This window comes from Streptomyces sp. NPDC051018, assembly GCF_044456085.1.
In the GTDB taxonomy this organism is placed as follows: domain Bacteria; phylum Actinomycetota; class Actinomycetes; order Streptomycetales; family Streptomycetaceae; genus Streptomyces.
Genome location: NZ_JBITFN010000017.1, coordinates 15,326 through 130,668, shown reverse-complemented (window position 1 = coordinate 130,668; position 115,343 = coordinate 15,326). Strand labels below are relative to the sequence as shown.

The following is a 115,343-nucleotide window of genomic DNA, read 5'->3' as shown; positions in this document are numbered from 1 at the left end:
GCCGTATCGGCCCGGCTGCCGGAGCGTTCCCTGAAGGAGCGGCCGGCGGGCGTCGACCGGGAGCCCCCGGACGCGGGCGACTGTGTGTACTACCGCGTCGAGAGGTTCAGCGACACCCCGGCGTACCGGCTCTGTTTCAAGGGCGGGCGGCTGGCGTCGAAGGCGGTCGTGGTGGACGTCGCCGACGAGGAGCACCGCGCATCCGGTGCCGCCGCCCCGTGAGGCCGGGGCGACTCGCACGCAGGGGCCCGGGCCCGGACGGGCACCGCCCGGCCGCACCCCGGACCCGGACCACCGCGCAACACCCGAACCCACCCGCCGAGAGCCCACGCGGCCCCGCCCCGGTCCGGGCTGGCGGGCGGGCATCGGGCGGAGGGCCCGGCCGCTACCGCATCAGTACGCCCGCGTCCTCGCCCGCCGTGACCGTCGGAAGCGTCACCAGACCGAGATCCGCGGTCGCGGCCAGGAGACGGTGGGCGGGCAGAACCCGGACGGTGTAGCCGAAGGGGCCGGTACGGTCGAGGGAGAGCGGCCCCTCGTACACCCGGCGGCCCTCCAGGTCCGGGCCCCCGGCCGGCTTCAGGGGAAAGGTGCGGGCGTCGGCGATCGCGTCGTCGGGGTCGACGCGGCCCGCGACCGCCTGGACCTCCACATCGTCGGGCTGGAGCGTGCCGAGGAAGACGCGGACCCGGAGCGCGAGGGTGGCGCCCAGTTCGGCGGTGGTGGCCGACTCGGCGGAGTCCGCCTGCTCCAGGGCCTCCACATGGTCGATGGCCACCTTCGGCCAGGCGGCGCGGACGCGGGCCTTCCAGGACGCGAGTTCGCGGGCGGTGGCGGGGTCGAGGGCGCGATGGGCGTGGGCGGCGGGGGTGTAGAGACGCTCCACGTACTCCCGGACCATCCGGCCCGCCAGCACCTTGGGCCCGAGCGTCGCCAGGGTGCGGCGGACCATCTCGATCCAGCGCTCGGGGAGTCCGGCCGCGCCCCGGTCGTAGAAACGCGGTGCCACCCGGTTCTCGATCAGTTCGTAGAGGGCGGCGGCCTCCAGGTCGTCCCGGCGGTCCTCGTCGGTGGCGGAGCCGTCGGCGGTGGGGATCGCCCAGCCGAAGTCCGGCTCGAACCACTCGTCCCACCAGCCGTCGAGGACGGACAGATTGAGACAGCCGTTGAGGGCGGCCTTCATTCCGCTGGTGCCGCACGCCTCCAGCGGGCGCAGCGGGTTGTTCAGCCAGACGTCGCAGCCGGGGTAGAGCTTCTGCGCCATGCCCATGCCGTAGTCGGGCAGAAAGACGATGCGGTGGCGGACGCGTGGATCGTCGGCGAACCGCACCAGTTCCTGGACGAGCCGCTTGCCGCCGTCGTCGGCGGGGTGTGCCTTGCCCGCGACGACGATCTGGACCGGGCGGGTGGGGTGCAGCAGCAGTTCCATCAGCCGGTCGCGGTCGCGCAGCATCAGGGTGAGGCGCTTGTAGGAGGGGACGCGGCGGGCGAAGCCGATGGTGAGGACGTCGGGGTCGAGCACTCCGTCGACCCAGCCCAGTTCGGCCGCGCCGGCGCCCCGCTGGCGCCAGGAGGCCCGCAGCCGCCGCCGTACCTCGGTGACGAGCTGTTCGCGCAGCTCGCGGCGGAGTTCCCAGATCTCGGCGTCGGGGATGTTCACGACCGAGGTCCACAGATCGGAGCCGCCGACGGTGAGCGCGTCCTCGGCGCGGCCCGCGCCGATCTGGCGGGCGCCGAGGCGGAAGACCTCGGGCGCGACCCAGGTGGGCGCGTGGACGCCGTTGGTGACGGAGGTGATCGGCACCTCCTCGTCGTCGAAGCCCGGCCACAGCCCGGCGAACATGCCCCGGCTGACGGCTCCGTGGAGGGTGGAGACGCCGTTGGCGCGCTGGGCGAGGCGCAGGCCCATCACGGCCATGTTGAAGACGTTCGGCTCGCCGCCGGGGTAGGTCTCCAGGCCGAGGTGGAGGATCTTCTCGACGGGGACGCCGGGCAGTTCGCCGCGCTCGCCGAAGTGACGGGCGACCAGTTCCCGGTCGAAGCGGTCGATTCCGGCCGGGACGGGGGTGTGGGTGGTGAAGACGGTCCCGGCCCGGACGGCTTCGAGGGCGGCGTCGAAGTCGAGGGGGTCGGGTCCGGTCCCCAGCTCGCGGATGCGCTCCAGGCCGAGGAAGCCCGCATGGCCCTCGTTGGTGTGGAACACCTCGGGCCCGGGGTGTCCGGTGAGCCGGCAGTACGCCCGTACCGCCCGGACTCCGCCGATGCCGAGCAGCATCTCCTGGAGGAGCCGGTGCTCGCTGCCGCCGCCGTACAGCCGGTCGGTGACATCGCGTTCGCCGGGCTCGTTCTCCTCGACGTCCGAGTCGAGCATCAGCAGCGGTACACGGCCGACCCGGGCGACCCAGATGTGGGCGCGCAGCAGGCGTCCGGCGGGGAGGGTGAGGGAGACCTGGGCGGGGGTGCCGTCGGGTTCGCGCATGAGGGCGACCGGCAGCTCGTTCGGGTCGAGGACGGGGTAGTGCTCCAGCTGCCAGCCGTCGCGGGAGAGGGACTGGCGGAAGTAGCCGTGCCGGTAGAGCAGTCCGACGCCGATCAGCGGTACGCCGAGGTCGCTGGCGGCCTTGAGATGGTCGCCGGCGAGGATGCCGAGGCCGCCGGAGTACTGCGGGAGGGCGGCGGTGACGCCGAACTCGGGAGAGAAGTAGGCGATCGCGGCGGGGAAGGACCCGTCGGAGCCGTCGGAGTGACGGGAACCGTCGGAGCCCCTGGATCCATCGGCACCGCTGGAACCGGCTGGGCCGCGGGAGCCGTCCGGAGCGCGGCGGGCGGGTGTGCTGTGGGTCTGGTACCACCTGCGGCCGTGCAGATAGTCGTCCAGATCGTCGGCGGCGGCGGTCAGTCTGCGCAGGAAGCGCCGGTCACCCGCCAGTTCGGCCAGCCGGGCGGCCGGCACGGAACCGAGCAGCCGTACGGGGTCGCCCCCGGACGCCTGCCATCCCTCGGGGTCGACGGCGCGGAAGAGTTCACGGGTCTCGGTATGCCACGACCAGCGCAGATTGCGGGCGAGGTCGCTGAGCGGTTGGAGCGGTTCGGGGAGGACGGGGCGGACGGTGAATCGACGAATGGCCTTCACGGGTTCCACCTTCGCAGGGGAGGTACGCATCCGAGGGGACCCACGGCGGTGTGCGTCCCCCGGTCACCCGACGACGTTAGCCCCACGCCTCCCGCACCGGCCACGGCGCGCGCCGGCGGCCTGGGTGCGCCGGGGCGGGGGTCGGGGCCGGTCCCGGCCGCGGGCGGTGGGCGGCCCGGACGGACACGGAACGGTGGTCCGACTGCCGGTGAACCGTCGTCCGGCAGGCGCGGAACCGGGATCCGACGCCCCCGGGAACGGGATCCGACGGCCCCGGGGAACGGGGTCGTCCGGGCCCCGGGCCGGGGGCGGGCGTACGCGGGGCCGGACGGGGAGGAGGTCGGCGGCCGGTGCGCGGGGGTAGGGCGTCCGGGGGCGCGCGCTGGGCGCTCGCCGGGGCACCGGCCCCGGCGAGCGCTTCCCGTTCACCCCCTCGGGCGTACCGCCGTGGCGTACGGAGAGCCCGAGTTGACCGACTCGGGGTCGAAGGCGCCGGCCGTGGCGTACCGGGCCGCGATCTCGGTGCGCTCGTCCGGCGGGATGACCTCGTCGATATCGGTGAAGCCGCCCGGGGCGCGCTGGTGCGCGAGGTTGATGACCACCTCGGGGCCGAGGAGGCGGTTGGCGCGCTGGAGTTCGGTCATGGCGGGGCGGCGGTCGGCCTCGTACGCGGCGAGTCCGTCGACCGGGTCGCGGTGCCGGGCCAGGGCGTGCGCGAGGGCGCGGCCGTCGACGATGGACTGGGTCGCCCCGTTGGAGCCGATGGGGTACATCGCGTGGGCGGCGTCGCCGATCAGGGTCGTACGGCCGTGGGACCAGCGCGCGAGGGGCTCACGGTCGACCATGGGGTACTCGTAGGCGCCGTCCGCGGCCCGCAGGATGTCCTCGACGACGACTCCGCCCAACTCCCAGCCCCGGTAGTGGTGGAGGAATCTCTCGACGGGGACGGCCCGGTTCCAGTCACCGCGGAAGGGCGCCGCCGGGGCGCCGGACATCTGCCCGTAGGTGTGGGAGGTACCCGTTGCCGGTGACCCGCCCCCCGGGGCCGGTGAGCCACCGGGTCTGCCGCGCCCACCGGGGGTGCCCGGCCCGTCGGCCGAAGCCGCCCTGTCCGCCGGATCCGCCGTGCCCCGCGTATCCGTCGCGCCGGGCCCACGGATGGCCCCCGCCGTACCCGGCCCGTCGGAGGCACCGGGCGCTCCCGGATATCCGGACGTCTCCGGGGAACCAGCCGCCTCCGGGGAGTCCGGCACGCCGGGGAGCGCCGCGTCGGCGGGCATCGCGAGCGCCCAGTTCACCAGCACCTCCCCCGTCGCCGGATCGGGAGCGCTCATCGGGTAGATCACGGCCTTCTGCCGGTCGTCGCCGGCGATGAACATGAAGTCGCCGATCTGCCGGGCGGGCACCCGGGAGACCCCGCGCCATACGAGCATCCCGTTCCACGGCGGCTCGCCCTCACCGGGGTTGAGACCGGCGCGGACGGCCGAGCGGATGCCGTCCGCGCCTATCAGCACATCCGGTTCGAGCGAGGCGCTGCCCCGGCGGGCGCCGTCGCGGTGCTCCAGCTGGATACGGGGGCGGCCGCCCGCGAGCTGTTCGACGGCGGTCACCCGGACCCCGCCGACGACCGAGCCGGGTCCGAGCCGTTCGCGTACGGCGTCGGCGAGTACGAGCTGGAGGTCACCACGGGCTATGGAGAGCTGGGGCCAGCGGTATCCGGCCCGGCGTCCGCGCGGCTCACGGGAGACGAGCGCGCCGCTGCGGTGGTAGTAGCGCAGCTCCCGTGTGGGCAGTCCGCGCCGCTCCAGAGCGCCGAGCAGTCCGAGCGCGTCGAGTTCGCGTACCGCGTTGGGCATGATGTTCAGCCCCGCGCCGACGGGCTGGATCTCCCGGGCCGCCTCGACGACGGTGACACGGCGGAAGCCCGCCGCGTGCAGGGCGAGGGCGGTGGTGAGCCCGGCGATTCCCCCGCCGGCGATCATGAAGTGGGTCATGGGATCGGCTCTCCGGGCGCGTCGTTGGCAGGGGCGGGGGCGCGGCGGGGTTCGACGGACCGGCGCACCAGGGTCTCGTTGTCCCGGGTGAGGTCGAGCACGGAGCGCAGCAGGGCGATCGGGGCGCCGCCGCTGCCCGTCTCGTACATCCGTACCTCCTCGCTGTACGCCTTGCGGGCGATGGTGATGTGCCGGGCGCGGAACGCCTTGAGGGTCCGCAGCACCCGGGCGAGGGAGACCGCAGAACGGGCGAGCTGCGGCGGCATCCGGTCGTCCGCCTCCCAGCTGATCGCGGCGGACAGTTTGGAGACGGCGGAGGTGCCGCCCCGGTGTGCGGCGAAGTGGGCGCGCCAGGACGGGAGGCTGTAGCAGACGGACTCGTCCAGGAAGCGGTCGTAGGCGGGGTTGCTGCGATCGCACTGCCAGAGCGTCAGATCGACCAGCCAGAGTGGTACCTGGGCGGCGGCGGGGCCGAGGTAGTCCGCGCCGGCGACGTCGATCTCCTCGAAGTAGGAGCGCATCTCGGTGGCGAAGAAGACCGGGGAGACATGGGCGACGGTGAAGTCGATGGAGTCGACCATGGCCTGGACATGGTGGGCGGTACGGTCGAGGGCGACGGCGAAGCCCGGGTCGTACGGTTCGCGGCGGGCCAGGTCGGAGCAGGCGTCGAGGGAGGCGACCAGGCCGGGGAAGACCATCCGGACCGCGTCCTGGAGGGCGGTCTCCATGGCGTCGCCGGTGTACATGCGCTGCCGGCGGCCCAGGGGGTTCCAGGTGGTGTAGTGGTGCACGGTGTCGCGCGGCACCATGTCGGTGAGCCGGCCGAGACGCAGCAGTACGGGCAGGACCTCGGGGACGGCGACGACGGGCTGGACCCCGTGCTTCTTCAGTGAGCCGAGGAGGATCCCCAGATCGCGCATGGCGGCGAGGGCGTCGACGACGCCGAATCCGGCGAGTCGCTCCGGTCGGGGCAGCAGGGCGCGCAGCGCCCGGGTGAGCGCGGGGACGTCGGCGGCGGTGTTCATGGCGGGCACGGTGGCGAGCAGGGCGTCGGCCCCGAGCGGATCGGCCGCGCGTATCTCGGCTATGCGGTAGCGCGGGTCACCGCGCTGTATGAGACCGGGTGTGACCAGGTCGTACATGGTCATCGTGGACCCCCCTCGGACGCGTCGAGAAATCGGTTGGACGGGTGGGTTGCGCGGTTGCTGATTGACGGACGGCCCCCCGAGCCGCCCCGGCGCGTGTGCTGCGCCGCACGCCGTGCATGCACCATCACCCCGGAGCGCCGCCTACCGGTCCGGGCGTACCGTTCCGGAGCCGGCGGCGGGGCCGGGTAAGAGCGCGGGGCAGAAGAGAAAGGGGCCGCGCACGGCCGCCGTCCCGGGTACCTCGGTGGCCCCGGGATCCGGGCCGGGCGCGGCAACGGCGGTACGGGTACCGGGACGGGTCCCGATGGCGGAGGCGGTACCGGTGGCTCTGGCGCCGACTCTGGCTCTGGCTCTGGCGGCCACCGTGGGGGTGAGCGTGACCTGCGGCAGGGCCGCCCCGATGGGGAGGCCGGGCGGGAAGACGGTCGAGAAAAAGGTTCCTTCGGCGGTGAGCGCGAAGGCCGGCCGGGTCGGCCCGCCGCCGAGCGGGGCGCGTACGGCCCCGGGCCGGGAGGTGACGGCCGTTCCGGGTGGGGGGACCGCGTTCCGGGCGCGGGTGGGGGCGCGCCCGGGGGCTCTCGGGCCCGTGGTCACTGGAAGGTCCCTCGGGTGCGCGTGGGGGCGCCGTCCGGGTCGTAGCCGTCGAGGCAGGCCGTCGCCAGGCGTTCGCATTTCTGTGCGCCGCCGTGCCAGTCCTGCGTATCGCCGTGCCAGTCCTGCGTGTCGCCGTGCCAGTTCCGGGCCGCGCCGTGCCAGTCCTGCGCGGCAGGACCGTCCGCCCAGTTCCTCATCGCGGCACCGCCCGGCCGGGTACGCGTGGCCGCACCGCCCGCCCGGTTCCTCACGGCGGCGGGGCCCGGCCGGTTCCGTACGGCCGGATGGACGTACGGAACGCCGTGGCAGAACCGCTCGTCCCGCTCGTGGCGCGCGGCGAACTCCGACCCCAGCGCTTCCCGCGCCAGTTTCAGCAGCTTCATCCGGTCCTTCGCGCGGGTACCGGGCGTCCCCGGACCGTCCCCCGCCCCCGGGACCGGGTACAGCAGTTCCTCCGCGGACTCGGGGAGCCGGCGGTCGGAGCCGCCCGCGAGCCGCCTGACCTCCTGGACCGCGCGCGGATACAGCTCACCGGCCATACCGCGCTGGGCGCAGGAGATCTCCGTACCGGGCATGACTCCGCCGCAGCCGCCGTCGACGTGCTCCCAGGACGCCTCCGCCGCCAGGACGAACGCCTTCGCCTGGGCGACCATCCCCAGCAGCCGCCCCACCGACCGGCTGACGGCGGGCAGTTCACGGGTGCCGCTGGAGCGGGTGAGCAGGATGGCGACGCCGGTGAGGAACTCCAGTCTGGTCCAGAAGCGGGTGGCCGCCTGGTGGACGAAGTTGAGATACGCGGGCGTCCCCCACCACATCGCGGCGGTGGCCTCCACGTTCCGGTAGGTCAGTACGCGCTCCCACGGCACGAAGACGTCCTCGCAGACGAGCAGCGAGTCGTTCTCGTCGAAGCGGGAGGAGAGCGGGTCGTCGAAGACTCCCCCGGACCGTGCCTCGTACGACATCCGCGAAACGAGTTTCAGCCCGGGTGTGTCGAGGGGCAGCGAGAAACACAGAGCGTGATCGGCATCGCGGGGCGCGAGTGGTTCCGTGGTGCCGACGATCACCTCGTCCGCGAAGACGGCGCCCGTGCCGATCGTCTTAACGCCCCGCACCACGATCCCGCCGTCGCACTCCTTGACGGCCCGGACGGCGGGGTCGCCGTCCCCGGTGCCCGTGTCGGTGCCGGGCCCCGGATCGCCGGTGGTGAAGGCGCAGTAGAGGTCCTCTTCGGCGAGTCCGCGGTGGTACGCGAGAACGTTGTCGGCGCCGTCGAAGGTGTCGGTGGTGAACAGCCGGGGAAGCGCGGCGAAGCCCGCCGTACCGCCCGCCGCGCAGTCGGGCGTACGGCCGAGGAAGCCGAAGCCGGCCTCGGCCCACACCTTGTACGCCTCCCGGCGTGCGACCAGGTCGGCGTGCGTGCGGGGGACGACATAGGCCCGGTGGACACCGTCCGCGGTGAGGAGGTCGCTGTGCTCGGAGTCATGGGCCAGGTCGTACAGCCGCGCGATGGAGGACGCGGTGTTGCGGAAGGCCGGATGACCGGTCACGTCCTCGACGCGCTCACCGTCCAGCCACACCTCGCGCCCGTCACGCAGCGCATCGAGGTATTTCCGACCAGACCTGATCAACGTTTCTCCTCAAACGGACGTCCCCCGACAAAGCCGAGCCTCGCTCCCGTTACGGACACGAGGCAATGAACGACCGTCCAGCGGTGATTAAGAACCGGCCAGTCATGCAGCTGAGGGACGTCCTGCCCGATACTCCCCGGGAGTCATCCCGTACCACTTCCTGAACGCCAGATGAAATCCGACCGAACTCTGGTAGCCGACGCGCTGGGGTACGGCGGACTGCGGGAGCGAGGTCTCGCCGAGCAGCCGGGCCGCCTCCTGCATCCGCCGCCCGGCGAGATGGCGCGCGGGCGCCTCGCCGACCAGCTCGCGGAAGGCCGCGGTGAAGGCGGAACGGGACATGCCGACCTCCCTGGCGAGTGCCTCGATCGTCCAGGGCTCCGCGAACCGGGTGGCGATGATCACCATCGCCTTGCTGATCCCGGGGTGCCGCAGCACGGGCAGTGTCGAGGGGTTGTCCGCCAACTCGCGCAGCAGCGGACGCAGGGCCAGGACGAGCGCCATCTCGAAGGCACGGAGCGTGACGAGCCGGTCACCCGGACCCACGGGGCGGTCGGTGGTGGCGAGGAGCCTCAGCGTGTCGCGCAGCAGGGGCTCCTTGTCGACCTGGGAGCAGTCGAGGACCAGGGCCCAGGGCAGGGCCTGGTAGAGGCCCGTGGCGGCGGACGCGTCGTAGTGCAGACCCGCGCACAGCAGCCGGCTCACCGGTCCGTCGCCCTCGATCCGGATCTCCCCGGAGGTGCCGGGCTCCCGCTCGGGAAGCATCGTGCCGAGCGCGACACCGCCCCGGCGCTCGGGGTGGTCCGACAGCCGGTGGCCATGCCCGGTGGGGAAAACCGCCAGGTCACCGGTGTGCAGCTGGATCGGGGAGCGGCCTTGTGCGGTGACCCAACAGCCGCCTTGGGTGATGAAGTGGAGAACGGCGCAGTCTTCCCCCTCGCCCTCGATGGCCCAGGGGGCACGGACGTGCCAGCGGCTGTCGAACACCCCGGTGAGGCGCAGGGGTTTCAGCAGCTCGCTGAGGAGGTCGTCGCCTTCGGTCGCAGCAGTCTCAAGGGAGTCCATGGACGATCCTTCAACCTCCGACCCAGTTTGTTAATTGATCGGCCGAAGCCGCCGCCGCCAGCCTGGAAGGGCCGTACAGGCAACGAAGACACCCTATCGAAGGGCACATCAGACTCATGTCCGATCACATTCCGATGAGCGTGGCCGTCGTGGGGGCGACGGGCTTCCAGGGTGGTGCCGCGGCACGGCTGCTCGTCGAGCGCGGGCATGAGGTCCGGGCGCTCAGCCGCAGGCCCGAGGCGGACCGGCCGGAGCTGCCCGGGGTCACCTTCGACGTCGGTGACCTGGGTCGATACGAGGACGTACGGCGGCTGTTCGAGGGCGCGACCCATGCGGCCGTCGTGATGCCGCTGGTGTATCAGGCGGAGAAGGTCATGCGTTACGCGCAGCACATCGCCGAGGCGGCGCGTGAGTCCGGGGTACGGCGGCTCGTCTACAACACCAATACGCGGATCCCGGACCGGACCACCAATGTCGTCGCCTTCGAGACCCGCCGGCTGGCGGAGACGGTACTCCGGGAGAGTCTGGCGCGGAGCGGGGTGGAGCTGGTGGTCGTCCGGCCGACGGTCTATCTGGACAATTTGTTCAGTCCGTGGAACGGTCCGGCCCTGCTGCACGAAGGCGTCCTCGCCTATCCGCTGCCCGCCGACGCGCCGACCGCGTGGATCTCGCACGCCGACCTCGCGGAGTCGGTCTACGCCGCGCTCACCGTGGACGGCATCGGGGGCCGGGTCTTCGGCATCGGCGGCTCGCGGACGGTGACGGGGCCGGAGCTGGCGGAGTGCTTCGCCGAGGGCCTCGGGCGTCCGGTGCGGTACGTACCGCTGGAGCCGTCGGTGTACGAGCAGGGGCTGACGCAGTTCCTGGGCGCGGAGTCTGCGTCCGGGGTCTCCGGGGTCTACCACTACATGGCGAGCGGCCTGGAGCCGGACCTGTTGGCGGGCGACGACGGGGACTCCGCGGTCACGCTCTCGGTGAAGCCCGCGTCCGTGCAGGAGTGGGTGGCGAGGCAGCCGTGGCGGATGTGGGCGGAGGCGGACGCGTGAGCCTGGTTCCGACGGGGGTCCGCCCGGGCGAGCCGAGCTGGGAACTCCTCCCCCGCGGGCCGTTCTCACCGGGGTGACGGACCCCGGGGCCCCTGCGCCTCAAACGCCGGCGGGGCTGGTGGATGACGCGCCGCGCCCCGGGGACGCGGGGGGCCTCCCCCGGCGGGCCCGCCGAACACCGCACCCCACAGCATCCGGGTGCTTGCGCCTCAAACGCCGGCGAGGCTGGTGGGTGGCCACCCGATGCGAGGCTGGCGGGCCAGCGCCCCGAACCCCGGGACCCCGGGCTCCAGCCGGCAGGCCGGCCGAGCACCGCACCCCACAGCGTCCACGCCCCTGCGCCTCAAACGCCGGCGGGGCCAGTGGGTGGCCAACCGCGCTTCGGGCACTCGGGTTCACCGGGCTTCGGGCGCCTCAATCCCCAGCGTGGGGGCACATTGACGGCGTCCGCCCTCCCGACGACCCCCGGGGCTCCGCCCCGGACCCCGCGCCTCAAACGCCGGCGAGGCTGATGAGTAGCCTCCCACGCCCCGGGACGTGGGAGGCCTCCCCCGGCGGACCCGCCGGGCACCGCGACCCACAACCACGGGGTGCTTGCGCCTCAAACGCCGGCGAGGCTGGGTTGACCACCCGATGCGAGGCGGGTGGACGACGCCCCGGACCCCCGAACACGAGGGCCCTCCCCTGCCGGGCCCGCCGAGCACCGCACCCCACAACCACCACGCCCCTGCGCCTCAAACGCCGGCGGGGCTAGTGGGTGGCCACCCGATGCGAGGCGGGTGGGTGGCGACACGCACCTCCCGGTTGCGCGGGGCCACCTCGCCCGCGGCTGAGCCGACCTCTCTCGGGGAAGCGGGGACCACCCCTACCAGCCCCGCCGGCGATTGAGGCGCGGGGCCCGGGGCAGAGCCCCGGCAGGAAACCCCCGCCACGGAGACGGCAACCCCAAGCGCCCCCAAACCCACGGACGGGCCATAGTCAGCCCCGCCGGCGATTGAGGCGCGGGGTCCGGGGCAGAGCCCCGGCAGGAAACGCCCGCCACCGAGACGGCAACCCCAAGCGCCCGCACCACGGGGCCCAAAACCGAGGGCGCCCCGATCGCACCCCCGTGCCACCTTGTGCGCCCCCGGTCGGGGGGCGATAGGAAGCGGGACACCGGGTTGCCCTCCCTGCGGACGCGGGAAGGCTCAACCGGTGCGCGTACCCGAGCGACCGGTGCGCATCGCGTGAGCGTCGTGGCTTGCGCCGGGCACGACCCCTGGCAGACCCCCTCACCGACCGTCATCCGCCCAGTTCTTTCCGCCCACCGAGTGAACGCGGACAGGAGCGGCCATGCCCTCAGCACATCACTCGCCGACCGAGCAGTTACAAATACCAGGAAAGTTCAACAAAAACGGTAAAACATCACATACATCTCAACCTGCCCTGCCCGCACAGCCCTCAGGTGAGCCCATGATCGGTCGCATTCCCGTCCTGGACGTCCGTCCCCACGTCGACTGCGGGAGGAGGCCCGCAAAAGCGGTGGTCGGCGAGACCTTCGAGGTCAGCGCCACCGTCTTCCGCGAGGGGCATGACGCCGTCGCCGCGAACGTCGTCCTGCGCGACCCGGGCGGCCACCCCGGCCCCTGGACTCCCATGCGGGAGCTGGCTCCCGGCACGGACCGGTGGGGTGCCGAGATCGCACCGGACGCCGAGGGGCGGTGGACCTACGCGGTGGAGGCGTGGAGCGACCCGGTCGCCACCTGGCTCCACCAGGCGGAGATCAAGATCCCGGCCGGCATCGACACCGCCCTCGTCCTGGAGGAGGGCGCGAGGCTGTACGAGCGCGCGGCCGACTCCGTACCCAAGAACGACGGCAGGGAGGCCGTACTCGCCGTCGCGGACGCGCTGCGCGACCAGAGCCTGTCCCCCGGGGCCCGGCTCGCCGAGGCGCTGACCGCCGAGGTCTCGGCCGTGCTCGGCCGCCATCCGCTGCGTGAACTGGTCACGGCATCCCGTCCGTTGCCGCTGCTCGTGGAGCGCCGCCGCGCCCTGTACGGCTCCTGGTACGAGCTGTTCCCGCGCTCCGAGGGCGCGGTCGTGGAGGAGGGCCGGCCCCCCGTCTCCGGCACGTTCCGCACCGCCGCCGAGCGGCTGCCCGCCGTCGCCGCGATGGGCTTCGACGTGGTCTATCTGCCACCGGTGCACCCCATCGGCACCACCCACCGCAAGGGCCCCGGCAACAGCCTCACCCCGGGCCCCGACGACGTCGGGGTGCCCTGGGCCATCGGCTCCCCCGACGGCGGGCACGACGCCCTCCACCCCGCGCTCGGCGGCTTCGAGGACTTCGCCCACTTCGTGGAGACGGCCCGCTCCCTGCGGATGGAGGTCGCCCTGGACTTCGCGCTCCAGTGCTCACCGGACCACCCCTGGGTGACCGAGCACCCCGAGTGGTTCAGCCGCCGCGCCGACGGGACCATCGCGTACGCCGAGAACCCGCCGAAGAAGTACCAGGACATCTATCCGATCGCGTTCGACCAGGACATGGGCGGACTGGTCCGGGAGACCCTGCGGGTACTGCGCTTCTGGATCGGCCACGGTGTACGGATCTTCCGCGTGGACAACCCCCACACCAAGCCCGTCGTCTTCTGGGAGCAGGTGATCGCGGACATCGGCCGCACCGATCCGGATGTGATCTTCCTGGCCGAGGCGTTCACCCGGCCGGCGATGATGCGCGCCCTGGCGGCGGTCGGCTTCCAGCAGTCGTACACCTATTTCACCTGGCGCAACAGCAAGCGGGAGCTGACGGAGTATCTGACCGAGCTGGCCGGTGAGACCGCTTCGTACATGCGTCCCAACTTCTTCGTGAACACCCCGGACATCCTGCACGCCTATCTCCAGCGGGGCGGCCGTCCCGCGTTCGAGGTACGGGCCGTGCTGGCGGCGACCCTCTCCCCGTCCTGGGGCGTGTACGCGGGCTTCGAACTGTGCGAGAACACGGCGGCGGGCGAGGGCAGCGAGGAGTATCTGCACTCCGAGAAGTACCAGTTGCGCCCCCGCGACTGGGAGTCCGCCGAGCGCGAGGGCCGCACCATCGCCCCGCTGATCACCGCGCTCAACCGGATCCGCCGGCACAACCCCGCACTCCAGCAGCTGCGGAACATCCACTTCCACCACACCGACAACGACGCGGTGATCGCGTACTCGAAACGTTCCGGCTCGAACACGGTTCTTGTGGTCGCCAACCTCGACCCCCACCACACCCAGGAGGCGACGGTCTCGTTGGACATGCCGCGACTCGGCCACGCGTGGCACGAGACCGCCCCGGTGCGCGATCAGCTCACCGGCGAGACCTATCACTGGGGCAGAGCCGCCTATGTGCGCCTAGAGCCGGGCCTTACGCCCGCGCACATCGTCGTTCTGCGACCGTCCCCGCCGATCGGAGGGTCACCCACATCATGATCGTCAACGAGCCCGTCCACGACCTGTTCGAGGACACCCCCGCGAAGGACCGCGATCCCGACTGGTTCAAGCGGGCCGTCTTCTACGAAGTCCTGGTGCGGTCCTTCCAGGACAGCAACGGAGACGGCGTCGGCGACCTCAAGGGCATCACCGCCAAGCTCGACTACCTCCAGTGGCTGGGGGTCGACTGCCTCTGGCTGCCACCGTTCTTCAAGTCCCCGCTGCGGGACGGCGGTTACGACGTGGCCGACTACACCTCCGTACTGCCGGAGTTCGGTGATCTCGCCGACTTCGTGGAATTCGTCGACGCGGCGCACCAGCGCGGTATGCGGGTCGTCATCGACTTCGTCATGAATCACACGAGTGATCAGCACGAGTGGTTCCAGCAGTCCCGCAGCAACCCCGACGGGCCGTACGGCGACTACTACGTCTGGGCCGACGACGACAAGCAGTTCCCGGACGCGCGGATCATCTTCGTCGACACCGAGACGTCCAACTGGACCTTCGACCCGGTGCGCAAGCAGTACTACTGGCACCGGTTCTTCTCGCACCAGCCCGACCTCAACTACGACAACCCGGCCGTGCAGGAGGAGATCGTCTCCGCGCTGCGCTTCTGGCTGGACCTGGGCATCGACGGCTTCCGGCTGGACGCGGTGCCGTATCTGTACCAGGAGGAGGGCACCAACTGCGAGAACCTCCCGCGCACCCACTCCTTCCTCAAGCGGGTCCGCAAGGAGATCGACGCGCACTACCCCGACACCGTGCTCCTCGCCGAGGCCAACCAGTGGCCCGAGGACGTCGTCGACTACTTCGGCGACTACGCCGCGGGCGGCGACGAGTGCCATATGGCGTTCCATTTCCCGGTGATGCCGCGGATCTTCATGGCCGTACGGCGTGAGTCCCGCTACCCGGTCTCGGAAATCCTCGCCAAGACCCCCGCGATCCCCACGAGCTGCCAGTGGGGCATCTTCCTGCGCAACCACGACGAGCTGACCCTCGAAATGGTCACGGACGAAGAGCGCGACTACATGTACGCGGAGTACGCCAAGGACCCGCGGATGCGGGCCAACATCGGCATCCGCCGGCGGCTCGCCCCGCTGCTGGACAACGACCGCAACCAGATCGAGTTGTTCACCGCGCTGCTGCTCTCCCTGCCCGGCTCGCCGATCCTGTACTACGGCGACGAGATCGGCATGGGTGACAACATCTGGCTCGGCGACCGGGACGCGGTACGGACGCCGATGCAGTGGACCCCCGACCGGAACGCGGGATTCTCCTCCTGCGACCCCGGGCGGCTCTATCTGCCGACCATCATGGATCCGGTCTACGGCTACCAGGTCACCAATGTCGAGGCGTCGATGAGCAGCCCGTCGTCGCTGCTGCACTGGACCCGGCGGATGATCGAGATCCGTAAGCAGAATCCTGCCTTCGGACTGGGTTCCTACACCGAACTGGCGTCCACCAACCCGGCGGTGCTGGCGTTCACCCGGGAGTACAAGGACGATCTGGTGCTCTGCGTCCACAACTTCTCGCGGTTCGCCCAGCCCACCGAGCTGGATCTGCGGGAGTTCACCGGGCGGCGGCCGGTCGAACTGATCGGCGGGGTGCGGTTCCCGGCGGTGGGGCAGTGGCCGTATCTGCTGACCCTGGCCGGTCACGGCTTCTACTGGTTCCGCCTGCGGAAGGACCCGGCGGCGGCTCCGGGCGCCGCCGCGGTGGCCCCGCCGGTCTGACGCCACGCCGTGCCCCGTGGGGAGCCGCCCGCACCCCACGGCCGGCTTCCGGGGGCCGGCCCTTCCTCCGGCCCCCTCCCCCGGGGCCCCTTCCCCCGGGCCTCGTGCCTCGGGCCCGTATCGCCGGCAGGTCCGGTTCCGCGCCCCGGACGCAGGGGGCCGGTTCCGCGCTGCCCCGGCCCCGCGCCCCGGACACGGGTGAGGCCGGTTCGCGCCCGGGGGCAGGGCCCGGCCTTCCGTGCGCGGGCCCCGGGCGCCCGGCTCCACCATGGGCGCCGGGTCCGCACCGGTCGCGGCGGCTCGCCGCCAGGGCCCACCGGCCACCCCGGCCCAGGGGCGGCGGAGGAGGGCGGGGCCGGGCGACCGCGCCGTGGCGCGTGGCGCACACGGAGTTCCCGCGGCCCGCGTTCGACGCCCGGCGGTTCGGCGACGCCCGGTTCGATGCGCGAGGACTCGGTGCACGAGGGCTCAGTGCCCGGTTCGGTGCACGAGGACTCGAAGCGCGAGGAGTCGGTGCACCACGGCTCGGCGCCCAACCGCTCCCCGCGGGCGGGCCCGGTGCGCGCCCGCCCGGTCCGGCTACCCCGGGTCAGGTGCCGTCGCCCCGACATGAGCGACCCCGGCACGGGCACGACCCGGCGCACGGGCGTGCCCCGACACGCCCGGGTGTCCGGCACATGGGCGCCCGGCCCAGGGCGGTCCGACACGCCGGGGTGTCCGGCAGACGGGCGCGTCCGACCCGTTGGCGCATCCGCGTACCAGGCGCCCGCCCCATACCTCCAAACGCGTTTCCACCGACCCGCACCGGGCACTCTCTTTGCCATCCCCGCGCGCCGCCGGACAGTCAATGCCATGATCCGGGACACTCTGCGCATTCGGCGTCATTTAGGGTGTATCTCGGGGAAAGGACGCGATGCCATGTCGGAGGCTGCTTCCACCCGGACTCCCCTCGTCCGTATCCCGCTCCTCCCGTCCCTCGCCCCACTCCTGCACGCCTGGCTGCCACGCCAGCGCTGGTTCGCCGGAAAGGGCCGGCCCGTCACCGGCTTCTCACTCGTCTCCGCGACCGAGCTGCTGCCCGTGACCGGCAGCGGCCCCGGGCTGCTCCATCTGCTGGTGGACGTGGAACAGCGGCCCGGGGGCCGGGCGACGGCCCCACGCGATCCGGCCGACTTCGCGGACTTCGGCCAGGACTGCTACCAACTCCTGCTCGGAGTGCGCGAGACACTGCCGCCCCCTCTCGCCCCCGCCCTCATCGGCCGCCCGGCCCACGGCCCGCTCGCGGGACGGACCGTGTACGAGGGCCTGCGCGACCCCCGGCTCGCGGAACTGCTCCTGGAGCGGCTGCGCACACCGGGCACGCTGGGGCCGCTGCGCTTCGACAGGTTCGAGGGGGCGTCCTCCGTCCCCGGGGGCCTCACCGCCCGGCCGCTGGACGCCGAGCAGTCCAACTCCTCGCTGGTGTACGGGGACGCGTACATCCTCAAGGTCCTCCGCCGGGTCCAGCCGGGTCCCAACCCCGATCTGGAGCTGCCGCTGGCGCTCGCCCGGGCCGGGTGCGAGCGGGTCCCGGTGCCGGTCGCCTGGTACGAGTCGGCCGCGCCCCGCCCGTACACCCTGGGTGTCCTCCAGCCCTTCCTGCGCGGCTCGCGGGACGGCTGGCGGCTCGCGCTGGACTCGCTCGCGAGCGGGCGGCCGTTCACCGAGGAGGCCCGGGCGCTCGGCCGGGTGACGGCCGAGGTGCACACCGCGCTGGCCGCCGAACTGCCCACGGTGATGCTGCGCCGGGCCCAGACCGAGCATCTCGCGGCGGCGATGCGGCGCCGGCTCGACGAGGCCGCGCAGGCGGTGCCCGCGCTGCTGTCGTACGTGCCCCGGCTGCGTACCGCCTTCGACGCGCTCGACGCGCTGGGCCGGGAGGGGCGCGGGGGCCGGGCCTGGCGGGCCCAGCGGGTGCACGGCGATCTGCATCTGGGCCAGACCCTGTACGCGGACCCCGCCCACCCCCCGGCAGGGCACGGGACCCCGGAGGGAACCCGTCACGGCCCCCGGCGTGACGGCGGCTGGTCGGTCATCGACTTCGAGGGCGAGCCGGCGCGTCCGCTCGCCGAGCGCCGCAGGCCCCAGCCGCCGGTGCGGGACATCGCCGGGATACTCCGCTCGTTCGACTACGCGGCCCGCACCCACCGCCCCTGGAACCCCGCCTGGGCGGAGCGCTGCCGGGCCGCTTACTGCGCGGGATACGCGGAGGCGTCCGGCGACGATCCGCGCGCGGAGCCGGAACTGCTGCGCGCGTACGAGACCGACAAGGCGGTGTACGAGGTCGTGTACGAGGCCCGGCACCGCCCCGACTGGCTGGCGGTTCCCATGGCGGCGATCGACCGGCTCGCCGCCCGTGACCGTGACTGACGTCCGTCCCGAGGACCGGTCCGGAACCGGCCTCAACCGGCCGCAACCGGCCGGGACCGGGGTGCGGTGCCGGGCGGACACACCCGGCACGGCCCTCGGCTCGTACCCCGGCGCGGACACCCGTACGGCCCCGGAACAGACGCGGACACACGCGCAGCCGCAGCCGCAGCCGCAGCCGCCGGCACCCGGTGCGGAACCACCGGCACCAAGACACCCCGGCCCCCCCTCCCGGACCCCGGGACCCCCGGATCCCCCGGGCCCCGGGACAGACCCTGAGACCAGCCCCTACCCCCCAGCCGCTCTGAAGGAGGCTCCTCCCCGTGACCGCCGCCCGCCCCCCGTACCGTGACTCCTCCCCCTCCGACGCACCCGCGCAGGACACGTCCCCCCGGCCGGCCGGGCGGCCCTCGCCGGGGCCCGCTCAGACACCCCCGGGGGCATCCCGCCCCGCCGCCCCCGCGCACCCCGCGCCGGGGTCCGGCCCCCGGCACGCGCCGGCGTCCGGCGGACGGCCGGGCCGGGCGTCCGGAACGCGGCCCGATCCCGTGCCCGAGGCCCCGACCGGTGCTCTGGCCCGCCCCCGGAAGGCGACGGTCCGTCACGACACCGCGCCGAAGCCCCGCGGGTCGAAGTCCGGGGCCAGGGCGCAGGGGGCCCGCCGCGGTGTGCTGAAGGCGGGACCCCTCCCGCACGACGAGCGCGGACGGCTGCTGTCCGGCGGCCACCACGATCCGCACAAGCTGCTCGGCGCGCATCTCGCCCGCAGCGGGGTCGAGCTGCGGGTGCTGCGCCCGTACGCCCGTTCCGTGACCGTGCTCGCCAAGGGCCTGCGCGCCGAACTGCACGAGGACGGCGACGGACTGTTCTCGGGCGTGCTGCCGATGCGTACGGCCCCCGACTACCGGCTGCTGGTGGCCTACGACGGTGAGGACGGCGAGGGCACCCATGAGGTGGAGACCCACGATCCGTACCGCTTCCTGCCCGCGCTCGGCGAACTCGATCTGCATCTGATCGGCGAGGGCCGCCACGAGGAGCTGTGGCGGGCGATGGGCGCGCACATCATGACCCATCAGGGCGTCACCGGCACCCGGTTCACGGTCTGGGCGCCGAACGCGCGCGGGGTGCGGATCGTCGGAGACTTCAACCACTGGGACGGCTCCGGCCACCCCATGCGGTCCCTGGGCTCGTCGGGTGTGTGGGAGCTGTTCGTCCCGGGAGTCGGCGACGGGACCCTCTACAAGTTCCAGATCATGCGGCCCGACGGCTCGCACACCGTACGCGCCGACCCGATGGCCCGGCGCACCGAGGTTCCGCCCGCGAACGCGTCGATCGTGACCGAGTCACGGTATGTGTGGCGGGACGAGGAGTGGATGGCCCACCGGGGCGACCGCCCGGCCCATCAGGCGCCCTTCTCCGTCTACGAGGTCCATCTGCCGTCCTGGCGCCCCGGGCTGACCTATCGCCAGCTCGCGCTGCAACTGCCCGCGTATGTGAAGGACCTGGGCTTCACCCATGTCGAGCTGATGCCGCTCGCCGAGCATCCCTTCGGCGGCTCCTGGGGCTACCAGGTCACCGGTTTCTACGCGCCGACCTCCCGGATGGGCACCCCCGACGACTTCCGGTATCTGATCGACGCGCTGCACCGGGCGGGCATCGGTGTGATCATGGACTGGGTCCCCGCGCACTTCCCTCGCGACGACTGGGCGCTCGCGCAGTTCGACGGCCGTCCGCTGTACGAGCCCGAGGACCCGTCGCGGGCGGCGCACCCGGACTGGGGCACGCTGGAGTTCGACTACGGCCGCAACGAGGTCCGCAACTTCCTGGTCGCCAATGCGGCGTACTGGTGCGAGCAGTTCCACATCGACGGACTGCGGGTGGACGCGGTCGCCTCGATGCTCTACCTCGACTACTCGCGCGAGCACGGCGAGTGGACGCCGAACGAGCGCGGCGGCCGGGAGAACCTGGACGCCGTCGCCTTCCTCCAGGAGATGAACGCGACGGTGTACCGGCGCTGCCCGGGTGTGGTCACCATCGCCGAGGAGTCCACGGCCTGGGACGGGGTCACCCGCGCCACCCACGAGGTGGGGGCGGGGGGCCTCGGCGGTCTCGGCTTCGGGCTGAAGTGGAACATGGGCTGGATGCACGACTCGCTCGGTTATGTGGAGCACGAGCCGGTGCACCGCAAGTTCCATCACCACGAGATGACCTTCTCCATGGTGTACGCGTACAGCGAGAACTACATCCTGCCGATCTCCCACGACGAGGTCGTGCACGGCAAGCGCTCCCTGGTGAGCAAGATGCCGGGCGACTGGTGGCAGCAGCGGGCGAACCACCGCGCGTATCTGGGCTTCATGTGGGCGCACCCGGGTAAGCAGCTTCTCTTCATGGGGCAGGAGTTCGCCCAGGGCGCGGAGTGGTCGGAGGCGCACGGCCCGGACTGGTGGCTGCTCGATCCGTCGTACGCGGCCGAACCGGACCACCGGGGTGTGCGGCAGCTGGTCCACGACCTCAATACGGTGTACGGCCGGACCGCGGCGCTCTGGGAGCGCGACACGGACCCCGAGGGCTTCGCCTGGGTCGACGGCGGCGCGGCGGAGGACAACGTCTTCGCCTTTCTGCGCTTCGACGCCGCCCGTACCCCCCTGCTGTCGGTGAGCAACTTCTCGCCGGTCGTACGGGAGGGCTACCGGCTGGGTGTGCCCGAGTGGATCCCCGTGTGGTCGGAGGTCCTGAACACGGACGCGTCGCGGTACGGGGGCGGGGACGTCCTCAACGAGGGTCCGGTGACGGCGGATCCGACACCCTCGCACGGCCGTGGTTCGAGCGTGTGCCTCACGCTGCCGCCGCTGGCGACGGTGTGGCTCAGGCCGGTGTGAGGGAGCGGAGTCCGGCGGCCCGTCGGCGCGTTCGCGGTGCCGGGCGGCAGTCCAGGCAGGGCGTTCGCGGTGCCGGGCGGCAGTCCAGGCAGGGCGTTCGCGGTGCCGGACGGCCCGGGCGGGGAATCGGGCGGTGGGGAGTGCGATGACGGTGTGACCGGTGCGCGGGAGGGGGCACCGGCCATTCCGGTCGCCGTCGCCGGGGGTTCAGCGGTGGACCGTCACCGCTCCCGGCCTCCTTGCTCCCTCGTCGGGGACCGGGCGCGGAGCGCGCGGTCACGGCCTCCGGTGACGGCGGGCGGCCCGTCGTCACCGCAGACCCGCGTGGGAGTTCCGCCGCGTGGATGACGCGGGGTCACGCCCGCGGCGGCGGGATCTCCCAGAAGTGCAGCTCGGTACCCCTCTCCCAGTGGTGGGTGGCCCGGACCACGACGGGACGGCCGTCCATCCCGGTCACGCGCACCGCCAGGGTGCCCTCCTCCTCGGGCGCGCACGGGGGCACGTCGATACGGCGCATGTCCGTGAGGTCCCAGAGGGACAGCGTGCCGAGAGCACTGACCACGGCGAGGATCGCACGGCCATGGGCGACGCCCGTGTCCAGCCGCTCCACATAGTCCTTCTCCCAGTCGATACCGGGCAGTGGCAGAGTCCCGGTCAGGTCGCCCGTGTCGAGGTCGTGCACGAAGAGGGCGCGGCCGTGCTCCCCCACCAGAAAGGTCCGGCCGCCCGCCGTGACCACGGCGTTGCGGTGACCAGCGGGTCCGGGGACATGTGCGATCGGCTCGTCCGTGACGAGGTCCCGGACGTGAGTACCGCTGTCGGGTTCGAGGTGTTCACCCGTGCCCACGACGACCGGCCGGTCTCCCCAGTGGCCCACCGCGCAGGAGGCGCTGTGCAGATCCCGGGCCGCCCAGCGGGGTTTCGCCCCGGCGCCCGCCGACGGGTCCCAGACGTGTACGCCCCTGCCGTCCGCCCAGGTCTCGACGAAGACCGGCTCACCGTCGACCTGGAGCGACCGGGCGTGCCGCACGTCCATCTCCTCGTCCTCCGCCTGGGCGACCACCTCCCCCGTCTCGCCGTCCCACAGCATGAACGCCTGGCAGTCCCCGCCACCCCCGACCACCACCCGGCCGCCTACGGACGCGGCGGCGATCTGCGCCATGTCGACCAGTTCGGGGAACTCGCTGCCGGGCAGATCGGGATCGGCCAGCCGGCGACGGCCCGTCTCTCCGGTCGCCTGGTCCCAGAAGACAAGTTCCTCTCCCCCCGTGACCATCAGGGCGAGGACACCGCCGACCCGGCGCACGACGTCGAGACCATAGGGACGTGGCGCGTCGGGGAAGGAGACCGTCCGCACACATCGCGGGGGCGGCAGTGGTCCTCGTACGGTCATCGGCCTGTCACCGTTCCCTGATACCGGGGCACAGTCTTCGGGAAGCTCGCCCGTTCGAATGGTCCCGAGCCGCTGAGTGGGCCGGGTCATGGCAACGTACAGATCGCCGCCGCCGAAGCGGGAGAGTCCGACGACGATCACCGTCTCCGGAAGGCTCGGGAGTCCCGCCGCGTGGATGACGCCGGGTCACGCCCGCGGCGGCGGGATCTCCCAGAAGTGCAACTCGGTGCCCCTGTCCCAGTCATGGGTGGCCAGAGCGACCACGGGACGGCCGTCCATCCCGGTCACCCGTACCGCCAGGGTGCCGAGATCGGCCGGGCACGGGGGCTCCCCGATGCGGCGCATGTCCGTGAGGTCCCAGAGGGACAGCGGGTTGTGAAAGCTGACCACGGCCAGGATCGCGTGGCCATGGGCGACACCCGCATCCAGCCGCTCCACCGTGTCGACCCAGACGGGTTCGGGCAGGGGCAGCGTGCCGATCAGCTCGCCCGTGTCGAGGTCGTGCACGATGAGGGCGCGGCCGTCCTCCCCCACCAGAAAGGTCCGGCCGCCCGCCGTGACCACGGCGTTGCGGCGGAACGAGGGTACGGGGGCGTGTGCGATCGGCTCGTCCGTGGCGAGGTCCCGGATATGGATGCCGCTGTCGGAATCGGCGCGGTAGTCGCTGCCGACGACGACCGGCCGGTCCCCCCAGTGGCCCACCGCGCAGGTGGCGCTCCACAAGTCCCGGGCCAGCAGGCGGGGTTTCGCCCCGGCGCCCGCCGACGGGTCCCAGACGTGTACGCCCCTGCCGTGCTCCCGGGTCTCGGCGAAGACCGGCCCACCACCGACATGGAGCGACCGGGCGTGCAGGACATCCGTCTCCTCGTCCTCCGCCTGGACGAGGACCTCTCCCGTCTCGCCGTCCCACAGCATGAACGCCTGGCAGTCCCCGCCACCCCCGACCACCACCCGGCCGCCTACGGACGCGGCGGCGATCGCCTTCATCTCGCCCAGCTCGGGGAACTCACCGCCCGGCAGATCGGGATCGGCCAGCCGGCGACGGCCCGTCCCACCGGTCGCCTGGTCCCAGAAGTACACGTCCTCATCCCCCGTGACCATGACGGCGAGGACACCGCCGACCCGGCGCACGACATCGAGCCCGTAGGGAGACCGTGCGCCGGGGAAGGAGACCGTCCGCACGCATCGCGGGACCGGCAGCGTGCCTCGTACGGTCATGGCGGTGTCACCGTTCCCGGGTGCCGGGGCGGGTACCCGGACGGAGTCCCTCGGGAAGGTCGCCCGTGTGGATGATCCCGAGCCGCTGAGTGGCCCGGGTCATGGCAACGTACAGATCACTGCCGCCGAAGCGGGAGGGTTCCACGACGATCACCGAGTCGAATTCCAGGCCCTTGGCCTCGCGCGGGGTGAGGAGCACGACGCTGCGGGTGAGGTCGACCGGCTTGAGGTCCCACAGGCTCGGCAGTTCCCACTGGAGTTCGCCCGGCACGATGACGGCGAGCCGTCCCTCGCGGGGCGTCTCGCGGGCGACGGCCGCGCGGACCGCGGCGTCGAGGCCGTCCCCGGAGGTGTGTTCGTACCAGGGTCCGGCCCCGGTGGAGCGCACCGAGCGCGGCGGCTCGAACCCGGGGCAGGTCGCCCGGCGCACGGCGGCCGCCGGCTCCATGATCTCCGCGGGCGTACGGTAGTTGACGCCGAGCCGGGCGAGGGTCCACCGGTCGCCGGCGTACGGCTCCAGGATCTGCTGCCAGGATCCGGCGCCGGACTCGTCCGCGGTCTGGGCCGGGTCGCCGACCAGGGTCATCGAGCGGGTGGGGCAGCGGCGCATCAGCAGGCGCCAGGCCATCGGGGACAGTTCCTGGGCCTCGTCGACGATGATGTGCCCGAAGGCCCAGGTCCGGTCGGCGGCGGCGCGTTCGGCGGCGCTGCGGTGGTCGGCCTCCTCATGGCGTTCGGCCATCCGCTCGGCGTCGATGATGTCGTGGGCGGCGAGGACCTCGGACTCCTCGTCCTCGAACTCATAGGTCTTGGAGCCCTGGGAGAGGTCGAGCACGCCCTGGGCGTAGGCGATCCGGTGCTGCCGGTCGGCCTCGGCGGCGGCGCGTTCGGCGCTGTCGTCGACGCCGAGGAGTTCGGCGGCCTCGTCGAGCAGGGGCACGTCGGCGGGGGTCCAGGGCCCTTCCGTGCGCCGGATCCACAGGGCGTCGGAGTGCGGCAGATACGGCTCCGGTTCGGCGAGGAAGCCGGAGACCAGCTGCTCGGGGGTGAGCGGGGGCCACAGTTCGTCGATCGCCGCGTGGACCTCGGCGCTGGTCGCGATCTCCTTGCCGAGTTGAGCGAGGTCGTCGGGTCCGAGGAGGCCCGGCCCGCCGTAGGGGTCGGCGCCCAGCCGGTCAGCGAGCTGTTCGGTGAGGGCGTCGATGATCCGGAAGGCGAAGTGCGGCCGGGCGAGATTGTGCGGCAGTGCGGTGGCCCGGGCGCGGTCGCGGGCCTCGTACGCCATCTCGCGGTGGAGGCGGAGGGTGCCGTACTCCTCGTGCTCGATGAGCAGGGCCGGCTCGGGGACGGTGCCCTCGGCCTCGTAGTCGCCCTCGGGGACGGTCTCGGGGAGCTTCTGGCGGTCGCGTACGACCCGTTCCAGCACCTCGGCCATCGCGGCACCGCCCTTGATCCCGGCCGCCGGGACCGTGTCGGTGCCCGTGGCGTGGACGCCGGGGAACAGCTCCCCGAGGGTCGAGAGCAGCACACCGGTCTCGCCGAGGGAGGGCAGCACCTCGCCGATGTAGCCGAGGAACGCCGGGTTCGGTCCGACGATCAGCACGGCCCGGCGGGCGAGCTGCTCCCGGTGCGCGTACAGCAGATACGCGGCGCGGTGCAGCGCGACGGCCGTCTTCCCGGTGCCCGGCCCGCCCTCGACGACGAGGATTCCCCGGCGCGGGGCGCGGATGATGCGGTCCTGCTCGGCCTGGATGGTCTGCACGATGTCCGCCATCCGCCCGGTGCGCGCGGCCCCCAGCGCGGCGAGCAGGACGGCGTCGCCGTCGGGGTCCTCGTAGCCGGTGCGGGTGCGGTCCGTCAGATCGAGGATCTCGTCGTGGAGCGCGGTCACGGTACGCCCCTGGGTGGTGATGTGACGGCGGCGGCGCAGCCCCATGGGTTCGTATCCGGTCGCCAGATAAAACGGCCGGGCCACGGGTGCGCGCCAGTCGATGAGCATCGGGGTGAGTTCTTCGTCGTCCCGGCGGATTCCGATACGGCCGATGTGATGGCGGGTGCCGTCCTGGAGGTCGAGTCTGCCGAAACAGAGCCCCGAGTCCACGGCATTCAGCGCGGCCAGGTGCGCGGATTGCTCGGCCGTGCTCACATCGCGCTCGACTCTCGCCTGCCGTCCGGTGCCGACCTGCGCCATCGACGTCCGGACACCGGCCTCGGCCCGCTCACGGAGGTCGTCGAGACGGTCGTAGAGAAGCGAGACGAATTGCTGTTCGTTACGCAATTCCTCGGTTGACAATTCAGCTCCTGACGCGATATGGTGTCACCAGTGCTTTTATCCGCATCGCGCACTGGAAAGCCGCACTGGAAAACAATGGGATACGCTCATCGATGGAATGGGCAGGGGAAATACCCAATATACGCAGACGATTACCTCGGCCGTCAATATCGGACCGGGGTATTTTTGTGCGCGTCTCCCGCACCCGGGTGAGCCGCCGCCGGCCCTCCCGTGGACGAGGACCGCACGCGGGACCCCGGGCAGGCGCCGGCGCCGCCCGGATCCTCCTCCTGAGAGCATCGGCTCCATGGAGCGGACACTGAACTTGTGGCGCCGGCGGCTCGGGACGGTTCCCGCGTCGGTCTGGCAGCGGACCGATCTGCGGGTGCTCATCCTCGCCGACAACGATCTGACCGCCCTGCCTGCGGACATCGGGCGCCTGAAGCGGCTCCGTACGCTCGATCTCGGCCACAACGCTCTCGGCTCCCTGCCGGATGAGATCGGAGACCTCACCGGTCTGAGCAATTTCCTCTACGTCCACGACAACCGGCTGACCGGACTCCCCCGCTCACTCGGCCGGCTGACGGCCCTGCGCTATCTCAACGCCGGTGAGAACGCCCTGACCGAACTCCCGGCCACCGTGGGCGATATGAGATCCCTCGTCGAACTCCGCGCCCAGCACAACAGGCTGACGTCCCTGCCGGAGTCGATCGGCTCCCTTCCTCTGCTCCGGGAGCTGTGGCTGCGGGGCAACGCGCTGGAGGACCTGCCCGACTCCGTCGCCGGTCTGACCGAGCTGCGCCATCTCGACCTCCGGGAGAACGCCCTCGGCCGCATCCCGCCGTCCCTCGCCGGGCTCCCGCTGCTGCGCACCCTCGATCTGCGGGCCAACCGCCTGCGCGCCCTGCCCGACTGGCTGACCGCGATGCCGTCGCTGGAGAAGCTCGACCTCCGCTGGAACGACATCGATCCCCCTCCCGTTCTGGTGGACGCCCTCGAACGGCGGGGCTGCGTGGTCCTGCTGACCTGAGAGGTGATCTGAGAGGTGATCTGAGAGGTGACCTGTGACATGACCGGTGACGCGGGGAGTCGCCAGGGGATGAGCGGGTGGGAGACGGACGGGCGGGTAACACACCCGCTGAGAGCCCGGCCGCGGCCGGATGATTCAGTCACGGGGTGAGGGAGCCGGAATGGCCCACGCGGGGGAAGCCGAGCTGTGGCAGCGACTGGAGGGGCTGGAGCGGCGGCACGGGGCGTACGGGCTGGAGACCGCCGCCTTCCGGCAGGAACTGGCGCAGGAACTGCATGAGGCGGGGCGGCTCCAGGAGGCGGAGGACCAGTACCGGCGGACGTACGAGGGCTTCGTCCGGAACTTCGGGCAGCGGCATCTGTTCACCCTCACCTGTCTGAACAATCTGGCGCTGGTGCTCAGGGACCGGGGCCGGCCGGACGAGGCCGTGCGTCTGCTCGGGGTCGTGTACCAGGCGCGGGCGGAGCTGGTCGGCCCGGAGAACCCGCTGACGCTGAACGCCGCGAACAACCTGCTCATCACGCTGGTGTGCCAGGGGCGTCTGGAGGAGGCGGCCGAGCAGTATCCGGCGCTGATCAGCGCCTGCGAGTTCGCCTTCGGCCCGGACGACCCCGGTGTGGCGGCGATCCGCGACGACCACGTCGATGTGCTGCGCAGGCTCGGCCGGCACCGGGAGGCCGCCGGACTGCGGGGCACGGACCCGGTGCTCCCGATCGCGAAGGTGCTGCTCAGCTGCGCACGGCAGCTGCGGTACACGGGGATGGTCCCGGTGGCGATGTCCGCCACCCGCTACGGCGCCGAACTGACGCTGGGCACCCACCGCCGGGCACGGGTGAACCTCGTCACGGGCCGCAGGCTGGTGGACGCCGAATGGGGCGTCGGCTGCGACATCGTGGGGCCGTCGGACACGGAGGCACCGTACGACCCGGCGACGGACGGGCGGGAGATCGCCGACCCGCTCGCCGACGCCACGGGCGCGCTGGCCGAGCACTTCGCCGACGCGGAACGGGCACTGGGCGAGGGCCGGCTGCGGGTGCGGGTGTTCGCCCATCATCCGCACTGGCCCCGGCTGTCCGCTCCACCGGGGCTGACGGTCGACCGGCGGCTGATGTCCCGCCGGGACCGGGCGCGGCACGACCGGCTGGTGCTGGCCGTCCCCGGCGTCACCGTGCTGGAGAGCCGGAGCGGCGCGTTCCGGGAGCCCGGGTTCACCGTCCGGCTGCCCGGGGCGCCCGATGTGACCGTCTCCAGCATCGAGGGCATCGACAGCCGCCGGGCGCCGAGGCGGGCCGAGGCGTGAGGGTGCCCGGCACCAAGCGGGCCGGGAGCGGTGGGCGTCCGGCGCCGACCCGGGCCGAGGCCTGAGGGGCGACCGGTCGGTACGGGCGGGGGCGCGACGGATCCCGGGAGCGAGGGGGTCCGGGCGGTGCGGGGAGCGACGGGCGTCCGGCCGGGGCGGGGCGGGGGCCCGACGGACATCCGTCCGGTGCGGACCGGGACGCGACGGGATCCCGGGAGCGACGGGCAGTGCGGTGCGGGGGCGCCGGGCGTCCCGGGAACGACGGGCGTTCCGCCGGTGGCGGGGTGCGGGGGCGTGGGCACATCACGCGGTGCCGCAGGGCCCGGCGCGGTGGCCCGGCACGGGCTGCGGCGGGCGTCCGACGGCCGTACGGCATCCGGGCTCCGCCGGCCGGAGACCCGGCTCGGGTGCCTCGTGGCCCATCCGCCGGCGCTGGTTGCGGTCCGCCGCGACCAGGGCCCGGATACGCACGCCGTGGGCGGGATCCGGTGCCGTGGGGCCGGGGCGGCGCGCGGTTCGGCGCGCGCGTGGGCGGGGCACACCGCCCGGAGTGGCGCGCGCGGTTCCGGGAGTGCCCGGTGGATCGCGAGGCGCCACAAGCGGAGGGGCGGCCGGGCCCGGCGGGCAAGCCGCCGTCAGTCAGGCGCCGGAGTGGTCCGTACGGTCCTTGCGCAGCAGCGAGTTGGCCTCCTCGCCGATCTCCCGGGTCAGCCGCCCGGGGCAGTTGACCCCCAGCTGGAGCACCAGATCGCGTCCGAACATGTCCACCGACGACTCCACGAGGTCGGCGTAGACCCCGATGGCCAGCCTGGTGCGGTGCCGGGCGGCGAGCAGCACCGCCGCAGCGAGCAGGGCGGCGGGCCACCAGAACACCGCGAGCGCCAGATAGAGCAGGCCCCAGCCCACGAGCCGGGCGGCGGACGCGCAGGCCGTCTGCGCGGCGACGAGTTCGGGGCGTACGGTCTCCGGAAGCACCAGCCACAGCCGGGGCCAGGCGGCGGACAGGTCCAGGCGGTAGCGGTCGTGGATCCGCTGGTCGACGGCGTTCAGCCGGTCACCGGCCCAGGTCGGCCGGTCGGCGGGCACGGTGCAGATCGCGTCACGGCGGGCGATCGCGGTCCGCAGGACCTCCGCCGCCCCGGGGGTCCCGCCCGACGCGGCGAACTCCGCAAGTGCCGTCCGCACCCGGGCCTCGGCACGCTCCCACCGGCGTCTGCGGGCCGAGGTGAACCGGCGGAGCAGCGGTTCCCGCCCGGAGGCGGACCAGAGCCGCTCCACCAGCAGTTCGCCCGCCGAGGCCGCCATCCCGGCGGCGGCCGACGCGGCGGTGAACGCGACCGCGGCGATCAGCACCGACCCCGCCCGGCCGCCCGCGGGTGCCGCGGCGACCGAGTCGAGCCAGGTCCGCAGCGGGCCCGGGTCGAGCGCGTGGCCGTGCCCCAGCACGGCGGCGACCACCGCCGCGCAGATGTAGAAGGCGCCCGGGAGCAGCAGCACGGCCGCCCAGCGGCCCGCGACCTGGCGCCCCAGTTCCGCCAGGACGACGCTCACAGATGGATCCGGCGGGAGACCAGCCGCAGCCCGCTCAGCGCGCACGGGGGCCCGGCGCCGTCCCGCTCGCCGTCCTGCCTCGGCACCAGCCGCGAGCACGGCCGGGGCGCCGGGCAGGCCCATACGGTCACCACCGGATGCTCCCGGCCTCCCCGGGGCGTCTCATAGCCGCGGGCGCCCGTGGTGAGCCCGTCGATGCCGTGGCGCGCGAACGCCTCGTCCAGCGCGTGGAGATCCGCCGCCACCGCGGGGCCGCCCTCGCCCGCGCGGACCGCCGCCGTCAGCCGGTCGAGCACCTCGCCCGCCCCGTACTCCCGGGCGTGCTCGGCGAGCGAGTCGCCCTCGGCCTGCGGGCACAGCCGTGCCAGTTTCTCCGCCACCTCGTCCACGGCCACGCGGGCACCACTCCCCTTGATTCTCCGACACGCGTCAAGCTACTTGCCGCGGCGATGGTTTGACGCACCGTCGTACCGAACACCTTCCGAAGATACGGGTGCTGCTTGAGTACGGGGGCTGTGGTGAGCGACGGGACCTGGCCGGTGCCGGAGGAGATCGAGGGCTGTCTGGCCGCGTACGAGCGGACCGGCGACCCCGCTGAGCTGCCGGTACTGGACGCCCCCGAGTTCCCGGATCTCCCGGACGGGGGCGCGGGGAACGCGGCGCGCGCCGACCCCGCGCAGCTGGCACGGCTGGCGCTGGCGCGCTGGTACCGCTATCTCCAGTGGCCGGGTGTCCACGGGCTGCTGGAGCGGCGGGCCGCGCTGGCGCTGGCGGCCCGGCTGGGCACGGTCGCCGGGTCCGGAACCAGGGTCGGGCGTACGGTCGGTGCGGCGGACCGGCTGCCCGAGCCGCTGCGGGGGCTCGCCACCGCAGCGGCGCCCCGCCGCCCGCTCCTCCGCAGGCGCCGGCCCGAGGCCTCTCCGGAGCCCGTCGCCCTCGGGGCCGCCCGGATCGACCAGCTGCGGTTCCTCATGGACCGGGCGTACGAGTTCGGCGACATCAGCGCGCTGACCACGGCGATCGGGCTCCAGAACCGGTGGCTGAAGGAGAAGACGCTGTCGCCGGTCGAGCGCGCGGCGCTCCTGACCGACCACTCCGTGCTGGCGCGCCGCGCCGGGGAGTCCGGCGCGGGCGGCGACCGGGACTGGTTCGGCGAGGCCGAGCAGGTCGCCACCCTGTCCGTGAAGGCGACCCGGCCCGACGAGCACGACCCTCATCTGGCCAACCGGCTGGTGCTGAGGGGGTACTGCGCGGCCCTTCAGTACACCGGGGACCGGGACGCGGCCGATCGCGGGAACGAGGGCGGGGCCGGTGACGGGGAGCGGGTGCCCGGTGGGCTGGGCATGCCGGGCGGTGCGGGTGGTGCGGCCCCGCTGGAACGCGCCGTGGCCGACTACGGCCGGGCCGCCGAACTGGCGGGGCGTGCCGCCCCCGTGAGCCTGGAACCCGCGCGGGCGCTGGGGTTGGCGCTGACGCGGCTGTACGAGGTGAACAGTTCGGCCGGGACCCTGGCCGAGGCCCTGAGAGCCACCCGCGATCTCGTACGGGCCACCGACGCGTCCGACCGCCGGGCCGGGGAGCACCGGGAACGCCTGGAGTCCCTGCGGGTCCGCGCCGCCGGGCGCCTCGGCACGGCGGAGACCGAGGCGATCCTCCGCGTCGAACCGGTCCTCGGGCCCGGGGCGACCCTCCACGGCGAACCGGTCCTCGGCGGCGAGGACCCGGCGGACGGCCCGGCAGGGAGCCCGGCGGGCACCCCGGACGGCATCGGTACGGCGGCTCCTCACGGCTCCCACCCGGCAGGGAACCCCGCGGGCACCCCGGACGACATCGGTACGGCGGCTCCTCACGACCGCCACCCGGCGGGAACCGGCTCCCCCTCCGCCCACAACACCCGGGCACCGGAAGGCGCCACCGCCGGTGTGCTCCCGTACGAGACCGTGGTGGAAGCCGTTCACGGCGGTCACCCCGCAGCGGACGCACCCTCCGCCCCCGGCACGGCGGACCGCGCCCGCACCGGACGCGACGGCCACCCGGCGAACGGCGGGGACCGCCCCGGGAGCGCCCCGCCCCCGGGGCAGGGCCCGCACGGGCCGGACGGCGGCACCCCGGCCGCCCCCGGCACCCCCGCGCCCACCGGGCGGATCCCCGGGGACCCGGGCGCCGCTCACGGACCGGAGGACTCCCGTGAGGACTCCCGTTTCGAGGCGGCGCTCCGTACCGCCGAGGACCCCGGCATCCCGGGAGCCGAGCGGCGACGGGCTGCCGAGGCGCTGCTGGAGATGGTGCCGCGCCACGACCTCCGGCGCCCCCTGGTCCTGGTCGTCGCCGCCGAGGCGGAGCTGGCGGACCGGCTCCAGGGCGGCGGGGGCGCCTCGGCCGAGCGGGCGCGGCTGGCGGCCGTCCGGGCGGTGGACGCGGCCGGGCCCGGGCATCCGATGGGCTTCCGTGCCCGTGCCGTCCTCGCGGAGTGCACCCTGTGCGCGGCCTGGGACGGCGCCCCCGGCGTGCGGGGGGACGACGCGCTGGCCGCCGCCCGTGAGGCCAGGCCGCTGCTCCCGGCCGGTGATCCGGACAACGGCGGACGGCTGAACCGCCTGGCGGACATCCTGAGCAGGGCCGCGACCCAGATGGGCGACGTCTCGCTGCTGCCGGAGGCCGTCGAACTGCGCCGGGAGGCGGTCGGTCTCACCCCCGCCGACCACCCGAACCGGGCGTTCTGGCTGTCGAACCTGGCGCGCTCCCTGCGCCGGCTGGCCGATGAGAGAGACGACCCGGAACTCTCGTACGAGGCGGTGTCGTTCGCCCACGAGGCCGCGACCACCCTGCCCGAGGACCATCCGAGGAAGCACGAGCTGCTGTTCAATCTGGCGTCGGAGTTCATCTCGGCCGCCGGGATCAGCCCGGCCGCGGCGGGTGATCCGGACGAGGAGCTGCTGGCGGAGGCGGACGCCGTCCTCGGCCGGGGCCTGGACATGCTGGCGCCGGACCACCACGACCAGCCGCGTTTCCTCAGCCAGATCGCCCTGGTACGGCTGAAGCGCCATGCGGCGACAGGCGACCCCGGGATGCTGGCCGACGCGACCTGGCTGGCGCGGGAGGCCGTCGCCCTGACCCCGCCGGACGACACCTGGTGGTCCGCGCGCAACGACTGTCTCGCCCGCGCGGCGGCCATGTCGTACCGGCTCACCGGTGAGAGGGACGAGGCGCTGCGGGTGGAGGCGGTTCAGGCGTACTCGATCGTCGCCGCCGACCGGACGCTCCCGGCGGCCAAGCGGATCGAGGCGGGAAACCGGCTGGCCCGCCTCGCCTGCGGGGGCGGGGATCCGGAGCGCGCGCTCCGGGCGCTGGAGGCCGCCCTGGACGAGATCCCGGCGATGGCCCGGCGGTCGCTGACCGGGCCCGTACGCCAGGGGGCCACCCGCAGGGCCGCGCATCTCGCCGCCGAGGCCGCGGCGCTGGCCGTGGACGTGGGACGCCCGGAGCGGGCCGTCGAACTGCTGGAGAGCGGCCGGGCGGTGCTGTACGGGCAGGCCGTCGCGGCCCGCCGGTACTGGACGCCGCTGCGCGACCTGGACCCGCGTGCCGCGGCCGACCTGGAGCGTATCGAGTCCCGGCTCGCGGAGAGTGACATCTACACCAACATCAGCTCGTTCACCATCGAGGTCGTACGGCTCAGCCCCGGAGGGGAGCGGCGGGAGTCGACTAGGGAGTGGGATCCGCGCCCGGAGTGGGCGGCCGAGACCCGCAGGCTGGCGGCCGAACGGGACCGTATCCTCGAACGGCTCTCCCGGCACCCCCGGTTCGCGGAGCTGCTGCGTCCGCGGTCCCTGGCCGAGGTGCGCAGGGGGATCGCCGGGGCACCGGTGGTACTGGTGGCCGCCCATGGGGACCGGGGGGACGCCCTGCTCGTACCGGCCGATCCGGAACGGCCGGTGGTCCATGTGCCGCTGCCGGGGCTGACGGCGGGCGCGGTGCTGGAGCGGATCGGCCGGCTGGAGACGGCGGTCTCGGACGCGACGGACCCCGACAAGGGATTCGCCCGGCGCGCGGCGGCCCAGTCGGAACTGCACGAGGTGCTGGAGTGGCTGTGGGACGAGCTGGCCGGCCCGGTCGTCGACCGGCTGCCGCCCCCGGCCGGCCCTTTGCCGCCGGGCGCGCTGCCCCGGCTGTGGTGGTGCCCGGTCGGCCCGCTGGTACGGCTGCCGCTCCAGGCCGCGGGCCACCACCGCGATCCGTACGGCGGCGGGGACGGCCGCCCCCGTACGGTGATCGACCGCGTCGTGTCCTCGTCCACGCCGACGCTCGCGGCCCTCGCGCACGCGATGCGCGAACGTACGGACCCCGGCCCGGACGGACCGGACGGCCTGGCCCACCCCAACGGACCGGACGGTGGTGACGGCGGGGTCAGGAGGGACGGCGGGGACATGGGCGGCCCCGGGCGGTCGCGGCGGAGTGCGGGCGCGCTCGTCGTGGCGGTCCCCGAGGCACCCCGTATGCCCTCGCTGCCCCAGGCCGAGGCGGAGGCCCGTGACGTCCTCGCGCTGGTGCCCGGGTCGCGGGTGCTCAGTGGCGAGGAGGCCGGTCTCCAGGCCGTGGAGGCGCAGTTGGGCCGCTATCCCATCGCGCACTTCGCCTGCCACGGCGACAGCAACGCCGCCCTCGGCACCCTGCTGGGCAACGGGCTCCATCTGGCGTCGGGCGAGAAGCTGACCGCCGCCCATGTGCACGACGCCCGTCTGGACCACGGTGCGCTGGCGTTCCTCTCCGCCTGCGGCACGGCCGAGCAGCATCCCACGATGCCGGACGAGCCGATGCACCTGGCCTCGGCGTTCCAGCTCGCGGGCTTCCGGAGCGTCATCGGCACCCTGTGGCGTACGCCGGACAGCGCCGCCGTGGCCCGGTCGGTGTACTCCTTCCTCACCGCGGACGGCACCCGCTCCCCGGACCTCACGGCCTCGGCGGTGGCTCTCAACACGGCCCTGCGCGCGGCCCGCGACGCGTATCCGGCGATCCCGACCCGCTGGGCCGCCTATCTGCACGCGGGCGCGTGAGGACCGCGGACGGAGATCCACGGCGGACCGGGTACGGGATCCCGGCGGTTCGGCGGGCGGTCCCCCGGCCCCGGACCGGTGCCCGCTCACGGGAGCCAGGTCCGGAGCCGTACGCGACCGGGGCGGGTGCGCGCCGGCACGCGCTACGGCCGCCGGGGGCCGTCGCCCCGCCGCCCGCCGGCCGGTGCGGTACCGGCCCGGTCCCGCGTTACGGAGACGGGGGCCGGGTTCACCAGCGGGGCCGGGTACGGGACAGGGCGGGGCATCACCGGTACAGCGGGCCCGGGAACGCGTACGAGGCGGGGCCGGGCGTCATCGGTCTCGTGGGCGTGGCCGGGGGGCCGGGTGCACCGAGGCCCGCCCGACCCGCCCGTACCCGTGCAGCCGCCCCGGCGGCTCCCGTGCGGCGGGCGCGTCCCGCCGGGGCCCTACGCTCCGATCACGTCCTCCAGCTCCTGCATCAGCCGGCGCTTGGGACGCGCGCCCACCATCGACTTCACCGGCTCACCGCCCTGGAACACCATCAGCGTCGGCATCGACAGCACCCCGTAACGGTTCGTCGTCTCGGGGTTGGTGTCCACATCGATCTGGACCACCTTGAGGCGATGCCCCTCCTCCTGGGAGATCGCGCTCAGGACCGGCGCGATCTGACGGCACGGCGGGCACCAGTCCGCCGTGAACTCCACCAGCACCGGCCGCTCCGACGTCAGCACCTCAGTGGCGAAGTCCGTGTCCGTCACGACCGCCACGCCTTCTGCCTGGATCATGTGTCACTCACCGAGACCTCTTTCGAATTCGCATCGTGGTTCCGGGCAGCCGGTCAGCGCTTCCGCCTCGGCCCGTGCGAGCTGCGCGCCGACCTGGGCACGTACGGAGCCGAGGCGGCCGATCAGTTCGTCGAGTTCGCTGAGCTTGGCCCGGTAGACGGCGAGCGAGGCGGGGCAGGAGTCGCCCGAGGGGTGACCCGCGCGCAGACACTCCACGAAGGGGCGGGTCTCCTCCAGCTCGAACCCGAAGTCCTGGAGGGTCCGGATCTGCCGGAGGAGACGCAGGTCGTCCTCGTCGTAGACGCGGTAACCGTTCTCCGTACGCCGCGCGGTCAGGAGTCCGCGGGACTCGTAGTAGCGCAGGGTGCGGGTGGTGGTCCCGGCCCGCTCCGCCAGCTCGCCGATTCGCATGCAGTCGACCGTAGACGTTGACGCCGAGGTCAGGGCAAGGCCGACCACGCCGGCCCGGGGAGGACGACGACGCGTGAGGCATCGGGTCCGGGGCGCTGGCCCCCTGAACCGGCCCTCTGGAACGGTTCTGTGGAACAGCCCCCGGGATCCGCCCCGCGCCCGCCCTCCGCCATGGGGGATCACGGAGGGTGGGCGCGGGGCGGACGGGTGGGGATCCCCTTGGGGCTACTTGGGGTTACCCAAGGTAATGGGTGGTTCGCGCGGGGGGAAGTACGGACGAACCACCCGGTCCGGGGTCACACCTTCCCGGTGACCGTCTTCTCCTCCCGCGAGCCGGGAACCTCCGCCCCGGGCCCCTCCGCGCCCGGGGCCCCCGCCCCGGCGCCCTCCGCGCCGGTGCCGCCTTCGCCGGGCGGCGCGCCGTGGCCGTCGTCGAGCAGGGTCCTCTCGTCGAACGGGATCCGGCCCGCCAGTACCTCCGCCGCCCGCGCCCTGTCGATCTCCTGGGTCCAGGTACCGACCAGAACCGTCGCCACCGCGTTGCCCGCGAAGTTGGTCAGCGCGCGCGCTTCACTCATGAAGCGGTCGATGCCGACGATCAGGCCGACGCCGTCGACCAGTTCCGGCCGGTGCGACTGGAGGCCGCCCGCCAGGGTCGCCAGACCGGCGCCGGTGACGCCCGCCGCTCCCTTCGAGGCGATGACCATGAAGATCAGCAGGGAGATCTGCTCGGACGCGCTCAGCGGGTCGCCCATCGCGTTGGCGATGAAGAGGGAAGCCATCGTGAGATAGATCGCGGTGCCGTCGAGGTTGAAGGAGTAGCCCGTCGGCACGGTGACGCCGACGACGGGCTTGCTCACGCCCAGGTGCTCCATCTTCGCGATCAGCCGCGGAAGGGCCGATTCCGAGGACGAGGTGGAGAGGATCAGCAGGAACTCACGGCCCAGATACCTCAGCAGGGACAGCAGATTGATCCCGGCGACGAGCTTCAGCAACGGGCCCAGCACGACGAAGACGAACAGCGCACAGGTCGCGTAGAAGCCGATCATGATCACCGCGAGCGACTTCAGCGCGTCCAGGCCGGTCTCGCCGACGACGGCCGCGATCGCGCCGAAGGCGCCCACCGGAGCGGCCCACATGATCATCGCCAGGACCCGGAAGACCAGCCGCTGGAGATGCCCGATACCGCGCAGCACCGGTTCGCCGGAGCGGCCCATCGCCTGGAGCGCGAAGCCGGCCAGCAGGGCCACCAGCAGCGTCTGGAGGACCTCGCCCCCGGTGAAGGCGGAGACCACGGTCGTCGGGATGATCCCGAGCAGGAAGTCGGCGGTGGACTCGCCGCCCGCGCCCTCGGCGGCCTTGTCGCCCGCCGCGCGCGCCGCGTCCGTGAGCTGGAGCCCGGCTCCCGGTTCCAGCACATTGCCGACGAGCAGCCCGATGGCCAGGGCGACGGTCGACATCGCCAGGAAGTAGCCCAGCGCGAGCCCGCCGACCGCGCCCACCTTGGCGGCCTTGCGGACCGATCCGATGCCCAGCACGATCGTGCAGAAGATGACCGGCGAGATCATCATCTTGATCAGGTTCACGAACCCCGTACCGATCGGTTTCAGTTCGACGGCCACCCCGGGGGCGGCGAAGCCCACCGCGATACCCAGCCCCACCGCGCCGATGACGGCGATGTACAGATAGTGCGTACGGTCCCTTCCGCGTGCGCCGGCTGTCACGGGTCCTCCTCGGTCAAGCGTGTCCATGTCCGCGTATGGATCTCCGTGAATATCCATCACCCTGTGACCCGGGTCACCCTTGCGTGCCTTTCGTTCATGAAGGCGTCGGCAGCGACCGGATATGCATGACCGGAGACGTCGGTCGCGGCCGGGCCTCCACGCACGCCGACCGCCGCCGGTCCTCCCGCACCTGCGCGGGTCACGCCCGGGCGGGGCACGCGCGGCCGGGTAGGCGCCGGAACCCGCGCCCGAAGGGGTGGGCACACTGGTGCCCATGCGCCTACGCCGCCCGCGCAGCCTCGCGGGCCAGCTCTTCGCGATGCAGGTCGTGCTGGTCACCGCGATCGTGGCGGGCTGTGCCCTCTTCGCGTATCTCACGGACCGGTCACAGGCGGAGGACACCGCCCGGCTCCAGTCCACGGCGACCGCCACCGCCGTGGCCCGCTCCCCCTCGGTGATCGCCGCCACCCGCACCGAGCGCCCGACCACGGCGCTCCAGCCGTACGCGGAGGGCCTGCGCAGAGCCGCGGGCGTCACCTTCATCACGATCATGGCCCCCGACGGCACCCGCTGGACCCATCCGGAACCGGACCAGATCGGCCGGACGTATCTGGGCCACACCGAACAGGCGCTGCGCGGCGAGACGTACAGCGAGAAGTACTCCGGCACGCTCGGCTCCTCCATCCGGACCGTCGTGCCCGTGTACGACGACGGGCGCGTCGTCGGCCTGGTCAGCGCGGGTATCACCATCCAGCGGATCACCGAGCGGGTACGGGAGCAGGTGGCGGCCCTGCTGCTGGTCGCGGGCGGGGCGCTGGCAATCGGCGGGGTCGGCACGTATGTGATCAACGCCCGGCTGCGGCGGCACACGCACGGCATGAACGCGGCCGAACTGAGCCGGATGCACGACTACCACCAGGCCGCGCTGCACGCCGTGCGCGAGGGGCTGCTGATGCTCGACGGGCGGCGCAGGATCGCGCTGGTCAACGACGGCGCACGGGAGCTGCTGGGCCTGGCCGGGGACGCGGTCGGCCGCCCGGTGGCCGGACTGGGGCTGCCCCGGCCGCTCACGGCGGCGCTGCTGGCGTCCGAGCCCCGCGTCGACGAGGTCCATCTGACGGCGGACCGGATCGTCGTGGTCAACACCAGCCCGGTGGTGGGCGGGGAGCAGCGAGGCACCGTGGTGACCCTGCGCGATCACACCGAACTCCAGGCGCTGTCGGGGGAGCTGGACTCCGAGCGCGGGTTCAGCCAGGCGCTGCGGTCCCAGGCGCACGAGGCCGCGAACCGGCTGCACACCGTGGTGTCGCTGATCGAACTCGGCCGTACGGACGAGGCCGTCGACTTCGCCACGGCGGAGCTGGAACTGGCCCAGGTGCTCACGGACCGGGTGGTGGGCGCGGTCGGTGAACCGGTGCTCGCGGCACTGCTGCTGGGCAAGGCGGCCCAGGCGAACGAGCGGGGTGTGGAGCTGGTCCTCGCCGAGGACAGCCGGATCGACGACGGTGTGCTGCCGCCGTCGCTGCCTGCGCGCGATCTGGTGACGATCCTCGGCAATCTGATCGACAACGCGGTGGACGCGGCATCGGGCGCGACGCTGCCGGACGCCCCGGACCCCCAGCGGCCCCCGCGCGGGCCCGGAACTGGGCCCGTGCCGGAGCCGGACGGACCGGAGCCCGCGGAGCCCGCGGCCGCCGTGGTGGACGCACCCGGACGGCTACCCGCCCCGGGGCCCGTACGGAAGCCGGACGGACCGGGGCCCACCAAGTCGCCGACCGCCGTGGTGCAAGCACCCGTACGGCAACCCGCCCCGGGGCCCGTACGGAAGCCGGACGGACCGGGGCCCACCAAGTCGCCGACCGCCGCTGCGGACGCACCCGTACGGAAGCCGGACGGGCACCCGGCGGCGACGGAACCGGGCGCGTCGGCGCTCCCGGCAGCGGAGACGGGCGGACGTGTGGACACCGTGCCGGGCCGGGGCCGGCGCCCCCGGGACGGGGAGCCGCCGAAGGCGGTGCCCGCCGGGGCCCGGCCGGCGAGGGCCCGGGTCACGGTCACCGCGCACGCGGACGACGGCGAACTGCTGATCCGGGTGCATGACACGGGTGCCGGTGTCGATCCCGCCTGCGCGGACGAGGTGTTCGCCCGGGGCTGGTCCACCCATGGGCCCGGCCGTGGCCTCGGCCTCGCGCTGGTCCGTCAGGCGGTGCACCGCGGCGGAGGCACGGTGACCCTGGACGAGGGCCCGGACGGAGGCGCCCGGTTCACGGTCAGACTGCCGCTCCGAAGGGGGGTGCCGGCATGACCCGTACGGGCTCCGGCCCGCCGGGGAGGCGGACCACGATCCACGCCACCCGGGCCGGTGAGGGCCTTGGGGGACCTTCCGCCGGTACGCGGCCGCAGACCACCGTCCCCACGCCCACGCCACCGGCCGAAGCCATCGGATCACGCCACCGGCCCCGCGTCCGTCCCGCGCCGCTCGACCCGGGCCGGTCGGATACAGGCCGGTCGGGCACGGGCCGGTCGGATACGGGTCCCCGGGGCCCGGTCACCCGCCCCGGGAGGCCCTCACCGCACGGACCCGTGGCGGCGCCCCGCCACCGGCCGCCCGCGCCGCGGGACCCCGCGGAGGTTCCCGCTGACGGAGCCTCACCGGGCGTACCGGGTGTGCCGGGGGCCGTACGGAAGCGGGCGGGCGCGGCGGTCCGGTGCCCCCGTGGCGTACGATCGCCGCTGCGTATCGCGGAGGTGCCCGGATGAGCGGGAAGCCGGACCCCATCAGCGTCCTGGTCGTCGAGGACGATCCCGTCGCCGCCGCGGCGCACGCGCACTACGTCGGCCGGGTCGCGGGCTTCCGGGTGGCCGGGGTCGCGCACTCGCGGGCCGAGGCCGTGCGGACGCTGGAGCGCACCCGGGTGGATCTGCTGCTCCTCGATCTGTATCTCCCGGACGGGCACGGGCTGTCGCTCGTACGCTCGCTGCGCGCGGCCGGGCACTCGGCGGACGTCATCGCCGTCACCTCCGCGCGCGATCTGGCGATCGTGCGGGAGGGGGTGTCGCTGGGGGTGGTGCAGTACGTACTGAAGCCGTTCACGTTCGCCACCCTGCGCGACCGTCTCGGCCGGTACGCGGAGTTCCGGGCGGCGGCCGGTGAAGCGAGCGGCCAGGACGAGGTGGACCGGGCGCTCGCCGCGCTCCGCGCCCCCGAGGGCGGTGCGCTGCCGAAGGGACTGAGCGGGCCGACGCTGGAGGCGGTGACCCGGACCCTGCGGGCGTCGGCGACGGGGCTCACGGCCGCGGAGGCGGGCGCGGCGGTCGGGATATCGCGGATCACCGCGCGCCGCTATCTGGAGCATCTGGTGGCCCAGGGGCGCGCGGCCCGCAGCCCTCAGTACGGCCAGATCGGCCGCCCCGAACTCCAGTACCGCTGGCTGCCGTCCCGGTCCTGAATCCCGGGTACCGGCTCCCGCCCCCCGAGCCCGGACCCCGTATCGGCGACGGCCTCCCGGCACTTCCCCGGCGCCGGCTGCCCCGGACCCGGTCACGACCGCGGGACGGGCCCCGGGGTGCCTGAACCGCCGGGGACACCACCGGCCGTCCCGGCGGCACCACTCACGGGAGGCCGTCCGGACGGAAACGGACAGGCACCGGCGGCGGTCCGGGGGACAGCCGACCGGAGCGCCGTCCGCGGCGGCCACCGCGTACGCCCGGGCCCGCCCGGCCGGTCCTGGTCAGTCCCCTTGCCCCGTGGGCGGCGGAGGCGGCGCGGGCACGGCCGGGTCGGTCGTGGCCCGGTAGAGGGCTGGGCGGTTGGGGACCGTACAGCCCCGTTCCCGTGCCGAGCGCACGGCGAACGCCTTCAGCGCCGCACGCTGATACGCCTGGCTGCCGTCCGGTCCGTGCCGCATCCGGACCACGTAGAGCGCGGGCTCGTCCCCCGACGGACAGACCGCGCTCGTGGTGTACGCGCCCTCGTACTCGGTCCCGGTGGACATCCGCAGTCGCATGTCCTCCGCGTACGGGCCGTAGTAGGCGTCCAGTTCATACGCCTCGGACCGCTCGTCGCGGCCGATCTCGCAGTGCTCCCTGGGAGTGGCGCCGCGCGGGCTCTCCCAGACGCGGGCCCCCTCGAAGGCGGGAACGCCCACGCAGGTGCCGGCGGCGGCGGACGGCTCGACGTCCTCGTCCTCGCCGACCGGGAGCGGCACGCCGTCCGGTACCCGGCCCAGGGGCGCGTCACAGCCGTGGCGTTCGGCGGATCCGACGGCGGTGGCGGTGGCGATCCGTACCAGCCGGACCCGGTCGGCCGGGTTGTCGACGGCCGTCCCCTCCACATCGCCGTCCACGGTGATCAGCAGATCGGCCGGGCCGTCCCGGCAGTCGAGCAGCACGGCGGCGCTCGCGCGGGCCCAGGCGGTGTCCTCCCTGCCGTAGCCGTCGAAGTACCCGGTCCAGCCGTGACCCAGGGGTACGGGGCGGTCGGCGTCGGCGTCCCCGTACAGACTGCCGTCGCGCCGGTCGCGGTCCGCCTCCAGCGTGGGGACGCCGTGGACGGCCACCTCGATCGAGCCCTCGCGGTCGGGGTGTTCGCCGCCGTCCCGCGCGATCCGGGTGATCACACACCGGACGTACAGCGAGCTTTCCGGGTCGCGGAGGCCGCCCTCGGCGCGTATCTCCTCGCGTTTCTCGGCGAGTTCTCCGGGGCCGAGCGCGTCACGGGTCTCACGCACCGGAAGGAGCCCGTCGCACGCCCCGTCCAGGGCTCGGTCCTCCAGCCACCCGTCCGGCAGCTCCCCTCCGAGGGCGAACCAGGCGGCCAGCGGCGCGAGCAGGACGAGGACCGCGACGGCCGCCCCGCGTGCGCGGGCACCCGGCCGGCCCCGGGGCGGGGGCGGCGGTTCCGTCTCCCCGGGGCCGGGATCGGGATCCAGCGGGACCGTGCGCAGGACCAGGGGATCCAGGACCAGGGGATCCGGGCCCAGCGGGTCGGGTTCCGGCCCGAGAGGGTTCCGGTGCGGGGGGTTCAGGTGCGAGTGATCCCCGTACGAACGGTCCCCGTCCGAGGGGTCCGGGTGCGGGGGATCCCGGCGCGCGGGGTCCGGGGCCGGGTCCTTCGGCGGGCCGGTCATGGGCCCTCGGCCACGGTGGTGTCACGGCAGTGCGACCGCCTCGGCCAGGCGCTGCCCGCGGCGAGATAGCGCGTCAGTACGGCTCGCGCGGTACCGGCCAGCCGCCGCCGCTCGTCCGCGGTCACAAAGAACTGGCCGCTCCGGTCCGGGGGGATCTCCGGGATCACGGAGACCCGGTGATAGGCGACCTCGCCGCCGCAGTCGGCCTCGGCCCATACGGCGACGTCGAGGGGGTCCCCGCCGATCCACACCGTCCGCCCGTCCTCGCGCGGGGGCGGACCCTCGTACTGAAGGTGCTGTTCCCGCAGTAGCCGCCCCTTCACCCCGGTGGCGCTCTGCGCGCTGAGCGAGGTGATCGTCAGCCGTTCGGGGGTGGTCTCCAGGTCCGTGCGCCGGGCCTCACAGGTGCCGTTGCGCGTGCGGTAGGGCCGGTCGCGCCCGGCCTGCCAACTGCCGCCCAGGCCCAGCGCCAACGGATCGAGCCAGTCGCAGAGCGCCGGGTCGGGCGAGGTGGGCGGGCCGCTCAGGGGCAGGGGCGCACCGCCGCAGCGACGGCGTTCGGCGATCCAGTTGGCGACGGAGACGGCGGTACGGGCCGCCGCCAGCCGGTACGCGCGTACCTCCGCACGGGCCTGGCCGGGCCCGTGCGGCGGCAGCGGCAGACTCACCGTGACCTGGAGTTCCCCGGTGCGCCCGGTGCGCCGGACCAGCCCTCCGGGGCAGGTGACGAGCAGGGTGGCCACGGTCTCGTCCTCGTCGGTCTCGAAGTCGCCCACCGCGTTCGGCGGAAGCGGCAGCGGAAACGTCCTGGCCTCCTGCGCCGAGTCCTCCGGAGTGTCCTCCCGCACCCGGAGCAGCGCCTCGGCACGCACCCGTACCTCTGCGCCGTCGGGGTCGGCCGTGCCCGCGCCGGCCCACGACAGCCGGCAGTCCAGGAGCGCCCGGCTCTCCTGGCCCGGTTCCAGGACCGTCCCGTACTCGACCAGCCGTCCCGCGGAGCGGTCGGACAGGAAGGGCCGCAGCCGGTCCTGGGGCAGCAGCCCCTGGCAGGCCCTCTTCAACTGGGCGCGGTTCGCCGCCAGCTGGGCGTCCTGGAGGACCTGGTTCCGTACGCTCACGGTGATGGCGGCCAGCACGGCCAGCGCCACCGATGGCACCAGCAGCCGGGTGATCCACCGCTCCCCCGGCGCCGTCCCCCACCCCGTACCCCAACGGGGGACCGGGCCTCTCTCCCACCACTGTCCCCGGCCCGTGCCCCACCGGTTCACCGGGCCGCTCCCCCGCCGTCCGTTCCGGATGTCCCGCCTCCGCGCCGCACTCCCGTCATCCACCGTCCACCCCGTGTTCCCGGAGTGTGCGGCCGGCCGTCATCCTGCGGCCGGGAAACGGCCGGAACGCGCCCGCGCCAAAGGATGTCGGGAGAACACACCCTGGTCGGAGGCCCCTTGGGCGCCTTACGGTGAGCGCGTGCAGCACGCTCCCACCCCTCCCTTCGACCGCTCCGCCGCGCGCCGCCTCAGGGAGGCCCTCGGGATGACAGCCGGTCATGTTTCGTACGGCCTTCGCGCGCAGTACGGACTCCATGTCCGTCAGGACACGATCCTCTCCTGGGAGCGGGGCATCGGCGCACCCGGCGACCGGGAACTGACCGCGCTCGCCGGGGTGTTGTGGTGCGCCCCCGAGGATCTGGTCGACGCGGCCACCACCCTTGAGGACCACCGGCTGGCGCGGGAGCTGGCCGCCGACGAGCTGGCCCGGCTGATCGGCATGACACCGGGCGCGTACGCCCGGATGGAGGAGTCCGGCCGCTGGCGGGGCAGCGAGCGGCACACCGCCCTCCTCGCGGAGGTGCTGCGTCTGCGCCCGCGCGAACTGCTGAGGGCCATCGGCCGGGACGGGGAGCTGGCGCCGTTGCTGCGGAGCGCCGTCAAGGGGCGGTGGCAGGGGTACGTACGGCCGGTGGCGAAGCTGGTCCCGATGGACCGGGAGCTGATCACGGCCGTTCTGGAGGAGCTGCACACCGCCTACCGGGTGCGGACGGCGGACGCGGGTCCGGGCTGGGCGCAGACCGCCGAGGACTCCGAGGCCGCGGGCCGGGAGTTCCTGGAGCTGGTCGGCGACCACTTCTGGGTCCTGGCGGACCCGGATCCGGACCAGCGCGGGGGCGATGACGGCGATCGGACCCTTCCTGGCTGATCCGGGGCGGAGTGATCCGGGGCGGAGTGATCCCGGGCGCGCTGATTCGGGGCGCGCTGATTCGGGGCGCGCTGATTCGGGGCGGGGTGTTCCCGGGCCCGGTGCGGGGCCTGTGCGCCTCAGCGGGGCCGGGGGCAGGGACCCGGCTGCGGACCGACGGGCCCGGGGCCCGGCTCCGGGCGGCCTCGATGCCGGGCTCCGGGGGCCGGGCCGGAAGCTCGACGGGGTCCTGGTCCGGGCGCGCCCCGGGGGTGGGACGGGGGCCGAGCGTGCCCGCGGGACCGGGCGTCCCTCTTGGGTCGGGTTTCCCGCTGCGGCCGGGACTTGCCCGTCGGCCGGGCACTCCGCGTCGGCCCGGCCCGGGACCCCGGCGGGGCTCGGGCTTACGGCGGAGGGCGGCGGCTCGACCCGCTTCCGCCTCAACGCCGGGCTCCGGGAGCGCGTTCCAGTACGAAGGTCTGGGCCGCGCCGGACCTGTCGCAGCTCTGCTGCCGTATCTCCGCGCCGGGTCCCACCAGCCGGTCCTCCACCCCTACACACAGATCGCTGTGGAGGGGCCGCAGCCGGAAGACGCCCGCCTCCGCGCCGAACCGCTCCAGCCGGAACGCCTCCGCCGTACCGCGCTTGCCGCACTCCTGGTCGTTGAGCGGGGTTTCGGTCTCCCTCGACCCATTGCTCACACCGGTGCAGCCCGGACCGTACGTCGGATGCCGGGTGGCGATCCGCCAGTTCTCACCGCGCCGCTGGAGGGAGAAGGCCGGGACGGAGCCGGACCCGCAGGGCAGTTGGTAGAGCAGTCCGCTCCGGTCGCCGCGCTCGGCCAGACAGAGCCCGGAGTGGACGGCCTTGATGCGTACGGGGCCCGGCGTGGGCGCGCTCAGGCGGGCCAGGGCCGGCTCCCCGCGCGGCGTCCCGGGCGGACCGCTGACGAGAGTGCCGGTGCCGTGCCGTGTCCCCCTTGGGGGATCCGCGTCCTCGTCGTCGGCGACGGTGAGCCCCACCGCGAACAGGACGGCGCCCAGGACGACCACCGCGGCGCCCCATACCGGGCGCGGCACCCCGGGGCCCGGCTCCGCACCGGGCGACCTCCCGGGCTTCCCGGACGCGCCGGGTGCCAGGTGTTTCCCGGGTGCCTCGGGCTCGTCGTGCTTCCCGGATGCCCTGGGCCTGTCGGGTTCGGCGTGTGCGTGGTGTATGTGAGGTTCCGGGGCTTCCGGGGGAGCCTCGTGGCTGGTGTCACCACCGGTCGGGTCCTGGGTACACCCGGCAGCCGGGTCCGGCCTCGGTCCGCTCCGGTGTTCCGGGATCTCCCCCGGCTGACGCTCCCGGCGGGCCAGTTCCTTGCGCACCCTCAGCCAGGTCTCGGCGGCCCCGGGACCGCAGCCGCACGCCCGTACGAAGGCGGCCACCAGCTCCTCGCGCGGGAGCGTGCAGCGGCTGAGCATATTGGCGACGGTGGAGCGCGGCAGCACATCCCCGACCGCCTCGGCACGGGACGTCAACTCCCGGTAGGTCAGGCCCGACCAGTCCTTGAGCTGCTGTAATCGCGCCACGAACTCGGCGGCTCCACCCGCCTGTTCCGGATCGGGAGCCCGGTTCTCCTCGGGATCCATCCGTCCTCCGTCCATCGCTGACATGCTGGGACACATCTGGGACATGTCCCGGACAAGAACAGCCTTGCCATCCGCGGCGGTCGGCTCAAGAGTGATCTGCGCCATCCGTGCCGGGAAGCGCGACGGCGGAAAAGCGGCCCCGGCCCCCTGGCACGACAGGGGACAGGGCGACACGACCGGCCTTGATCGTCCACCGGGGGGACGATCAAGGCCGGTCACCGGGGCCGGAGGCACGGACGGAGGAAGAGGTGGACGCGCGGAATCGGGCGCACGGCGGACGCACCCCCGCGGTCGGGCGCGCGGGCGGAGTCGGCGACGGGTCGTCACCCCGCCCGGCAGCCCGGGCAGGGAGCCTCGGCGGCCGGGCACGACCCTCGGCCGGTCCGGGAACGGCCCCATCGGAGCCGGCCCCGGACCACATCACCAGCGGCCCCACCGGAGTGCCCGTCACCGGTTCAGGGCCCGTCACCGGGCTGCGGACGACCGGACCGACCCGACAATGTCAGGACCGGCCGAACCCTCCCCGTAACGACCCGCGCCGACCCGGGACCGCAGGACCGGCCCGCCCTTCACCGTACGCACCGGCGGACCCTTCACCGTAAGACCGAACCGAACCGGCACCGCCCCGGGACCGCAGGACCGGCCGGCCCTTCACCGTACGCACCGGGGGATCCGTCACCGCAAGACCGAACCGAACCGAACCCGGGCCGTACCGGCACCGCCCCGCATCGCGCCCCGCTCCCCGCGCCTGGCGGAACAGGCGTCAGAAGACCGACTCCGCCTCGTTCATCCGGCTCGTCGGAACCATCTTCAGCCGGGTCACCGCGTCCGCCAGCGGCACCATCACCACATCCGTGCCCCGCAGCGAGGTCATCCGCCCGAAGTCGCCCCGGTGGGCCGCCTCCACCGCGTGCCAGCCGAACCGGGTGGCGAGCACCCTGTCGTACGCGGTCGGCACTCCGCCGCGCTGCACATGCCCGAGGATGACCGGCTTGGCCTCCTTGCCGAGCCGGTGCTCCAGCTCGGCGGCGAGCCGGTTCCCGATGCCCACGAAGCGCTCGTGGCCGTACTGGTCGATCTCGCCCTTGCCGTAGTCCATGGAGCCCTCGGCGGGGTGCGCGCCCTCGGCGACGCAGACGACGGCGAACTTCTTCCCCCGGGAGAAGCGTTCCTCCACCATCTTCACCAGGTCCTCGACCTGGAAGGGCCGCTCCGGCAGACAGATGCCGTGCGCCCCGCCCGCCATACCGGACTCCAGGGCGATCCAGCCCGCGTGCCGGCCCATCACCTCGACGACCATCACCCGCTGATGCGACTCGGCGGTGGTCTTGAGCCGGTCGATGGCCTCGGTGGCGACGGTGACGGCGGTGTCGAAGCCGAAGGTGCGGTCCGTGGCGGAGATGTCGTTGTCGATGGTCTTGGGCACACCGACGACGGGCATGCCCGCGTCGGACAGCATCCGGGACGCCGTGAGGGTGCCCTCGCCGCCGATCGGGATGAGGACGTCGATGCCGTACCGCCGCTGGATCTCACCGCAGTTCTCGGCGGCCTCGCGGAGCCGGTTGCGCTCCAGCCGCGCGGAGCCGAGGATCGTGCCACCGCGGGCGAGGATGCCGCTGACGGCGTTGAGGTCGAGGGGCCGGTAGTGACCGTCGAGGAGCCCTTTGAAGCCGTCCTCGAATCCGATGACCTCGTCGCCGTGCCCCGTGAGGGCCCGGTGCACGACCGACCGGATCACTGCGTTCAGTCCGGGGCAATCGCCCCCAGCGGTGAGCACTCCGATACGCATCGCGCTGTGTCTCCTGCTCGTCGTGGGACAGGTGAGCCGAGAGTCAATTGTTTCATGGGCTCCAGGGCCCCGCGCTCCCGATCTCACCGGGCCCTCCCGCCTCCTTTTCCACGGGAGGACAATGGGCGCCTACCCGACAGGCGCTATATCCACCCCCGGAGGTACTGTCAAGAGGGAGCAGCCGCCGACCAGCGGTTTTGTGCCGAGCACGGGCGAGCGGGTACCCGAGTGGAAGCTCAGCGGGCTACCCGGGCGCAAGCACCGACGCAGCACGGCCGGAGGCCCGGTCGGAGGCCCGGGCCGCAGGACAAGCCCCGGCCGGCCCTCGGCATGGACCTCCGGGGTCGGCGTCCCCCTGGGCACGGCCCTCGGGCCCGGCACCGCCTCCGGGCATGTCAGTACGAGCACGAGCACCGATACGGGTGGACGGGAGAGCACGCGTGACACGCAGCGTGTACGTGACCGGGATCGATCGCGGGGACGGCCGCCAGGTCGTCGATCTGGGGGTCATGGAACTCCTCACCCGCCAGGTGGACCGGGTGGGAGTGTTCCGCCCCCTGGTGCACGACGGACCCGACCGGCTGTTCGAGCTGCTGCGCGCCCGCTACCGGCTGACCCAGGACCCCGCGTCCGTGTACGGCATGGACTATCACGAGGCGTCCGCCCTCCAGGCCGAGCAGGGCACCGACGAGCTGGTCTCCCGGCTCGTCGACCGTTTCCACCGGGTGGCGCGGGAGTACGAGGTCGTCCTCGTCCTCGGTACCGACTTCGCCGCCACCCAGCTCCCGGACGAGTTGGCGGTCAACGCCCGGCTCGCCAATGAGTTCGGTGCCTCGGTGGTCGTGGTGGTGGGCGGCCGGGGGCAGACCGCGGAGTCCGTACGGGCCGAGGCGCGCAATGCCCACCGGGCGTACGACGCCCTGGGCTGCAATGTTCTCGCCATGGTCGTCAACCGGGTCGCTCCCGGCGAACGTGAGGTGATCGCCGAGCGGCTCGCGGCCCGTCTCCCGGTCCCCTGCTACGTCCTGCCCGACGAGCCCGCGCTCGCCGCGCCCACGGTCGCCCAGATCACCCACGCGCTCGGCGGTACGGTGCTGCTCGGCGACGACTCGGGGCTCGCGCGCGACGCCCTCGGCTTCGTCTTCGGCGGGGCGATGCTGCCGAACTTCCTCACCGCGCTGACCCCCGGCTGCATGGTGGTCACCCCCGGCGACCGTGCCGATCTGGTGGTGGGCGCGCTGGCCGCGCACTCGGCGGGGACCCCGCCCATCGCGGGGGTGCTGCTCACCCTGAACGAGCGGCCCAGCCCGGAGATACTCACCCTGGCGTCCCGGCTCGCGCCCGGCACGCCGGTGATCTCGGTCCATGGGACCAGCTGGCCCACCGCCACCGAACTCTTCAGCCTCGAAGGCAAGTTGAACGCCTCCACCCCGCGCAAGGCGGAGACCGCCCTCGGGCTGTTCGAGCGCCATGTCGACACCGGCGAGCTGCTGGGGCGGCTCGCGGTGACCCGTAGCGGCCATGTCACCCCGATGATGTTCGAGCACGAACTGCTGGAGCAGGCCCGCGCGGACCGCCGCCGGGTCGTACTGCCCGAGGGCACGGAGGAGCGGGTACTGCGCGCCGCCGATGTGCTGCTGCGCCGGGACGTCTGCGATCTGACCCTGCTGGGCGACCCGGAGGTGATCCGCAAGAAGGCCGCCGACCTGGGCTTCGATCTCTCGGCCGCGCAGCTGGTCGACCCGGAGACCTCGGAGCTGCGCCAGGGCTTCGCCGAGCGGTATGCACGGCTGCGCGCCCACAAGGGCGTGTCGGTGGAGCTGGCGTACGACGTGGTGGCGGATGTGAACTACTTCGGCACCCTGATGGTCGAGGAGGGCCTCGCCGACGGCATGGTCTCCGGAACGGTGCACTCGACGGCGGCGACGATCCGCCCGGCGTTCGAGATCATCAAGACCCGGGAGCCGGGGGCCCCGGGGGCGGCGGCCATCGTGTCGTCCGTCTTCTTCATGTGCCTCGCGGACCGGGTGCTGGTGTACGGCGACTGCGCCATCAACCCGGATCCCGACGCCGGGCAGCTCGCGGACATCGCCGTACAGTCGGCCGCCACCGCCGCCCGCTTCGGGGTGGAGCCGCGGATCGCGATGCTCTCGTACTCCACCGGAACCTCCGGTTCGGGCGTGGACGTGGACAAGGTGCGGGAGGCGACCGAGCTGGTGCGCCGGGCCCGCCCCGATCTGCGGATCGAGGGCCCGATCCAGTACGACGCGGCCGTGGATCCGTCCGTCGCGGCGACCAAACTGCCGGACTCCGAGGTGGCGGGCCGGGCGACCGTGCTGATCTTCCCGGACCTCAACACCGGCAACAACACCTACAAGGCCGTGCAGCGCTCGGCGGGCGCCGTCGCGGTCGGGCCGGTGCTCCAGGGGCTGCGCAAGCCGGTGAACGATCTCTCGCGCGGCGCTCTCGTCGGCGACATCGTCAACACGGTCGCCATCACGGCCATCCAGGCACAGCCCGAGCCCTCGCTCGAACAGCCCGAGCGGCCCGAACGGCCCGCGCAACCCTCGGCCGCGCAACCCTCTTCCGTATGACCGCCCTCTGCCCTCCGACCCGGCCCTCCGGCCGCGACCTCCGACCCGTGACCTCCCGATGACCGCCCCCACAGAAGGACCCGCCACCGTGACCGCGACCCGAGTCCTCGTCCTCAACTCCGGCTCCTCGTCGGTGAAGTACCAGCTGCTCGACATGCCGGGCGGCTCCCGGCTGGCGGTGGGCCTCGTCGAGCGGATCGGCGAGGCCACGTCCCGGCTGGTCCACACCCCGCTGAGCGGCGACGGCGCCGGCTCTGTCCAGCGGGAGCGGAGCGGCCCGATCGCCGACCACGACGCGGCCCTGAAGGCGGTCGCCGACGAACTGGCGGCCGACGGGCTGGGGCTGGACTCCCCGGGCCTGGCGGCGATCGGCCACCGGGTGGTGCACGGCGGGCTGCGGTTCACCGAGCCGACCGTGATCGACGACGAGGTGCTGGCGGAGGTGGAGCGGCTGGTCCCCGTGGCTCCGCTGCACAATCCGGCGAACATCACCGGTATCCGTACCGCCCGGGCGCTGCGCCCCGATCTGCCGCAGGTCGCCGTCTTCGACACCGCGTTCCACACGACGATGCCGGAGCCGGCCGCACGCTACGCGATCGACACCGAGACGGCGGACGCCCACCGGATCCGCCGCTACGGCTTCCACGGCACCTCGCACGCGTATGTGTCGAGGGAGACGGCGAAGCTGCTGGGCAAGGCGCCCGAGGACGTCAATGTGATCGTGCTGCACCTGGGCAACGGCGCGTCCGCCTCGGCGGTGGCGGGCGGCCGGTGCGTGGACACCTCGATGGGTCTGACCCCGCTGGAGGGGCTGGTGATGGGGACCCGCTCCGGCGATATCGATCCGGCGGTCACCTTCCATCTCAAGCGGGTCGCGGGCATGTCCGTGGACGAGATCGACGCGCTGCTGAACAAGAGAAGCGGTCTGGTGGGGCTGTGCGGGGACAACGACATGCGGGAGATCCGGCGCCGGGTGGAGGAGGGTGACGAGCGCGCCCGGCTGGCGTTCGACGTCTACATCCACCGGCTCAGGAAATACATAGGTGCCTATTACGCGGTACTCGGCAGGGTGGACGCGCTGGTGTTCACGGCCGGGGTCGGCGAGAACGCGCCCGCGGTACGGGAAGCCGCGGTGGCGGGACTGGAGGAATTGGGGCTCGCACTGGACGCCGGGCTGAACGCGGAGCGCTCCCGGGAGGCCCGGGTCGTCTCGCCGCCGGACGCACGGGTCGCGGTGGCCGTGGTTCCGACGGACGAGGAGCTGGAAATCGCGCGTCAGACATTCGCGCTGGTGTCCACCCGTTCACTCGGCTGAGCAGCGGGTCGCCCATTTGTATCTTCTGCCAGCCGGAATATTCCGAGCAGAAACAAACCGATAGGATCCGCCTTATGCGCCGTTCCAAAATCGTCTGCACACTGGGCCCCGCCGTCGACTCGTACGAGCAGCTGAAAGCGCTCATCGAGGCCGGAATGAACGTGGCCCGCTTCAATATGAGCCACGGGAGCCACACCGAGCACGAGGAGCGGTACCACCGCGTCCGCAAGGCCTCCGAGGACACCGGCCGCGCGATCGGCGTGCTCGCCGACCTCCAGGGGCCCAAGATCCGGCTGGAGACCTTCGCCGAGGGTCCGGTCGAGCTGGTGCGCGGTGACGAGTTCACCATCACCACCGAGGACGTGGACGGCGACAGGACCATCTGCGGCACCACCTACAAGGGGCTGCCCGGCGATGTCTCCAAGGGCGACCAGATCCTGATCAACGACGGCAATGTGGAGCTGCGCGTCGTCGAGGTCACCGGTCGGCAGGTGAAGACGATCGTGGTCGAGGGCGGGGTGATCTCCGACCACAAGGGCATCAATCTGCCCGGCGCGGCCGTCAATGTCCCGGCGCTGTCCGAGAAGGACGTCGAGGACCTCCGTTTCGCCCTGCGGATGGGCTGCGACCTGGTGGCGCTCTCCTTCGTCCGGGACGCGAACGACGTCAAGGACGTCCACAAGGTGATGGACGAGGTGGGCCGCCGGGTCCCCGTCATCGCCAAGGTGGAGAAGCCGCAGGCGGTCGCCAATATGGAGGACGTCGTCATGGCGTTCGACGGTGTGATGGTCGCCCGTGGCGACCTGGCCGTCGAGTACCCGCTCGAAAAGGTCCCGATGGTGCAGAAGCGGCTCGTCGAGCTGTGCCGCCGCAACGCCAAGCCGGTGATCGTGGCGACCCAGATGATGGAGTCGATGATCACCAACTCGCGTCCCACGCGCGCCGAGGCGTCCGATGTGGCGAACGCGATCCTGGACGGCGCGGACGCGGTGATGCTCTCCGCCGAGTCCTCGGTGGGCGCGTATCCCATCGAGACCGTCAAGACCATGTCGAAGATCGTGGTGGCGGCGGAGAAGGAACTGCTGTCCAAGGGGCTCCAGCCGCTGGTCCCGGGCAAGAAACCCCGTACCCAGGGCGGCTCCGTCGCCCGCGCGGCCTGCGAGATCGCGGACTTCCTCGACGGCAAGGCCCTGATCGCCTTCACCAAGTCCGGTGACACGGCCCGCCGGCTCTCCCGCTACCGCGTCTGCCAGCCGATCCTCGCCTTCACCACCGAGGAGTCGACCCGCAGCCAGCTCGCCCTGAGCTGGGGTGTGGAGTCGTTCGTGGTGCCGCACGTCGACAACACGGACGCGATGGTCGACCTGGTGGACGCGGAGCTGCTGAAGCTCCAGCGGCACAACGAGGGAGACACGATGATCATCACGGCGGGCTCGCCCCCCGGGGTGCCGGGCACGACGAACATGGTGCGGGTGCACCACCTCGGCTCCCAGGGCTGAGCCGCCACTCCCCGGCGCAGGGGCCTCCCGGACACGGACATGGGCCGTCCCCCTCGTACAGGGCATACGGCCTCGTACGGGGCATACGGCCCGGGTCCGCGCCGGCTCCCCCGCCGAGGGGCCCTGCCCGTCTCCCGGGCCCGGACGTGTGCGCGGGGCGCATGGCGGACCGGCGCACCGGCCCGGCCCCTCGCCCGCGCCCGGACCGTGCGCGGGACGGAGGGTGTGCCGGCGCCACGGCCCGGACCGTGCCGTCACAGGAGCACCGCCGGGCGCCGGCCCGGCGGAACGTCGCGCCCGCCGTCCCCGGGCCGCGGCATGGAAAACCACCTCCCCGGCCGTCGGCACCTGCCGTGAGAGGGCGCCGGAGTGACGTATCCGCTCGAACCCGGCTGATACGTCCAGGACCCCGGCAGCCGGACGGCCGTGCCGCTACGGCCCGGGCGGCGGGACGTCCGCCTCCGCCGCCCTCGCGGCCTCGACGGGGTCGAACCACACATCCATCGGAACGGTCCCGATGCTGCGGCCCGCGTCGTCCAGCAGCCGTCCCGCCCGTTTGACGAACCCCAGCGTCACCATGCGTGCGGTGATCCGCAGTGCGGGATACCGCTCGGCCAGCAACAGCTCCAGCCGGTGGGTGTCGTCGAGCGAGCGCAGCCAGGCGCCGTAGTGGAAGTTGCCGGAGCCGCCGGTCATGATCGCGCAGGAACGGGTCTCGGGCACGGTGGTGAGGTCCTTCGCGATCGTGTCGCGCTGACCAGCGGGTACCTGTGCCCACAGCGTCACCGGGACCGGCCACCCCGAGAGGGGCTGGGCGACATCGCAGCGGAGGAGAACCGACCGCTCGGCGACCATGGAACGCAGTCGCCGCCGGACGGTGCCGATGCCGCACCCCAGTTCCGCGGCGAGTTCCGTCAGCGAGGCGCGTCCGTCGCGGCTCAGCAGCCGGATGAGGTGCCGGTCCGTCGCGGGAAGCGGCCTGACCGTAGGGCCGCCGACCTCCACCGATGTGCTCAGCCGCGCGAGTTGCCGGGCGTCGAGCGCCCTCAGCCGCCAGTCGCCCCCAGCGCGTACACCTTGGTGATCAGCTGTGTCCGGGTCGCCCGGACCCCGTTCACCGTCCCGACGGAGTCGCGCACGAAGCGCGAGAGCGCGTTGAGTCCGGGCAGCATGACCGTCAGCAGGAGGTCATGGGCGCCGCTGGTGTGCTCGACGCTGACCACATGGGGCCACCGGGCCAGCGTGGCGGCGGTGGCGGGCACCCACCCCGCCTCGCAGTCGACCTCGATGAACGCGACGACCGGGAGCCTGCCCGGGTGTGCGGTGACCCATGCGATCCCCTCCTCGGCCAGCCGTGACCACCGTCTCGCGGCGGTGACCGGGTCCACCCCGAGGGCCGTGCCGACCCTCGACCAGGGGGCCCGGGGATCGAGTTGCAGGGCATTGATCAGGGCGAGATCCAGCTCGTCGACGCCTTCGGCAGATTCCTGCATCATTCTCGACTCCTCGACGGAATCCTGCGCTTTCCGGGTCACTACGGACTCCGGCAACAGAATGCCGTACCGCCGGACGAGCCGGTGCCCCACCCCGAGGAGTGACCTGTGTCGATGCTCGAAGACGCGAAGGAGCTTCAGGACGATCTCGTCCGGCTGCGCCGCGCCCTGCACGCCGAACCCGAGATCGGTCTCCGGCTGCCGCGTACCCAGGAGAAGGTGCTCGCCGCGCCGGACGGGCTCCCGCTGGAGGTGACCACCGGATCCGCGCTCAGCTCCGTGACCGCCGTCCTGCGCGGCGGGCGCCCGGGGCCGACCGTGCTGCTGCGCGGCGACATGGACGCGCTGCCGGTCACCGAGGCCACCGGACTGGACCACGCCTCCCGCATCCCCGGGCGGATGCACGCCTGCGGGCACGATCTGCACACCGCGATGCTGGTGGGCGCGGCGAGGCTGCTCTCCGCCCGCCGTGACGCGCTCGCGGGCGATGTCGTCTTCATGTTCCAGCCCGGTGAGGAGGGGTACGACGGCGCCGGGCTGATGATCGGGGAGGGCGTTCTCGACGCGTCCGGGTCGCGGCCCGTCGCCGCGTACGCCCTGCATGTGTCCCTCGGGAAGTCGGCGAGCGGGGTCTTCAGGACACGCCGCGGTCCGGTCTGCTGTGGCTGGGCAAGGAACAGACGGTCCGGGACCCGGAGGCACGGGTCGACTGGACCGGGGTCGCACTGCTCGGCACCGGCCTCGTCGCTCTGCTGCTGGGCCTGAACCAGGGGCCGTCCTGGGGCTGGGCCTCCGCGCGGATCGTCGCCGCGCTCGGCCTCGGGGTGATCCTGCTCGCGACCTGGGTGATCGTCGAACTCCGCGTCGACCAGCCGCTCGCCGACCTGCGGTTCCTGTTCCGGCCGCGGCTGGTGCCCGTGTACGTCGTCGGTGCCGGGGTGTACTTCACGGCCGAGGGCGGACAGGTCGCGAACTCGATGTTCATGGGCGTCGAACTCGGACTGAGCGCGTCCGCGATCGGCCTCCTGCTCATCCCCAAGATCGGCCTCGCGGTGCTGACGTCCGCGCTCAGCGCACCGCTCAGCCGTGTCCTCGGGTTCTCGTGGATCATGGCCATCGGCGCGGCGCTGGAGATCGTCAGCGCCGGCGGGCTCATCTTCTTCCACGGAACGGTTCCCCAGTACCTGGTCTTCGCGATGCTGGGCACCGCGGGACTGGGATTCGTCGCCGGATCGGCGCGTGCCGTCATGGTCGGCGAACTGCGCCGGCACGAGATGTCCATGGGCCAGAGCGTCTACCAGCTCTCCATCGTGATCGGTGCGGCGATCGGCAGCGCCGTGCTCGGTGCGATCTTCGCCGCCAACCTGCACGACGGCACCGTCCCGACCGAACGCGGCTACACACTGGTCTGGATCGCCCAGGTGTCGATGGGGGTCATCGCGCTGGTCGCGGCCCTGGTCCACGCGACCCGGTCCGGGAACCGGGCCGACGACACCCCCGCGGCCGCTTCCCCGCGGTGACCTCCGCCGGCGGGGGACCGCCGGAGGAGACCGCGTCTCAGTCCGAGGCCCCGCCGGTGAAGTAGTTCCTGAGGCCGGGGATCTTCAGAGTCCCGCCGAACTGCCCGGCCTGGGTCACCGTGACATCGGTGAAGATGGCCAGCGGTACGTTCAGGGGCGGCGGTGTCCGAGGACTGAAGGTGACCGGGAAGGCACCGAAGAGGTCGCCCTCCAGCTTCTCGGTGTACATCGTCACCGTGCCGTGGCGGATCGTGGAGGTGGAGTCCTTCCGCGCCTGGACGTGACCCGTCCTGCCCATCGGGGCCTTCACCAGCTGGTGGAGGTTCTCGATGTCGATGCTCGTCGCCGTGAACTTCAGTACGCGCTTGATCTTGCCGCTGCCCGTCCTCACCTCGACGATGCCGTGGTAGTCGAGCCCACGCAGGGTCAGCTTCGAACTCTTCAGGATCCACGGGTCGTCGGGGAGCAGCGGGATGCCGGGCTCCAGTTCGGCCGCGGCCAGCGCCTCGGGGTCGGCGGTCGGGCACGGGAAGCGGGGCTTGGCGCCCTCGGGTATCTCCTCGTCCTCGGCGGGTTCGAGGCCCTTCGCGTCCTCGTCGAGTTCCTCGACCTCGGCCCCGGCCCGGTCGGCCGCGGCCCTGAGGGCTTCCTCCGCCCTCTCCGCCTCCCTCTCCTCCGTACGGTCCGGTGTGCCGTCGGCTGTGCCGGCGGGCCGGGGCGCGGGGCGGGTCGGCGGCGGGGTCGCGGCGGGCTTCCCGGGGGGTTCGGCGGGCGACGCGGTCCCGGTCGGCGTGGGGGTGGGGGTGGGTGCGGGGGTGGCCGGTTTCTCGTCGCCGGGGGTGCCGGGTCCGTCGAAGAGGTCCTTGAGCGCCTCGCCGAGTCCCAGCGGGTCCAGCGGGTTGCGGGTCCCGGTCGCGTCCGGTGTCGCTCCGGGGGCGGGTCCCTTCCCTGTTTCGCTCCCCGTTTCATTCCCCGCGATGCCCTCCGCGGGCTGCTCCGTCTCCCCGGACCGCCGGTCGTCCGCCGTGCCGGCGCCGTTCCGTTCCGCTTCGGCGGCGGACGGCATCTCGCCGGGCCGGGCCTCGTCGCCGTCGCCACCGGCCGCGCCGTCGTCCTCGTCCGTACCGCCGCCCGGGGTCCCGCCCGGCGACTGCGAGGGGGTGCCGGACGGCTTCGCCGACTTCGCCGGCTCCGGCGCTGCCGACTCCTTCCCGCTCTCCGAGGGCTCGTCCGAGCGGGTCACGCACGGCCCGGGGGCGAAGGGGTTCTCCGTGTCGTCGGCGCGCGCCAGCTCGGGGGTGAGGCTCATGCCCACGAAGACGGCGGTCGGCATCGCCGCCAGGGCCATCGCCTTTCCGGCGGGCTTCTGCAGTCTGCTGAGCAGCGAGGTCTTCGGAGCCGCGTGCCGCGGTCCCTTCCGGTCCTTCGACTGATCGTTCCGAGCCGTGGTCAGCGGTGTGACATCACCCGGCACTGTTCCTCCCGCCGTCGGACTCGATGGTGGATTCCTGCGTCTTCACATCCCGGGAGTCCCCCTGCGCCGGCTGCCCGGCTTCCGTGGGTTCCGGGGCGGTCACCCGGGCAGGGGCGGTCGCCGGGGCATTCGGCGGTTCCGGGGCCGCCACCGGGGCGGTCGCGGCCGTCGCCTCGGCGGGCGCCGGCAGCGGTTCCCCGGGCATCCAGGAGATCGCGAGCGCCCCGCCGAACATGGCCAGCAGAAAACCGACGATGAATCCGCCGAGGTTGGCGACCGGGAGGGAGACCAGAGCCAGCAGGATCGAGGCGACTCCCGCGAACACTCTGACGATGTGGTGGAACCACATCGTCAGCCCCAGGGTGACCAGCAGGACGCCGATGATCAGCGAGCCGGCGCCCGCGGTCGTCGACAGGGAGAGCGTGGTGTGCCCGAGCTGGAAGGTCGCGTACGGGAAGTAGGCGATCGGGATGCCGCCGAGCAGGGTGAACAGCCCCGCCCAGAAGGGGCGCTGCCCCCTCCAGTCGCGGAACCGCCGGATGAGGCGGAGGAGGTGATCGTTTCGCCCCGTGGCCATGGAGTCGGCGCTCATGGAAAACAGCTCCCTGGAACTGGTGTTGCCGTGCGGAGGGTTGGACGGGCGGGGTGAAGCCCTGCGACTGCCCCGCCCGCCCGGCGGATGCCCGTCAGAAGCACTCGATCTTCTCGCCGGAGCCACGGATGAGGCGCATGCTCAGATTGCTGAGCTTGAAGGTTCCGGCGGTGGTCGCCCACGCCTTCTGCTCGACGTTGTCCAGGATGGCCTCGTCGGCCTGCTGGGCGAAGCCGTTCTCCAGAATGGACTTGTCCTTCACCGCCGGGCCCTTGCCGGTGCCCGGGTTGTCCGTGTCCTTGGCCGCGACACCGATGTCGATGTTCCTGAACTCGGCGTTCGCGTCGAGCTGGGAGATGTCCAGGTACAGATTCTCCGCGGAGACCGGGGTCTTGCCGGTGCCCGCCTTCAGCTTGAGGGTGATCTTGCCCAGCAGCGGCACATCCGTGACCACCGACTGGCACATGTTCTTGATCGTCGCGGTCTTGAAGGTCGAGATCGCGACCGGGTGAGCGGTCTTCTCATCACCCTTGAGGCTCGCGTACCCCATGTCCACGCCGCCGTACTGCGCGAACCCCTGGCCTTCGAGGTGCCCGGCCTTCACCTTGAACTCCTGGCCGGACACGGCGAAGGACGCGGCGAGCGCCCCCTGTGCCAGACCAATGCCTATCGCGGCCGTCGCGGCCACACTCGGCACCATGACCAGGGCGAACCGCTTCCATCTGGTTCCGCCACGAGCCACAGACTCCATGACTTTCCTCCTTCTCGGACGTACACCCCGGGTACGGACGCATCCGTCGGTCCTGAGGTGGGAGAAGCGCTACGTCCTCGGGAAGGAGAGCGCCCGCGCTTTCAGGCGCGTACCGCGACCGAAACACCGGCGATCACCCCCGAGCGACACCACTGATCGCGCCTGACGCGTCACGCGCAACCTCGTCGGACAGGCCCTGCCGTACGGCAGGAACCCCCCTGTCCGCGGCCGGCGCTCTGCCGCCGGCCGTGCTCGGTGGGGACCCGGGGACCGCGGACCGGCGGGGAGCCGGGCTGGTGCGGTACGGGACCGAGCGTCGCCGATCGTGGTGCATTCCCGGCCCCGGCACAAGGGGGTTCGTTACTTGCCAGTAACGGCCCATTGGCCGGAGTACGGCCGGCCGCCGCCACGCGGCCACACAGGGTGCCGCCGATCATGCCGCCAGAAGGGGGCAATGCCGGTGATAAACGGACGGAAGAAACCCCTCGATTTACTGCGAGTAACAGCTCATCGAATTACCAAGTTTTGGCAAAGGGAGATCGGATTCCCTCACCGTGACAACAGAGCGGCGGTGGCGCATCCCTCGCACCACCGCCGCATTTCACCCCGGAACCGCCTCAATAAGGCGATCGGGCCAGGAGTCTCACAACCCGCCTCAGAACAGCACCCTCGCGAGCGCCGACCGGGCGGCCGTCACCCGGGGGTCGTCCCCTCCGACCACGTCGAACAGTTCGAGCAGCCGCACCCGCGCCGCGTCACGGTCCTCGCCGGCCGTCCGGCGCACCGTTTCGACAAGTCGGCCGAAAGCGTCCTCGACATGGCCGCCGACCAGATCCAGATCGGCCGCGGCGATCTGCGCCGCCACGTCGTCGGGCTTCTCGGCGGCGTCCTGGCGGACCTTCTGCGGGTCCAGATCGCCGACCCGGCGCAGCAGTTCGGCCTGGGCCAGCCCCAGCTTCGCCTCCGTGTTGCCGGGGTCGTCGGCCAGCACATTCCGGTACGCCTGGACCGCGCCGCCGAAGTCACCCGCGTCCAGGGCCTGTACGGCGGCCTCCAGCAGCGCGTCATAGGGACCGACGGGCTCCGGGGCCGGAGCGGGCTCGGCACCCTCGGCATCCGGGTCGACCGCGACACCGGTCAGCCCGAAGCGCTGCTCCGCGACCTGGATCAGCTGATCCAGCGTCTGGCGGATCTGCTGCTCGGGGGCCGCGCCCTGGAAGAGCGGCAGTGCCTGTCCGGCGACCACCGCGAACACGGCGGGGATGCCCTGGATGCCGAACTGCTGCATCAGCAGCTGATTGGCGTCGACATCGATCTTGGCCAGCACGAAGCGGCCGTTGTACTCCTGTGTCAGGCGCTCCAGCAGGGGGCCGAGCTGCTTGCAGGGCTGGCACCACTCCGCCCAGAAGTCGAGGACGACCGGCACCTCGGCGGACCGCTGGATGACATCGCGCTCGAAGCCCGCCTCGTCGACGTCGATCACGAGACTGGAGGGGGACACGGCACCGCCGCCACCCTGGCGGGCGGCCTCGGCACGGGCCTGCTCCGCCTTCGCCTTGGCCTCACTGGCCGCCTTCAGCGCGGCGAGGTCGACGACACCACTCATGGACATGTTCCTAGGCTGCATGAGTACATCCTCCCCCCTCGGCGCGCCCAGGAGAAAAGTGCGGTCGGTGGAACCACGACGGGGAGGTCCCGGCGCGGGGTCCGCGCGCCCGCGCGGGTGGCTGCCGCACGGCCGGTCGCGGCTTTCATCAGGGGCCGTGGCGCCCCTGTGCGGAGCCGGGTGACGGTGTGCGGGCGCGGGGCCTCCCGCTGCTCCCGGGCCCGGCGTCCCCGGGCCGCCGGGCCGTCCGGGCGCCGTCGTCCGCGGTGTGTCCGCCGCCCGGGGCTCAGTCTCCGCCGGACGTACGCGGCTCGCCGGGGCCGATCAGGCCCGCGCGCGCCAGCGCCTCCCGGGCCGCCTGATAGCCCGCCGTCCCGAGGGAGCGCTCCGGATGTGCGTACGGACGGTGGTGGGCGCTCCTGAGCGTCACCCGGGCCCGGACACCGTCCAGCCCCTCCCGTACGCCCTCGGCGAGCCGCTCGGCCCAGGGCGCGGGCAGCAGGTCGGCCGGCACCTCGTTCTCGAAGCCGTCCCCCGGCCCGAAGTCCAGCGTGACATCGGCGAACAGCTCACCGGAGCAGCTCACCCGCCGGACACGGGTGCGGACCCGGTGTACGGGGGCGGGCAGTTCTCTCATCCCGCCACCGTACGCGCCCGCGCCCGGGGAGCATGCCCCGCGAACGCACCTCCACGGGGACAGGACCACCACACCGGGGGCCGTCTCCGGGAGACCGGGACGCCGAGGGCGGGGCGCGAGGCCCGGACCGGCCGGCCTGGACCGGCCCGCCCGGGCCGGAAGCCGGGCGGCTCGGGCCAGAAGTCGGCCGACCCGGGTCGGAAGCCGGGCGGTCCGGGTCAGAAGCCGGGCGGCTCGGTGTAGACGCCCCACTCCTCGCGCAGGGCGTCGCAGATCTCGCCCAGCGTCGCCTCCGCGCGGACCGCGTCCAGCATCGGGCCGATCATGTTCGAGCCGTCGCGCGCGGCCGCCAGCATGGTCTCCAGCGCCGACCGTACGCGGGCGTCGTCGCGCCGGGCCCTGCGCTCGCCCAGCTCCCGCACCTGCTCGTGCTCCACCTCATGGCTGACCCGCAGGATCTCCAGATCGCCGGTGACGGAGCCGTGGTGCGCGTTGACGCCGACGACCCGCTTGTCGCCCTTCTCCAGCGCCTGCTGGTAGCGGAACGCGGACTCGGCGATCTCGCCGGTGAACCAGCCGTCCTCGATCCCCCGCAGGATCCCCGAGGTGATGGGCCCGATCGGGTGCTGCCCGTCGGGGTGCGCCCGCCTGCCCCGCTCCTTGATCTGCTCGAAGATCTTCTCGGCGTCGGCCTCGATCCGGTCGGTGAGCTGCTCCACGTACCAGGAGCCGCCCAGCGGGTCGGCGACATTGGCGACCCCGGTCTCCTCCATCAGCACCTGCTGGGTGCGCAGCGCGATCTCGGCGGCCTGTGCGCTCGGCAGGGCGAGGGTCTCGTCCAGGGCGTTGGTGTGCAGGGAGTTGGTGCCGCCGAGGACGGCGGAGAGCGCCTCGACGGCCGTCCGTACGACGTTGTTGTACGGCTGCTGGGCGGTCAGGGAGACACCCGCGGTCTGGGTGTGGAAGCGGAGCCACTGCGCCTTGTCGGACTTCGCCCCGTAGACATCGCGCATCCAGCGGGCCCAGATCCGCCGGGCCGCCCGGAACTTGGCGATCTCCTCGAAGAAGTCGAGGTGCGCGTCGAAGAAGAAGGAGAGCCCGGGCGCGAAGGTGTCGACGTCCAGCCCCCGGCTGAGCCCCAGCTCCACATAGCCGAAGCCGTCGGCGATCGTGTACGCCAGCTCCTGCGCGGCCGTCGCCCCCGCCTCACGGATGTGGTAGCCGGAGACCGAGAGCGGCTTGTACGCGGGGATGCCGCTCGCGCAGTGCTCCATGAGGTCGCCGATCAGCCGCAGATGGGGCTCGGGCTGGAAGAGCCACTCCTTCTGGGCGATGTACTCCTTGAAGATGTCGGTCTGGAGCGTGCCGTTCAGTACCGAGGGGTCGACGCCCTGGCGCTCGGCCGCGACGAGGTACATGCAGAAGACGGGCACGGCGGGCCCGCTGATCGTCATGGACGTGGTCACATCGCCGAGGGGGATGTCCTTGAAGAGGATCTCCATGTCGGCGGCGGAGTCGACGGCGACCCCGCAGTGGCCGACCTCGCCGAGCGAGCGGGGGTCGTCGGAGTCCCGCCCCATGAGGGTGGGCATGTCGAAGGCGACGGACAGCCCGCCGCCGCCCGCGGCCAGGATCATCTTGTAGCGCTCGTTCGTCTGCTCGGCGTTGCCGAAGCCGGCGAACTGGCGGATGGTCCAGGTGCGGCCCCGGTAGCCGGTCGGGTACAGACCGCGGGTGAAGGGGTACTCACCGGGCCAGCCGATCCGCTCGAAGCCTTCGTACGAGTCCCCGGGCCGGGGCCCGTAGACCGGCTCCACGGGATCTCCGGAGAGCGTGGTGAAGTCCGCGTCGCGCTTGCGGGCCTTGTCGTAGCGGGCCTGCCAGCGCCGGCGGCCTTCGTCGATCGCGTCAGCGTCCATACTGCCAATTTACTAGGACGTCCTAGTAAATGTCGATGGCACACCGCGAACGGAGGAGGAGTGGCGGTGACGACGGACCGCCACGGTACGGGCACGTGGCGGTGAGGAGAGACCGGCGAGCCGCGGGCGGCAACGGGCCGAACGGGTGACGGAGCGGCGGCTACGCGTTCACCGGCTCCGCGACGCCGTCATCGATCAGCGCCCGGACCTCACGGGTGATCTTCGGCTCGACGAAGAAGGAGGCCACGGGGATACAGCCGGCCGCCAGCACCCACAGGAGCTTGCCGAAGGGCCACTTCGCCTTGGAGCCGAGATCGAAGGCGAAGATCACATAGACGATGAACAGCACACCGTGGATCTGCGAGATCACCATGGTGTCGCCGGTGTCGAAGCCGTACTTCAGCACGATGGCGCCGGTGAACACGAGTAGCCAGACGGCGGTGATGTACGCCATCACCCGGTAGCGGGTCAGCACGGTTTGTTTCATGGCGCCGAGCCTAACGGGGCGCGGATACCACCCCGTGGCCGGGTCGGACAAGATGCCGGGGCCCGGCGCTTCCCGCTACTTCCCCGGCGCTTCCCTGCTGTTCCCCCGGCGCTTCCCGCTACTTCTCCTCGAAGTCCTGCGCGGAGACCCGCAGCGGGCGCAGCATCGCGAAGATCTCGGCGCACTCCTCGGAGTCGTACGCGCCCAGCCCGAAGTCCATCTCCATCAGTTCGCGGGTGGCCGCCTCCACGACCTCGCGCCCCTTGTCCGTGATGGAGGCGAGCGTGCCGCGGCCGTCGTTCGGATTGGGCCGCTTGTCGACCAGACCGGACCTGACCAGCCGGTCCACGGTATTGGTCACCGAGGTCGGGTGGACCATCAGCCGCTCGCCGATCTTGGACATGGGCAGCTCACCGGCCTTGGAGAAGGTGAGCAGCACCAGCGCCTCGTAGCGCGCGAAGGTCAGCCCGTACGGCTTGACGACGGCGTCGACCTCGGCGAGCAGGATCTGGTGCGCCCGCATGATCGAGGTGATCGCGGCCATCGAGGGGACGGGCCCCCAGCGCTGCTGCCACAGCTCGTCGGCGCGGGCGATGGGATCGAAGGGGAGGCTGAGCGGCTTGGGCACGTCTGAGACCCTACCGAGTGGTTATTTGACAGTCAGCCCCGTCTCGCCCATCGGTCCTTCGGTCCCGGGCGCCCCGGGCGCTGCCGGGCAGGGCGCGGAGACGGCGTGCGGGTCCGGCGGGGTCCCGGGACCCCGCCGACCGCCGCGGCCCGGAAACTCGGGAACTCGGGACTCCGCAGAACTCCGGGCCCCGGGGCCCGTCCGGCGCTACGCGTTGACGGTGCCCTCACGGCGCGCACGCGACGCGATCACCTCGTCCTCCGCGGCCCGCTTCAGCTTGCGCTCCGCGACGAAGCCCCCGAGCGGAAGGACGGCGAGCACGAAGTAGAGGGCGGCCGTCTTCAGGTCCCACTTGGTGCGGTTCCACGCGTCGGCCCAGAACAGCACGTAGATGATGAACAGCACTCCGTGGATCATGCCCAGGGCCGGGACCGCGTTGAAGTCCGTCGTGCGCTTCAGCACCGAGGCGATGATCAGCAGGATGAACGAGACGGCCTCCGGAGCGGAGACCAGACGGAGGCGGTGGAGGGACGAGGCGGTCTTGATGTCCACGGGTGCACCTTCGGTGAGACGTCGGGGTTTCGATCTTGTGAACACGCTCACAAGCGCGGGACCCATTCTGACAGCCCCCTTTGCCAAGGCTTTGTCCGGGGTCCGCCCACCGGGGCCGGGATCATCCCGCGATACCTGTCCCTGTCCCGCTAAGGGCGGCTACCGTCGGCCCGTGGCAACGTTCAGGCTCCAGGGGAGCAAGGTGCTCGCGGTCGAGATGGCCGGAGACGCAGTCAAAGCGAAGAACGGGTCGATGGTCGCCTACGACGGCCAGATGGCCTTCAAGAAGCTGTCCGGCGGCGGAGAGGGCATCCGCGGGATGGTCACCCGCCGGCTCACGGGGGAGCAGATGGTCATGATGGAGGTGAAGGGCCAGGGCACCTGCTTCTTCGCCGACCGCGCGTCCGAGATCAATCTGGTGAGCCTGCACGGCGACAAGCTGTACGTCGAGTCGAGCAATCTGCTCGCCGCGGACGGGGGCCTGCGCACGGGCACCAGCTTCACCGGGCTGCGCGGCGGGGCGAGCGGCAACGGCCTGTTCACCACCACCGTCGAGGGCAGCGGCCAGGCCGCGATCATGTCGGACGGTCCCGCGGTGGTCCTGCGGGTGACCCCGCAGTACCCGCTCTCGGTCGACCCGGGCGCGTACATCGCCCACCAGGGCAACCTCCAGCAGAACTTCCAGTCCGGTGTGACCTTCCGCACCCTCATGGGCGAGGGCGGCGGCGAGGCGTTCCAGATCCGCTTCGAGGGCGACGGTCTGGTCTACGTACAGCCCAGTGAGCGCAACACGATCGGGGGGGACGTCTGAGATGCCCTTCCGTGAGATCAACTCGAAGATGGTCGAGGCGACGGTCGTCCCGGGCCGGCGGATGTTCAGCCAGCGCGGCGCGATGCTGGCGTACAAGGGCGATGTCGCCTTCACTCCCAACTCGGCGGGCGGCCAGGGCGGTATCGGCTCCATGATCGGGCGGCGGGTCGCGGGAGAGGCGACCCCGCTGATGACGGTCGAGGGCAGTGGCACGGTGTGGTTCGGCCACGGCGGCCATCACATCCAGGTCGTCTCCCTGACCGGCGACATGCTGTACGTGGAGGCGGACCGGCTGCTCGCCTTCGACGGGACGCTGGAGCAGAACACGATGTTCATGGGCTCGCAGGGCGGGGTCATGGGCATGGTGCGCGGCCAGGTGACCGGCCAGGGGCTGTTCACCACCACCCTGCGCGGCCACGGCGCCGTCGCGGTGATGGCGCACGGCGGGGTGATCGAGCTGCCGATCGCGCCCGGGCGGCCGGTCCATGTGGACCCGCAGGCGTACGTCGCCCACCGCGGCGATGTCCAGAACAAGCTCTCCACCGCGCTGGGCTGGCGCGACATGGTGGGGCGCGGCTCCGGCGAGGGCTTCCAGCTGGAGCTGAGCGGCAATGGCGTGGTGTATGTGCAGGCATCGGAGGAGAAGCTGTGATGGGCCCTGACGTTCTCGACCCGATGTCGCTGCCGAGCGACGACAACGTCAACGCGTACACCTTCTGTGTGGACCTCAAGAGCAGCCAGTGGTTCCTCCAGAAGGGGAAGATGATCGCCTACTACGGGCAGATCGAGTTCAACGGCATCGGCCACGGGCGCCTCGACCGGCTGCTGCGGACCTCGTTCCACTCCCCGCTGCACGCCAGTGACTGGGTGGTGGCGGAGGGCAGCGGCAAGATGCTGCTCGCGGACCGCGCGTTCGATGTGAACTCCTTCGACCTGGAGGACGGGAATCTGACGATCCGCTCCGGGAACCTGCTGGCATACCAGCCGTCCCTGGCGCTGAAGCAGTCGATCGTGCCGGGTTTTCTGACCCTGATCGGCACCGGGAAGTTCGTCGCCGCGTCCAATGGGCCCGTGGTGTTCATGGAGCCCCCGATCCGGGTGGATCCGCAGGCCCTGGTCGGCTGGGCGGACTGCCCGTCGCCGTGCCACCACTACGACCACGCCTATATGACCGGTGTGATGGGCGGGCTGCGGGCGCTGACGGGGATCGGCGGGGCCTCGGGCGAGGAGCACCAGTTCGACTTCGTGGGCGCCGGGACCGTACTGCTCCAGTCGTCCGAGGCGCTGATGGCGGAGACGGCGACGGGGGCGCCTCCGGCGCAGGCGGGCGTTCCGGGCGGTCACGGAGGGTCGGGAGCCCCTGGTCAACACGGGTCCGCCCCCCGTCTGCCCGGCCAGCTGGGGGATCTTCAGCGCCGTTTCGGCCTGTGAGAGCCGCCTTGGGAGTGTGACGTCGAACGTCTGCGCGCTCCGCGCACTGCGTACACTGCGCATTCGCGTGCCGGATACCGGGCGTTCGGGTGCCCGGCGTCACCATCCCAGTTCGTACGTCTTTCAACTTCTTAGGTAGAATCCACATATGGAGACCGAGACGGCCACCCGCTGGCTCACCGATGACGAGCAAGTCACCTGGCGTACGCATCTGGACGTCAGCCGGCTGCTGATGCACCAGCTCGAGAAGGACCTCCAGCCGTTCGGACTGACCAACAACGACTACGAGATCCTGGTCAATCTCTCCGAGTCGGCGGAACAGCGCATGCGGATGAGCGATCTCGCCGCGGCCACCCTGCAGTCCAAGAGCCGGCTGTCCCACCAGATCACCCGGATGGAGAACGCGGGCCTCGTCCGCCGGGAGAACTGCGAGTCGGACCGGCGGGGGCTGTACGCGGTGCTCACCGAGCAGGGCGCGGAGACCATGCGCCGGGTCGCGCCGCACCATGTGGCGTCGGTACGCAAGCACTTCATCGACCTGATGGCGCCGGAGGCCCTCTCGGACCTGAGGGCGTCCCTCACCCCCGTGGCCACCCACCTCCGCGGCCACCGCGGCAAACCCTGACCCGACCCGGCCCGTCCGGCGATCGAGGACGGACCCGGGCCCGGGACACGGCACCGTGACCGGAGCCCGGGACGGACCGGAGGAAACCCGGCCCGTCCGGCGCTTGAGGACGGACGGCACCCCGTGCCACGGCATCCTCACCGGGACCGGGACCGGAGGAAACCCGCCCGGCCCCGGTCCCGGCCCGGAGGGAACCGCCCGTCCGGCGCCGGAGGACGGCCCGCGGGACCGGGAACCGGTCAGGGAACAACCGCCCCCCTCACGCCCCCCGCAGCCGAAGCTCGAACACCGCTCCCGCCCCCTCCTCCCCGCCCACCGCAAGACTCCCCCCGTGCCGCTCCGCGACATCCCGGGCGATCGCGAGGCCCAGCCCCGCCCCGCCCTCGTCCCGGCTGCGCGCGTCGTCGAGCCGGACGAAGCGCTCGAAGATCCGCTCGCGCTCACCCACCGGCACACCCTCCCCATCGTCCGCAACCCTCAGCACCGCGTGATCGCCCTCCCGGCGCACGGTCACCGTGACCGACGTCCTCGCGTGCCGCCGCGCGTTGTCCAGCAGATTGCCGAGCACCCGCGCCAGCTGCCCCGGTGACCCCGAGACCTCGACCCCTTCGGCCGCGTCCACGGTCACGGGGACCCCCTCGCCGCGGGGCCCCCGCGCCACCTCCTCGCGTACCAGCTCGCCGAGGTCGACCCGGGACCGGCCCGGCCGCTCCCCCGCGTCCAGCCGCGCCAGCAGCAGCAGATCCGCGGCGAGCTGCTGGAGCCGTACGGTGTCGGCGACCGCGCCCGGAACGTCCAGCAGCTCCGGATGCGCCTCCCCCACCTCCAGCTGGGTCCGCAGGGACGCGATCGGGCTGCGCAGCTCGTGCGAGGCGTCCGCGACGAACCGGCGCTGACGCTCGACGGACGCCTCCAGCGCGGCGAGGGTCTCATTGGTGGTCCGCGCCAGCCGGGCGACCTCGTCCCCGGTACCGGGCTCGGGAACCCGCCGTGAGAGGTCCTCCGAGGCCGTGATCGCGGCCATCTCGCCCCGGATGGCCTCGACGGGCCGCAGCGCGCGCCGGGTCACCAGCCAGGTCACCGAACCGACCACCAGGAGCAGCACCGGCAGCCCCACGAGCATGGCCTCGCGGACCGAGCCCACGGCGTCCTCCTCGACGGAGAGCGGGGCGCCCGCGTAGACGGTCACGGTCGGACCCGAGTCGAGGGTCGCCTCCACGGCGGCGAAGCGGTACGCGACGGTGTCCCCGTCCACGGTCGCCTCGCCCGTACTGAACTCGGGCTTCCCGGCGGCGACTTCACCTCTCGCGGGGTCGTCGTCACCGTCCCCGCCGCCCTCGTCACCGTCGCCGCCGGACGGGGACACGGGCGTCACGCTCGTACTGCCGGTGCCGGAGATCTTCTCCAGGTCCTCGCTCACGGCGAGCACGCGCCCGTCCTCGTCGACGACCTGTACGGGCCGGCCCTCGCCCGCCCGCAGATCGCGCCGGTCGGCGGGCAGCTCACGGACGATCCGCGAGGCGATGTCCCGGGCGGCGACCTCGGCCTGGAGCTGCGCCTGGTCGACGAGGTACGCCCGCAGCACGAGGAGTACGGCCGTGCCCGCGACGATCAGCGCGACGGCGACGACGGCCGTGGCGCCGAGCGCGGCCTTGGCCCGTACGGATCTCATGGCGCGGCCACCAGCCGGTACCCCGCGCCGCGTACGGTCCGGATGCGCTCGGCGCCGAGCTTGCGGCGCAGCGCGCTGATGTAGACCTCGATGATGTTGGGGTCGCCGTCGTAGGCGAAGTCCCACACGTGTTCGAGGATCTGCGCCTTGCTGACGACGTCCCCGGCACGGACGGCGAGCTGCTCCAGAACGGCGAACTCCTTCGCCGTGAGAGCGACCTCCTCCTCCCCGCGGAACACGCGCCGGGCGGCGGTCTCCACCCGCAGGTCCCCCACGGTCAGCACGGGCGAGCCGCCGGAGCGGCCACGGCGGCGGAGCAGCGCCTTGATCCTCGCGACCAGGACGACGTACGAGAACGGCTTGGTCAGATAGTCGTCGGCGCCGGTGTCCAGTCCCTCCGCCTCGTCGTACTCGCCGTCCTTGGCGGTGAGCATCAGGATGGGCACGTCGCTGCCGGCGGCGCGGAGGGCGCCGCAGACGCGGTAGCCGTTCATGCCGGGCAGCATGATGTCGAGGAGGACCAGGTCGTACGCGCCTTCCAGCGCGCGGTGCAGCCCTTCGGTGCCGTCGTGGACCACGTCCACGGCATAGCCCTCGGCGGTCAGGCCCTTGGCGAGGGAGAGGGCGAGCCGCTTCTCGTCCTCCACGATCAGCAAACGCATGTGTTCAGGGTCGCAAACCGGAGCTGAAGATCGCTTCAGGTGGCTTCAGCCTGCGTTCAGGTCGGGGCGGGGAGATTGGGGTCCGTCGAACCCGAGCCGTTCCGGAGGCCCTCATGAAACGCAAGATCGTCATCGCCGCGACCGCCACGGCACTGGTGGTGGGCGGCGCCGTCACCGCCTACGCGGCGTCCGGCGACGACTCCGTACCCGCCGCCGAGGTCACGGCCGCCGAGGCCCTGAAGATCGCGCAGGAGAAGGTTCCCGGCTCGGTCGAGTCCGCGGAACGCGACGACGAGGGCGGGGGCGACTGGGAGATCGGCATCCGCTCCGCCGACGGCCGCGACCACGAGGTCAGGGTGGACGCGTCCTCGGGCGCGGTGCTGGACTCCCGGGTGGACGGTGCCGACGACACCGGAAGCGCCGACGACGAGAACAACGAGAACGGCGAGAAGAACCAGAAGGACCAGAAGGACGAGAACCGCGAGGGCGGGAGCGGGCAGGAAGCCCGGGAGGACGCCGAGGGCGCCGGCGACGGGGAGGAAGGTGCCGAAGGGACCGACGCCCCGGACAGCGCCCTCCCCCGGCCCGAGGTCACCGCCCAGCGGGCCGCCGACGCGGCCCTCGCGCTCCGCTCCGGCACGGTCACGGAGATCGAGTTCGACGACGCCCGCTGGGAGGTCGAGGTCCGGACGGACGACGGCGCCTCCCACGACATCCTGGTCGACCCCCGGACGGCCGAGGCCACCGCCGCCCCCGGGTCGGACGACTGACCCTCCCCCTCGGCCGCCCGCGGGCCCGTTCCCCCCGGGGGCCCGCGGGCGGCCTCCCGGGCTCCTGACCCGGTCGCGGCAGCACCACTCGGCCGGCCCGCATCACGCCCCTGAGAGCCTGAGAACGGAGCCTCCGGAACACCCCGGCCCGGGAACCCGAGCAGTCGGCCGCACCCGACCCCGGCGGGACACCAACGGCCCCGTTGCCCCGGGCGAACCCGAGAACCACCCACACGGACGCACAGCACCCGCGCCCCGGGACGGAGCACGCCCCGGAACCCCCCGTAGGACACCGCCGACCCGAACCCCCGGGGCATCCCCCGCTGTGGATCACCGTCCGGACCCGCGGCCGACCCGTCACCGTCCCGATCGGCGGGCGGGTGACGGCGGGGAGCGACGGTGCCCACCGGCTCCGTCCCCCGGAAGACGGCGGAGCCACGGGCCGGATGGACACCGGTTGGACACCGGATGGACGGGGAGGCTCCGGGCTCAGCGGCCCCGTCGGCCCCGTCCCCGAGGAGTGTCCCCGGCGGAGGACGGCAGCAGGCAGCAGGGCCCGCGGCCCACCGAGGACCGTCCCGGCCCCGCCGTACCCCTCAGGCGCGCTCCGTCAGCCCCGCCACCAGTTCGTCCGCCGCCGCGTACGGGTCCAGGCCCCCCGCCACGATCCGGTCCGCCAGGGCCTCCAGCCGGCGGTCTCCGTGCAGATCGGAGATCCGCTCGCGCAGCCGGGTGACGGCGATGGTCTCCACCTCGCCCGCGGCCCGGCGGTGCCGGCGCCCGGCGAGCACTCCCCGCTCCTCCATCCAGGCGCGGTGCTTCTCCAGCGCCTCCACGACCTCGTCGATCCCCTCCGCCCGCGCGGCGACCGTCTTGACGATGGGGGGCCGCCAGTCGCCGGGGCCCCGGGACTCCCCGAGGCCCAGCATGTGGTTCAGCTCCCGCGCGGTCGCCTCCGCGCCGTCGCGGTCGGCCTTGTTGACCACGTACACGTCCCCGATCTCCAGGATCCCCGCCTTCGCGGCCTGGATCCCGTCGCCCATACCGGGGGCGAGCAGCACCACCGACGTATCGGCCTGGGCCGCGATCTCGACCTCGGACTGCCCGACGCCGACGGTCTCGACGAGGATCACCTCGCAGCCGGCCGCGTCGAGGACCCGGACCGCCTGCGGGGCGGCCCAGGCGAGACCGCCGAGATGGCCGCGGGTCGCCATGGAGCGGATGTAGACACCGGGGTCGGAGGCGTGGTCGGACATCCGGACACGGTCGCCGAGGAGTGCGCCGCCGGAGAAGGGCGAGGAGGGGTCGACGGCCAGCACGCCCACCCGTCTGCCCGCCCTGCGGTACGCGCTCACCAGCGCGGACGTGGTGGTGGACTTACCCACCCCCGGCGAGCCGGTCAGACCCACCACGTACGCGCCACCGGTCAGCGGTGCCAGCGCCGCCATCACCTCGCGCAGCTGGGGTGACGCCCCCTCCACCAGGGAGATCAGCCGGGCCACGGCCCGCGGCCTGCCCGCCCTCGCCTGGGCGACCAGCTCGGGGACGTCCACCATCGCGCTCTCCTCGGTCGGTGAAGGACTTCGGGTGCCTTCGGGTGATTCGGGTGCCTTCAGGTGCCTTCGGGCGACAGGTCCTACTTCGCCGGTACACGGACGATCAGCGCGTCGCCCTGTCCGCCGCCGCCGCACAGCGCCGCCGCGCCGACCCCGCCGCCGCGCCGCTTCAGCTCCAGCGCCAGATGGAGTACCAGCCGCGCGCCGGACATGCCGATGGGGTGGCCGAGGGCGATCGCGCCGCCGTTGACGTTCACCCTTTCCGGGGACACCCCGAGGTCCTTCATCGACTGCACGGCGACCGCCGCGAAGGCCTCGTTGATCTCGATCAGGTCGAGGTCCCCGACCGTGAGGCCCTCCTTGGAGAGAGCATGCTTGATGGCGTTGGACGGCTGCGACTGGAGGGAGTTGTCGGGGCCGGCGACATTGCCGTGCGCGCCGATCTCCGCGATCCACTCCAGGCCCAGCTCCTCGGCCTTCGCCCGGCTCATGACGACGACGGCCGCCGCGCCGTCGGAGATCTGCGAGGAGGTGCCCGCGGTGATGGTGCCGTCCTTGGTGAAGGCGGGCCGCAGCCTGCCCAGGGACTCGGCGGTGGTCTCCGGCCGGATGCCCTCGTCCTTGGCGAAGACGACCGGGTCGCCCTTGCGCTGCGGGATCTCGACGGGCGTGATCTCCGCCTCGAAGATCCCGTTCTTCTGCGCCGCCGCGGCCCGCTGGTGGGACGCCGCCCCGATCTCGTCCTGGTCCGCGCGGGCGATGCCGAGCCGGGTGTTGTGCTTCTCCGTGGACTCGCCCATGGCGATGCCCTCGAAGGCGTCGGTGAGTCCGTCGTACGCCATGGCGTCGAGCATCTCGACCGCGCCGTACTTGTAGCCCTCGCGCGACTTCGGCAGCAGATGCGGAGCGTTGGTCATCGACTCCTGGCCGCCCGCGACGACCACGTCGAACTCACCCGCGCGGATCAGCTGGTCGGCGAGGGCGATCGAGTCGAGTCCGGAGAGGCAGACCTTGTTGACGGTCAGCGCGGGCACGCTCATCGGGATGCCCGCCTTGACGGCGGCCTGCCGCGCCGGGATCTGTCCCGCACCCGCCTGGAGCACCTGGCCCATGATCACATACTGCACCTGGTCGGGGCCGATCCCCGCCCGGTCCAGGGCCGCCTTGATCGCGAAGCCGCCGAGATCGGCGGCGGAGAAGGACTTGAGCGAGCCGAGGAGCCGTCCCATGGGCGTCCGCGCGCCCGCGACGATCACTGTGGTGGTACCGGTCGTTCCTGACATGAGAGACGATCCCCTTCCAGCTCGGAGGCTGAGGAGTGAACGAGGGTTTACCTCAATGTACTGAGCGGTTCCGGTTCGGGTCACCGGGCGCCCGGTGTGATCGCGCGCACGTTGCGTAACCATGGGTCCGGGGGTGCACTGGGGGGATGCTGACGCGCATCGACCACATCGGGATCGCCTGCTTCGACCTCGACCGGACCGTCGAGTTCTACCGGGCCACGTACGGCTTCGAGGTCTTCCACACGGAGGTCAACGAGGAGCAGGGCGTACGCGAGGCCATGCTCAAGATCAACGAGACGTCCGACGGCGGGGCGTCCTACCTCCAGCTGCTGGAGCCCACCCGCGAGGACTCCGCGGTGGGCAAGTGGCTGGCCAGGAACGGCGAGGGTGTCCATCACATCGCCTTCGGTACCGCCGATGTGGACGGGGACGCGCAAGCGGTCCGCGACAAGGGCGTACGCGTCCTCTACGACGAGCCCCGGACCGGCTCGATGGGCTCCCGGATCACCTTCCTCCACCCCAAGGACTGCCACGGCGTTCTGACCGAACTCGTCACCTCTGCAACGGAGCACTGACCTCCGGATTCCCGGCCCGGTAGAGTGGGCAATTCCGGGCCGGGGCCGGGTCGGGGCCGCGACGCGTCCTCTCATATTGTTCTGTCACCATTCCCCGGGGGGCCGTTCGCCCGGCGGGCGGTGCTTGTGTGTGGAGTCAGTTGCGACCAGGGGACGGATGGGACCGCGCAGTGCGGGGCTACGAACGCCAGGAGAGCCACCGAGCTGACGACGACCACCTCTCGCGGTTCGAAGCCGAGATGGACCGGCTGAAGACCGAGCGGGAGAAGGCCGTCCAGCATGCCGAGGACCTCGGCTACCAGGTCGAGGTATTGCGCGCCAAGCTCCACGAGGCGCGCCGCAATCTCGCGTCCCGCCCCGCGTACGACAGCGGCGACCTCGGCTATCAGGCCGAGCAGATGCTCCGTAACGCCCAGGTCCAGGCCGACCAGCTGCGCTCCGACGCCGAGCGCGAGCTGCGCGAGGTACGGGCCCAGGCCCAGCGCCTGCTCCAGGAGCACGCCGAGCAGCAGGCCCGGCTCCAGGCCGAGCTGCACGCCGAGGCCAATCAGCGCCGCCAGCGGCTCGACCAGGAGCTGGCCGAGCGCCGCCAGACCGTCGAGGCGCATGTCAACGAGAACGTCGCCTGGGCCGAGCAGCTGCGCGCCCGTACGGAATCGCAGGCCCGCCGGCTGCTCGACGAGTCCCGCGCGGAGGCCGAGCAGTCCCTGGCACAGGCCCGCGCGGAGGCCAAGAGGGTCGGCGACGAGGCACGGTCGCGGGTGGGCTCCGACGCGGAGGCGGCCCGCGCCGAGGCGGAGTCGATCCTGCACCGGGCCCGCAAGGACGCCGAGCGGCTGCTGAACACGGCGTCCACCCAGGCCCGCGAGGCCACCGCCCACGCCGAGCAGCTGCGCTCGTCCAGCACCGCCGAGTCCGACCAGGCCCGCCAGCAGGCGAGTGAGCTGAGCCGGGCGGCCGAGCAGCGGATGCAGGAGGCGGAGGAGAAGCTCCGAGAGTCCCGCGCGGAGGCCGAGAAGCTGGTCTCGGAGGCCAAGGAGTCCGCAGCACGGCAGCAGGCGTCCGCCGAGTCCGACACCGAGCAGCGCACCCGTACGGCCAAGGCGGAGATCGCCCGGCTGGTCGCGGAGGCGACCTCGGACGCCGAGGCGGTGAAGACCGAGGCCGAGCAGTTGCTCGCCGACGCCCGCGCGGAGGCGGAGAAGCAGCTCGCGGCCGCCGCCGAGAAGGCCCGTACGGTCGCGGCGGAGGACTCCGCGGCCCAGCTGGCGAAGGCCGCCAGGACCGCCGAGGAGGTCCTGGACAAGGCGTCCGAGGACGCCCGGGAGACCACCCGCAAGGCGGGCGAGGAGGCCGAGCGGATCCGCCGGGAGGCCGAGGCGGAGGCGGACCGGCTGCGCGGTGAGGCCGCCGAGCAGGCCGACCAGCTCAAGGGCGCGGCCAAGGACGACACCAAGGAGTACCGCGCCCGGACCGTCGAGCTCCAGGAGGAGGCCCGGCGGCTGCGCGGCGAGGCGGAGCAGCTGCGTTCCGAGGCGGTCGCCGAGGGCGAGCGGATCCGCGGCGAGGCCCGCCGTGAGGCCGTCCAGCAGATCGAGGAGGCGGCCAGTACCGCCGAGGAGCTGCTGACCAAGGCGCGTACGGACGCCGATGAACTGCGCTCGGGCGCGTCCACCGACAGCGAGCGGGTCCGTACGGAGGCCATCGAGCGGGCGTCGGGTCTGCGCCGGCAGGCCGAGGAGACGCTGGAGCGCACCCGGGCCGAGGCCGAGCGGCTGCGGGCGGAGGCACAGGAGCAGGCCGGTGCGATGCGGGCCGCGGCCGAGCAGGCCGCCGACGCGCTGCGCGAGGAGGCCGAGCGGGCGATCGCGGCCCGGCAGCAGGAGTCCGCGGACGAGCTGACCCGCCTCCAGGGAGAGGCCGAGAGCCGGGTCGAGTCCGCCGAGCGGCACCTCACCGAGTCGCGGGCCGAGGGCGAGCGGATCCGCCGGGAGGCCGCCGAGGAGGCCGGCCGGGTCCGTACGGAGACCGCCGAGCGCGTCCGTACGCTCCAGGGACAGGCCGAGCAGGAGGCCGAGCGGCTGCGGACCGAGGCGGCGCAGGACGCGTCGACGGCCCGCGCCGAGGCGGAGAACGTCGCGGTACGGCTCCGCAGCGACGCCGCCACCGAGGCCGAGCGGCTCAAGGGCGAGGCGCAGGAGACCGCCGACCGGCTGCGCGCGGAAGCCGCCGCCGCCGCGGACCGGGTGGCCGCCGAGGCCGCCGAGGCGCTGGCCGCCGCCCAGGAGGAGGCCGTGCGCCGCCGCCGGGAGGCCGAGGGCATCCTGGAGTCCGCGCGCGGTGAGGCGGACCGGGAGCGTGAGCGGGCCCGCGAGCAGAGCGAGGAGCTGCTGGCGTCGGCCCGTAAGCGGGTCGAGGAGGCGGGGGCCGAGGCGCAGCGGCTGGTGGAGGAGGCCGACCGGCGGGCCGGGGAGTCGGTGGCCGCGGCCGAGCAGACCGCCAAGCAGGTACGGGACACCGTCGCCGGGCTCCAGGAGCAGGCGGAGCAGGAGATCGCCGGGCTGCGGTCCGCCGCCGAGCACGCGGCCGAGCGCACCAGGAACGAGGCGCAGGAGGAGGCGGACCGGGTCCGCGCCGACGCGCACGCGGCGCTGGAGCGGGCCGCCGAGGACGCGGCCCGGCTGCGGGCGCGCGCCCAGGAGGAGACCGAGGCGGCGAACGCGCTCGCCGAACGGACCGTCACCGACGCGATCGCGGAGTCCGAGCGGCTGCGCGCGGACACCGCGGAGTATGTCCAGCGGATGCGTACGGAGGTGTCCGACGCGGTGGCCTCCGCCGAGCAGGACGCGTCCCGGACCAGGGCGGACGCCCGTGACGACGCCAACCGGATCCGTTCGGAGGCGGCGGCCCAGGCGGACCGGCTGATCGGCGAGGCGACGAGCGAGAACGAGCGGATCAGGGCCGAGGCGCAGACGCTGCTCGACGAGGCGCGTCAGGCCGCCGACCAGCGGCGGCGGGACGCGGCCGAGCAGGCCGACCAGCTCGTCGCCGAGGCGGGCGCGGAGGCGGAGCGGATGCGGGCCGAGGCCGCCGAGACAGTGGGGTCCGCCCAGCAGGCCGCGGACCGTATCCGGGCGGAGGCCCGGGGGATCAGGTCGGACGCGCAGTCGGCGGCCGAGCGGATGCGGGGCGAGGCCCGGGCGGCGGCGGACCGGACCGTGGACGAGGCGCGCGAGGCGTCGGCCAAGCGGCGGCGGGACGCGGCCGAGCAGGCGGACCAGCTCATCAACAAGGCCCAGGAGGAGGGGCTGCGCGCCGCCCTGGAGGCCGAGAAGCAGGCCGACGCGATGGTGGGCGCGGCCCGCAAGGAGGCCGAGCGGCTGGTCTCGGAGGCGACGGTCGAGGGCAACTCCCTGGTGGAGAGGGCCCGTACGGACGCCGACGAGCTGCTGGTCGGCGCGCGCCGGGACGCCACCGCCACCCGGGAGCGTTCGGAAGAGCTGCGTATCCGCGTCGAGAACGAGGTCGAGGCGCTGCACGAGCGGGCCCGCCGTGAGACGTCCGAGCAGATGAAGACCGCGGGCGAGCGGGTCGACCAGTTGGTGAAGGCCGCGACCGAGCAGCGGGCCGAGTCCGCGGAGAAGGCCAAGGAGCTGCTGTCGGAGGCCACTTCGGAGGCCGGCCGGGTGCGGATCGCCGCGGTCAAGAAGGCCGAGGGCCTCCTGAAGGAGGCCGAGCAGAAGAAGGCCGAGCTGATCCGCGAGGCCGAGCGGATCAAGTCGGACGCCGAGGCCGAGGCCCGGCGGATGGTCGGCGACGGCAAGCGGGAGCTGGATGTGCTGGTGCGCAGGCGCGAGGACATCCAGACCGAGATCTCCCGTGTCCAGGACGTGTTGGAGGCGCTGGAGTCCTTCGAGACTCCGTCGTCGTCCGGCGGGAAGTCGTCCTCCGGCGGCTCCGGAGGGGGCGTCAAAGCCGGTGCGACGGCCGGTGTTACCCGTTCGAGTGGCAAGTCGTCGGACGGCTAGCCACTCAAAAGGCTGGACATTCTCCAGATCAAACCCGCATCCGCTCGATGACACACCGCTTCGGCCCCTAGGATTCCCCCTATCACCTCACCGGTCTCATTCGACAGGAACCCCATGAGCGACACTTCCTCCCCCTTCGGCTTCGAGCTCGTGCGGCGTGGTTACGACCGCGGTCAGGTGGACGACCGCATTACCAAGCTCGTCGCCGACCGTGATAGTGCTCTGGCCCGAATCACCTCGCTGGAAAAGCGTATTGAGGAGCTCCACCTCGAGACGCAGAACGCCCAGGCCCAGGTAAGCGACGCGGAGCCGTCGTACGCGGGTCTCGGTGCGCGCGTCGAGAAGATCCTCCGCCTCGCCGAGGAGGAGGCGAAGGACCTGCGCGAGGAGGCCCGCCGGGCCGCCGAGCAGCACCGTGAACTGGCCGAGTCCGCGGCCCAGCAGGTCCGCAACGACGCCGAGTCGTTCGCCGCCGAGCGCAAGGCGAAGGCGGAGGACGAGGGCGTCCGTATCGTCGAGAAGGCGAAGGGCGACGCGACCCAGCTGCGCACCGAGGCGCAGAAGGACGCCCAGTCCAAGCGCGAGGAGGCCGACGCCCTCTTCGAGGAGACCCGCGCCAAGGCGGCCCAGGCCGCCGCGGACTTCGAGACGAACCTCGCCAAGCGCCGCGAGCAGTCGGAGCGCGATCTGGCGTCGCGTCAGGCGAAGGCGGAGAAGCGTCTGGCGGAGATCGAGCACCGCGCCGAGCAGCTGCGCCTGGAGGCGGAGAAGCTCCGTACGGACGCGGAGCGCCGGGCCCGTCAGACGGTGGAGACCGCGCAGCGCCAGGCCGAGGACATCGTGGCCGACGCGAACGCCAAGGCCGACCGGATCCGCAGCGAATCGGAGCGCGAGCTGGCGGCGCTCACCAACCGCCGCGACTCGATCAACGCGCAGCTGACGAACGTCCGCGAGATGCTGGCGACGCTGACGGGTGCGGCGGTCGCCGCGGCCGGTACGCCCGCCGACGACGAGCCGATCTCGCGCGGTGTCCCGGCCCAGCAGTCCCGTTGAGCCGCTTGGGCCGACCCGCGGTCTGAGTCATCACGCGGTGGTCTGACCGGCCGTCCGTTACGGAGCCCCCCGTCGCCCGAGTGGCGGGGGGCTCTTCGTACCTCTACCGTGGCCGCATGATCGAGCTCGATGGACTCACCAAGCGCTTCGGTACCAAGGTCGCCGTGGACCATCTCTCATTCCAGGTCAGACCGGGAATGATCACCGGTTTTCTGGGTCCGAACGGTGCCGGCAAGTCGACCACGATGCGCATGATGCTCGATCTGGACAATCCGACGAGCGGATCCGTGCGGATCGACGGCAAGCACTACCGCGATCTGGAGGAGCCGCTGAAGTACATCGGCGCGCTGCTGGACGCGAAGGCCATGCACGGCGGGCGGAGCGCGTACAACAACCTCCTCTGTCTGGCGCAGGCGAACCGTATCCCCTCCTCCCGGGTGTCCGAGGTCCTCGACATCGTCGGGCTGTCGGCGGTGGCGGGGAAGAAGTCCAAGGGCTTCTCCCTCGGCATGGGGCAGCGGCTGGGGATCGCCTCGGCGCTGCTGGGCGACCCGGAGATCCTGATGTTCGACGAGCCGGTCAACGGGCTCGACCCCGAGGGCATCCACTGGATCCGCAATCTGATGAAGGCGCTCGCCTTTGAAGGGCGTACCATCTTCGTCTCGTCCCATCTGATGAGCGAAATGGCCCTCACCGCCGACCACTTGATCGTGATCGGCCAGGGGCGGCTGCTGGCCGACACCTCGATGGCCGACTTCATCCAGCAGAACTCCCGCAGTTATGTACGGCTCCGCTCCCCTCAGCAGGAGCGGCTGCGGGACGTCCTGCACCAGGAGGGCTTCACCGCCGTGGAGTCGGAGGGCGGGACGCTGGAGATCGACGGCGCCACCACCGAGGAGCTGGGGGAACTGGCGGCCCGTCATCAGCTCGTCCTGCATGAGCTGAGCGCCCAGCAGGCCTCCCTGGAGGAGGCGTTCATGCAGATGACGGCGGCCTCGGTGGAGTACCACGCGCACGGTACGCCGGGGAGCGCGCCACCACCGGCACCGGAACCGGCGCCCCAGTGGGGCCAGACCTATCAGAGCGGCAAGGGGGCCTGAACCATGGCATCGGTACCCGCGGTCCTCCAGTCCGAGTGGACCAAGATCCGTACGGTCTCCTCGACGACCTGGACGCTGGCGTCGGCCTTCCTGGTGACGGTCGCCATCGGAGCCGCGCTCTGCGCGGTGTTCAACGCGTCGTTCGACGATCTGTCGACGCGCGAGCAGCTCAGCTTCGATCCCACGTTCGCCAGCTTCTCCGGAATGATCCTCGGCCAGTTGGCGATGGTGGTCTTCGGGGTGCTGGTGGTCGGCACGGAGTACAGCTCCGGCATGATCCGGACCTCGCTGGCGGCGGTCCCCCAGCGCGGCACGTTCATCTTCAGCAAGATGGCGGTGGCCACGGCCCTGGCGCTCGCCGTGGGCCTGGCGACGAGTTTCGTCAGCTTCTTCATCGGCCAGGCCCTCCTGGGCGACCACCGCACCAGTCTGGGCGCCGACAATGTGCTGCGCGCGGTCGTCGGCGGCGGTCTCTACATGGGGCTGATCGCCCTGTTCTCGATGGCCGTGGCGACGATGCTCCGCAGCTCGATGCTGGCCCTCGGCATCCTGATGCCGTTCTTCTTCCTGGTCTCCCAGATCCTCGCCGCGGTCCCCAAGGTCAAGACGGCCGCGCGCTACTTCCCCGACCAGGCCGGATCCAAGATCATGCAGGTGGTCCCCGACGCCATGGGCAGTGCCGAGGCGCCCTACGGCCCCTGGGCGGGCCTGGGCATCATGGTGCTGTGGGTCCTCGCCGCCCTCGCCGGCGCCTATCTGCTGATCAAGAAGCGCGACGCCTGACCCGGCAGCCGCCGGCGCCCGCCGGTTGCCCGGCCGGGTGGCCGGCGGCGCCGCGTTCGTGAGGGGATCGTTACGCCTTGGCCGGAACCGTCAGGGCCCGGATATCCTCTGAAGCCTTACGGGGGGCGTAGGGCGGGACGGCCTGGGCCCCGACGAGCAATGACGTCGATGGGGCTGGAGAATGATCGAGGCAGTCGGCCTGACCAAGCGCTACGGCGCGAAGACGGCCGTGTACAACCTTTCGTTTCAGGTGCGGCCGGGTGCCGTGACCGGGTTCCTCGGTCCCAATGGTTCCGGCAAGTCCACGACCATGCGGATGATCCTCGGGCTCGACAACCCCACGTCGGGGACGGTGACGATCGGGGGCCTGCCCTTCCGCTCGGTGCCGAACGCGCCCCGGCAGGTCGGGGCGCTGCTGGACGCCAAGGCGGTCCACGGCGGGCGCAGCGCCCGCAATCATCTGCTGTCGCTGGCGCAGCTCTCCGGGATCCCGGCGCGCCGGGTCGACGAGGTGCTCGGGGTCGTCGGACTCCAGGACGTCGCCAGAAGGCGGTCCAAGGGGTTCTCCCTCGGCATGGGGCAGCGGCTCGGGATCGCCGCGGCGCTGCTCGGCGACCCCCAGGTGCTGCTCTTCGACGAGCCGGTCAACGGGCTCGACCCGGAGGGCATCCTGTGGGTCCGGAATCTGATGAAGCAGCTCGCCGCGGAGGGGCGTACAGTCTTCGTCTCCTCGCATCTGATGAGCGAGATGGCGCTGACCGCCGACCATCTGATCGTGATCGGCCGGGGCCAGCTGCTCTCGGACATGAGCGTCAAGGACTTCATTTCGGCCAACTCCGCGGACTTCGCCCGGGTGCGTACGCCGGGGGACGAGCCGCAGCAGCGCGAGAAGCTGTCGGCCGCGCTCACCGAGGCGGGCGGGCATGTGCTCTCGGAGCCCGACGGCGCCCTGCGGGTGACCGGGCTGCCGCTGCCGCGGATCAGCGATCTGGCGCACACGTCGGACGTACGGCTGTGGGAGCTGTCACCGCATCAGGCGTCTCTGGAAGAGGCGTATATGCGGATGACGCAGGGCGCGGTCGACTACCGCTCCACGGACGACCAGAAGTCGGGTCTGATGCAGCCGGGACCGCAGCAGGGGTGGGGCGGACCGCCGCCCGTCCCGGAGGTGCCGCAGCAGGGATGGTACGCGCCGCCGCCACCGCAGCCGGGCGCGAACCCGTACGCCACCCCCGGCCCGGCCGCCGGTCCCCCGGCCCCTGGCCCGGCCGCCGGTCCCCCGGCCACGGGCCCTGCCCCCGCGCCCGGTCAGGCTGCCGCGCCCACCGATCCGACCACGCCCGAGGACGCCCGATGACCACGCCCTACCAGCAGCCGGGCGCACCCGCCTACCAGCAGCCCGGCGCGCCCGCCGCCTCGTACTCCTCGCCCATCCCGGTGCGCAGGGCCACGCTCGGCGACGCGCTCGCCTCCGAGTGGACCAAGATCCGTTCCGTACGCTCAACGATGTGGACGCTCGGTGTCATGATCGCACTGCTGGTCGGCATCGGGTTCCTCATCGCGCTGGGCGTCTCCACCACCGACTCGCGGCTGGAGAACGACGAGATCCTCATCCTCGGCTTCTTCGGTGTGCTGCTCGGCAGCATCTGTGTGATCACCCTGGGCGTGCTGACCATCGCGTCGGAGTACGGCACCGGGATGATCAGGACCACGCTGACCGCCTGCCCCTCGCGTTCCCGGGTACTGACCGCGAAGGCGATCGTCTACTTCCTGCTCGTCTTCGCCGTCACGGCCGTCACGACGACGGTCGTCGCCGCGTTCCAGGTCGCGATGCTCGGCGACGGCTGGCCCAGTACGGGGAACTGGTTCCGCGCGACGATCGGCGTCAGCCTCTATCTCGCGCTCCTCGGGCTGCTGTCGCTCGCCGTGGGCTCGCTGATCCGCCACTCGGCGGGCGCGATCACCGTGATGATCGGCGTGGTACTGCTGCCGCTGGTGCTGGCGATGTTCATGTTCTCGGACTCGCTCGCAACCATCCGCGACACCCTGTTCGAGTACTCGATCCCGAGCCAGCTCGGGGTCCTGTACGACAACTCCGTGCTGGAGAGCGGCCCCCAGGGCTGGGATCCGCTGTGGATCATGCTGGTCATCGCGGCCGTGGCCATGGGCGGCGCGTACACCGCGCTCAACGCGCGGGACGTGTAGCGCACAGGGGCCCATCCGGCCCCCGGTCTCCGGAGGGGGCTGCACCGGCCCCCGGTCTCCGGAAGGGGCCTGTCCGGCCCCGGCCGGTCTTCCGGCTCAGTGCTTCGGCGCGTTACGGGACCGCTGCACCCGGGTGGTGCGGCGGTCCTTCGCGTTCCAGCACGCCTTGTGCCAGTGCCGCCGGTCGTCCACCCCGCCCTGCGCCGGCCAGGCCACCACATGCGGCACGGCGGACGGGATCTCCTGGTCGCACCCCGGGCAGCGGTACCGCTTGCCCGCGGCACTTGCGCCCGCGACATGGCGGACCGACCACTCCTCCCCCTGCCAGGACTCGGTACGGCCGAAGCCGCCGTACCGATCGCCCGGTTCGCCGGGCTGCGCGGAGGACTTGTCGCCGCCCTTGGGGCGGTTGCGGCGGGGGGACACGTGGCACCTCACGGGGCAAGTGGGGACGTTTCCTTTCGTGTCCCAGCCTACGGTCCCCGGCAGGGGGTACGGATGACTCACGGCGGCTGAACGCGGCCGCCACCGGGACGGTTACCGGAAAATCGCAAGAACTTCACTTTCGCCCGTGCCTTTGGCACGTGTCCGGCGTTAATGCCGATAGGGGGAGTAACGCGTCGGCCGCAAGGAGGCAGAAGGCGATGCGCGTAGGGACGTTCGTACTGGCCGCTCAGTTCCCGGGCCAGGGCCAGGGGGAGGCGCTGCACCGCGCGGTGCGGTCCGCCGAGGTCGCCGAGGAATCGGGACTGGAATCGGTCTGGCTGGCGGAGCACCACTTCGTGCCGTACGGCGTGTGTCCGTCGGCGGTGACGCTCGCGGCGCTGCTGCTCGGCCGCACCCGCAGGATCCGCGTCGGCACGGCGGTGAGCGTGCTGCCCAGCGCCCATCCGGTGGCGCTCGGCGAGCAGGCCGCGCTGCTGCATCTGACCAGCGGGGGAAGGTTCTCGCTCGGCGTGGGCCGCGGTGGCCCCTGGGTCGATCTGGAGGTCTTCGGCTCCGGTCTGGGGGCGTACGAGAGCGGGTTCCCCGAATCCCTCGATCTGCTGCTGCGCTGGCTGCGGGAGCCGGCCGTCGGCGCCGACGGCGAGCGGTACCGCTTCCGTGAGGTCCCGGTCGTACCCCGGCCCGACGAGGTGATCGGCGGTCTCCCTCAGGGGCCCGAGGTCGTCGTCGCCTGCACCTCCCCGGGGAGCGTACGGCTGGCCGCCGAGCGCGGGCTGCCGATGCTGCTCGGAATGCACTGCGGCGACGAGGACAAGGCGGAGATGGTGGCGCTGTGGCGGCGCCACGCCCTGGCGGCGGGCCACTCCCCCGAGGACATCGAGGCTGCCGGGCATGTGTCGGCCGGGGTGGCCCAGCTCGCGGACCATCCCGGCGAGGCCAGGGAGACCCTGCTCAAGGCGATGCCGGGCTGGCTCCGGCAGGGACTGGCCGCGCATATCACCGTCGACGGCCGCGAGCGGGCGATGCGTGACCCCGTGGCCTATACGGAACTGCTGTGCTCACTGCACCCGGTCGGCCCGCCCCGCCTCGCCGCCGACCGGCTGGCCGCGACCGCCGAGCGGACGGGCATCCGCCGTTTCGCGCTGCTCACCGAGGGCTCGGGCGACCTCACGACGACCGAGGAGAACGTACGACGGCTGGGGCAGGACGTCATCCCCCTGTTGACCTGAGGCACGCAAGTCCGGGACGAGGCCGTCGCTCCCGGGGGCGGCCGGGCCGGGCAGCCGCAGCCGTCGCGCTGATCCGGCACGGCAGTCCACCGTTCCGCCGTGACCGGCCCGAACCCCGGCAGGGCCGACGGGCCGACTCCCACCCCGTACCGCACCCGACGTTGCTCACCCCGGACCGCTCCGGACTGCTCCCACCCCGGATGGCACCGGACCGCTCCGGACGGCTCCCACCCCGGACGGCGCCGGGCGGCTCGGGCCCGGCGCCGTCCGGAGACGGGGCTCACCAGCACTCGGGCGTGGGCTCCGGCACGATCCCGCACATCGCCACCGCCCCGCACCAGACGCACCTCCCGCGATGCGGAGCGGCGGCACAAGCCATCAGCAGTCGCGCAGTTCGGGCGACTGGTTGAGCAACTGGCCCCGGATGGAGGTGAAGCGGGCGAGCCGCTCGTCCACCGAGGGATCCAGCGGGAACACCGCGACGCGGTGGCAGTTCTGGAATGCGAGCCGCACCCCGAAGTGCCGTTGCAGCGCACCGCGAATCGCGTCACTCGCGAGCGCGCGCAGCAGCTGACCACGTGCCTGTTCGTCCGGCGGAGGCGTCTGGTTGTCGGCGAACTCTCCGCCGTCGACCTTCAGCTGTGCCACCAGGGAACTGATCATCTCCCATGCGTAGGGCAGGGAGGTCCGGACGCAGTCGACGAATGCTGCTTCGTCGACCTCGCCTCGCTCGGCCTGCTCCAACAGCGCCGGTGAGACGTCGAGCGACATGGGTTCTCCTCTCGCGACCCCGGGCTCCGGGGCCTTACGGGCAGGGAAAAGGCCGCCGGAAACCCGGAAACGACGCCGTACACAGGGCTCGTACGGCGACGCAGCGTGTGCGTCCGGCAACCTCACGCATCCACGTTAAGCGCGCCGTCGACCCCGCACCAGAAGATTGGGCATACAACCAGCCATAAACGAACAGGGACAAGTGGGACGACCCGAAGTTCCTCAGCCAGCGTCAGTAGGGGGTGACGACTGCGGGACGCAGGGGGAATCGCGCGGTGCCGCATGCGTCGAGTAGCGTTGCCGACCATGCGCCTCGTCATCGCCCGCTGTTCCGTGGACTACGCGGGCCGGCTCACCGCCCACCTGCCCTCCGCCCCCCGTCTGATCCTCGTCAAGGCAGACGGCAGCGTCTCCATCCACGCGGATGACCGGGCGTACAAACCGCTGAACTGGATGTCCCCTCCCTGCACACTCAAGGAGGGCGACGACAGTGTCTGGACGGTCATCAACAAAGCGGGCGAAAAACTGATCATCACCATGGAGGAAGTCCTCCATGACTCCTCGCACGAACTGGGTGTCGACCCGGGCCTGATCAAGGACGGTGTCGAGGCGCACCTCCAGGAGCTGCTGGCGGACCGGATCGAGACCCTGGGCCAGGGCTACAGCCTGATCCGCCGCGAATACCCCACGGCCATCGGCCCGGTCGACATCCTGTGCCGGGACGCCGACGGCACCACGGTCGCGGTGGAGATCAAGCGCCGTGGGGAGATCGACGGCGTGGAGCAGCTGACGCGCTATCTGGAGCTGCTGAACCGCGATCCCCATCTCGCGCCGGTGAAGGGCCTGTTCGCCGCGCAGGAGATCAAGCCCCAGGCACGGGTACTGGCGACGGACCGGGGCATCGGTTGCGTGGTGCTGGACTACGACGCCCTGCGGGGCATCGAGGACGACAAACTCAGGCTCTTCTGAGACCCCGCCGGGCCCCCGGCACACGGACGCAGGCACCCGGCACAACGGGCAGCGGCGGACATCACGGACCAAGGCGCGGCCGGGTGTCCCGGCCGTCCGGGCGATCCCGGTTGTGACGTAAATACTCCGGGTGCGGTGGCAAGACGTACATGAGACGGCTCCGGGTGGCATCGCCGCCCGGAGCCGTCCCTATGAGGGCCGTCCCTATGAGAGCCGTCCCCGTGAAGTCCCTTGGCATGAGGACCCTCCGCACCGGGACCGTCAGCGGGAGGCGGCACGGCCCCCGGGCGGCGCCTCACCGGGAGCCGGGGCCGTATCGCCACGGACGGGTACGGCGGTCAGTTGGCCGGCGGCTCCTGCGACGCCGGCTCGGAGCCCCCGCCCACCGGAGCGCTGACGCTCGTCGGCGCGCTCGACGAATCCGACGGGCTCGGCGAGGTGCTGCCGGGCGGCGAGGCCGAAACGGACGGCTTGGGGCTCTTCGTGGGGGCCGGCGTGCTCTGCCCCGGCTTCGTCGACGGCGGCTTCACCGGCCCTCCCCCCGGCCTGGGCGGGCGCGGCGGCTTCACATCCCGTTGCGTGGACGACACGGCGGGCGGGAGGAAGCGCGGCGGCGACGACGAGCCGCTGCGCGCCGGGACCTGGGCCGGTGTCGCGGGCGGGGGTTCGCCGGCCGCGGGGGTGTCGGCCTCCAGCCCGTCGCCGCCGGTGTCCTCCGACGCGGACTGCTCGGTCCCGACCCGGCCGCCGGGCGCGTCCCGCTCGTCGGACACGGCCCCGAGCGTGGCGACCGTGCCCAGGACGGCCGCGAGCAGCGCGCCCGCGCCCGCGGCGACGAGATTGCGGCGGGCCCCGCCGAGGAAGATCCGGCGGCGCCTGTCCGGCGCTCCGTCGTCGTATGAGTCGTCGTAGGAATCGCCGTACGAGCCGGCATAGGAGTCGTCGTACGTGCCCGGACCGTACGGCCCGTCGCGTGAGACCAGGGGCTCGGCCTCGCCCGAGTGCTCCCCCACCGGACCGCCGGCTCCCTCCCCCGGAGGCAACGCGCCGAACCCCTGCCCGGCCACGGCCGGCACCGCTCCCGTGACGGGCTCCGGTGACTTCTCCGGGCGTACGTCGGGCACGGTGCCGCCCGCCCCGCCGGAACCACCGGAGGCGGCACCCGGGGCCGTCGGGACCGTGGGAGCGGAGGCGGCGCCGCCCCTGAAGTGGTCGGTGACCAGAGCCAGCGCGCGGCGGCTCGCGACGGTGCCCTTCTTGTCGGAGAGCGCGCCGCGCATCCCGACCGATGTCTCCAGTTCGGCGCGCGCCCGGTCCAGATTGCCGGTGCAGAGCGCGAGGGCGCCCAACTCATGGTGGAAGTACGCCTCTTCGGCGACCTCCCCCGCGATACGGGCCGCTTCGGAGCCGATGCGCAGCACCCGTTCCCAGGCCCCCCAGTGCAGCCCGGCGGCCAGGGCGGGTGCCGCGCCGCGGGCGAGGAGTACGGCCGCGCTGGCGTGTCCGGCCCGCTTGCCCTGCGCCACCAGGGCCGCCAGGGCGGCGACGACGGCATCCGCCTCGGCGGCGACGCGCTCGGGGGCGACCGAGGGGTGCGCGGCCCACCAGGCGTAGTGCCGGGCCGCGGTCCGGGCGTGGGTGGCGGTCTCGGCCGAGTCGTCGCCGTACCCCTTCTCCCTGAGCTGCGTCACCGCGCCCGGGGACAGCCGGTAGCGCGCGCCGGCCGGTGAGAGCAGTCCGCAGCCCAGCAGTTCGCCGAGGGCCGCGTCCGCGTGGGTGTCCCCGACGAGCGCGGGCAGGTGGGCCTGGTGCGGGACCTCGCCCCCGAGGGCGACGGCGAAGCGCAGGGTCTCCCGGGCGGCGGCGCTGAGCCGGGAGGCGAGCAGGGCCGCGGGCGCGGCTCCCTGCCCCAGGGTCGGCAGCGGTACCTCGGTGCTCCTGGCCCCCTCGAAGGGGGAGAGGTCCTCGAAGGCGTCCGGGTCGTCGCGCAGTTCGTCGCACTGCCGCAGCAGCGCGCCCGCCTGGACGAACCGCAGCGGCAGCCCCTGGGACTCGAACCACAGGTCCCCGGCCCAGTTGGTCTCGTCCTCGGTGAGCGGCCGGTCGACGACCCGCTCCAGCAGCTCCAGCGAGGCACCGCGGCTGAGCCCTGTGAGGGAGACCTCGTCGAGCCGTGCGCCGGGGGCGGGCTCGGGCAGACCGGGGGCGGCGGAGAGCAGAAAGGCGCACTCGGGCGCCGCGGCCAGCAGATCGTTCAGGGCGGAACCGCCGAACGCCAGATCGTCGAGGACGACCACGGCGCCGATCTCCCGTACCCGGGCGAGGAGTTCGGCCCGGCCCGGCCGGTAGCGGGGGGCGCTGTGCAGGGCCGCGAACAGGTCGTACAGCAGCTCGTTCGCGGTGCGGTGCAGTCCGTTGAGGCGTACGACCCCGTCGGGTGCGAGACCGGCGCAGTCCTCGGCGACGAGATCGAGCAGTGTGGTGCGCCCGGAGCCGTCGGGGCCGGTGAGCCGTACGGAACGGCCGCGGCTCAGCAGCCGCGTGACGCGCTCATGGACCTCGTCGCGCTCCAGCAGCGGGAGGCGGGGCGCGGCCGGTCCCGCGGGCACGGGCGGTTTCGCGGCGCGTTCCGCCTCGGCGCGCTGGGCGTGGGTGCGCCGCCTGGGCTCCGGCGGCCAGTCCTGGCCCTCGGGGGCGCCACCGGGCGGGCGGGGTTCGATCTCGCTGCCGTCGACCGGGTTGACCGTGAGCAGCAGGTCCCCTGAGATCAGCTGCACGGTCCGGGCGGGCGCCGGCGTGGGCTGGGCGAGGTCCGGCGCGCCCGGGTCCCGCGGGGCGCGTGGCCGGCCCGCGCTCTCGCCGGAAGTGTCCTTGTCCATGGTTCAAGCCCCCAGATGCGCTGTCGCACAGGTTCGTTCCCGCCGGATTCGTGGTGGAGCCCCTGGCGGAGCGGGGTGTGCGAAGGGCCTCTGCGGTCCCTCCGTGTGCCCGCTGCCACGGTTGATCCGTGTCCGGCGCCCCGCCGCCCGGCGGCGCGCGGGCGCGCCGAAGCGGCGAGTGGAACCGAACCCTAGACGCTGGAGGCCCTCTACCCAACCGGCGGGGTACCGCCCCGTCCGCGACGTCACGATCCCATGAGAATTGCGAGCGTCGTACAGTTCGCGCCACAGGTCGTACGGTTTCGCACCCCGCGTCTCCACGGCGGATCGGGGAGTGCGCGGCACCCGGGCGCGGGGTGCCCGCAGTGTGAGCCGGAGCCGGGGCGCCGGGGCCGCTCACAGTCACGGGGACCCGCCGCCGTTCGCGGTCCCGCCGTTGTTCGCGGTCTCTCGCTGCCGGTCTCGATCCGGACCCCGACGCCGGTCGCGGCTCCGGCCGAGGGCCCCGGCCCCGGGTCCGGGCGCTGTTGACGGACCTCACCGGGGTTCCCGTGCCGGTGGCGGTCCTGGCTCCCGGTTCCGGCGCCGCTCACGGTCGGTCGAGCTGGTCGCGCGGCCTGCTGCGGTCCGGTCCTGAGCCCGGCTGCCGGTCGCGGCTGCGGCCATGGGCCTGCTGCGGCCCGCACCGGGCCGGGCCCGACGCGGCTCAGGGTCGGGACCCCGGTCACGGCCCGGTCCGGGACCTTGGCCCCGATCCTGGTCTCGGCCCCGGGCCCCGGGCCCCGCCTCCCTGGCCCCTGGTCCCTTGCGGACCGTGGGCCGCGGCCCCGGCCGGTGTCGCTCACGGTCCGGACCCCGGTCACAGTTACCCGGTTACCCGGTTACGAGAAACCCGGTCCCGATACCGTTCGCGGCCCGGTCTCCGGTCCCAGCCATGGGCCGTGCCCGGTACCCCCGGCCGGGGACACCGGTCAGGGCCTGGGACTCGGCCAGGGACCTCGACGGACCGCTGCCGGGTCACCGCACCGGCGCCGGGTCACACCCGGGGAAGCGATTCCGCGGCGAGGCCGCCCTCGATGGCGAGGATGCGGTGCAGCCGGGTGGCCACCAGCAGGCGCTGCATCTGCGGTGGCACTCCGCGCAGTACGAGCCGGCGGCCGCACCGGCCGGCCCTGCGGTGGGCACCCATGATGACCCCGAGCCCGGTGGCGTCCCAGGAGTCGAGGCCGGTCAGGTCGAGCACCAGGTCCCCGTCCCCGTCGTCGACGGCCGAGTGCAGGACCGTACGGGCGTCCGCCGCGCTGCGGACGTCGAGGCGGCCCCCGACGACCAGCTCGGTGTGGTCGCCCCTGATGTGCATATGCGCTCCCCGAGAGTGCTTCGCTGCCCTGTGGCCTGCGTCTGTGGCCGCCCTCGCGCCCTGACCCGCTCCGGCGGAACTTCCGTGGTCTGTTGTGCGTCTTCTGTCTTTCAACAACTGACGGCATGGGAGCCGGTCCAGTTGCTGCTTGTAAGCGAACCGATACCGAATTCACCCCGAAGGGTGATCAGCGGGGACCTGCGCGCACCGGCCCGGAACAGCCCGGACCGGCCGGCGCGCCGTCGGTCCCGGCCGCGCGGCGGGGCTCAGTAGGTGTAGAAGCCCTGCCCGCTCTTGCGGCCGATGTCACCGGCGTCCACCATCCGGCGCATCAGCTCCGGCGGGGCGAACTTCTCGTCCTGGCACTCCGTGTAGATGTTGTCTGTGGCGTGCAGCAGGATGTCGACACCCGTCAGATCGGCCGTGGCAAGCGGTCCCATCGCATGGCCGAAGCCCAGCTTGCAGGCGATGTCGATGTCCTCCGCGGACGCGACCCCCGACTCGTACAGCTTGGTCGCCTCGACGACGAGCGCCGAGATCAGACGGGTGGTGACGAATCCGGCGACATCGCGGTTGACGACGATGCACGTCTTGCCGGTCGACTCGGCGAACTCCCGTGTGGTGGCGAGGGTCTTGTCGCTCGTCTTGTAGCCGCGCACGAGTTCGCACAGCTGCATCATCGGCACGGGCGAGAAGAAGTGGGCGCCGATGACCCGCTCCGGACGCTCCGTCACCGCCGCGATCTTGGTGATCGGGATGGCGGATGTGTTGGAGGCCAGTACGGTGTCCTCGCGTACGAGCTTGTCGAGCGCACGGAAGATCTCGTGCTTGATCTCCAGCTTCTCGAAGACCGCCTCGACGACGATGTCCGCGTCGGCGACCGCGTCCAGATCGGTCGTGGTGGTGATGCGCGCCAACGCGGCCTCGGCGTCGGCGGCTTCGAGCTTCCCCTTGGACACGAATCTGTCGTACGACGACCTGATGCCGTCCTTGCCACGGGTCAGAGCCTCGTCGGTGACATCGCGCAGGACGACGTCCCAGCCCGCCTGGGCCGAGACCTGCGCGATTCCGGACCCCATGAGTCCGGCTCCGATGACGGCGAGCTTCCCGGCCACTTCGGCACCCCTTAACATCCGTTTACATTTCGCCCCTGACGCGGAGGTTAGCGCTCGTGGAGGGCCATATGGGGGTGAAGAGATGCGCGTCACGTCTCAAATGACGGACATCACACCCGCGACCCTCATCCGGAGGCGCGCACGGCGTAGTTGAGGACCCTCTCCCCGAGGAGTTCCTCGATCTCGTCGACGACGCCGAGCGTGTCGCGGGAGACGTCCCCGGGCGCGCGGCCCGCCATCATCCCGCGGCGGACGGCGTCGGTCACGGACTGGTGGATCCAGTCGATCTGCCCGGCCACCAGGGCGGGCAGCGGATCGTCCGGGGCGGCGGCGGTCTCCTCGCGCAGGGTCTCCTCCAGCCGTTCCACCGCCCGCTGCTGGAGCCGGGCGAGACCGGCGCGCAGCGTGGCCGCGTCCTGGACGACCAGCAGGAAGCGTTCCTGGCCCGGCGCGAGGCCCACGCGCGGCGAGACAGCCTCGACCTCGGCGCGCAGCTCGCGCAGGACAGCCGCGGCGGCGGACTCCCCCACATCCCGGCCGCGCACCCAGCGGGAGAGCTGCTCCACCAGGTCGTCGCCGCGGTCGAGGAAGAGGTCCTCCTTGGTGGCGAAGTAGTTGTAGACGGTGTTGACCGACACATCGGCGGCCTCGGCGACCTCGGCGATCGTGACCGCGTCGAAGCCCCGCTCCACGAAGAGGCCGGTGGCCGTGTCGGAGATCAGCTGTCTCGTCCGCCGCTTCTTGCGCTCACGCAGTCCCTCGCGCCCGCGCTCCTCACGCTCGTACCCTTCGCGCTCCTCGCGCCCGCGCCGAACCTCCGCCATGCGCCCATCGTAGCTTTCCTGCACTGAGGCGAATATTCACCTTCCATGTAATTTTGGAGTCGTTGCAATTTTTCATCGGCTCTGATTTTCTGGGGCCATGGCAATCATCAGTACGGCCGGGCTCGCCCGGACCTTCCTCACCAAGCAGGGCCCGGTGGAGGCGGTGCGCGGCATCGACCTCAGGGTCGGCAGCGGCGAGATCGTCGGCCTCCTCGGCCCGAACGGAGCGGGCAAGACGACCACCCTGCGGATGCTCACCACGCTGCTTCCCCCGACGGGCGGCGCGGCCACGGTCGCCGGACGCGATCTGGCGCGCGACCCCGCCGGCGTACGGAAGCGGATCGGTTACGTCGCCCAGTCCGGCGGCCTCGACCCCCAGATCACGGTGCGGGAGGAGCTGGTCACCCAGGGGCGGCTCTACCGGCTGCCCAAGGCCGAGGCCCGGGCGCGGGCGGAGGAGCTGGCGGCGGAACTCGGCCTCGGCGAGCTGCTGGAGAGCCGTATCGCGGCCCTCTCCGGCGGCCGGCGGCGCAGGCTCGACATCGCGATGGCGCTCACCCACCGGCCCGATGTCCTCTTCCTCGACGAGCCGACCACCGGACTCGACCCCGCGAGCCGGGACGATCTGTGGCGGCTGGTGCGGAGGCTGCGCGACCGGCACGGGACAGCCGTCCTGCTCACCACGCACTACCTCGACGAGGCCGACGCGCTCGCGGACCGGCTCGTCGTCATCGACCGGGGCGTGATCGCCGCCGACGGCACCCCGGCCGCGCTGAAGCTGGAGCACACGGGATCGGCCGACGCGCCTCTCCAGGAGGCGTTCCTCGCGATCACGGGGCGCGGCCCCGCCCCCGCCGCCCCCTCTCCCCTGTCCGTCTAGGCGACGGGCCGGACGGGCCCGTCCAGGAGTTCCCATGCTGCTGCACGACACCGGACTGGTCTTCGGGCGCTACGCCCGGCAGGCCCTGCGTTCCGGCTTCCACCTTCTCTTCGGCACCCTGATGCCCCTGCTCTACCTCCTCTTCTTCGGACCGCTGCTCACCGGGCTGCCGCTGGGCCCCCGGGGCGACTCCTGGCAGGTCCTGGTCCCCGGTCTGCTCCTTCAGCTCGCGCTCTTCGGCGCGGCCTTCGCCGGGATCTCCGTCATCGTGGAGAACACCCAGGGCGTCGTGGAACGGATGCGGGTGACCCCCGTCAGCCGGCTGGCGCTGCTGCTGGGCCGGGTACTGCGCGACGCGGCACTCCTCGTCTTCCAGTCCGTGCTGCTGGTGCTCGCCGCGCTGGCGATGGGGCTGCGCGCGCCCCTCGGCGGGATCCTGATCGGCTTCGGCTTCGTCGGTCTGCTGGCCGTCTCCCTGGCGTCCCTGTCGTACGCGCTGGCGCTCCGCGTCCGCGCCCCGCAGGAATTCGGCCCGGTGGTCAACGCGGTCACCATGCCCGCGATGCTGCTCTCCGGGCTGATGCTGCCGATGACCCTCGGGCCCGGGTGGCTCGACACGCTCTCGCACGCCATGCCGCTGCGCCATCTGGTGGACGCGATGCGGGACGCGTACACGGGCGCGTACACGACGGCGCCGATGCTGTACGGGGTGCTGGTCGCCCTGGGCCTCGCGGGGCTGGCCGTGACGGTGGGCACACGTGTCTTCCGCCGGGCCGGTGCGTAACTAGGCTGGCTCCATGGTCAATCTGACGCGTATCTACACCCGGACCGGCGACCAGGGCACGACAGCGCTCGGCGATATGAGCCGGGTCCCCAAGACGGATCTGCGGATCGCCGCGTACGCCGACACGAACGAGGCGAACGCGGTGCTCGGCACCGCGATCGCGCTGGGGGGGCTCCCGGACGAGGTCGTGCAGGTCCTCACCCGGGTCCAGAACGACCTCTTCGACGTGGGCGCGGATCTGTCGACACCGGTCGTGGAGAACCCCGCGCATCCGCCGCTGCGGGTCGAGCAGTTCTATGTCGACCGGCTGGAGAAGGACTGCGACCGCTTCCTGGAGCAGTTGGAGAAGCTCCGCAGCTTCATCCTTCCGGGCGGCACACCGGGCGCCGCGCTGCTGCACCACGCCTGCACCGTCGTACGGCGGGCGGAGCGCTCGACCTGGGCGGCGCTGGAGGTCCACGGCGAGACGATGAACCCCCTGACGGCCACGTATCTGAACCGGCTCTCGGACCTGTTGTTCATCCTGGCGCGGACGGCGAACAAGGAGCGCGGCGATGTGCTGTGGCTCCCGGGCGGAGAACGCTGACACACGGGCCGCGCCCGGGGCCGGTGCCCGCGCCTGCCCGGTGGGACCCCTGCCTGCCCCCGCCCCGGGGCCGCGCCCGCACGCCCGGGGCCGGGTGACCGCCCCCGTAGACCCGCGGGCGCCCGGGGCGGGCCGGAAGGGTGCACACACGAACTCCGTCCGGGAGGACCTCCCGGACGGAGCCGAGGCTTCAGTACGACGAGAAGCTGACGAGAAAATCACGAGAACCGAGGAGGAACAACGAGAAGCACCGGGTCAAGAGCAGTACCGGCCAGACTGTGCCAGGGCCCGGGCCCCGGCTCCGTGTCAGTTCCGCCGGACGCTGACCGGATCCCGGGCCTGCTTCTCCCCCGCGGGCTCCTTCTTCGGCCAGACCACATACGCCAGCGCGATCAGCCCGTGAATGGCCGTGATCTTCCAGGACTGCCAGATCCAGCTCTCCAGCGAACCGCTGCGCCCCGGGTCGTCGACGTACAGGATCGCGAGCCACAGCAGCCCCGTCGCCACCACCGCGCCGATCAGCGTGCCGAACCAGACCTTGATCTCGTGCCAGGCCCGGGGCATGCCGTACCTCGGCGGCTTCACCGGCGGCGGCGCGCCGCCCAGGCGATGGGCCGCGTGGCCGTCGAGCCATGTGACCGTGCGGTGACCGTGGCCGACGGTGTAGCCGATGTAGAGCGCGGCCAGACCGTGCTGCCAGCTGGGCTCCGCCCCGTTCTTCAGATCGATCGCGGTCGCGACGAGCAGGACGATTTCCAGCACGGGCTCGCACAGCAGCAGCGCCATGCCCAGCCGTGGCTTCTTCAGCAGATAGCGTGCACCGAGCCCCGCGGCCAGCAGCACCCAGAACCCGATCTCGCAGATCACGATCAGTGCGACGATCACAGCCTTCTCCTTTCACCTCTTCCAGCTTCCCGGCCGCCGGGCCCCCGTTCGTCGTCACGGGTGACGAAGTGACCCTGCATCTTTCGATGTACTCGCGGCTCACTCCAGCCGAGGACGCCGAAGCGGCCCGCCTGCGTGTTTGATGGGACGGTGACCGTTTTCCGCCCCCACCGCGACGATGTGTTCATCGCCGTCGTCGGGCTGCTCGGCGGCGTACTGCTGTGGTCCCTGGGGCTCTACACCCAGCAGGACGAGCGGATCTTCCCCGCCTGGGCGGCCCTGGTGCCGCTCACGGTGATCTGCTTCCAGACGCTGTTCCGCCGGGTCCTTCCGCTGACCACCCTCGCCGTCGCCACGGCCGCGCTGCTCGCCGACCGGTTCACGGTCGGCAACCTGGTGACGATCCTCCTGTTCACCGACGGTGTGTACGCCGCCGTGGTGTACGGGTCCCCGAAGGCCGCCCGCCGCATTCCGGTGATCACCGGTCTGCTCACCGTCGCCGCGACGGCCGGGCTGCTCGCGTACATCCGCCAGCCGGTCGGACTGGCGTACGGCGTGTTCTTCGGGCTCGTCACCTTCGGCCCGGCGACGACGGGCGCGATCATCCGCAACCACCGGGAGGCCGCGCAGGCGGCGAAACTGCGCGCCGAGCAGACCGCGCTGCTCGCCGAGATGGACCGGGCCCAGGCGGTGACGGCCGAGCGCTCCCGGATGGCCCGGGAGCTGCACGACATGGTCGCCAACCATCTCTCCGCGATCGCGATCCACTCCACGGCGGCGCTCTCCCTGGACGATCCCGGGACCACTCGGACCGCGCTCGGGGTGATCCGCGAGAACAGCGTCGCGGGACTGGCCGAAATGCGACGGCTGATCGGGCTGCTCCGGGACAACAGCGACGACCGGGAACCCTCCGCCCGTCCCACGCTCGCGGGCCTCGGCGCCCTGGTCGAGCAGGCCCGCAGCAATGGAGCCGCGAGCGGATTCACCTTCGTCCTCGACGACCGCCGGGGGCCGTCACCGGCCCCGGCAAGGGGCTCCGGGACCCCTGCGGAGGAAGCCGCGCCCGGCTCCGTGACCCCGGAAACGGCCCCGGCCGACACCGACCCCCGCTCCGGCCGTGAGCCCGGCCCCGACACGGGCGCCGCCCCCGGCACCGGCACCGGCTTCAGCACCGGCACCGGTCCGGGGTCCGGCCCCGAGGGCAGGCCCGCCGTTCCGGCACCGGTCGAGCTGGCGGCGTACCGGATCGTCCAGGAGTCCCTCACCAACGCCCTCAAGCACGCCGAGTCGGGCGAGGTCCGCGTGACCCTCACCCACTCGGCCGGCCGGGATCTGACGGTGACGGTCACCAGCCCCTTCGGCTCCCGCACGGGCCCCCGCGCCCCCGGCTCCGGCGCGGGCCTGGTCGGTATGCGCGAACGCGTCGCCCTGCTGGACGGAGCCTTCGAGGCGGGCCCGGCCCAGGGGCCGGCCGGCGGACCGGAGAAGATCTGGCGGGTGCGGGCGGTTCTGCCCGTACGGGACGACAAGGAGCCATCCGCATGACCGGTGAGCCCCGTACCGACGAGGACGGGAAGGACGAGGGGCGGGAGCGCCGGCGGGTACGGGTCCTGGTGGCCGAGGACCAGAGCGCGGTACGCGCCGGGCTGGTCCTCATCCTGCGCAGCGCGGCCGACATGGAGGTCGTCGCCGAGGCCGCCGACGGCGAGGAGGCCGTACGCCTGGCCCGGGAGCTCCGGCCGGACCTGGTGCTGATGGACATTCAGATGCCCCTGCTGGACGGGGTGTCGGCGACCCGGCTGATCGTCTCCGAACGGCTCGCCGATGTCCTGATCCTGACCACCTTCGATCTGGACGAGTACGTCTTCGGTTCGCTGCGCGCGGGCGCCGCGGGCTTTCTGCTGAAGAACACCGACGCCCGGGATCTGCTGGAGGCGGTACGCACGGTGGCGCGCGGCGAGGGCCTGATCGCCCCGGCCGTGACCCGCCGGCTGATCGCCGAGTTCGCGGCGCCGCGGCCCGTCCGCTCCCCCGACGCCCCCGACCCCTCGATCCTCGACGCGCTGACCCGCCGTGAGCGCGAGGTGCTCTCCTGCCTCGGGGAAGGGATGTCGAACGCCGAGATCGCCGGCCGGCTGCGGATGGCGGAGGCGACCGTGAAGACGCATGTGAGCCGTCTGCTGGGGAAGCTGGAGCTGCGCAGCCGGGTACAAGCAGCCGTCCTGGCACAGGAGTTGGGCATCTGACCCGGGCCCCTTCCCCGGCTACCGCCTTTGGTCTGGACCTATTGACGATTGGTCCAGACCTTCCTACTCTCACCGCAACACACGCTGCGGTGAGCCACGCAGAGTGCGCAGTGAACGGTCCTACCCCACTGTCCGGACCTCCACAAGGAGCACCCGTGAGCACTCAACCCCCACCACTGCACGGCTTCAGATCGAGAATCACCACCAGGTCGAAGATCGTCGCGGTGCTGACCGCGCTCGTTCTTCCCCTGGCCGCGATGGTCGGCCTCGCCACCCCGGCCCAGGCCGCGACCTCGGCGACCGCGACCTACACCAAGGGCTCCGACTGGGGCAGCGGCTTCGAGGGCAAGTGGACGATCAAGAACACCGGCACCACCACGATCAACGGCTGGACCCTCCAGTGGGACTTTCCCGCCGACACCAGGGTCACCTCCGCCTGGGACGCGGACGTGACCAGTGTCGGTACCCGCTGGACCGCCAAGAACAAGCCCTGGGCCGGTTCCCTGGCCCCGGGAGCCTCCGTCACCTTCGGCTTCAACGGCATCGGTCCGGGCTCCCCGTCCAACTGCTCGCTCAACAACGCGTCCTGTGACGGCGGCCCGCCCGGAGACCTCCCGCCGGGAGCCCCCGGAACCCCGGTGGCCAGCGGTGTCACCGAGACCCAGGCCAAGCTGACCTGGACCGCGGCCCAGGACGACAAGGGCGTCCTGAACTACGACGTCGTCCGCGACGGCCTGGTCGTCGCCACGGTCACCGGTCTCACGTACACCGACACCGGGCTGACCAAGGCCACGGACTACTCGTATGTGATCCGGGCGCGTGACAACGCCAACCAGGTCGGGCCGGACAGCGGAGCCACCCCCGTCCGCACCCTCGGCGACATCATCGTCGACCCCAACAAGATCAAGATGGGTTACTTCACCAACTGGGGCATCTACGGCCGCAACTACCATGTGAAGAACCTGGTCACCTCCGGCACGGCGGCCAAGATCACCCACATCAACTACGCCTTCGGCAATGTCCAGGGCGGCCGCTGCACCATCGGTGACTCCTGGGCCGACTACGAGAAGGCCTACACCGCCGACCAGTCGGTGGACGGCGTCGCCGACACCTGGGACCAGCAGGTGCGCGGCAACTTCAACCAGCTGCGCAAGCTGAAGAAGCAGTTCCCGCACATCAAGATCCTCTACTCCTTCGGCGGCTGGACCTGGTCCGGCGGCTTCACCCAGGCCATGCAGAACCCTGCCGCGTTCGCGCAGTCCTGCTACGACCTGGTCGAGGACCCCCGGTGGGCGGATGTTTTCGACGGCATCGATCTGGACTGGGAGTACCCCAATGCGTGTGGTCTGACCTGCGACAGCAGCGGCCCCGCCGTGATGAAGAACATGGCGCAGGCATTCCGCACGAAGTTCGGCCCGAACTACCTGGTCACCGCCGCCGTCACCGCGGATGCGTCGGCCGGGGGCAAGATCGACGCCGCGGACTACGGTGGCGCGGCCCAGTATCTCAACTGGTACAACGTGATGACGTACGACTTCTTCGGTGCCTGGGCGGCGCAGGGACCGACGGCTCCGCACTCTCCGCTGACCGCGTACACCGGTATCCCCCAGTCGGGCTTCAACTCGGCCGAGGCCATCGCCAAGTACAAGGCCAAGGGTGTACCCGCGAACAAGCTCCTGCTCGGCATCGGTTTCTACGGCCGGGGATGGACCGGAGTCACCCAGGCCACCCCGGGCGGCACCGCCACCGGCCCGGCCCAGGGCACCTATGAGCCGGGCTTCGAGGACTACAAGGTCCTCAAGACCACCTGTCCGGCCACCGGCACCATCGGCGGCACCGCCTACGCCAAGTGCGGCGCCAACTGGTGGGGTTACGACACCCCGGCGACGATCGGCTCGAAGATGAGCTGGGCGAAGAGCCAGGGCCTGGGAGGCGCCTTCTTCTGGGAGTTCAGCGGTGACACCAGCAACGGTGAACTGGTCGGCGCGGTGAATTCCGGGCTCCAGTAGTCACTCCTGAGCACGAGGGGCCGGGGAGAGCGATCTCCCCGGCCCCTTCTCTCTGCCCGCGCCCGGCCCCGGCCGCGGTACGGCTCCCGGTCCGGTCCGTCTGCCGTAGGCCTGCCCCCGGTCGGGCCCGCCCGCCGTACGCCCGGTCCGCCCACGTCGGCTGCCCGGCACCACCTGCTCCGGCCCGTCCTGCCGGGGAGCCTGCCCCCGGTCCCGGACGCCCGCCGTACGGCCGGGTCCGGACCCGGCCGCCGTACGGCGCCGCCACGATCGCGGGCCGCCCGAGCTGCCCGGCACCACCACGGCGCCCCCAGCCCAGGGGGCCGGCAGCCACGCGACACGGCGCCGCCTCATCCGTACGCACGAAGGCCGGCCGTACGGCCCCGGGCGGGGGTCCTACGCCACATTCACCCGCTGGCCCGGAGGCGCCGCCTCCAGCCACGCCAGGAAGCCCGTCAGCGCGTCCTCGCTCATCGCCAGCTCCAGGCGGGTCCCCTTGTGGAGACAGCCGAGCACGACCGCGTCGGAGAGCAGCGCCAGCTCCTCCTCGCCCTCGGGCGTACGGCGGGCGACGACCTCGATCGCCGCGCGCTCCAGGATCCGGCGTGGCCTCGGAGCGTACGAGAACACCCGGAACCACATGATCCGGTCGCCGCTGTAGCGGGCCACTCCGTACACCCAGCCCTTGCCGGTGGGAGGCGCGGCCCCGGCGGAGCCCGGGAGGTCCGTCTCCGGGACGTTCCACCGCAGGGAACAGTCGAAGGTGCCGCCGGAGCGCTGGATCAGCCGTCGGCGGAGGCCGAAGACGAACAGCCCGATCCCCACCAGTGTGACGACGACCAGGACGCTCACCAGCACAGCGAGGAACATCTCCACCGACCTCCTCGCATCATCCTCGTACCGAATCGCGATCCAACATGCACCTGCATTGCCTCAGCCGCGGCACGGTCTGGAGGTTCCAGTCCGGGCCGCGGCTGAGGGCGACGACTGTCGGCGGTGTGCTCAGCGCACCGCCACCGCGCGCAGACGGACATCGGCACGGCGCTCGGCGGCCGCGTCCGAATCCGACTTGGCACGCTCCAGCGCACGCTCGGCGCGCTGGGCATCGATCTCGTCCGCCAGCTCGGCGATCTCCGCCAGCAGCGACAGCTTGTTGTCGGCGAAGGAGATGAATCCGCCGTGCACGGCGGCGACGACCGTCCCGGCACCCTCGGGGGTGCTCGTACGGATGGTCACCGGGCCCGACTCCAGCACACCGAGCAGCGGCTGGTGACCGGGCATGACGCCGATGTCGCCGGACGTGGTGCGCGCGACGACCAGGGTGGCCTCGCCGGACCAGACCTGGCGGTCGGCGGCGACCAGCTCGACATGCAGCTCAGCAGCCAAGGGTGGCTCCTCGGGTCACCACCCGGCTGTGGCGCCGGGTGTTGGGTCATAAGTCTAGTAGGGCTCCGGACGCCGAAACGCCGGACCCCGCCCCGGCCGGGGTGATACGGCCGGAATCCGGAGGGGGCGTCCCCCGGACGGTGACGGTGGCCGGGGGCGGGAGGAACCCGCCCCCGGTCACCCGGCGATTCAGGAGACGCCGAGCTCCTTGGCGTTGGCCTTGAGGTCCTCAATGCCACCGCACATGAAGAACGCCTGCTCGGGGAAGTGGTCGTACTCGCCGTCGCAGATCGCGTTGAACGCGGAGATCGACTCCTCCAGCGGCACGTCCGAGCCGTCCACGCCGGTGAACTGCTTGGCGACGTGGGTGTTCTGCGACAGGAAGCGCTCCACACGACGGGCGCGGTGGACGACCAGCTTGTCCTCTTCGCCCAGCTCGTCGATACCGAGGATCGCGATGATGTCCTGGAGGTCCTTGTACTTCTGCAGGATCCCCTTGACGCGCGTGGCGGCGTCGTAGTGCTCCTGCGCGATGTAGCGCGGGTCCAGGATGCGGGACGTGGAGTCCAGCGGGTCCACGGCCGGGTAGATGCCCTTCTCGGAGATCGGACGGGAGAGAACCGTCGTCGCGTCGAGGTGGGCGAAGGTCGTGGCCGGGGCCGGGTCGGTCAGGTCGTCCGCGGGGACGTAGATCGCCTGCATGGAGGTGATCGAGTGACCACGCGTCGAGGTGATGCGCTCCTGGAGGAGACCCATCTCGTCCGCCAGGTTCGGCTGGTAACCCACCGCGGAGGGCATACGGCCGAGCAGGGTGGACACCTCGGAACCGGCCTGGGTGTACCGGAAGATGTTGTCGATGAAGAAGAGCACGTCCTGCTTCTGCACATCGCGGAAGTACTCCGCCATGGTCAGACCGGCCAGGGCGACCCGCAGACGGGTGCCCGGGGGCTCGTCCATCTGGCCGAAGACCAGCGCGGTCTTGTCGATGACGCCCGACTCGCTCATCTCGTCGATGAGGTCGTTGCCCTCACGGGTACGCTCACCGACGCCCGCGAACACCGACACACCGTCGTGGTTGTTGGCGACGCGGTAGATCATCTCCTGGATCAGAACGGTCTTGCCGACGCCGGCGCCGCCGAACAGACCGATCTTTCCACCCTTGACGTACGGGGTGAGGAGGTCGATGACCTTGATGCCCGTCTCGAACATCTCGGTCTTGGACTCGAGCTGGTCGAAGCTGGGCGCCTTGCGGTGGATCGGCCAGCGCTCGGTGACCTCGGCGTTGGCCTCGGGCACGTTCAGCACCTCACCGAGGGTGTTGAACACCTTGCCCTTGGTGAAGTCGCCGACCGGGACGGTGATACCGGTGCCGGTGTCGGTCACCGCGGCCTGGCGGACCAGACCGTCGGTGGGCTGCATCGAGATCGCGCGGACCACGCCCTCACCGAGGTGCTGGGCGACCTCCAGCGTCAGGGTCTTCAGCTGCCCGTCGGCGGCCGGGTCGGCCACCTCGACGGTCAGCGCGTTGTAGATCTCCGGCATCGCGTCGACGGGGAACTCCACGTCGACGACCGGGCCGATCACCCGGGCGACGCGGCCCGTGGCAGCGGCCGTCTCAACTGTCGTCGTCATTACTTGTCACTCCCCGCGGTCGCGTCGGCCAGGGCACTGGCTCCACCGACGATCTCGCTGATTTCCTGGGTGATTTCGGCCTGGCGGGCCGCGTTGGCAAGCCGGGAGAGGCTCTTGATCAGCTCTCCGGCGTTGTCGGTGGCCGACTTCATCGCGCGGCGGGTGGCCGCGTGCTTGGAAGCGGCGGCCTGGAGCAGCGCGTTGTAGATCCGGCTCTCGACATAGCGCGGCAGCAGGGCGTCGAGGACGTCCTCCGCCGACGGCTCGAAGTCGAACAGGGGCAGGATCTCGCCCTTGGTCCCGCTCTGCTCGGCGGCCTCGTCCAGGCTGAGCGGCAGCAGCCGGTTGGCCACCGGCGTCTGCGTCAGCATCGAGATGAACTCGGTGAACACGATGTGGAGCTCGTCCACACCGCCCTCGGCCGAGTCCTTCTGGACCGCCGCGATCAGCGGGTCCGCGACCTTCTTGGCGTCCGCGTAGGTCGGGCTGTCGGTGAAGCCCGTCCACGACTGCGTGACCTTGCGCTCACGGAAGCCGTAGTACGAGACACCCTTGCGGCCGACGATGTACGCGTCGACCTCCTTGCCCTCGCCCCGGAGCCGCTCGGTGAGCTGCTCCGCCGCCTTGATGGCGTTGGCGGAGTACCCGCCGGCCAGACCGCGGTCGCTCGTGATGAGCAGGATCGCCGCCCGGGCCGGGTTCTGAGCCTCGGTGGTGAGGGGGTGGTTGGTGTTCGACCCGGTCGCCACCGCCGTCACCGCGCGGGTGAGCTCGGTGGCGTACGGAGTGGAGGCCGCCACCTGGCGCTGCGCCTTGACGATGCGCGAGGCGGCGATCATCTCCATCGCCTTGGTGATCTTCTTGGTCGCGGTGACGGATTTGATGCGACGCTTGTAGACCCGGAGCTGGGCTCCCATGAGTCAGGTCCCTTCCGTCGTCACTTGGTGGTGCTGACCGGCACGTCTTCGCCCAGCAGCTTGCCGTCCGAGGTCTCGAACTGACGCTTGAAGGCGGCGATCGCGTCGCCGACGGCGGTGATCGTGTCGTCCGACATCTTCGCGCCCTCGGCGATGCTGGTCAGCAGCTCCTTGCGCTCACGGCGCAGGTGCTCCAGCAGCTCGGCCTCGAAGCGGCGGATGTCCTCGACCGGGACGTCGTCCATCTTGCCGGTGGTGCCGGCCCAGACGGAGACGACCTGCTCCTCGATCGGCATCGGCTGGTACTGGGCCTGCTTCAGCAGCTCGACCATGCGCTTGCCGCGCTCCATCTGCGCCTTGGAGGCCGCGTCCAGGTCGGAACCGAAGGCGGCGAACGCCTCCAGCTCACGGTACTGGGCGAGGTCCACGCGCAGTCGTCCGGAGACCTGGCGCATGGCCTTGTGCTGGGCGGAGCCACCGACGCGGGAGACCGAGATACCGACGTTCAGGGCCGGACGCTGGCCGGCGTTGAACAGGTCGGACTCCAGGAAGCACTGGCCGTCGGTGATGGAGATGACGTTGGTCGGGATGAACGCCGAGACGTCGTTGGCCTTGGTCTCGACGATCGGCAGACCGGTCATCGAACCGGCGCCCATGTCGTCGGAGAGCTTGGCGCAGCGCTCCAGCAGACGCGAGTGCAGGTAGAAGACGTCGCCGGGGTACGCCTCACGGCCCGGCGGGCGGCGCAGCAGCAGCGACACGGCGCGGTAGGCGTCGGCCTGCTTCGAGAGATCGTCGAAGATGATCAGGACGTGCTTGCCCTGGTACATCCAGTGCTGCCCGATGGCCGAGCCGGTGTAGGGCGCGAGGTACTTGAAGCCCGCCGGGTCGGACGCCGGGGCGGCGACGATGGTCGTGTACTCCAGGGCGCCGGCCTCCTCCAGCGCGCCGCGCACGGACGCGATGGTGGAGCCCTTCTGGCCGATGGCGACGTAGATGCAGCGCACCTGCTTGTTCACGTCGCCGGAGCGCCAGTTGTCGCGCTGGTTGATGATCGTGTCGACGGCCAGGGCGGTCTTGCCGGTCTGGCGGTCGCCGATGATCAGCTGACGCTGGCCGCGGCCGATCGGCACCATGGCGTCGACGGCCTTGTAGCCGGTCTGCATGGGCTCGTGCACCGACTTGCGGATCATGACGCCCGGGGCCTGAAGTTCGAGGGCGCGGCGGCCCTCGGTCTCGATCTCGCCGAGGCCGTCGATCGGGTTGCCGAGCGGGTCGATCACACGACCCAGGTATCCCTCGCCGACGGCGACGGAGAGGACCTCGCCGGTACGGGTGACCGGCTGTCCCTCCTCGATGCCGCTGAACTCGCCGAGGACGATCGCACCGATCTCGCGCTCTTCGAGGTTGAGGGCGAGGCCGAGGGTTCCGTCCTCGAACTTCAGCAGCTCGTTCGCCATGGCCGAGGGCAGACCCTCGACCTTCGCGATGCCGTCGCCGGCCAGGCTGACCGTACCGACCTCCTCGCGCGAGGCCGCGTCCGGCTTGTACGACTGGACAAAGTTCTCCAGCGCGTCCCGGATCTCCTCCGGCCGGATCGTGAGCTCCGCCATCTGGGTTCCCTGCTCTCCTTGTTGGGCCCGAAGTTTCTTACTGGGGGTCTGGGGGCCGACCCCCAGGAATCTTCTGCAATTTCTGCACGGCCCAACCGGGCCGCTGGTACTGCTTGGTCGTACGTGTTCAGTTGGTGGCGGCTGTCAGCCGGCCATCCGGCGGCTCGCCTCACCGAGGCGGTCCGCGATGGTCCCGTCGATGATCTCGTCACCGACGCGCACCGAGAGCCCGCCGAGGACCTCGGGGTCCACGTCCAGGTTCAGATGCATCGCGTGACCGTACAGCTTCGCCAGCGCCGCACCGAGGCGCTGCTTCTGCCGGTCGGTGAGCGGTACCGCCGAGGTGACGACCGCCACCATCCGGTCCCTGCGCGCCGCGGCGAGCTTGGACAAGGACTGGAGTCCCTGTTCCAGGCTACGTCCCCGGGGCGCGGTGACGAGACGGACGACCAGTCGCTCGGTGACCGGGTGGACCCGGCCCCCCAGCAGGCTGCGCACCAGCTCGCCCTTGGCGGCGACCGCCGCGGACTTGTCGGCCAGCGCCGCCCGCAGCCGCGGGTTCGAGTCCGCGATCCGGCCGAACCGGAACAGCTCGTCCTCGACGTCGTCCAGCGCGCCCGCCTTCTGGGCCGCGGTGAGGTCGGCGACGGCGGCCAGTTCCTCGATCGCGTCGACCAGGTCACGCGACGTGGACCAGCGGGAGCGGACCATGCCGGAGACGAGGTCGGCGCACTCCCCGCCCACCTGACCGCGCAGAAGGCGTCCCGCCAGCTCGGCTTTGGCCTCCCCGGGCTGCGCCGGGTCGGTCAGGACCCGGCGCAGGGACACCTCGCGGTCGAGCAGAGCGGTGACAGAGGCCAGCTCCCCGGCGAGCTTCGCCGCGTCGACGGACGTGTTGTCCGTCAGTGCGTCGAGGGACTCCCGTGCTGCGGCCAGTGCCTCGCGGCTCGCTCCGTTCACCGGCCGGCCTCGGCCTTCGACGTGCTGCCCTCGAGTTCGTCGAGGAAGCGGTCGATCGTACGGCTCTGGCGCGCGTGGTCCTCAAGGGACTCGCCCACGAGCTTGCCGGCCAGCTCGGTCGCCAGCTTGCCGACGTCCTGGCGGAGCGCGGCGGCCGCGGCCTTGCGGTCGGCCTCGATCTGGGCGTGACCGGCAGCAACGATCTCCTCGCGCTGCCGCTGGCCTTCCGCCCTCATCTCCTGGATGATCACGGTGCCCTGCTCGGTCGCCTCCTGGCGCAGCCGAGCGGCCTCGTGACGGGCTTCGGCGAGCTGGGCCTTGTACTGCTCCAGTACGCTCTCGGCCTCGGTCTTCGCCGCGTCGGCCTTCTCGATGCCGCCCTCAATGGCCTCCCGGCGCTCTTCCAGAACCTTGTTGATGTTCGGGAGGAGCTTCTTGGCGAGGAAGAAGAAGACGATGGCGAACGCGATCAGGCCGATGACGAGCTCGTCGGGATGCGGGATGAGCGGAGGCTGCTCCTCCCCCGCTGCCGCAATATTGAACAGAGCGCTCACATCAGTGCCTTCCGTGAAAAGAGTTGGGCTGTCCGGACCGCGTCCTAGTAGACGAAGCCCATGACGATGCCGATGAGGGCGAGCGCCTCACAGAAGGCGAAACCCATGATCTGGTTGGTACGGATCAGACCGGCAGCCTCGGGCTGACGGGCGAGGGCCTGGGTGCCGTTACCGAAGATGATGCCGACGCCGACGCCGGGGCCGATCGCGGCGAGACCGTAACCGATCGAGGCGACGTTTCCTTCGACGGCGGCGAGGGTCTGGAGAGCGGACATGCCGGTTCTTCCTTCTCTTTCAAGGACCCGGTGGGGGTTGGCCACCGGACGTCTGGGAGTGGGTTGTGGTGCGGTGGGGGTGAGGCTCAGTGGTGCTCGGAGAGCGCGCCCTGGATGTAGCTGGAGGCCAGCAGGACGAAGACGTACGCCTGGACGGCCTGGATGAACAGCTCGAAGACGATCATCGCCATGACCAGGATGAACGAGGTGCTGGCGTACAGGATCCCGATGCCGTTCAGCAGGTAGTAGGTCGCGAGCGTGAACATCACGATCAGGAGGTGGCCGGCGAACATGTTCGCGAACAGCCGCACCGCGTGGGTGAAGGGGCGGATCAGGAGGTTGGAGAAGAACTCCAGCACGACGACCAGCGGAAGGATCGGCCCGAGTTCCTTGTTGTAGCCGGTGATGTTCTTCCAGCCACCGACGAAGCCGTGCCTCTTGAAGGTGATGCTGAGCCACACGATGTACACGATGATCGCGAGCACCGCCGGGTAGGCGATCAGCGACGTCACCGGGAACTGGGCGATCGGGATGATCGACCACAGGTTCATGATCCAGATGAAGAAGAACAGCGACACCATCAGCGGGACGTACTTCTCGCCCTCCTTCCTGCCGATGATCTCGTAGACCACACCGCGGCGGACGAAGTCGTAGCCGGCCTCACCGACGAGCTGGAGCTTCCCCGGCACCACCTTCGGCCTGTTGAAGGCCGCCCAGAAGAACCCGACGACGACGATGGTGCTCGTGAAGGCGAGCAGCATCGGCTTGTCGAACTCGAAGTCACCCACCTTGAAGAGGGGCTCGTACATGAAGGTGTGGAGGCCGGGGGCGGGGAATCCACATTTGGAGTCAGAGAAGATCTGACAGTCCGCCTCGAAGGCGAGCATCTGGGGGTCAGCACTCACCGCGGGCTCCTTCAGCGTGGCGCATAGGTACGGCAACCTCGTTGTGTCGGCGCGGCGCGCAGCCGCAGTTCGGCACGGGACTGGTGTTACGGATGTGGGGGCGGCGGGCGGGCAGTGAGCCTCGCGGATGAGCAGGCGTCAGCTCAGATGCCCGCGCCCGCATTGCCGCAGTTGGCACCGGACGATAGCAGGAACGTGAAAGGCCATTTATCCCGCCCCTACCTTTCACGCCGACGACCCCGCCTTCTGCGTCTTGTCACCCTTCGTACCCTCTGGCTCCACATAGAGGATCTTGGCCTTCATATAGGCGCGGGCCTGCGCGGCGACCCAGACGATGGTCGTCGCCAGCAGCGTGAGCGCGAAGACCTTCGCATCGAAGAGAGTGGTGTCCTTGAACGCGGACAGGAAGACGAAGAGCAAGAGCAGCTGTGCCATGTAGAGCATCAGCCCCATGGCCTGGAACAGGTGCGGAAACTTCTTGGCTGTGCGCTGGAGCACGACGAGGCCGATCCCCATGAAGAGGACGACCACCAGGGTGCCGACGACCGCCCCGAGCGCTCCCTTGCCACCCGCGACGCCCGCGCTGACCGCGACGGCGATCACGCCGGCTGCAACGGTGGGTACGGCGGTGTTCAGGAGGGTGCGTGCGTCATTTGACGGCATGGCGGCAGCTCCGATTGCTGATGGGGGCAATGGTGTCGTCATGGACGAGCGTAATCCGGATCCGAGTCGGGTCCTCGGGGCCAACAGACCGTCGCACTACGGTCTTTCGGCTCTGTCGCCGGTTCTCGTGAATCGTATCACAAGCTATTTGAAGAGGTCTTTACCCAATGGTGTGCCAACTCTCACACATGAGAGTCAACGTGCGCGTGTGCGCATGATTCAGCGGGTAATTGTCTGGTATCAGGGTGGAAAGTGGGGTACGTCACCCACGCGTTCCGGCCTTCCTCCGGTCGGAAAGGCGCGAACGGGCACTCAGCGCGGTCGCCCCGTTGACACCCGCGGGAAACCTCACCGGCCGCTCCTCCGGCTCCCCCGACGCCCCTGACGTGCCGGATGTCCCTGCCCCCGCCGCCGGCCGCGGGGCATCCCCCGCAGGCTCCGGGGAGGCCGCCTGGGACCCGTACGCGGGCAGAGCGCCGGACCGGCCGCCGCGGGCCCCGCGGCGGCGGTAACGCGGCGGGACGAACGCCTCGGCCCAGCGGGGCGCCCGCGGGGTGAAGCGCGGCAGCAGCAGAAGCCCGAGGCCCACCGCGCTCAGCCCCACGATGGCCATCACGATCCACAGTGACGCCGAGTGCACCGAGTACAGGACGACCCCGAAGGCGATCAGCGCCGACCAGAAGTACATGATCAGGACCGCCCGGCTGTGCGAGTGCCCGATCTCCAGCAGCCGGTGGTGCAGATGACCGCGGTCAGCCGCGAACGGCGACTGCCCGTTCCACGTCCGGCGCACGATCGCCAGCACCAGGTCCGCCACCGGAATCGCGATGATCGTCAGCGGCAGCAGCAGCGGGATGAAGACCGGCAGCGCCGCGTGGGTCACTTCACGGGTGCCGCCCTCGAAGAGCTTCAGCGCGTCCATGTCGACCTGGCCGGTCACCGAGATCGCCGCCGCGGCGAGCACCAGACCGATCAGCATCGAGCCCGAGTCGCCCATGAAGATCCGCGCCGGATGCATGTTGTGCGGCAGGAAGCCCAGGCACATGCCCATCAGGATCGCGGTGAACAGCGTCGCCGGGGCGGCGGCCTCGATCGTGTACCCGAACCAGATCCGGTACGAGTACAGGAAGAAGGCCGCGGCCGCGATGCAGACCATGCCCGCCGCCAGACCGTCGAGACCGTCGACGAAGTTCACCGCGTTGATGGTGATCACCACCAGGGCCACGGTCAGCAGCGTGCCCTGCCAGTCGGTCAGCGAGACCATGCCGACACCGGGTACCGGGATCCACAGGATCGTCAGACCCTGCATGACCATCACACCCGCGGCGATCATCTGTCCGCCGAGCTTGATCAGGGCGTCGATCTCGAACTTGTCGTCCAGGACGCCGATGATCCAGATCAGGGCGGCGCCGGACAGCAGCGCACGGGGTTCGTTGGACAGCTCGAAGACACTGTTCAGATTCTGCAGATGATCCGCGACCAGCAGCCCCGCGCACAGCCCGAAGAACATGGCGATGCCACCGAGCCGGGGTGTCGGTTCTCGGTGTACGTCACGGGCGCGGATCTCCGGCATCGCTCCGGTCGCGATGGCGAACTTGCGCACCGGACCCGTCAGCAGATAGGTCACCGCGGCCGTGACACAGAGCGTCAGCAGATAATCACGCACGGGCTGCCCCACAGGAAATCGCCGGCCATCTCAGCCCCACACCCTAGCCGTGGTGGCCGCATGGTTGAGGACATGCGGGGGCCGATGACGGTTGCACTCCGCTCTCGGCTACCCCGTACAAGGGGGAAATCTACCCGCCAGCTCGCTCACTTCGGCACGAACCGTACCGGCCGCCGCGCCCTCGTCGCGGATGGCCGCGGTGAACAGTCCGGCGATCCGCGCCATCTCCCGCTCGCCCATGCCCTGGGTGGTCAGGGCGGCCGTACCCAGCCGGATCCCGCGGCCGTCTCCGTACGGCAGGGCACAGGTGTCCAGGACCATTCCCGCGGCCGCCAGACGGCCCCGCGCGGTCCTGCCGTCCACACCCAGCGGAGAGGGATCCGCGCTGATCAGATGGGTGTCCGTGCCCCCGGTGAGCACCGCGAAGCCCTCCTCCGCGAGACCGTCCGCCAGCACCCGCGCATTGGCGACGACCTGATGGGCGTACGCCGTGAACGCCGGCGCCGCCGCCTCACCGAAAGCGACCGCCTTGGCGGCGATCGTGTGCATCTGGGCGCCGCCCTGGGTGAACGGGAACACCGCCCGGTCGACCCGCTCGGCCAGCCGGTCGCCGCAGAGGACCATCCCGCCGCGCGGTCCGCGCAGCACCTTGTGTGTTGTGGCGCACACCACATCCGCGTACGGGACGGGGCTGGGGGCCGCGCCGCCCGCGATCAGGCCCATCGGGTGCGCGGCGTCCGCGATCAGACAGGCTCCGACCTCATCGGCGATCTCCCGGAACAGGGCGTAGTCCGGGTGGCGCGGATAGGAGATCGAACCGCACACGATGGCCTTCGGGCGATTCCGGCGGGCGAGGACGCGGACCTGTTCGTAGTCGATGAGCCCGGTCTCCGCGTCCACTCCGTAGCCGACGAAGTCGAACCAGCGGCCGGAGAAGTTCGCGGGCGATCCGTGGGTGAGATGGCCGCCGTACGCGAGGCCCATCGCGAGCACGGTGTCGCCCGGCCGCAGCATGGCCGCGTACGCGGCGAGCACGGCGGAGGAGCCGGAGTGCGGCTGCACATTCGCGTGCTCGGCGCCGAACAGCGCCTTCGCGCGGTCGACCGCGATGCGCTCGGCGGCGTCGGCGAACTCGCAGCCGCCGTGGTACCGGGCGCCGGGATAACCCTCGGCGTACTTGTTGGCGAGCGGCGATCCGAGGGCGGCGAGCACGGCCGGTGAGGTGAAGTTCTCCGCGGCGATGAGCTGGAGGGTGTCGCTCTGGCGTCCGAGCTCGCCGAGGATCACATCCGCGATCTCGGGATCCTGGCGGCGGAGGTCGTCGAGGGGGGCGGGGGCGGTGCTGAGGTGCGTGGGCATGGGAGGCATGGCGGGCTCCGGGCACGGAGGGTCGAACTGCCCCTCCAATGTAGGCCGCGCCCCATCCCCCTGCCCGCCGCCCGGGCCACCCGGGTCACGCCTGCAACCCCAGCCCGCCCGGCGTGCCCGAGGCTCTCGGGCCGGGAGCAGCATTCCCCGCCCGGAACGGGCAACCCCGGCCCGCCCGGAGCTTGTGGAAGGACCTGAACCACAGGACCGCCGAATCCAGCCCGCCCGGCCTGCCCCAAGCTCTCGGACCGGGGCGGGATTCCCAGCCGGTCCGGCGCTTGAGGACGGACCCGGGCCACAGGACCGGTCACCTGGCACGACCCCCGGCACGAGCCACCAAACCCAGCCCGCCCGGCCTGCCCCAAACCCTCGGGCCACGGCAGCAATCCCAGCCCGTCCGGCGCTTGAGGACGGACCCGAGCCACAGGCTCAGGAACAGGATCGCGTCGGGATACCCGTCAGCGCCGTCAGCACAGGATCCAGCGCCTGATTGATCTCGTCACCGATCGAGCGGAAGAACGTGATCGGCGCACCATACGGGTCGTACACCTCATCCGCGTCCGGGCTGGGCGCCAACAGCCACCCCCGCAGCGCCGCCGCCGCCCTCACCAGCGCCCGCGCCCGCTCGACCATGCCCTCGTCCCGCGGATCCGGCAGCGTGGCCGGGTCGATCGCGCGCACCAGCCGGGTGAACTCCTTCAGCGTGAAGGTCCGCAGCCCCGCGGAGTGCCCCATGGAGATGACCTGCGCCCGGTGATCCCGCGTCGCGGTGAGTACGAGATCCGCGCGGATCACATGCTCGTCCAGCAGCTCCCGCCCCACGAATCCACTCGCGTCCGCCCCGAAATCCGCGAGGACGAGCTCCGCGTTGGCCTCCATCGGCGCACCCTCGTGCCCCCAGGTCCCCGCGCTCTCCACGATCAGCCCGCTGGTCATCAGATCACCGAGGCGATCGCTCAGGGCATGACGCGTCAGCCGCTCGGTGATGGGCGAGCGGCAGACGTTGCCGGTACTGACATGGAGGATTCTGAACGTGTCGCCGGTGTCGGCCTCACCTATGCCACGCCCCTCAGGAGCGATCAAGGGGCCACCTCAAGGTCGGGTACGACCTTGCGCAGCTCATCCGCGTCGAGGGCACCCGCGCGCAGCAGGACGGGCATCTCGCCCGTGACGTCGACGATCGAGGACGGCACGATCCCGGGCGTCGGACCGCCGTCGAGATACACGGAGACGGAATCGCCCAGCATCTCCTGCGCGGCACCGCAGTCCTCGGGCGCCGCGTGCCCGGTGAGGTTCGCCGAGGACACCGCCATGGGGCCGACCTCCGTGAGCAGCTCGATCGCGACCGGGTGCAGCGGCATCCGGATGGCGACCGTGCCCCGGGTGTCCCCGAGGTCCCACTGGAGCGACGGCTGATGCCGGGCGACCAGCGTCAGCGCCCCCGGCCAGAACGCGTCGACGAGTTCCCACGCCTGCTCGGAGAAGTCCGTGACGAGGCCGTGCAGCGTGTTGGGAGAGCCGATGAGGACAGGGGTCGGCATGTTGCGCCCCCTGCCCTTGGCCGCCAGCAGATCGGCGACGGCCTCGGAGCTGAAGGCGTCCACACCGAGCCCGTACACGGTGTCGGTGGGCAGCACGACCAGCTCGCCCCGGCGGACGGCGGACGCGGCCTCACGCAGGCCGGTCTTACGGTCGGTAGCGTCGTTGCAGTCGTATCGCCGAGCCATCAGGGGGCCTCCTCATTTTTTGGCGCTCGGTTCGCCTCCGAGGCGCTCAAGCGTCCACCGACAGTCGATCGTGCTCGACCACCTTTTTTGGGCGCTCGGTTCACCTCCGAGGCGCCAAAGCGTCCACCGACGGTCAATCGTGCTCGACCACCTTTTTTGGGCGCTCGGTTCACCTCCGAGGCGCCAAAGCGTCCACCGACGGTCAATCGTGCTCGACCACCTTTTTTGGGCGCTCGGTTCACCTCCGAGGCGCCAAAGCGTCCACCGACGGTCGATCGTGCTCGACCACTCGTTCCTCGCGGCCTCCGCGCGTTCTCCCTATCGGCACCCGCGCGCCTCTTCAGCTCACTCGCGGAAAGCCCGGTCACCCACCCCCGCGGATGCGGCACCCGCCTCCACGCATTCTCCCTATCGGTGCCCGCGCGCCTCTTCGGCTCACTCGCGGAAAGCCCGGTGACCCGCCCCCGCGGATGCGGCACCCGCCTCCACGCATTCTCCCTATCGGTGCCCGCGCGCCTCTTCGGCTCACTCGCGGAAAGCCCGGTGACCCGCCCCCGG

The 115,343-nt window shown here is 72.1% G+C and carries 90 protein-coding genes and 1 pseudogene (1 of these 91 cut by a window edge); 38 read left to right on the top strand and 53 right to left on the bottom strand.

From position 1 onward, the window contains the following. On the top strand, positions 1 to 222 hold the final stretch of the coding sequence (locus ACIBCM_RS26405; protein WP_399247306.1) for a sensor histidine kinase. Its footprint begins 1,368 nt before the window's first position; only the last 222 of its 1,590 coding nucleotides appear in the window; the start codon falls outside the window, past its left edge; the stop codon is at positions 220 to 222. A 163-nt stretch (positions 223 to 385) separates the two neighbouring features. Here the strand turns inward: ACIBCM_RS26405 and glgP are convergent, their stop codons facing one another. The 5 genes from glgP to ACIBCM_RS26380 form a co-directional block, all read right to left on the bottom strand. Next, positions 386 to 3,133: an alpha-glucan family phosphorylase gene (gene glgP / locus ACIBCM_RS26400; RefSeq protein ID WP_399247304.1), complete on the bottom strand. Its 2,748-nt coding sequence runs from the start codon at positions 3,131 to 3,133 to the stop codon at positions 386 to 388. A gap of 425 nt (positions 3,134 to 3,558) precedes the next feature. Next, positions 3,559 to 5,127 (bottom strand): FAD-dependent monooxygenase, encoded by a 1,569-nt coding sequence (locus ACIBCM_RS26395; protein WP_399247302.1) that lies wholly within the window; start codon positions 5,125 to 5,127, stop codon positions 3,559 to 3,561. Continuing rightward, positions 5,124 to 6,275, bottom strand: coding sequence for a monodechloroaminopyrrolnitrin synthase PrnB family protein (locus ACIBCM_RS26390; protein WP_399247300.1), 1,152 nt, complete (start codon positions 6,273 to 6,275; stop codon positions 5,124 to 5,126). The genes ACIBCM_RS26395 and ACIBCM_RS26390 overlap by 4 nt, the downstream gene beginning before the upstream one ends. Before the next feature lie 590 nt (positions 6,276 to 6,865). After that, positions 6,866 to 8,497: a 4-hydroxyphenylacetate 3-hydroxylase N-terminal domain-containing protein gene (locus ACIBCM_RS26385; protein ID WP_399247297.1), complete on the bottom strand. Its 1,632-nt coding sequence runs from the start codon at positions 8,495 to 8,497 to the stop codon at positions 6,866 to 6,868. 102 nt (positions 8,498 to 8,599) lie between these two features. Then, complete coding sequence (locus ACIBCM_RS26380) at positions 8,600 to 9,562, bottom strand: AraC family transcriptional regulator (RefSeq protein WP_399247295.1); 963 nt, start codon at positions 9,560 to 9,562, stop codon at positions 8,600 to 8,602. Between the two features lie 116 nt (positions 9,563 to 9,678). Between ACIBCM_RS26380 and ACIBCM_RS26375 the strand changes: the two genes are divergently transcribed. The 5 genes from ACIBCM_RS26375 to glgB all read left to right on the top strand — a co-directional run bounded on the left by ACIBCM_RS26375 (position 9,679) and on the right by glgB (position 21,067). Then, a complete protein-coding gene (locus ACIBCM_RS26375) occupies positions 9,679 to 10,608 on the top strand; it encodes an SDR family oxidoreductase (RefSeq protein WP_399247293.1) in 930 nt (309 codons plus the stop codon). A 1,452-nt stretch (positions 10,609 to 12,060) separates the two neighbouring features. Beyond that, positions 12,061 to 14,049: an alpha-1,4-glucan--maltose-1-phosphate maltosyltransferase gene (locus tag ACIBCM_RS26370; protein ID WP_399247291.1), complete on the top strand. Its 1,989-nt coding sequence runs from the start codon at positions 12,061 to 12,063 to the stop codon at positions 14,047 to 14,049. Then, the gene (treS, locus tag ACIBCM_RS26365) at positions 14,046 to 15,782 is read left to right on the top strand and encodes a maltose alpha-D-glucosyltransferase (protein WP_399247289.1); all 1,737 of its coding nucleotides are present in this window, start codon (positions 14,046 to 14,048) and stop codon (positions 15,780 to 15,782) included. Before ACIBCM_RS26370 ends, treS begins: the two co-directional genes overlap by 4 nt. A 918-nt stretch (positions 15,783 to 16,700) precedes the next feature. After that, a complete protein-coding gene (locus ACIBCM_RS26360; protein WP_399247287.1) occupies positions 16,701 to 18,191 on the top strand; it encodes a maltokinase in 1,491 nt (496 codons plus the stop codon). A gap of 665 nt (positions 18,192 to 18,856) precedes the next feature. Then, positions 18,857 to 21,067, top strand: a complete 2,211-nt coding sequence (gene glgB, locus ACIBCM_RS26355) for a 1,4-alpha-glucan branching enzyme (RefSeq protein ID WP_399247285.1) — start codon at positions 18,857 to 18,859, stop codon at positions 21,065 to 21,067. A 355-nt stretch (positions 21,068 to 21,422) separates the two neighbouring features. Here glgB and ACIBCM_RS26350 read toward each other — a convergent pair whose 3' ends face one another. The 3 genes from ACIBCM_RS26350 to ACIBCM_RS26340 form a co-directional block, all read right to left on the bottom strand. Next, a complete protein-coding gene (locus ACIBCM_RS26350) occupies positions 21,423 to 22,460 on the bottom strand; it encodes a hypothetical protein (protein WP_399247283.1) in 1,038 nt (345 codons plus the stop codon). Positions 22,461 to 22,646: 186 nt separating this feature from the next. Then, positions 22,647 to 23,678, bottom strand: a complete 1,032-nt coding sequence (locus ACIBCM_RS26345; protein WP_399247281.1) for a hypothetical protein — start codon at positions 23,676 to 23,678, stop codon at positions 22,647 to 22,649. Between the two features lie 7 nt (positions 23,679 to 23,685). Beyond that, complete coding sequence (locus ACIBCM_RS26340; RefSeq protein WP_399247374.1) at positions 23,686 to 25,956, bottom strand: HelD family protein; 2,271 nt, start codon at positions 25,954 to 25,956, stop codon at positions 23,686 to 23,688. Between the two features lie 301 nt (positions 25,957 to 26,257). Here ACIBCM_RS26340 and ACIBCM_RS26335 point away from each other — a divergent pair, with 301 nt between their 5' ends. Continuing rightward, positions 26,258 to 26,980, top strand: coding sequence for a leucine-rich repeat domain-containing protein (locus ACIBCM_RS26335; RefSeq protein WP_399247279.1), 723 nt, complete (start codon positions 26,258 to 26,260; stop codon positions 26,978 to 26,980). A gap of 160 nt (positions 26,981 to 27,140) precedes the next feature. Beyond that, entirely contained in the window at positions 27,141 to 28,280 is a 1,140-nt protein-coding gene (locus tag ACIBCM_RS26330) for a tetratricopeptide repeat protein (protein WP_399247277.1), read from the top strand. Positions 28,281 to 28,919: 639 nt separating this feature from the next. Here the strand turns inward: ACIBCM_RS26330 and ACIBCM_RS26325 are convergent. Together ACIBCM_RS26325 and ACIBCM_RS26320 are read right to left on the bottom strand one after the other, a co-directional pair. Next, positions 28,920 to 29,831, bottom strand: a complete 912-nt coding sequence (locus tag ACIBCM_RS26325; protein ID WP_399247275.1) for a hypothetical protein — start codon at positions 29,829 to 29,831, stop codon at positions 28,920 to 28,922. Beyond that, positions 29,828 to 30,226, bottom strand: a complete 399-nt coding sequence (locus ACIBCM_RS26320; protein ID WP_399247273.1) for a hypothetical protein — start codon at positions 30,224 to 30,226, stop codon at positions 29,828 to 29,830. The genes ACIBCM_RS26325 and ACIBCM_RS26320 overlap by 4 nt, the downstream gene beginning before the upstream one ends. A 123-nt stretch (positions 30,227 to 30,349) precedes the next feature. Between ACIBCM_RS26320 and ACIBCM_RS26315 the strand changes: the two genes are divergently transcribed. After that, positions 30,350 to 34,885: a CHAT domain-containing protein gene (locus tag ACIBCM_RS26315; protein ID WP_399247271.1), complete on the top strand. Its 4,536-nt coding sequence runs from the start codon at positions 30,350 to 30,352 to the stop codon at positions 34,883 to 34,885. Between the two features lie 428 nt (positions 34,886 to 35,313). Here ACIBCM_RS26315 and trxA read toward each other — a convergent pair whose 3' ends face one another. From trxA to ACIBCM_RS26300, 3 genes are all read right to left on the bottom strand, one after another. After that, on the bottom strand, positions 35,314 to 35,652 hold the full coding sequence (gene trxA / locus ACIBCM_RS26310; protein WP_399247269.1) for a thioredoxin: 339 nt from the start codon (positions 35,650 to 35,652) through the stop codon (positions 35,314 to 35,316). Between the two features lie 3 nt (positions 35,653 to 35,655). Further along, positions 35,656 to 36,063: a MerR family transcriptional regulator gene (locus ACIBCM_RS26305; RefSeq protein ID WP_399247267.1), complete on the bottom strand. Its 408-nt coding sequence runs from the start codon at positions 36,061 to 36,063 to the stop codon at positions 35,656 to 35,658. 296 nt (positions 36,064 to 36,359) lie between these two features. Further along, positions 36,360 to 37,814: a cation:dicarboxylate symporter family transporter gene (locus ACIBCM_RS26300; RefSeq protein ID WP_399247265.1), complete on the bottom strand. Its 1,455-nt coding sequence runs from the start codon at positions 37,812 to 37,814 to the stop codon at positions 36,360 to 36,362. Positions 37,815 to 38,061: 247 nt separating this feature from the next. Here ACIBCM_RS26300 and ACIBCM_RS26295 point away from each other — a divergent pair, with 247 nt between their 5' ends. Together ACIBCM_RS26295 and ACIBCM_RS26290 are read left to right on the top strand one after the other, a co-directional pair. Further along, the gene (locus tag ACIBCM_RS26295) at positions 38,062 to 40,092 is read left to right on the top strand and encodes an ATP-binding protein (protein WP_399247263.1); all 2,031 of its coding nucleotides are present in this window, start codon (positions 38,062 to 38,064) and stop codon (positions 40,090 to 40,092) included. Positions 40,093 to 40,543: 451 nt separating this feature from the next. Then, a complete protein-coding gene (locus tag ACIBCM_RS26290) occupies positions 40,544 to 41,236 on the top strand; it encodes a response regulator (RefSeq protein ID WP_399247261.1) in 693 nt (230 codons plus the stop codon). A gap of 282 nt (positions 41,237 to 41,518) precedes the next feature. On the opposite strand, the gene ACIBCM_RS26285 is transcribed toward ACIBCM_RS26290, so the two are convergent. After that, complete coding sequence (locus ACIBCM_RS26285; protein ID WP_399247259.1) at positions 41,519 to 42,916, bottom strand: hypothetical protein; 1,398 nt, start codon at positions 42,914 to 42,916, stop codon at positions 41,519 to 41,521. Beyond that, positions 42,913 to 44,064 carry a hypothetical protein gene (locus ACIBCM_RS26280; RefSeq protein WP_399247257.1) on the bottom strand — a complete coding sequence of 384 codons (1,152 nt, stop codon included), beginning with the start codon at positions 44,062 to 44,064 and terminating at the stop codon, positions 42,913 to 42,915. Before ACIBCM_RS26280 ends, ACIBCM_RS26285 begins: the two co-directional genes overlap by 4 nt. 319 nt (positions 44,065 to 44,383) lie before the next feature. Between ACIBCM_RS26280 and ACIBCM_RS26275 the strand changes: the two genes are divergently transcribed. Next, positions 44,384 to 45,112: a helix-turn-helix domain-containing protein gene (locus ACIBCM_RS26275; protein ID WP_399247255.1), complete on the top strand. Its 729-nt coding sequence runs from the start codon at positions 44,384 to 44,386 to the stop codon at positions 45,110 to 45,112. Between the two features lie 419 nt (positions 45,113 to 45,531). Here the strand turns inward: ACIBCM_RS26275 and ACIBCM_RS26270 are convergent, their stop codons facing one another. Beyond that, entirely contained in the window at positions 45,532 to 46,740 is a 1,209-nt protein-coding gene (locus ACIBCM_RS26270) for a helix-turn-helix domain-containing protein (protein ID WP_399247253.1), read from the bottom strand. Between the two features lie 748 nt (positions 46,741 to 47,488). Further along, on the bottom strand, positions 47,489 to 48,514 hold the full coding sequence (locus ACIBCM_RS26265) for an ATP-dependent 6-phosphofructokinase (protein WP_399247251.1): 1,026 nt from the start codon (positions 48,512 to 48,514) through the stop codon (positions 47,489 to 47,491). Between the two features lie 440 nt (positions 48,515 to 48,954). Here ACIBCM_RS26265 and pta point away from each other — a divergent pair, with 440 nt between their 5' ends. The 3 genes from pta to pyk all read left to right on the top strand — a co-directional run bounded on the left by pta (position 48,955) and on the right by pyk (position 53,922). Then, positions 48,955 to 51,108 carry a phosphate acetyltransferase gene (pta, locus tag ACIBCM_RS26260; protein ID WP_399247249.1) on the top strand — a complete coding sequence of 718 codons (2,154 nt, stop codon included), beginning with the start codon at positions 48,955 to 48,957 and terminating at the stop codon, positions 51,106 to 51,108. A 58-nt stretch (positions 51,109 to 51,166) separates the two neighbouring features. Then, positions 51,167 to 52,423, top strand: a complete 1,257-nt coding sequence (locus tag ACIBCM_RS26255; protein WP_399247247.1) for an acetate kinase — start codon at positions 51,167 to 51,169, stop codon at positions 52,421 to 52,423. A 74-nt stretch (positions 52,424 to 52,497) separates the two neighbouring features. Then, complete coding sequence (gene pyk / locus ACIBCM_RS26250; RefSeq protein ID WP_399247245.1) at positions 52,498 to 53,922, top strand: pyruvate kinase; 1,425 nt, start codon at positions 52,498 to 52,500, stop codon at positions 53,920 to 53,922. 432 nt (positions 53,923 to 54,354) lie between these two features. On the opposite strand, the gene ACIBCM_RS26245 is transcribed toward pyk, so the two are convergent. Continuing rightward, a complete protein-coding gene (locus ACIBCM_RS26245; RefSeq protein WP_399247243.1) occupies positions 54,355 to 54,927 on the bottom strand; it encodes an Lrp/AsnC family transcriptional regulator in 573 nt (190 codons plus the stop codon). Positions 54,928 to 54,968: 41 nt separating this feature from the next. After that, positions 54,969 to 55,418, bottom strand: a complete 450-nt coding sequence (locus ACIBCM_RS26240; RefSeq protein WP_399247241.1) for an Lrp/AsnC family transcriptional regulator — start codon at positions 55,416 to 55,418, stop codon at positions 54,969 to 54,971. 111 nt (positions 55,419 to 55,529) lie between these two features. Here ACIBCM_RS26240 and ACIBCM_RS26235 point away from each other — a divergent pair. Both ACIBCM_RS26235 and ACIBCM_RS26230 read left to right on the top strand, forming a co-directional pair. After that, a pseudogene (locus ACIBCM_RS26235) lies at positions 55,530 to 56,153 on the top strand (M20 family metallopeptidase); the annotation flags it as partial. 86 nt (positions 56,154 to 56,239) lie between these two features. Further along, a complete protein-coding gene (locus ACIBCM_RS26230; RefSeq protein WP_399247239.1) occupies positions 56,240 to 56,935 on the top strand; it encodes an MFS transporter in 696 nt (231 codons plus the stop codon). Positions 56,936 to 56,972: 37 nt separating this feature from the next. Here ACIBCM_RS26230 and ACIBCM_RS26225 read toward each other — a convergent pair whose 3' ends face one another. Further along, positions 56,973 to 58,244, bottom strand: a complete 1,272-nt coding sequence (locus ACIBCM_RS26225; protein ID WP_399247237.1) for a hypothetical protein — start codon at positions 58,242 to 58,244, stop codon at positions 56,973 to 56,975. Between ACIBCM_RS26225 and ACIBCM_RS26220 the strand changes: the two genes are divergently transcribed. Then, positions 58,243 to 58,368, top strand: coding sequence for a hypothetical protein (locus tag ACIBCM_RS26220; protein WP_399247235.1), 126 nt, complete (start codon positions 58,243 to 58,245; stop codon positions 58,366 to 58,368). The two genes, ACIBCM_RS26225 and ACIBCM_RS26220, sit on opposite strands and share 2 nt — an antisense overlap. Positions 58,369 to 58,398: 30 nt before the next feature. Here ACIBCM_RS26220 and ACIBCM_RS26215 read toward each other — a convergent pair whose 3' ends face one another. From ACIBCM_RS26215 to ACIBCM_RS26180, 8 genes are all read right to left on the bottom strand, one after another. After that, positions 58,399 to 59,001, bottom strand: coding sequence for a DUF6114 domain-containing protein (locus ACIBCM_RS26215; RefSeq protein ID WP_399247233.1), 603 nt, complete (start codon positions 58,999 to 59,001; stop codon positions 58,399 to 58,401). Between the two features lie 94 nt (positions 59,002 to 59,095). Then, the gene (locus ACIBCM_RS26210; RefSeq protein ID WP_399247231.1) at positions 59,096 to 59,752 is read right to left on the bottom strand and encodes a DUF6230 family protein; all 657 of its coding nucleotides are present in this window, start codon (positions 59,750 to 59,752) and stop codon (positions 59,096 to 59,098) included. Positions 59,753 to 60,407: 655 nt separating this feature from the next. Beyond that, entirely contained in the window at positions 60,408 to 61,379 is a 972-nt protein-coding gene (locus tag ACIBCM_RS26205; protein ID WP_399247229.1) for a tetratricopeptide repeat protein, read from the bottom strand. 265 nt (positions 61,380 to 61,644) lie between these two features. Next, positions 61,645 to 61,995: a hypothetical protein gene (locus ACIBCM_RS26200; RefSeq protein ID WP_399247227.1), complete on the bottom strand. Its 351-nt coding sequence runs from the start codon at positions 61,993 to 61,995 to the stop codon at positions 61,645 to 61,647. Positions 61,996 to 62,213: 218 nt separating this feature from the next. Continuing rightward, on the bottom strand, positions 62,214 to 63,914 hold the full coding sequence (locus ACIBCM_RS26195) for a methylmalonyl-CoA mutase (RefSeq protein ID WP_399247225.1): 1,701 nt from the start codon (positions 63,912 to 63,914) through the stop codon (positions 62,214 to 62,216). 160 nt (positions 63,915 to 64,074) lie between these two features. Next, positions 64,075 to 64,401, bottom strand: a complete 327-nt coding sequence (locus ACIBCM_RS26190; RefSeq protein WP_399247223.1) for a DUF3817 domain-containing protein — start codon at positions 64,399 to 64,401, stop codon at positions 64,075 to 64,077. A gap of 118 nt (positions 64,402 to 64,519) precedes the next feature. Then, positions 64,520 to 65,029, bottom strand: coding sequence for a MarR family winged helix-turn-helix transcriptional regulator (locus tag ACIBCM_RS26185; protein WP_399247221.1), 510 nt, complete (start codon positions 65,027 to 65,029; stop codon positions 64,520 to 64,522). A gap of 207 nt (positions 65,030 to 65,236) precedes the next feature. Then, positions 65,237 to 65,581 carry a DUF3817 domain-containing protein gene (locus ACIBCM_RS26180; protein WP_399247219.1) on the bottom strand — a complete coding sequence of 115 codons (345 nt, stop codon included), beginning with the start codon at positions 65,579 to 65,581 and terminating at the stop codon, positions 65,237 to 65,239. 172 nt (positions 65,582 to 65,753) lie between these two features. On the opposite strand from ACIBCM_RS26180, the gene ACIBCM_RS26175 reads away from it, so the two are divergent. The 4 genes from ACIBCM_RS26175 (at position 65,754) to ACIBCM_RS26160 (ending at position 68,448) form a co-directional block, all read left to right on the top strand. After that, on the top strand, positions 65,754 to 66,392 hold the full coding sequence (locus tag ACIBCM_RS26175) for an AIM24 family protein (protein WP_399247217.1): 639 nt from the start codon (positions 65,754 to 65,756) through the stop codon (positions 66,390 to 66,392). A gap of 1 nt (position 66,393) precedes the next feature. Then, on the top strand, positions 66,394 to 67,044 hold the full coding sequence (locus tag ACIBCM_RS26170; protein WP_399247215.1) for an AIM24 family protein: 651 nt from the start codon (positions 66,394 to 66,396) through the stop codon (positions 67,042 to 67,044). After that, on the top strand, positions 67,044 to 67,823 hold the full coding sequence (locus tag ACIBCM_RS26165; protein WP_399247213.1) for an AIM24 family protein: 780 nt from the start codon (positions 67,044 to 67,046) through the stop codon (positions 67,821 to 67,823). Before ACIBCM_RS26170 ends, ACIBCM_RS26165 begins: the two co-directional genes overlap by 1 nt. 148 nt (positions 67,824 to 67,971) lie before the next feature. Continuing rightward, positions 67,972 to 68,448: a MarR family winged helix-turn-helix transcriptional regulator gene (locus tag ACIBCM_RS26160; protein WP_399247211.1), complete on the top strand. Its 477-nt coding sequence runs from the start codon at positions 67,972 to 67,974 to the stop codon at positions 68,446 to 68,448. A 259-nt stretch (positions 68,449 to 68,707) separates the two neighbouring features. On the opposite strand, the gene ACIBCM_RS26155 is transcribed toward ACIBCM_RS26160, so the two are convergent. Both ACIBCM_RS26155 and ACIBCM_RS26150 read right to left on the bottom strand, forming a co-directional pair. Continuing rightward, entirely contained in the window at positions 68,708 to 70,120 is a 1,413-nt protein-coding gene (locus ACIBCM_RS26155) for an ATP-binding protein (RefSeq protein ID WP_399247208.1), read from the bottom strand. Next, the gene (locus ACIBCM_RS26150) at positions 70,117 to 70,782 is read right to left on the bottom strand and encodes a response regulator transcription factor (protein WP_399247206.1); all 666 of its coding nucleotides are present in this window, start codon (positions 70,780 to 70,782) and stop codon (positions 70,117 to 70,119) included. The genes ACIBCM_RS26155 and ACIBCM_RS26150 overlap by 4 nt, the downstream gene beginning before the upstream one ends. Before the next feature lie 113 nt (positions 70,783 to 70,895). On the opposite strand from ACIBCM_RS26150, the gene ACIBCM_RS26145 reads away from it, so the two are divergent. Then, positions 70,896 to 71,552 carry a PepSY domain-containing protein gene (locus tag ACIBCM_RS26145; protein ID WP_399247204.1) on the top strand — a complete coding sequence of 219 codons (657 nt, stop codon included), beginning with the start codon at positions 70,896 to 70,898 and terminating at the stop codon, positions 71,550 to 71,552. A 596-nt stretch (positions 71,553 to 72,148) separates the two neighbouring features. Here ACIBCM_RS26145 and meaB read toward each other — a convergent pair. Both meaB and ACIBCM_RS26135 read right to left on the bottom strand, forming a co-directional pair. Further along, positions 72,149 to 73,108 (bottom strand): methylmalonyl Co-A mutase-associated GTPase MeaB, encoded by a 960-nt coding sequence (gene meaB / locus ACIBCM_RS26140; protein WP_399247202.1) that lies wholly within the window; start codon positions 73,106 to 73,108, stop codon positions 72,149 to 72,151. A gap of 80 nt (positions 73,109 to 73,188) precedes the next feature. Beyond that, entirely contained in the window at positions 73,189 to 74,391 is a 1,203-nt protein-coding gene (locus tag ACIBCM_RS26135) for an acetyl-CoA C-acetyltransferase (RefSeq protein ID WP_399247200.1), read from the bottom strand. Between the two features lie 146 nt (positions 74,392 to 74,537). Between ACIBCM_RS26135 and mce the strand changes: the two genes are divergently transcribed. The 7 genes from mce to ACIBCM_RS26100 all read left to right on the top strand — a co-directional run bounded on the left by mce (position 74,538) and on the right by ACIBCM_RS26100 (position 84,135). After that, positions 74,538 to 74,966: a methylmalonyl-CoA epimerase gene (gene mce / locus ACIBCM_RS26130; RefSeq protein ID WP_399247198.1), complete on the top strand. Its 429-nt coding sequence runs from the start codon at positions 74,538 to 74,540 to the stop codon at positions 74,964 to 74,966. Positions 74,967 to 75,136: 170 nt separating this feature from the next. Beyond that, positions 75,137 to 78,994, top strand: a complete 3,858-nt coding sequence (gene scy / locus ACIBCM_RS26125; protein WP_399247196.1) for a polarized growth protein Scy — start codon at positions 75,137 to 75,139, stop codon at positions 78,992 to 78,994. Positions 78,995 to 79,108: 114 nt separating this feature from the next. Further along, positions 79,109 to 80,047, top strand: coding sequence for a cellulose-binding protein (locus ACIBCM_RS26120; RefSeq protein WP_389270008.1), 939 nt, complete (start codon positions 79,109 to 79,111; stop codon positions 80,045 to 80,047). A 116-nt stretch (positions 80,048 to 80,163) separates the two neighbouring features. Further along, positions 80,164 to 81,147: an ABC transporter ATP-binding protein gene (locus ACIBCM_RS26115; protein WP_399247193.1), complete on the top strand. Its 984-nt coding sequence runs from the start codon at positions 80,164 to 80,166 to the stop codon at positions 81,145 to 81,147. Between the two features lie 3 nt (positions 81,148 to 81,150). Then, on the top strand, positions 81,151 to 81,930 hold the full coding sequence (locus ACIBCM_RS26110; protein WP_399247191.1) for an ABC transporter permease: 780 nt from the start codon (positions 81,151 to 81,153) through the stop codon (positions 81,928 to 81,930). A gap of 181 nt (positions 81,931 to 82,111) precedes the next feature. Next, entirely contained in the window at positions 82,112 to 83,287 is a 1,176-nt protein-coding gene (locus tag ACIBCM_RS26105) for an ABC transporter ATP-binding protein (protein WP_399247189.1), read from the top strand. Beyond that, entirely contained in the window at positions 83,284 to 84,135 is an 852-nt protein-coding gene (locus ACIBCM_RS26100) for an ABC transporter permease subunit (RefSeq protein WP_399247187.1), read from the top strand. Before ACIBCM_RS26105 ends, ACIBCM_RS26100 begins: the two co-directional genes overlap by 4 nt. A gap of 96 nt (positions 84,136 to 84,231) precedes the next feature. On the opposite strand, the gene ACIBCM_RS26095 is transcribed toward ACIBCM_RS26100, so the two are convergent. Beyond that, entirely contained in the window at positions 84,232 to 84,561 is a 330-nt protein-coding gene (locus tag ACIBCM_RS26095) for an ATP/GTP-binding protein (RefSeq protein WP_399247184.1), read from the bottom strand. Positions 84,562 to 84,779: 218 nt separating this feature from the next. Here ACIBCM_RS26095 and ACIBCM_RS26090 point away from each other — a divergent pair, with 218 nt between their 5' ends. Continuing rightward, positions 84,780 to 85,811, top strand: coding sequence for an LLM class flavin-dependent oxidoreductase (locus ACIBCM_RS26090; RefSeq protein WP_399247182.1), 1,032 nt, complete (start codon positions 84,780 to 84,782; stop codon positions 85,809 to 85,811). 378 nt (positions 85,812 to 86,189) lie between these two features. On the opposite strand, the gene ACIBCM_RS26085 is transcribed toward ACIBCM_RS26090, so the two are convergent. Then, complete coding sequence (locus ACIBCM_RS26085) at positions 86,190 to 86,582, bottom strand: SCO5389 family protein (protein ID WP_005311822.1); 393 nt, start codon at positions 86,580 to 86,582, stop codon at positions 86,190 to 86,192. Positions 86,583 to 86,888: 306 nt separating this feature from the next. Between ACIBCM_RS26085 and nucS the strand changes: the two genes are divergently transcribed. Next, a complete protein-coding gene (gene nucS / locus ACIBCM_RS26080; RefSeq protein WP_399247180.1) occupies positions 86,889 to 87,551 on the top strand; it encodes an endonuclease NucS in 663 nt (220 codons plus the stop codon). A gap of 338 nt (positions 87,552 to 87,889) precedes the next feature. Here nucS and ACIBCM_RS26075 read toward each other — a convergent pair whose 3' ends face one another. The 4 genes from ACIBCM_RS26075 to ACIBCM_RS26060 all read right to left on the bottom strand — a co-directional run bounded on the left by ACIBCM_RS26075 (position 87,890) and on the right by ACIBCM_RS26060 (position 93,729). Then, positions 87,890 to 90,430, bottom strand: a complete 2,541-nt coding sequence (locus ACIBCM_RS26075; protein WP_399247175.1) for an ATP-binding protein — start codon at positions 90,428 to 90,430, stop codon at positions 87,890 to 87,892. A 1,036-nt stretch (positions 90,431 to 91,466) separates the two neighbouring features. Continuing rightward, complete coding sequence (locus ACIBCM_RS26070) at positions 91,467 to 91,790, bottom strand: STAS domain-containing protein (protein ID WP_361147689.1); 324 nt, start codon at positions 91,788 to 91,790, stop codon at positions 91,467 to 91,469. A gap of 266 nt (positions 91,791 to 92,056) precedes the next feature. Next, positions 92,057 to 92,905, bottom strand: a complete 849-nt coding sequence (locus ACIBCM_RS26065; protein ID WP_399247172.1) for a 3-hydroxyacyl-CoA dehydrogenase family protein — start codon at positions 92,903 to 92,905, stop codon at positions 92,057 to 92,059. Between the two features lie 125 nt (positions 92,906 to 93,030). Beyond that, complete coding sequence (locus ACIBCM_RS26060) at positions 93,031 to 93,729, bottom strand: TetR/AcrR family transcriptional regulator (RefSeq protein WP_399247170.1); 699 nt, start codon at positions 93,727 to 93,729, stop codon at positions 93,031 to 93,033. Between the two features lie 97 nt (positions 93,730 to 93,826). Between ACIBCM_RS26060 and ACIBCM_RS26055 the strand changes: the two genes are divergently transcribed. From ACIBCM_RS26055 to ACIBCM_RS26045, 3 genes are read left to right on the top strand one after another with little or no spacing between them, the layout of a single operon-like run. Further along, a complete protein-coding gene (locus tag ACIBCM_RS26055) occupies positions 93,827 to 94,609 on the top strand; it encodes an ABC transporter ATP-binding protein (RefSeq protein ID WP_399247168.1) in 783 nt (260 codons plus the stop codon). Positions 94,610 to 94,643: 34 nt separating this feature from the next. After that, on the top strand, positions 94,644 to 95,393 hold the full coding sequence (locus ACIBCM_RS26050) for an ABC transporter permease (protein ID WP_399247166.1): 750 nt from the start codon (positions 94,644 to 94,646) through the stop codon (positions 95,391 to 95,393). A gap of 13 nt (positions 95,394 to 95,406) precedes the next feature. Beyond that, entirely contained in the window at positions 95,407 to 95,979 is a 573-nt protein-coding gene (locus ACIBCM_RS26045) for a cob(I)yrinic acid a,c-diamide adenosyltransferase (protein ID WP_399247164.1), read from the top strand. A gap of 306 nt (positions 95,980 to 96,285) precedes the next feature. Here the strand turns inward: ACIBCM_RS26045 and ACIBCM_RS26040 are convergent, their stop codons facing one another. Next, complete coding sequence (locus ACIBCM_RS26040; protein ID WP_399247163.1) at positions 96,286 to 96,864, bottom strand: hypothetical protein; 579 nt, start codon at positions 96,862 to 96,864, stop codon at positions 96,286 to 96,288. A 150-nt stretch (positions 96,865 to 97,014) separates the two neighbouring features. On the opposite strand from ACIBCM_RS26040, the gene ACIBCM_RS26035 reads away from it, so the two are divergent. From ACIBCM_RS26035 to ACIBCM_RS26025, 3 genes are all read left to right on the top strand, one after another. Continuing rightward, positions 97,015 to 98,409 (top strand): sensor histidine kinase, encoded by a 1,395-nt coding sequence (locus tag ACIBCM_RS26035; protein ID WP_399247162.1) that lies wholly within the window; start codon positions 97,015 to 97,017, stop codon positions 98,407 to 98,409. Next, the gene (locus tag ACIBCM_RS26030; RefSeq protein ID WP_399247160.1) at positions 98,406 to 99,110 is read left to right on the top strand and encodes a response regulator; all 705 of its coding nucleotides are present in this window, start codon (positions 98,406 to 98,408) and stop codon (positions 99,108 to 99,110) included. Before ACIBCM_RS26035 ends, ACIBCM_RS26030 begins: the two co-directional genes overlap by 4 nt. 257 nt (positions 99,111 to 99,367) lie before the next feature. Next, on the top strand, positions 99,368 to 101,119 hold the full coding sequence (locus tag ACIBCM_RS26025; protein WP_399247372.1) for a glycosyl hydrolase family 18 protein: 1,752 nt from the start codon (positions 99,368 to 99,370) through the stop codon (positions 101,117 to 101,119). 396 nt (positions 101,120 to 101,515) lie between these two features. On the opposite strand, the gene ACIBCM_RS26020 is transcribed toward ACIBCM_RS26025, so the two are convergent. The 14 genes from ACIBCM_RS26020 to ACIBCM_RS25955 form a co-directional block, all read right to left on the bottom strand. Next, positions 101,516 to 101,989, bottom strand: coding sequence for a DUF2550 domain-containing protein (locus ACIBCM_RS26020; RefSeq protein WP_399247158.1), 474 nt, complete (start codon positions 101,987 to 101,989; stop codon positions 101,516 to 101,518). A gap of 132 nt (positions 101,990 to 102,121) precedes the next feature. Next, positions 102,122 to 102,505 carry a F0F1 ATP synthase subunit epsilon gene (locus ACIBCM_RS26015; protein WP_006346591.1) on the bottom strand — a complete coding sequence of 128 codons (384 nt, stop codon included), beginning with the start codon at positions 102,503 to 102,505 and terminating at the stop codon, positions 102,122 to 102,124. Between the two features lie 189 nt (positions 102,506 to 102,694). Further along, entirely contained in the window at positions 102,695 to 104,137 is a 1,443-nt protein-coding gene (gene atpD / locus ACIBCM_RS26010) for a F0F1 ATP synthase subunit beta (protein ID WP_399247155.1), read from the bottom strand. Further along, entirely contained in the window at positions 104,137 to 105,054 is a 918-nt protein-coding gene (locus ACIBCM_RS26005; RefSeq protein WP_399247153.1) for a F0F1 ATP synthase subunit gamma, read from the bottom strand. The genes atpD and ACIBCM_RS26005 overlap by 1 nt, the downstream gene beginning before the upstream one ends. A 20-nt stretch (positions 105,055 to 105,074) precedes the next feature. Continuing rightward, positions 105,075 to 106,667, bottom strand: a complete 1,593-nt coding sequence (atpA, locus tag ACIBCM_RS26000; RefSeq protein WP_399247151.1) for a F0F1 ATP synthase subunit alpha — start codon at positions 106,665 to 106,667, stop codon at positions 105,075 to 105,077. A 144-nt stretch (positions 106,668 to 106,811) separates the two neighbouring features. After that, entirely contained in the window at positions 106,812 to 107,627 is an 816-nt protein-coding gene (locus tag ACIBCM_RS25995; RefSeq protein ID WP_399247149.1) for a F0F1 ATP synthase subunit delta, read from the bottom strand. Continuing rightward, a complete protein-coding gene (locus ACIBCM_RS25990; protein ID WP_399247147.1) occupies positions 107,624 to 108,181 on the bottom strand; it encodes a F0F1 ATP synthase subunit B in 558 nt (185 codons plus the stop codon). Before ACIBCM_RS25990 ends, ACIBCM_RS25995 begins: the two co-directional genes overlap by 4 nt. A gap of 44 nt (positions 108,182 to 108,225) precedes the next feature. Further along, complete coding sequence (gene atpE, locus ACIBCM_RS25985; RefSeq protein WP_137993321.1) at positions 108,226 to 108,456, bottom strand: ATP synthase F0 subunit C; 231 nt, start codon at positions 108,454 to 108,456, stop codon at positions 108,226 to 108,228. A gap of 86 nt (positions 108,457 to 108,542) precedes the next feature. Further along, positions 108,543 to 109,361, bottom strand: a complete 819-nt coding sequence (gene atpB / locus ACIBCM_RS25980; RefSeq protein WP_399247145.1) for a F0F1 ATP synthase subunit A — start codon at positions 109,359 to 109,361, stop codon at positions 108,543 to 108,545. A 225-nt stretch (positions 109,362 to 109,586) separates the two neighbouring features. Beyond that, positions 109,587 to 110,024: a hypothetical protein gene (locus ACIBCM_RS25975; RefSeq protein ID WP_399247143.1), complete on the bottom strand. Its 438-nt coding sequence runs from the start codon at positions 110,022 to 110,024 to the stop codon at positions 109,587 to 109,589. Positions 110,025 to 110,286: 262 nt separating this feature from the next. Further along, positions 110,287 to 111,690, bottom strand: coding sequence for an MraY family glycosyltransferase (locus tag ACIBCM_RS25970; RefSeq protein ID WP_399247141.1), 1,404 nt, complete (start codon positions 111,688 to 111,690; stop codon positions 110,287 to 110,289). A gap of 108 nt (positions 111,691 to 111,798) precedes the next feature. Then, positions 111,799 to 113,049 carry a serine hydroxymethyltransferase gene (gene glyA / locus ACIBCM_RS25965; RefSeq protein WP_399247139.1) on the bottom strand — a complete coding sequence of 417 codons (1,251 nt, stop codon included), beginning with the start codon at positions 113,047 to 113,049 and terminating at the stop codon, positions 111,799 to 111,801. 438 nt (positions 113,050 to 113,487) lie between these two features. Continuing rightward, on the bottom strand, positions 113,488 to 114,141 hold the full coding sequence (locus tag ACIBCM_RS25960; RefSeq protein WP_399247137.1) for a protein-tyrosine-phosphatase: 654 nt from the start codon (positions 114,139 to 114,141) through the stop codon (positions 113,488 to 113,490). After that, positions 114,138 to 114,785, bottom strand: a complete 648-nt coding sequence (locus ACIBCM_RS25955) for an L-threonylcarbamoyladenylate synthase (RefSeq protein ID WP_399247135.1) — start codon at positions 114,783 to 114,785, stop codon at positions 114,138 to 114,140. Before ACIBCM_RS25955 ends, ACIBCM_RS25960 begins: the two co-directional genes overlap by 4 nt. Between the last annotated feature and the right edge of the window lie 558 nt (positions 114,786 to 115,343).

Bases quoted from the DNA above. Each gene is read 5' to 3' on its own strand.
- ACIBCM_RS26395 (WP_399247302.1), bottom strand. From the start codon at position 5,127: ATGACCCACTTCATGATCGCCGGCGGGGGAATCGCCGGGCTCACCACC.
- ACIBCM_RS26390 (WP_399247300.1), bottom strand. From the start codon at position 6,275: ATGACCATGTACGACCTGGTCACACCCGGTCTCATACAGCGCGGTGAC.
- ACIBCM_RS26380 (WP_399247295.1), bottom strand. From the start codon at position 9,562: ATGGACTCCCTTGAGACTGCTGCGACCGAAGGCGACGACCTCCTCAGC.
- ACIBCM_RS26375 (WP_399247293.1), top strand. From the start codon at position 9,679: ATGTCCGATCACATTCCGATGAGCGTGGCCGTCGTGGGGGCGACGGGC.
- ACIBCM_RS26370 (WP_399247291.1), top strand. From the start codon at position 12,061: ATGATCGGTCGCATTCCCGTCCTGGACGTCCGTCCCCACGTCGACTGC.
- treS (WP_399247289.1), top strand. From the start codon at position 14,046: ATGATCGTCAACGAGCCCGTCCACGACCTGTTCGAGGACACCCCCGCG.
- ACIBCM_RS26360 (WP_399247287.1), top strand. From the start codon at position 16,701: ATGTCGGAGGCTGCTTCCACCCGGACTCCCCTCGTCCGTATCCCGCTC.
- ACIBCM_RS26350 (WP_399247283.1), bottom strand. From the start codon at position 22,460: ATGACCGTACGAGGACCACTGCCGCCCCCGCGATGTGTGCGGACGGTC.
- ACIBCM_RS26345 (WP_399247281.1), bottom strand. From the start codon at position 23,678: ATGACCGTACGAGGCACGCTGCCGGTCCCGCGATGCGTGCGGACGGTC.
- ACIBCM_RS26335 (WP_399247279.1), top strand. From the start codon at position 26,258: ATGGAGCGGACACTGAACTTGTGGCGCCGGCGGCTCGGGACGGTTCCC.
- ACIBCM_RS26330 (WP_399247277.1), top strand. From the start codon at position 27,141: ATGGCCCACGCGGGGGAAGCCGAGCTGTGGCAGCGACTGGAGGGGCTG.
- trxA (WP_399247269.1), bottom strand. From the start codon at position 35,652: ATGATCCAGGCAGAAGGCGTGGCGGTCGTGACGGACACGGACTTCGCC.
- ACIBCM_RS26305 (WP_399247267.1), bottom strand. From the start codon at position 36,063: ATGCGAATCGGCGAGCTGGCGGAGCGGGCCGGGACCACCACCCGCACC.
- ACIBCM_RS26300 (WP_399247265.1), bottom strand. From the start codon at position 37,814: ATGGACACGCTTGACCGAGGAGGACCCGTGACAGCCGGCGCACGCGGA.
- ACIBCM_RS26295 (WP_399247263.1), top strand. From the start codon at position 38,062: ATGCGCCTACGCCGCCCGCGCAGCCTCGCGGGCCAGCTCTTCGCGATG.
- ACIBCM_RS26290 (WP_399247261.1), top strand. From the start codon at position 40,544: ATGAGCGGGAAGCCGGACCCCATCAGCGTCCTGGTCGTCGAGGACGAT.
- ACIBCM_RS26285 (WP_399247259.1), bottom strand. From the start codon at position 42,916: ATGACCGGCCCGCCGAAGGACCCGGCCCCGGACCCCGCGCGCCGGGAT.
- ACIBCM_RS26270 (WP_399247253.1), bottom strand. From the start codon at position 46,740: ATGGACGGAGGACGGATGGATCCCGAGGAGAACCGGGCTCCCGATCCG.
- ACIBCM_RS26265 (WP_399247251.1), bottom strand. From the start codon at position 48,514: ATGCGTATCGGAGTGCTCACCGCTGGGGGCGATTGCCCCGGACTGAAC.
- ACIBCM_RS26255 (WP_399247247.1), top strand. From the start codon at position 51,167: ATGACCGCCCCCACAGAAGGACCCGCCACCGTGACCGCGACCCGAGTC.
- pyk (WP_399247245.1), top strand. From the start codon at position 52,498: ATGCGCCGTTCCAAAATCGTCTGCACACTGGGCCCCGCCGTCGACTCG.
- ACIBCM_RS26240 (WP_399247241.1), bottom strand. From the start codon at position 55,418: ATGATGCAGGAATCTGCCGAAGGCGTCGACGAGCTGGATCTCGCCCTG.
- ACIBCM_RS26220 (WP_399247235.1), top strand. From the start codon at position 58,243: ATGCCCACGAAGACGGCGGTCGGCATCGCCGCCAGGGCCATCGCCTTT.
- ACIBCM_RS26225 (WP_399247237.1), bottom strand. From the start codon at position 58,244: ATGAGCCTCACCCCCGAGCTGGCGCGCGCCGACGACACGGAGAACCCC.
- ACIBCM_RS26215 (WP_399247233.1), bottom strand. From the start codon at position 59,001: ATGAGCGCCGACTCCATGGCCACGGGGCGAAACGATCACCTCCTCCGC.
- ACIBCM_RS26210 (WP_399247231.1), bottom strand. From the start codon at position 59,752: ATGGAGTCTGTGGCTCGTGGCGGAACCAGATGGAAGCGGTTCGCCCTG.
- ACIBCM_RS26205 (WP_399247229.1), bottom strand. From the start codon at position 61,379: ATGCAGCCTAGGAACATGTCCATGAGTGGTGTCGTCGACCTCGCCGCG.
- ACIBCM_RS26200 (WP_399247227.1), bottom strand. From the start codon at position 61,995: ATGAGAGAACTGCCCGCCCCCGTACACCGGGTCCGCACCCGTGTCCGG.
- ACIBCM_RS26195 (WP_399247225.1), bottom strand. From the start codon at position 63,914: ATGGACGCTGACGCGATCGACGAAGGCCGCCGGCGCTGGCAGGCCCGC.
- ACIBCM_RS26190 (WP_399247223.1), bottom strand. From the start codon at position 64,401: ATGAAACAAACCGTGCTGACCCGCTACCGGGTGATGGCGTACATCACC.
- ACIBCM_RS26170 (WP_399247215.1), top strand. From the start codon at position 66,394: ATGCCCTTCCGTGAGATCAACTCGAAGATGGTCGAGGCGACGGTCGTC.
- ACIBCM_RS26165 (WP_399247213.1), top strand. From the start codon at position 67,044: ATGGGCCCTGACGTTCTCGACCCGATGTCGCTGCCGAGCGACGACAAC.
- ACIBCM_RS26160 (WP_399247211.1), top strand. From the start codon at position 67,972: ATGGAGACCGAGACGGCCACCCGCTGGCTCACCGATGACGAGCAAGTC.
- ACIBCM_RS26155 (WP_399247208.1), bottom strand. From the start codon at position 70,120: ATGAGATCCGTACGGGCCAAGGCCGCGCTCGGCGCCACGGCCGTCGTC.
- ACIBCM_RS26150 (WP_399247206.1), bottom strand. From the start codon at position 70,782: ATGCGTTTGCTGATCGTGGAGGACGAGAAGCGGCTCGCCCTCTCCCTC.
- ACIBCM_RS26145 (WP_399247204.1), top strand. From the start codon at position 70,896: ATGAAACGCAAGATCGTCATCGCCGCGACCGCCACGGCACTGGTGGTG.
- meaB (WP_399247202.1), bottom strand. From the start codon at position 73,108: ATGGTGGACGTCCCCGAGCTGGTCGCCCAGGCGAGGGCGGGCAGGCCG.
- ACIBCM_RS26135 (WP_399247200.1), bottom strand. From the start codon at position 74,391: ATGTCAGGAACGACCGGTACCACCACAGTGATCGTCGCGGGCGCGCGG.
- mce (WP_399247198.1), top strand. From the start codon at position 74,538: ATGCTGACGCGCATCGACCACATCGGGATCGCCTGCTTCGACCTCGAC.
- ACIBCM_RS26120 (WP_389270008.1), top strand. From the start codon at position 79,109: ATGAGCGACACTTCCTCCCCCTTCGGCTTCGAGCTCGTGCGGCGTGGT.
- ACIBCM_RS26115 (WP_399247193.1), top strand. From the start codon at position 80,164: ATGATCGAGCTCGATGGACTCACCAAGCGCTTCGGTACCAAGGTCGCC.
- ACIBCM_RS26110 (WP_399247191.1), top strand. From the start codon at position 81,151: ATGGCATCGGTACCCGCGGTCCTCCAGTCCGAGTGGACCAAGATCCGT.
- ACIBCM_RS26105 (WP_399247189.1), top strand. From the start codon at position 82,112: ATGATCGAGGCAGTCGGCCTGACCAAGCGCTACGGCGCGAAGACGGCC.
- ACIBCM_RS26100 (WP_399247187.1), top strand. From the start codon at position 83,284: ATGACCACGCCCTACCAGCAGCCGGGCGCACCCGCCTACCAGCAGCCC.
- ACIBCM_RS26090 (WP_399247182.1), top strand. From the start codon at position 84,780: ATGCGCGTAGGGACGTTCGTACTGGCCGCTCAGTTCCCGGGCCAGGGC.
- ACIBCM_RS26085 (WP_005311822.1), bottom strand. From the start codon at position 86,582: ATGTCGCTCGACGTCTCACCGGCGCTGTTGGAGCAGGCCGAGCGAGGC.
- nucS (WP_399247180.1), top strand. From the start codon at position 86,889: ATGCGCCTCGTCATCGCCCGCTGTTCCGTGGACTACGCGGGCCGGCTC.
- ACIBCM_RS26075 (WP_399247175.1), bottom strand. From the start codon at position 90,430: ATGGACAAGGACACTTCCGGCGAGAGCGCGGGCCGGCCACGCGCCCCG.
- ACIBCM_RS26070 (WP_361147689.1), bottom strand. From the start codon at position 91,790: ATGCACATCAGGGGCGACCACACCGAGCTGGTCGTCGGGGGCCGCCTC.
- ACIBCM_RS26060 (WP_399247170.1), bottom strand. From the start codon at position 93,729: ATGGCGGAGGTTCGGCGCGGGCGCGAGGAGCGCGAAGGGTACGAGCGT.
- ACIBCM_RS26055 (WP_399247168.1), top strand. From the start codon at position 93,827: ATGGCAATCATCAGTACGGCCGGGCTCGCCCGGACCTTCCTCACCAAG.
- ACIBCM_RS26050 (WP_399247166.1), top strand. From the start codon at position 94,644: ATGCTGCTGCACGACACCGGACTGGTCTTCGGGCGCTACGCCCGGCAG.
- ACIBCM_RS26045 (WP_399247164.1), top strand. From the start codon at position 95,407: ATGGTCAATCTGACGCGTATCTACACCCGGACCGGCGACCAGGGCACG.
- ACIBCM_RS26030 (WP_399247160.1), top strand. From the start codon at position 98,406: ATGACCGGTGAGCCCCGTACCGACGAGGACGGGAAGGACGAGGGGCGG.
- ACIBCM_RS26025 (WP_399247372.1), top strand. From the start codon at position 99,368: ATGGTCGGCCTCGCCACCCCGGCCCAGGCCGCGACCTCGGCGACCGCG.
- ACIBCM_RS26020 (WP_399247158.1), bottom strand. From the start codon at position 101,989: ATGTTCCTCGCTGTGCTGGTGAGCGTCCTGGTCGTCGTCACACTGGTG.
- atpD (WP_399247155.1), bottom strand. From the start codon at position 104,137: ATGACGACGACAGTTGAGACGGCCGCTGCCACGGGCCGCGTCGCCCGG.
- ACIBCM_RS26005 (WP_399247153.1), bottom strand. From the start codon at position 105,054: ATGGGAGCCCAGCTCCGGGTCTACAAGCGTCGCATCAAATCCGTCACC.
- atpA (WP_399247151.1), bottom strand. From the start codon at position 106,667: ATGGCGGAGCTCACGATCCGGCCGGAGGAGATCCGGGACGCGCTGGAG.
- atpE (WP_137993321.1), bottom strand. From the start codon at position 108,456: ATGTCCGCTCTCCAGACCCTCGCCGCCGTCGAAGGAAACGTCGCCTCG.
- ACIBCM_RS25975 (WP_399247143.1), bottom strand. From the start codon at position 110,024: ATGCCGTCAAATGACGCACGCACCCTCCTGAACACCGCCGTACCCACC.
- glyA (WP_399247139.1), bottom strand. From the start codon at position 113,049: ATGCCCACGCACCTCAGCACCGCCCCCGCCCCCCTCGACGACCTCCGC.
- ACIBCM_RS25955 (WP_399247135.1), bottom strand. From the start codon at position 114,785: ATGGCTCGGCGATACGACTGCAACGACGCTACCGACCGTAAGACCGGC.